Annotated in this window: 95 protein-coding genes, 6 tRNA genes, 1 pseudogene and 1 riboswitch (1 of these 103 only partly in view); of the genes and pseudogenes, 46 read left to right on the top strand and 56 right to left on the bottom strand. The window is 73.7% G+C overall.

Annotated features, from left to right (window positions below; translation table 11 throughout):
- The 3 genes from ACIOFR_RS18410 to ACIOFR_RS18420 form a co-directional block, all read right to left on the bottom strand.
- Nucleotides 1-869: the 5' portion of a carbon monoxide dehydrogenase subunit G gene (locus ACIOFR_RS18410; RefSeq protein WP_400998235.1), read on the bottom strand. The gene continues 37 nt to the left of window position 1, outside the view; 869 of the gene's 906 nt are visible here — the first part of the coding sequence; it begins with the start codon at nucleotides 867-869; its stop codon lies beyond the left edge, outside the window.
- Nucleotides 870-1,017: 148 nt separating this feature from the next.
- On the bottom strand, nucleotides 1,018-2,658 hold the full coding sequence (locus ACIOFR_RS18415; protein ID WP_400998237.1) for a spermidine synthase: 1,641 nt from the start codon (nucleotides 2,656-2,658) through the stop codon (nucleotides 1,018-1,020).
- A gap of 121 nt (nucleotides 2,659-2,779) precedes the next feature.
- Nucleotides 2,780-3,337, bottom strand: a complete 558-nt coding sequence (locus tag ACIOFR_RS18420) for a DUF2617 family protein (protein WP_400998240.1) — start codon at nucleotides 3,335-3,337, stop codon at nucleotides 2,780-2,782.
- Between the two features lie 522 nt (nucleotides 3,338-3,859).
- Here ACIOFR_RS18420 and ACIOFR_RS18425 point away from each other — a divergent pair.
- Nucleotides 3,860-4,222 (top strand): hypothetical protein, encoded by a 363-nt coding sequence (locus ACIOFR_RS18425; protein WP_400998243.1) that lies wholly within the window; start codon nucleotides 3,860-3,862, stop codon nucleotides 4,220-4,222.
- A gap of 19 nt (nucleotides 4,223-4,241) precedes the next feature.
- On the opposite strand, the gene ACIOFR_RS18430 is transcribed toward ACIOFR_RS18425, so the two are convergent.
- The 4 genes from ACIOFR_RS18430 to ACIOFR_RS18445 all read right to left on the bottom strand — a co-directional run bounded on the left by ACIOFR_RS18430 (nucleotide 4,242) and on the right by ACIOFR_RS18445 (nucleotide 10,017).
- Nucleotides 4,242-5,402 carry a pyridoxal phosphate-dependent aminotransferase gene (locus tag ACIOFR_RS18430; RefSeq protein ID WP_400998245.1) on the bottom strand — a complete coding sequence of 387 codons (1,161 nt, stop codon included), beginning with the start codon at nucleotides 5,400-5,402 and terminating at the stop codon, nucleotides 4,242-4,244.
- 195 nt (nucleotides 5,403-5,597) lie between these two features.
- Nucleotides 5,598-6,149, bottom strand: coding sequence for a YbjN domain-containing protein (locus ACIOFR_RS18435; RefSeq protein ID WP_400998248.1), 552 nt, complete (start codon nucleotides 6,147-6,149; stop codon nucleotides 5,598-5,600).
- A gap of 228 nt (nucleotides 6,150-6,377) precedes the next feature.
- A complete protein-coding gene (clpB, locus tag ACIOFR_RS18440) occupies nucleotides 6,378-8,984 on the bottom strand; it encodes an ATP-dependent chaperone ClpB (RefSeq protein ID WP_400998251.1) in 2,607 nt (868 codons plus the stop codon).
- A gap of 118 nt (nucleotides 8,985-9,102) precedes the next feature.
- Entirely contained in the window at nucleotides 9,103-10,017 is a 915-nt protein-coding gene (locus ACIOFR_RS18445) for a LysR family transcriptional regulator (protein ID WP_400998253.1), read from the bottom strand.
- Between the two features lie 70 nt (nucleotides 10,018-10,087).
- Between ACIOFR_RS18445 and ACIOFR_RS18450 the strand changes: the two genes are divergently transcribed.
- The 3 genes from ACIOFR_RS18450 (at nucleotide 10,088) to ACIOFR_RS18460 (ending at nucleotide 14,476) form a co-directional block, all read left to right on the top strand.
- The gene (locus ACIOFR_RS18450; RefSeq protein ID WP_400998255.1) at nucleotides 10,088-11,290 is read left to right on the top strand and encodes a TDT family transporter; all 1,203 of its coding nucleotides are present in this window, start codon (nucleotides 10,088-10,090) and stop codon (nucleotides 11,288-11,290) included.
- A gap of 995 nt (nucleotides 11,291-12,285) precedes the next feature.
- Nucleotides 12,286-13,266 carry a LuxR C-terminal-related transcriptional regulator gene (locus ACIOFR_RS18455; protein ID WP_400998257.1) on the top strand — a complete coding sequence of 327 codons (981 nt, stop codon included), beginning with the start codon at nucleotides 12,286-12,288 and terminating at the stop codon, nucleotides 13,264-13,266.
- 232 nt (nucleotides 13,267-13,498) lie between these two features.
- Complete coding sequence (locus ACIOFR_RS18460; protein WP_400998260.1) at nucleotides 13,499-14,476, top strand: LuxR C-terminal-related transcriptional regulator; 978 nt, start codon at nucleotides 13,499-13,501, stop codon at nucleotides 14,474-14,476.
- An 18-nt stretch (nucleotides 14,477-14,494) separates the two neighbouring features.
- Here the strand turns inward: ACIOFR_RS18460 and ACIOFR_RS18465 are convergent, their stop codons facing one another.
- From ACIOFR_RS18465 to dnaK, 6 genes are all read right to left on the bottom strand, one after another.
- The gene (locus ACIOFR_RS18465; RefSeq protein ID WP_371498218.1) at nucleotides 14,495-15,121 is read right to left on the bottom strand and encodes a hypothetical protein; all 627 of its coding nucleotides are present in this window, start codon (nucleotides 15,119-15,121) and stop codon (nucleotides 14,495-14,497) included.
- Nucleotides 15,122-15,720: 599 nt separating this feature from the next.
- Nucleotides 15,721-16,737, bottom strand: a complete 1,017-nt coding sequence (locus ACIOFR_RS18470; RefSeq protein ID WP_400998264.1) for a LuxR family transcriptional regulator — start codon at nucleotides 16,735-16,737, stop codon at nucleotides 15,721-15,723.
- 200 nt (nucleotides 16,738-16,937) lie between these two features.
- The gene (locus ACIOFR_RS18475; RefSeq protein WP_400998266.1) at nucleotides 16,938-17,447 is read right to left on the bottom strand and encodes a heat shock protein transcriptional repressor HspR; all 510 of its coding nucleotides are present in this window, start codon (nucleotides 17,445-17,447) and stop codon (nucleotides 16,938-16,940) included.
- A 4-nt stretch (nucleotides 17,448-17,451) separates the two neighbouring features.
- Nucleotides 17,452-18,606, bottom strand: coding sequence for a molecular chaperone DnaJ (dnaJ, locus tag ACIOFR_RS18480; RefSeq protein WP_400998268.1), 1,155 nt, complete (start codon nucleotides 18,604-18,606; stop codon nucleotides 17,452-17,454).
- 90 nt (nucleotides 18,607-18,696) lie between these two features.
- On the bottom strand, nucleotides 18,697-19,299 hold the full coding sequence (gene grpE / locus ACIOFR_RS18485; RefSeq protein ID WP_400998271.1) for a nucleotide exchange factor GrpE: 603 nt from the start codon (nucleotides 19,297-19,299) through the stop codon (nucleotides 18,697-18,699).
- Nucleotides 19,296-21,134, bottom strand: a complete 1,839-nt coding sequence (gene dnaK / locus ACIOFR_RS18490; RefSeq protein ID WP_400998274.1) for a molecular chaperone DnaK — start codon at nucleotides 21,132-21,134, stop codon at nucleotides 19,296-19,298. The genes grpE and dnaK overlap by 4 nt, the downstream gene beginning before the upstream one ends.
- A gap of 445 nt (nucleotides 21,135-21,579) precedes the next feature.
- Here dnaK and ACIOFR_RS18495 point away from each other — a divergent pair, with 445 nt between their 5' ends.
- The 5 genes and pseudogenes from ACIOFR_RS18495 to ACIOFR_RS18515 all read left to right on the top strand — a co-directional run bounded on the left by ACIOFR_RS18495 (nucleotide 21,580) and on the right by ACIOFR_RS18515 (nucleotide 28,635).
- Entirely contained in the window at nucleotides 21,580-23,796 is a 2,217-nt protein-coding gene (locus ACIOFR_RS18495; RefSeq protein ID WP_400998277.1) for a (Fe-S)-binding protein, read from the top strand.
- A 179-nt stretch (nucleotides 23,797-23,975) separates the two neighbouring features.
- On the top strand, nucleotides 23,976-25,160 hold the full coding sequence (locus ACIOFR_RS18500) for a LamG domain-containing protein (protein WP_400998280.1): 1,185 nt from the start codon (nucleotides 23,976-23,978) through the stop codon (nucleotides 25,158-25,160).
- A gap of 236 nt (nucleotides 25,161-25,396) precedes the next feature.
- Nucleotides 25,397-26,077, top strand: a pseudogene (locus ACIOFR_RS18505) (NDP-sugar synthase); the annotation flags it as partial.
- A 573-nt stretch (nucleotides 26,078-26,650) separates the two neighbouring features.
- A complete protein-coding gene (locus ACIOFR_RS18510; protein WP_400998282.1) occupies nucleotides 26,651-27,652 on the top strand; it encodes a Yip1 family protein in 1,002 nt (333 codons plus the stop codon).
- An 80-nt stretch (nucleotides 27,653-27,732) separates the two neighbouring features.
- Nucleotides 27,733-28,635, top strand: a complete 903-nt coding sequence (locus ACIOFR_RS18515) for a metal-dependent hydrolase (RefSeq protein WP_400998284.1) — start codon at nucleotides 27,733-27,735, stop codon at nucleotides 28,633-28,635.
- Between the two features lie 135 nt (nucleotides 28,636-28,770).
- Here the strand turns inward: ACIOFR_RS18515 and dcd are convergent, their stop codons facing one another.
- Both dcd and ACIOFR_RS18525 read right to left on the bottom strand, forming a co-directional pair.
- Complete coding sequence (gene dcd / locus ACIOFR_RS18520; RefSeq protein ID WP_400998287.1) at nucleotides 28,771-29,346, bottom strand: dCTP deaminase; 576 nt, start codon at nucleotides 29,344-29,346, stop codon at nucleotides 28,771-28,773.
- Nucleotides 29,347-29,439: 93 nt separating this feature from the next.
- Nucleotides 29,440-29,661, bottom strand: a complete 222-nt coding sequence (locus tag ACIOFR_RS18525; protein ID WP_400998290.1) for a hypothetical protein — start codon at nucleotides 29,659-29,661, stop codon at nucleotides 29,440-29,442.
- A 257-nt stretch (nucleotides 29,662-29,918) separates the two neighbouring features.
- Between ACIOFR_RS18525 and ACIOFR_RS18530 the strand changes: the two genes are divergently transcribed.
- The 3 genes from ACIOFR_RS18530 (at nucleotide 29,919) to ACIOFR_RS18540 (ending at nucleotide 31,204) form a co-directional block, all read left to right on the top strand.
- A tRNA-Gly gene (locus ACIOFR_RS18530) sits at nucleotides 29,919-29,992 on the top strand.
- A 376-nt stretch (nucleotides 29,993-30,368) separates the two neighbouring features.
- On the top strand, nucleotides 30,369-30,584 hold the full coding sequence (locus ACIOFR_RS18535; RefSeq protein WP_400998293.1) for a hypothetical protein: 216 nt from the start codon (nucleotides 30,369-30,371) through the stop codon (nucleotides 30,582-30,584).
- Nucleotides 30,585-30,724: 140 nt separating this feature from the next.
- A complete protein-coding gene (locus tag ACIOFR_RS18540; RefSeq protein WP_400998295.1) occupies nucleotides 30,725-31,204 on the top strand; it encodes a DUF4231 domain-containing protein in 480 nt (159 codons plus the stop codon).
- 165 nt (nucleotides 31,205-31,369) lie between these two features.
- Here the strand turns inward: ACIOFR_RS18540 and ACIOFR_RS18545 are convergent, their stop codons facing one another.
- Both ACIOFR_RS18545 and ACIOFR_RS18550 read right to left on the bottom strand, forming a co-directional pair.
- Entirely contained in the window at nucleotides 31,370-31,888 is a 519-nt protein-coding gene (locus tag ACIOFR_RS18545; protein WP_400998298.1) for a nuclear transport factor 2 family protein, read from the bottom strand.
- Between the two features lie 56 nt (nucleotides 31,889-31,944).
- Nucleotides 31,945-32,976, bottom strand: a complete 1,032-nt coding sequence (locus tag ACIOFR_RS18550; RefSeq protein WP_400998301.1) for a medium chain dehydrogenase/reductase family protein — start codon at nucleotides 32,974-32,976, stop codon at nucleotides 31,945-31,947.
- A gap of 137 nt (nucleotides 32,977-33,113) precedes the next feature.
- On the opposite strand from ACIOFR_RS18550, the gene ACIOFR_RS18555 reads away from it, so the two are divergent.
- The gene (locus tag ACIOFR_RS18555; protein WP_400998304.1) at nucleotides 33,114-33,782 is read left to right on the top strand and encodes a TetR/AcrR family transcriptional regulator; all 669 of its coding nucleotides are present in this window, start codon (nucleotides 33,114-33,116) and stop codon (nucleotides 33,780-33,782) included.
- 156 nt (nucleotides 33,783-33,938) lie between these two features.
- Here ACIOFR_RS18555 and ACIOFR_RS18560 read toward each other — a convergent pair whose 3' ends face one another.
- Complete coding sequence (locus tag ACIOFR_RS18560) at nucleotides 33,939-35,438, bottom strand: MFS transporter (protein WP_400998307.1); 1,500 nt, start codon at nucleotides 35,436-35,438, stop codon at nucleotides 33,939-33,941.
- Nucleotides 35,439-35,566: 128 nt separating this feature from the next.
- On the opposite strand from ACIOFR_RS18560, the gene ACIOFR_RS18565 reads away from it, so the two are divergent.
- Nucleotides 35,567-36,307, top strand: a complete 741-nt coding sequence (locus ACIOFR_RS18565; RefSeq protein WP_400998310.1) for a TetR/AcrR family transcriptional regulator — start codon at nucleotides 35,567-35,569, stop codon at nucleotides 36,305-36,307.
- Nucleotides 36,308-36,406: 99 nt separating this feature from the next.
- Here the strand turns inward: ACIOFR_RS18565 and ACIOFR_RS18570 are convergent, their stop codons facing one another.
- From ACIOFR_RS18570 to ACIOFR_RS18615, 10 genes are all read right to left on the bottom strand, one after another.
- On the bottom strand, nucleotides 36,407-37,471 hold the full coding sequence (locus ACIOFR_RS18570) for a threonine aldolase family protein (protein WP_400998312.1): 1,065 nt from the start codon (nucleotides 37,469-37,471) through the stop codon (nucleotides 36,407-36,409).
- A 28-nt stretch (nucleotides 37,472-37,499) separates the two neighbouring features.
- Nucleotides 37,500-38,726, bottom strand: a complete 1,227-nt coding sequence (locus ACIOFR_RS18575) for an acetyl-CoA carboxylase biotin carboxylase subunit family protein (protein ID WP_400998314.1) — start codon at nucleotides 38,724-38,726, stop codon at nucleotides 37,500-37,502.
- A 38-nt stretch (nucleotides 38,727-38,764) separates the two neighbouring features.
- Complete coding sequence (locus ACIOFR_RS18580) at nucleotides 38,765-40,369, bottom strand: class I tRNA ligase family protein (RefSeq protein ID WP_400998316.1); 1,605 nt, start codon at nucleotides 40,367-40,369, stop codon at nucleotides 38,765-38,767.
- A 17-nt stretch (nucleotides 40,370-40,386) separates the two neighbouring features.
- The gene (locus ACIOFR_RS18585; RefSeq protein WP_400998318.1) at nucleotides 40,387-41,478 is read right to left on the bottom strand and encodes an FAD-dependent oxidoreductase; all 1,092 of its coding nucleotides are present in this window, start codon (nucleotides 41,476-41,478) and stop codon (nucleotides 40,387-40,389) included.
- Nucleotides 41,475-41,825 carry a cupin domain-containing protein gene (locus ACIOFR_RS18590; protein WP_400998321.1) on the bottom strand — a complete coding sequence of 117 codons (351 nt, stop codon included), beginning with the start codon at nucleotides 41,823-41,825 and terminating at the stop codon, nucleotides 41,475-41,477. Before ACIOFR_RS18590 ends, ACIOFR_RS18585 begins: the two co-directional genes overlap by 4 nt.
- Complete coding sequence (locus ACIOFR_RS18595) at nucleotides 41,822-43,051, bottom strand: lysine N(6)-hydroxylase/L-ornithine N(5)-oxygenase family protein (protein WP_400998324.1); 1,230 nt, start codon at nucleotides 43,049-43,051, stop codon at nucleotides 41,822-41,824. The genes ACIOFR_RS18590 and ACIOFR_RS18595 overlap by 4 nt, the downstream gene beginning before the upstream one ends.
- On the bottom strand, nucleotides 43,048-44,283 hold the full coding sequence (locus ACIOFR_RS18600; RefSeq protein WP_400998326.1) for an ATP-grasp domain-containing protein: 1,236 nt from the start codon (nucleotides 44,281-44,283) through the stop codon (nucleotides 43,048-43,050). Before ACIOFR_RS18600 ends, ACIOFR_RS18595 begins: the two co-directional genes overlap by 4 nt.
- Nucleotides 44,284-44,309: 26 nt before the next feature.
- Nucleotides 44,310-45,572, bottom strand: a complete 1,263-nt coding sequence (locus tag ACIOFR_RS18605; RefSeq protein ID WP_400998329.1) for an MFS transporter — start codon at nucleotides 45,570-45,572, stop codon at nucleotides 44,310-44,312.
- A gap of 424 nt (nucleotides 45,573-45,996) precedes the next feature.
- Complete coding sequence (locus ACIOFR_RS18610; protein ID WP_400998331.1) at nucleotides 45,997-46,710, bottom strand: hypothetical protein; 714 nt, start codon at nucleotides 46,708-46,710, stop codon at nucleotides 45,997-45,999.
- A gap of 108 nt (nucleotides 46,711-46,818) precedes the next feature.
- Nucleotides 46,819-47,271: a nuclear transport factor 2 family protein gene (locus tag ACIOFR_RS18615; protein WP_400998333.1), complete on the bottom strand. Its 453-nt coding sequence runs from the start codon at nucleotides 47,269-47,271 to the stop codon at nucleotides 46,819-46,821.
- Nucleotides 47,272-47,495: 224 nt separating this feature from the next.
- Here ACIOFR_RS18615 and ACIOFR_RS18620 point away from each other — a divergent pair, with 224 nt between their 5' ends.
- The 3 genes from ACIOFR_RS18620 to trxA all read left to right on the top strand — a co-directional run bounded on the left by ACIOFR_RS18620 (nucleotide 47,496) and on the right by trxA (nucleotide 48,776).
- Nucleotides 47,496-47,879, top strand: a complete 384-nt coding sequence (locus ACIOFR_RS18620; RefSeq protein ID WP_400998336.1) for a cupin domain-containing protein — start codon at nucleotides 47,496-47,498, stop codon at nucleotides 47,877-47,879.
- Between the two features lie 117 nt (nucleotides 47,880-47,996).
- Nucleotides 47,997-48,437, top strand: coding sequence for a MerR family transcriptional regulator (locus ACIOFR_RS18625; protein ID WP_400998339.1), 441 nt, complete (start codon nucleotides 47,997-47,999; stop codon nucleotides 48,435-48,437).
- Nucleotides 48,438-48,449: 12 nt separating this feature from the next.
- Nucleotides 48,450-48,776, top strand: coding sequence for a thioredoxin (gene trxA / locus ACIOFR_RS18630; protein WP_400998342.1), 327 nt, complete (start codon nucleotides 48,450-48,452; stop codon nucleotides 48,774-48,776).
- Between the two features lie 23 nt (nucleotides 48,777-48,799).
- On the opposite strand, the gene ACIOFR_RS18635 is transcribed toward trxA, so the two are convergent.
- The gene (locus tag ACIOFR_RS18635; RefSeq protein ID WP_400998344.1) at nucleotides 48,800-49,795 is read right to left on the bottom strand and encodes a helix-turn-helix domain-containing protein; all 996 of its coding nucleotides are present in this window, start codon (nucleotides 49,793-49,795) and stop codon (nucleotides 48,800-48,802) included.
- 161 nt (nucleotides 49,796-49,956) lie between these two features.
- Here ACIOFR_RS18635 and ACIOFR_RS18640 point away from each other — a divergent pair, with 161 nt between their 5' ends.
- The 4 genes from ACIOFR_RS18640 to ACIOFR_RS18655 all read left to right on the top strand — a co-directional run bounded on the left by ACIOFR_RS18640 (nucleotide 49,957) and on the right by ACIOFR_RS18655 (nucleotide 52,156).
- Nucleotides 49,957-50,313 (top strand): hypothetical protein, encoded by a 357-nt coding sequence (locus ACIOFR_RS18640; RefSeq protein WP_400998347.1) that lies wholly within the window; start codon nucleotides 49,957-49,959, stop codon nucleotides 50,311-50,313.
- A gap of 354 nt (nucleotides 50,314-50,667) precedes the next feature.
- Nucleotides 50,668-51,090 (top strand): MarR family winged helix-turn-helix transcriptional regulator, encoded by a 423-nt coding sequence (locus ACIOFR_RS18645; RefSeq protein WP_400998349.1) that lies wholly within the window; start codon nucleotides 50,668-50,670, stop codon nucleotides 51,088-51,090.
- A gap of 73 nt (nucleotides 51,091-51,163) precedes the next feature.
- The gene (locus ACIOFR_RS18650; RefSeq protein WP_400998351.1) at nucleotides 51,164-51,598 is read left to right on the top strand and encodes a PPOX class F420-dependent oxidoreductase; all 435 of its coding nucleotides are present in this window, start codon (nucleotides 51,164-51,166) and stop codon (nucleotides 51,596-51,598) included.
- A gap of 147 nt (nucleotides 51,599-51,745) precedes the next feature.
- Nucleotides 51,746-52,156 (top strand): hypothetical protein, encoded by a 411-nt coding sequence (locus ACIOFR_RS18655; protein WP_400998354.1) that lies wholly within the window; start codon nucleotides 51,746-51,748, stop codon nucleotides 52,154-52,156.
- Between the two features lie 7 nt (nucleotides 52,157-52,163).
- On the opposite strand, the gene ACIOFR_RS18660 is transcribed toward ACIOFR_RS18655, so the two are convergent.
- Nucleotides 52,164-52,889, bottom strand: a complete 726-nt coding sequence (locus tag ACIOFR_RS18660) for an aquaporin (RefSeq protein ID WP_400998357.1) — start codon at nucleotides 52,887-52,889, stop codon at nucleotides 52,164-52,166.
- A 179-nt stretch (nucleotides 52,890-53,068) separates the two neighbouring features.
- On the opposite strand from ACIOFR_RS18660, the gene ACIOFR_RS18665 reads away from it, so the two are divergent.
- On the top strand, nucleotides 53,069-53,842 hold the full coding sequence (locus tag ACIOFR_RS18665; RefSeq protein ID WP_400998360.1) for a MerR family transcriptional regulator: 774 nt from the start codon (nucleotides 53,069-53,071) through the stop codon (nucleotides 53,840-53,842).
- A 54-nt stretch (nucleotides 53,843-53,896) separates the two neighbouring features.
- Here ACIOFR_RS18665 and ACIOFR_RS18670 read toward each other — a convergent pair whose 3' ends face one another.
- Nucleotides 53,897-54,946 carry a helix-turn-helix domain-containing protein gene (locus tag ACIOFR_RS18670; protein ID WP_400998363.1) on the bottom strand — a complete coding sequence of 350 codons (1,050 nt, stop codon included), beginning with the start codon at nucleotides 54,944-54,946 and terminating at the stop codon, nucleotides 53,897-53,899.
- 122 nt (nucleotides 54,947-55,068) lie between these two features.
- Between ACIOFR_RS18670 and ACIOFR_RS18675 the strand changes: the two genes are divergently transcribed.
- On the top strand, nucleotides 55,069-55,578 hold the full coding sequence (locus tag ACIOFR_RS18675; RefSeq protein ID WP_400998366.1) for a rhodanese-like domain-containing protein: 510 nt from the start codon (nucleotides 55,069-55,071) through the stop codon (nucleotides 55,576-55,578).
- A gap of 162 nt (nucleotides 55,579-55,740) precedes the next feature.
- Here ACIOFR_RS18675 and ACIOFR_RS18680 read toward each other — a convergent pair whose 3' ends face one another.
- Nucleotides 55,741-57,222 carry an aminopeptidase P family protein gene (locus tag ACIOFR_RS18680; protein ID WP_400998369.1) on the bottom strand — a complete coding sequence of 494 codons (1,482 nt, stop codon included), beginning with the start codon at nucleotides 57,220-57,222 and terminating at the stop codon, nucleotides 55,741-55,743.
- A gap of 130 nt (nucleotides 57,223-57,352) precedes the next feature.
- A complete protein-coding gene (locus ACIOFR_RS18685; protein ID WP_400998372.1) occupies nucleotides 57,353-58,714 on the bottom strand; it encodes a PP2C family protein-serine/threonine phosphatase in 1,362 nt (453 codons plus the stop codon).
- Between the two features lie 497 nt (nucleotides 58,715-59,211).
- On the opposite strand from ACIOFR_RS18685, the gene ACIOFR_RS18690 reads away from it, so the two are divergent.
- A complete protein-coding gene (locus tag ACIOFR_RS18690; protein ID WP_400998375.1) occupies nucleotides 59,212-59,925 on the top strand; it encodes a bifunctional DNA primase/polymerase in 714 nt (237 codons plus the stop codon).
- Between the two features lie 218 nt (nucleotides 59,926-60,143).
- Here ACIOFR_RS18690 and ACIOFR_RS18695 read toward each other — a convergent pair whose 3' ends face one another.
- The 4 genes from ACIOFR_RS18695 to ACIOFR_RS18710 all read right to left on the bottom strand — a co-directional run bounded on the left by ACIOFR_RS18695 (nucleotide 60,144) and on the right by ACIOFR_RS18710 (nucleotide 64,397).
- Entirely contained in the window at nucleotides 60,144-61,130 is a 987-nt protein-coding gene (locus ACIOFR_RS18695) for a DUF5926 family protein (protein WP_400998378.1), read from the bottom strand.
- A gap of 115 nt (nucleotides 61,131-61,245) precedes the next feature.
- On the bottom strand, nucleotides 61,246-61,785 hold the full coding sequence (locus tag ACIOFR_RS18700) for an ATP-binding protein (RefSeq protein ID WP_400998476.1): 540 nt from the start codon (nucleotides 61,783-61,785) through the stop codon (nucleotides 61,246-61,248).
- Nucleotides 61,786-62,052: 267 nt separating this feature from the next.
- Nucleotides 62,053-62,877 (bottom strand): glycerophosphodiester phosphodiesterase, encoded by an 825-nt coding sequence (locus ACIOFR_RS18705; RefSeq protein WP_400998381.1) that lies wholly within the window; start codon nucleotides 62,875-62,877, stop codon nucleotides 62,053-62,055.
- Nucleotides 62,878-63,035: 158 nt separating this feature from the next.
- Nucleotides 63,036-64,397 (bottom strand): purine-cytosine permease family protein, encoded by a 1,362-nt coding sequence (locus ACIOFR_RS18710; RefSeq protein WP_400998384.1) that lies wholly within the window; start codon nucleotides 64,395-64,397, stop codon nucleotides 63,036-63,038.
- A riboswitch (TPP riboswitch) is annotated at nucleotides 64,388-64,539 on the bottom strand. (Overlaps the previous gene by 10 nt.)
- A 222-nt stretch (nucleotides 64,540-64,761) precedes the next feature.
- Between ACIOFR_RS18710 and ACIOFR_RS18715 the strand changes: the two genes are divergently transcribed.
- From ACIOFR_RS18715 to ACIOFR_RS18725, 3 genes are all read left to right on the top strand, one after another.
- On the top strand, nucleotides 64,762-66,357 hold the full coding sequence (locus ACIOFR_RS18715) for a S1C family serine protease (RefSeq protein ID WP_400998387.1): 1,596 nt from the start codon (nucleotides 64,762-64,764) through the stop codon (nucleotides 66,355-66,357).
- A gap of 61 nt (nucleotides 66,358-66,418) precedes the next feature.
- Nucleotides 66,419-66,506 (top strand) — tRNA-Ser (locus ACIOFR_RS18720).
- 209 nt (nucleotides 66,507-66,715) lie between these two features.
- Entirely contained in the window at nucleotides 66,716-67,405 is a 690-nt protein-coding gene (locus ACIOFR_RS18725) for a histone deacetylase (protein WP_400998390.1), read from the top strand.
- Between the two features lie 81 nt (nucleotides 67,406-67,486).
- Here ACIOFR_RS18725 and ACIOFR_RS18730 read toward each other — a convergent pair whose 3' ends face one another.
- Complete coding sequence (locus ACIOFR_RS18730; protein ID WP_400998393.1) at nucleotides 67,487-68,695, bottom strand: Ig-like domain-containing protein; 1,209 nt, start codon at nucleotides 68,693-68,695, stop codon at nucleotides 67,487-67,489.
- A 340-nt stretch (nucleotides 68,696-69,035) separates the two neighbouring features.
- Between ACIOFR_RS18730 and ACIOFR_RS18735 the strand changes: the two genes are divergently transcribed.
- Both ACIOFR_RS18735 and ACIOFR_RS18740 read left to right on the top strand, forming a co-directional pair.
- Nucleotides 69,036-70,400 (top strand): FAD-binding oxidoreductase, encoded by a 1,365-nt coding sequence (locus ACIOFR_RS18735; protein ID WP_400998396.1) that lies wholly within the window; start codon nucleotides 69,036-69,038, stop codon nucleotides 70,398-70,400.
- Nucleotides 70,401-70,825: 425 nt separating this feature from the next.
- Nucleotides 70,826-70,975: a hypothetical protein gene (locus ACIOFR_RS18740; protein WP_400998399.1), complete on the top strand. Its 150-nt coding sequence runs from the start codon at nucleotides 70,826-70,828 to the stop codon at nucleotides 70,973-70,975.
- 269 nt (nucleotides 70,976-71,244) lie between these two features.
- Here ACIOFR_RS18740 and ACIOFR_RS18745 read toward each other — a convergent pair whose 3' ends face one another.
- On the bottom strand, nucleotides 71,245-72,348 hold the full coding sequence (locus tag ACIOFR_RS18745) for an EamA family transporter (RefSeq protein ID WP_400998400.1): 1,104 nt from the start codon (nucleotides 72,346-72,348) through the stop codon (nucleotides 71,245-71,247).
- Between the two features lie 139 nt (nucleotides 72,349-72,487).
- On the opposite strand from ACIOFR_RS18745, the gene ACIOFR_RS18750 reads away from it, so the two are divergent.
- The 3 genes from ACIOFR_RS18750 (at nucleotide 72,488) to ACIOFR_RS18760 (ending at nucleotide 75,820) form a co-directional block, all read left to right on the top strand.
- Entirely contained in the window at nucleotides 72,488-73,408 is a 921-nt protein-coding gene (locus tag ACIOFR_RS18750; protein WP_400998403.1) for a DUF1906 domain-containing protein, read from the top strand.
- Between the two features lie 162 nt (nucleotides 73,409-73,570).
- Nucleotides 73,571-75,232 carry a long-chain fatty acid--CoA ligase gene (locus tag ACIOFR_RS18755; RefSeq protein WP_400998406.1) on the top strand — a complete coding sequence of 554 codons (1,662 nt, stop codon included), beginning with the start codon at nucleotides 73,571-73,573 and terminating at the stop codon, nucleotides 75,230-75,232.
- 93 nt (nucleotides 75,233-75,325) lie between these two features.
- Nucleotides 75,326-75,820, top strand: coding sequence for a DUF4396 domain-containing protein (locus tag ACIOFR_RS18760; RefSeq protein WP_400998409.1), 495 nt, complete (start codon nucleotides 75,326-75,328; stop codon nucleotides 75,818-75,820).
- Nucleotides 75,821-75,867: 47 nt separating this feature from the next.
- Here ACIOFR_RS18760 and ACIOFR_RS18765 read toward each other — a convergent pair whose 3' ends face one another.
- Nucleotides 75,868-79,164: a PAS domain-containing protein gene (locus ACIOFR_RS18765; RefSeq protein WP_400998411.1), complete on the bottom strand. Its 3,297-nt coding sequence runs from the start codon at nucleotides 79,162-79,164 to the stop codon at nucleotides 75,868-75,870.
- 203 nt (nucleotides 79,165-79,367) lie between these two features.
- Here ACIOFR_RS18765 and ACIOFR_RS18770 point away from each other — a divergent pair.
- From ACIOFR_RS18770 to ACIOFR_RS18780, 3 genes are all read left to right on the top strand, one after another.
- Nucleotides 79,368-79,458, top strand: a tRNA-Ser gene (locus tag ACIOFR_RS18770).
- 161 nt (nucleotides 79,459-79,619) lie between these two features.
- Nucleotides 79,620-79,695: transfer RNA gene (locus tag ACIOFR_RS18775), tRNA-Arg, on the top strand.
- A gap of 33 nt (nucleotides 79,696-79,728) precedes the next feature.
- A tRNA-Arg gene (locus tag ACIOFR_RS18780) sits at nucleotides 79,729-79,804 on the top strand.
- Between the two features lie 52 nt (nucleotides 79,805-79,856).
- Here the strand turns inward: ACIOFR_RS18780 and ACIOFR_RS18785 are convergent.
- Nucleotides 79,857-81,062 carry a globin domain-containing protein gene (locus ACIOFR_RS18785; protein WP_400998414.1) on the bottom strand — a complete coding sequence of 402 codons (1,206 nt, stop codon included), beginning with the start codon at nucleotides 81,060-81,062 and terminating at the stop codon, nucleotides 79,857-79,859.
- A 10-nt stretch (nucleotides 81,063-81,072) separates the two neighbouring features.
- Entirely contained in the window at nucleotides 81,073-81,495 is a 423-nt protein-coding gene (locus tag ACIOFR_RS18790) for a globin domain-containing protein (RefSeq protein ID WP_400998416.1), read from the bottom strand.
- Nucleotides 81,496-82,129: 634 nt separating this feature from the next.
- Here ACIOFR_RS18790 and ACIOFR_RS18795 point away from each other — a divergent pair.
- The 3 genes from ACIOFR_RS18795 to ACIOFR_RS18805 all read left to right on the top strand — a co-directional run bounded on the left by ACIOFR_RS18795 (nucleotide 82,130) and on the right by ACIOFR_RS18805 (nucleotide 86,891).
- The gene (locus tag ACIOFR_RS18795; RefSeq protein ID WP_400998418.1) at nucleotides 82,130-84,559 is read left to right on the top strand and encodes an Ig-like domain-containing protein; all 2,430 of its coding nucleotides are present in this window, start codon (nucleotides 82,130-82,132) and stop codon (nucleotides 84,557-84,559) included.
- A 194-nt stretch (nucleotides 84,560-84,753) separates the two neighbouring features.
- Entirely contained in the window at nucleotides 84,754-85,986 is a 1,233-nt protein-coding gene (locus tag ACIOFR_RS18800; protein ID WP_400998420.1) for an SPFH domain-containing protein, read from the top strand.
- Nucleotides 85,983-86,891: a C40 family peptidase gene (locus ACIOFR_RS18805; protein WP_400998422.1), complete on the top strand. Its 909-nt coding sequence runs from the start codon at nucleotides 85,983-85,985 to the stop codon at nucleotides 86,889-86,891. The genes ACIOFR_RS18800 and ACIOFR_RS18805 overlap by 4 nt, the downstream gene beginning before the upstream one ends.
- Nucleotides 86,892-86,948: 57 nt before the next feature.
- On the opposite strand, the gene ACIOFR_RS18810 is transcribed toward ACIOFR_RS18805, so the two are convergent.
- On the bottom strand, nucleotides 86,949-87,914 hold the full coding sequence (locus tag ACIOFR_RS18810) for an aldo/keto reductase (protein ID WP_400998426.1): 966 nt from the start codon (nucleotides 87,912-87,914) through the stop codon (nucleotides 86,949-86,951).
- Between the two features lie 163 nt (nucleotides 87,915-88,077).
- Between ACIOFR_RS18810 and ACIOFR_RS18815 the strand changes: the two genes are divergently transcribed.
- On the top strand, nucleotides 88,078-88,281 hold the full coding sequence (locus ACIOFR_RS18815; protein ID WP_400998427.1) for a hypothetical protein: 204 nt from the start codon (nucleotides 88,078-88,080) through the stop codon (nucleotides 88,279-88,281).
- Between the two features lie 139 nt (nucleotides 88,282-88,420).
- Complete coding sequence (locus tag ACIOFR_RS18820; protein ID WP_400998429.1) at nucleotides 88,421-89,311, top strand: tyrosine-protein phosphatase; 891 nt, start codon at nucleotides 88,421-88,423, stop codon at nucleotides 89,309-89,311.
- A 66-nt stretch (nucleotides 89,312-89,377) separates the two neighbouring features.
- On the opposite strand, the gene ACIOFR_RS18825 is transcribed toward ACIOFR_RS18820, so the two are convergent.
- The 8 genes from ACIOFR_RS18825 to ACIOFR_RS18860 all read right to left on the bottom strand — a co-directional run bounded on the left by ACIOFR_RS18825 (nucleotide 89,378) and on the right by ACIOFR_RS18860 (nucleotide 94,435).
- On the bottom strand, nucleotides 89,378-90,310 hold the full coding sequence (locus ACIOFR_RS18825; protein WP_400998432.1) for an RNA polymerase sigma factor SigF: 933 nt from the start codon (nucleotides 90,308-90,310) through the stop codon (nucleotides 89,378-89,380).
- A gap of 168 nt (nucleotides 90,311-90,478) precedes the next feature.
- Nucleotides 90,479-91,369 (bottom strand): RNA polymerase sigma factor SigF, encoded by an 891-nt coding sequence (locus tag ACIOFR_RS18830; RefSeq protein WP_400998435.1) that lies wholly within the window; start codon nucleotides 91,367-91,369, stop codon nucleotides 90,479-90,481.
- Nucleotides 91,370-91,659: 290 nt separating this feature from the next.
- The gene (locus ACIOFR_RS18835; RefSeq protein ID WP_400998438.1) at nucleotides 91,660-91,953 is read right to left on the bottom strand and encodes a Dabb family protein; all 294 of its coding nucleotides are present in this window, start codon (nucleotides 91,951-91,953) and stop codon (nucleotides 91,660-91,662) included.
- Nucleotides 91,954-92,014: 61 nt separating this feature from the next.
- A complete protein-coding gene (locus tag ACIOFR_RS18840) occupies nucleotides 92,015-92,179 on the bottom strand; it encodes a hypothetical protein (RefSeq protein ID WP_350641138.1) in 165 nt (54 codons plus the stop codon).
- 532 nt (nucleotides 92,180-92,711) lie between these two features.
- A tRNA-Ser gene (locus tag ACIOFR_RS18845) sits at nucleotides 92,712-92,798 on the bottom strand.
- A gap of 102 nt (nucleotides 92,799-92,900) precedes the next feature.
- A complete protein-coding gene (gene tadA, locus ACIOFR_RS18850; RefSeq protein ID WP_400998441.1) occupies nucleotides 92,901-93,416 on the bottom strand; it encodes a tRNA adenosine(34) deaminase TadA in 516 nt (171 codons plus the stop codon).
- A gap of 50 nt (nucleotides 93,417-93,466) precedes the next feature.
- Nucleotides 93,467-93,976, bottom strand: coding sequence for a hypothetical protein (locus tag ACIOFR_RS18855; RefSeq protein ID WP_400998444.1), 510 nt, complete (start codon nucleotides 93,974-93,976; stop codon nucleotides 93,467-93,469).
- A 255-nt stretch (nucleotides 93,977-94,231) separates the two neighbouring features.
- Nucleotides 94,232-94,435, bottom strand: a complete 204-nt coding sequence (locus tag ACIOFR_RS18860; protein WP_371498119.1) for a hypothetical protein — start codon at nucleotides 94,433-94,435, stop codon at nucleotides 94,232-94,234.
- A 174-nt stretch (nucleotides 94,436-94,609) separates the two neighbouring features.
- Here ACIOFR_RS18860 and upp point away from each other — a divergent pair, with 174 nt between their 5' ends.
- On the top strand, nucleotides 94,610-95,245 hold the full coding sequence (gene upp / locus ACIOFR_RS18865) for a uracil phosphoribosyltransferase (RefSeq protein WP_371498117.1): 636 nt from the start codon (nucleotides 94,610-94,612) through the stop codon (nucleotides 95,243-95,245).
- Nucleotides 95,246-95,336: 91 nt separating this feature from the next.
- Here the strand turns inward: upp and ACIOFR_RS18870 are convergent, their stop codons facing one another.
- Nucleotides 95,337-96,020, bottom strand: a complete 684-nt coding sequence (locus ACIOFR_RS18870) for a LytR C-terminal domain-containing protein (protein ID WP_400998448.1) — start codon at nucleotides 96,018-96,020, stop codon at nucleotides 95,337-95,339.
- A 265-nt stretch (nucleotides 96,021-96,285) separates the two neighbouring features.
- Complete coding sequence (locus tag ACIOFR_RS18875) at nucleotides 96,286-96,582, bottom strand: type II toxin-antitoxin system VapB family antitoxin (protein WP_014136828.1); 297 nt, start codon at nucleotides 96,580-96,582, stop codon at nucleotides 96,286-96,288.
- A 158-nt stretch (nucleotides 96,583-96,740) separates the two neighbouring features.
- On the opposite strand from ACIOFR_RS18875, the gene ACIOFR_RS18880 reads away from it, so the two are divergent.
- Nucleotides 96,741-98,432 carry a helicase HerA-like domain-containing protein gene (locus ACIOFR_RS18880; protein ID WP_400998450.1) on the top strand — a complete coding sequence of 564 codons (1,692 nt, stop codon included), beginning with the start codon at nucleotides 96,741-96,743 and terminating at the stop codon, nucleotides 98,430-98,432.
- Between the two features lie 2 nt (nucleotides 98,433-98,434).
- Here the strand turns inward: ACIOFR_RS18880 and ACIOFR_RS18885 are convergent, their stop codons facing one another.
- Complete coding sequence (locus tag ACIOFR_RS18885) at nucleotides 98,435-99,598, bottom strand: hypothetical protein (protein WP_400998452.1); 1,164 nt, start codon at nucleotides 99,596-99,598, stop codon at nucleotides 98,435-98,437.
- Between the two features lie 91 nt (nucleotides 99,599-99,689).
- Between ACIOFR_RS18885 and ACIOFR_RS18890 the strand changes: the two genes are divergently transcribed.
- Together ACIOFR_RS18890 and ACIOFR_RS18895 are read left to right on the top strand one after the other, a co-directional pair.
- Nucleotides 99,690-100,538, top strand: coding sequence for an alpha/beta hydrolase (locus ACIOFR_RS18890; protein WP_400998454.1), 849 nt, complete (start codon nucleotides 99,690-99,692; stop codon nucleotides 100,536-100,538).
- 68 nt (nucleotides 100,539-100,606) lie between these two features.
- Entirely contained in the window at nucleotides 100,607-101,128 is a 522-nt protein-coding gene (locus ACIOFR_RS18895; RefSeq protein ID WP_400998456.1) for a YbhB/YbcL family Raf kinase inhibitor-like protein, read from the top strand.
- Nucleotides 101,129-101,188: 60 nt separating this feature from the next.
- Here the strand turns inward: ACIOFR_RS18895 and ACIOFR_RS18900 are convergent, their stop codons facing one another.
- Nucleotides 101,189-101,683, bottom strand: a complete 495-nt coding sequence (locus tag ACIOFR_RS18900) for an FBP domain-containing protein (protein ID WP_400998458.1) — start codon at nucleotides 101,681-101,683, stop codon at nucleotides 101,189-101,191.
- A 107-nt stretch (nucleotides 101,684-101,790) separates the two neighbouring features.
- Between ACIOFR_RS18900 and ACIOFR_RS18905 the strand changes: the two genes are divergently transcribed.
- The gene (locus ACIOFR_RS18905; protein ID WP_400998461.1) at nucleotides 101,791-102,012 is read left to right on the top strand and encodes a KTSC domain-containing protein; all 222 of its coding nucleotides are present in this window, start codon (nucleotides 101,791-101,793) and stop codon (nucleotides 102,010-102,012) included.
- Here the strand turns inward: ACIOFR_RS18905 and ACIOFR_RS18910 are convergent.
- Entirely contained in the window at nucleotides 101,996-102,610 is a 615-nt protein-coding gene (locus tag ACIOFR_RS18910) for an HhH-GPD-type base excision DNA repair protein (protein ID WP_400998463.1), read from the bottom strand. The genes ACIOFR_RS18905 and ACIOFR_RS18910 overlap by 17 nt on opposite strands.
- A 155-nt stretch (nucleotides 102,611-102,765) precedes the next feature.
- Between ACIOFR_RS18910 and ACIOFR_RS18915 the strand changes: the two genes are divergently transcribed.
- Nucleotides 102,766-103,293 (top strand): SixA phosphatase family protein, encoded by a 528-nt coding sequence (locus ACIOFR_RS18915; RefSeq protein ID WP_400998466.1) that lies wholly within the window; start codon nucleotides 102,766-102,768, stop codon nucleotides 103,291-103,293.
- The last annotated feature ends 126 nt before the right edge of the window (nucleotides 103,294-103,419 follow it).

Raw genomic sequence — 103,419 nt, forward strand, 5'->3', positions numbered from 1 at the left:
CCGCCCAGCAGGGCCACGCCACCGCCGATCACCCACGGGATCGCACTGCGCTCGCCGGCCGAACCGGACAGCAGGGTCGGCTCCACGCCGCCCCAGCGGGAGGCCGCCCGGGCCCGGGCGCTGTGGGCCGGCGCGGCGGGCGCGTAGCGGCCGCGCGGCGGGGCGTGGTCGACCTCCTCGGCCGAGCGCCCGACGATGCTGCGGCGGACCGGGCCGGCCAGCACGGGCTCCGGGTCGTACGGCAGCTCGGGTCCCTGGCCGGTCGGCCGGTCGTCGTCGGAGAAGGAGATCAGGTCGGAGAGGTCGTCGTCGAGGTCGCGCTCGGCCGCGTGGTCCTCCAGGTACACCACGGTGGCCGAGGGCTCCTCCTCCGGTTCCGCCTCGTCCCCGGCGTCCCCGGCCTGCTCCGTGGTCTCGGCCGGCTCGCCCGCGCGGGCGGCGAACGCGGTGGCGGTGCGCTCCAGCAGCCGGCGCCCGGCGGCGGTCCGGACGGCGGGGTCGGCCTCCGCCAGCCGCCCGCTCACCTCGACGGTGGCGGCCAGCGCCAGCCGGGTGCCGGTGCCGTCCGGCTCCTCCCGCAGCGTGACGCGGACCGTCACCACGAGCGTCCCGCTGCCCCGCACCTCGTCGGCGGTGAACCGGAGGGCGTCCGGCGCGCCGTCGTCCTGCCCCTCGGAGCGGCTCAGGTGGCCGCCGTAGGTGATGGTGGAGCCGCCGATCCGCAGCCGGAACCGGCCGCCGAGCCGCTCCTCGGAGGACTCCTCCGGCACGACCGTCAGGCCCGGCACGCAGCCGGCCACCAGCTCCCGATCGGCCAGGGCCTGCCGGACGACCTCGGCCGGCAGTGGGACGACAACCTCATGCTCCATGCCTGCGAGCCTACCGACCCGGTCGGCCGCTGCGGAGAGTTGCGACGAGGTTGGACCGCCCGGGCGATCGAGCGGTACACGTACGGAGCCATCGGCCCGCGGCCGGCCGTACCGTCCGCAGGGCGGAGGCGCGCGGTTCCTGCCGCCGTCAGCCGACCAGCCGCTGCGGTGCCGGGCCCGCCGCCGGGCGGCGGGCCGCCAGCGCGTCGGCCGCGGCCCGCAGGCCGTCCACGGTGAGCGAGCGCGGCCGCGGGCCGTCCGGCGCGAGCGCCAGGGCCGGCTGGGTCCGCCCGGCCAGCACGAAGGCGGAGGCCGGGGGGCGGGCGCTGCCGCAGGCCCGTCCGGTCCCCGGGGCGCCCTGGTACGGGACGGTGTCGAGCCCGGCCGCGCGCAGCCCGGCCTCGGCCGTCCACAGGTCGCTGCCGACCGGCCCGGTCCGGACGACGATCCGGCCCTGCGGGGCCAGCCGGCGGGCGGCGAGGCCGAAGAACTCCAGGGAGCGGTACCGGGAGTCGGGGGACTGCCCGGCCAGGTCGGAGACGATCACGTCGAACGGCTCCGACCCGGCGCGCAGCCAGTTCAGCGGCTCGGCGTTGAGCAGTCGGACCCGGGGATCGTCCAGGGCGTGCTCGTTCAGCGCGGACAGCGCCGGGTCGCGGCGGGCCAGCTCGCTGAGCACCGGGTCGCGCTCCACCACCAGCACCGAGCGGACCGAGGGGTGGCGCAGCACCTCGCGCAGGGCCAGCCCGTCGCCGCCGAGCAGCAGCACCCGGGCGTTGGGCCGCGCGGCGAGGGCGGGGTGGACGAGGGCCTCGTGGTCGCGGTACTCGTCCGGGCCGCAGACCACCGGACGGCCGTCCAGGAAGAGTTCCAGCGGGCCGGCGGGCCGGGCCTCGGCGGGGCGGGCCGATCCGGTCAGCACGATCTCCTGGTAGCGGCTCTGGGTGGCCAGCCGGACCTGGGCGCCGTACAGTGCCTGCCGGGCGACCCGCTCGATCGCCCCGGTGCAGGCCGCGGCCGCGGCCAGCAGGGCGAGCACCAGCCCGCAGCCGGTCCACAGCAGGACCCGGGTGCGGGGGGAGGGCTCCTCGCGGAACAGCCAGAGCACCACGGCGGCGCCCGCCACCGCGTTCACGGCGCCGGTGACCAGGGCGCCGGTGGCCTGGCCGAAGGCGGGCAGCAACAGGAAGGGGAAGGTCAGGCCGCCGACCAGGGCGCCCACGTAGTCGGCGGCGAACAGGTCGGCCGCGGCCCGGCCGGCCTCCTCCCGCCGGATCCGCTGGATCAGCGTCATCAGCAGCGGGATCTCCGCGCCGATCAGGACCCCGATCACCAGCGTGGTGCCGACCAGGGCGGTGGTGGTGGCCCGGTAGGTCTCCAGCCAGGCCCAGGCGGCGTACAGCGCCAGCACCGAGAGCCCGCCGACCAGCGCGAGCGCGCACTCGACCACGGCGAAGAAGGTCGCCGGGCGGCAGGTGAGCCGCTTGGCGAGCAGCGACCCGAGGCCCATCGCGAAGACCATCACGGAGAGCACCACCGAGGTCTGCGCCACCGAGTCGCCCAGCAGGTAGCCGCCGAGGGCGACCAGTTCCAGCTCGTACACCAGACCGCAGGCCGCGCAGACGAAGGCGGCCAGCAGGACTATCGGCCGGGCGGACCGGGTGCGCCTCCAGGATCCCGGATCCGTCCGCGCGCGGAGCGCCCGCGCGCCCGACCCCCCGGTCGGGGCGGTGCCGGGCGGGGGGTCGAGGTCCGGACCGACGGGTTTTCCGGCCGAATGGCTGATCATGGACAAACGCTAGGCGAGAACCGACACCGATAGCTGCACCCGTACGGTGGACAGTCGCAACGACGCGTTGACGATTCGCAATCGTGTACCGGTCGGTGGCCGGTTGGTCAGTGTTCGAGCGTCAGCGGACCACGAGCGAGGAGCGGGTGCAGACCAGCCGCCCCTCCTGCGGGTACGCGTGCCAGGTGCGCCAGAGCACCCGTCTCTCCTCGCAGTGGGCCACCAGCGCGGTGAACGCGCTCGGATCCCCCGGGAACACCCCGGCCAGCGCGTACGGATGGCCCTCCACCAGGGAGAGCAGTTCCTGCGCGCGGGCGGCGAAGACGTGCGGCGGCAACTCCTCGATCCGGGCCGCGAACTCGTACTCCCAGCCCGCCACCTGCTCGGCCACCCGGGCCGGCAGCGGGGTCCGCCGGCCGGGCAGGCAGGCGACGGTCTCCAGGCACTCCCCGGGGCCGGCGGCCAGGACGACCTGGTGCGAGGCGCCCAGCAGGCGCAGCTGCAGGGTGCCGCGGGAGCGGCCCCCGCCCGGACCGCCGTCGCCGCCCCGGGCGGGGCCGGACAGGTGGTCGAGGCTCAGGTCGCGGACGGCCAGGGCGGGCAGCGGTTCGCCGCCCAGACACCAGGCCAGGTCGCCGGCGCGGGTGTCCGTGTAGGAGGTCTGCAGTGTGGTGAGCATGCTGGGGCTCCGCGTTTCAGCTCCGTGCGCGCCGGCCGTGCAGCACCGGACCCGGCCTGGTGGCGGGGTTGCTCGGAGCTGGGCGGTCCAGGACGCGGCCGACCGTGGAAGGAAGGATTCCGGCTGGAGATTCAGCAGCAGAGAAGCACGAATTCTCCGGGTCCGTCAGGGATTTACCCATCTTTGCCAAGCATTCACCGTTCTGGGCGCAGCGCCGGATCTGGTGTGATCGCCCAGGGGTCGGACCTTGCTCATTGTGCGCCCCATGCCTACGCGCGTGCGCCGCGCGCGCTGGGTGTGCGCCCCCGTGCGCGGTGGCGTTCGCGACCCGGAGGAGAACGCCGCACCCCGCCGAACGACGGCCCCGGATCGCGCGGCGGCCGGGCCCGGACCGCGCTGGTGACTGCGCGGTGGCGGGCCGTCAGGCGGGCGGACCGAGCCGGACGCCGTCTACGATCCTGACGGCAACGGAGGGCGCAAGCCGGTGACGATGTTCCCGCAGCCTTGACGAGTGAGGAACAGATGAGCTTCCTGTGGTCCGGCATTCCGCACCTCGCGACCGACGGTCAGGTCAGGAGCTTCTTCACGGTCCTCCTCGGCGTGGAGTTCATCGATGACATCGACAAGGCCAAGCCCAGCGGGAGCACGCTGCGAACGCCCTACGCCGCCCACCTGCGCGAGGCCCTGGAGTACCTGCTGCGCGAGCGGCCGTGCGACGTCGTCGAGTGGTCGACGCTGACCGGTGTGGCGTTCGAGGACGACACCCGTCTGTACGCCTATCTGCAGGAGCTGTACGACCACTTCTACGGAGGCCGCAAGGAGCCTCCGGCGGCTCCGGATCCGGAGGCGCCCGTGCCGGACTGGGTCCGCGAGCGGTGGCCCTGACGACCGGTGCGGCCCGGGGTCAGAGTCGCCGGAGGCGGGTGACGGCTTCCCGGAGGACGTCGTCCTGCTTGCAGAAGGTGAATCGGACGAGGGACCGCCCGGCGTCGGTGTTGTCGTAGAAGACGACGTTGGGGATGGCGACCACCCCGCAGCGCTCCGGGAGGGAGCGGCAGAACTCCAGGCCGTCCTTCTCGCCCAGCGGGGTGATGTCGGTGGTGATGAAGTAGGTGCCCTCGGGGCTGAAGACCTGGAAGCCGGCGGCTGTCAGCCCTTCGGAGAGCAGGTCCCGCTTGCGGGTCAGGTCGGCGCGCAGGGTGTCGAAGTACGTGTCGGGGAGGCGGAGCGCCTCGGCGACGGCGTACTGGAACGGGCCTGCGCTGACGTAGGTCAGGTACTGCTTGGCGGTGCGGACGGCGGCGACCAGGGCCGGGGAGGCCGTCACCCAGCCGACCTTCCAGCCGGTGAAGGAGAAGGTCTTGCCGGCCGAGGAGATCGCGACGGTCCGCTCGCGCATGCCGGGGAGCGCGGCGATGGGGTGGTGGCCGCGGCTGAGGACCAGGTGTTCGTAGACCTCGTCGGTGACGACCAGCAGGTCGTGTTCGACGGCGAGCCCGGCGACGGCGGCGAGCTCCTCGGGCGTGAGGACGGTGCCGGTCGGGTTGTGCGGGGTGTTGATCAGCAGCAGGCGGGTGCGCGGGGTGATCAGGGCCCGCAGCTCGTCCAGGTCGGGGCGGAAGGACGGCGCGCGCAGGGTGAGCGGGACGCGGGTCGCGCCGGCCATCGCGATGCAGGCGGCGTAGGAGTCGTAGAACGGCTCGAAGGCGATCACCTCGTCGCCGGGCTCCAACAGGGCGAGCAGCGCGGCGGCGATCGCCTCGGTGGCGCCGGCGGTGACCAGCACCTCGGTGTCCGGGTCGACGGCGAGGCCGTAGAACCGCTGCTGGTGCTCGGCGATCGCGGTGCGCAGCTCGGGGATGCCGGGGCCGGGCGGGTACTGGTTGCCGTGGCCGGTCAGTACGGCGTCGGCGGCGGCCCTGGCCACCGCGGCGGGGCCGTCGGTGTCGGGGAAGCCCTGCCCGAGGTTGATCGAACCGGTTGCGGTGGCCAGGGCCGACATCTCGGCGAAGATGGTCGTCCCCAGGCCCGCCAGCCTTCGGTTCAGCAGCGGCCGCTCGCTCATTCCGGGCTCCTCAGCTCGTCGTCCGGATCATCTTCGACGCCACGGCCGGCGGTGGACAAGCCCGCCGCACCCGGGGGCGGGCCGCCCCGCACCCGGACGCACGACCTGCCCCTGGACGCACCGCGGCATGCCCCCGGACGCACGGCGGCCCGCCCCCGGGTGCGGGGGCGGGCCGTGCGGTGGTGCGGCGGGGGCTCAGCCCTCGTCGGAGGCGTCGTCGCCGCCGTCCTCGTTCTCGATCTCCTTCTGCAGACCGAGGCGCTCGACGATCCACTGCTCGAAGCCGACCGAGGCCTGGGTCCAGTTGGCGGTGGTGGAGACGAAGTAGTCCAGGTTGACGCCGGTCCCGATGATCATCTGGGACTCGCCGATCAGGCGGACCACGCCGTCCTCGTGGGTGTGGGTGTAGACCTTCGGCCAGAGGGTCTCGCGGTTCCACTCGTCGATCAGGTCGAGGATCTCGGCCTTCTGCTCCAGCGGGTAGGCGCGGTCGTAGAAGGCACGGACCGCGAAGAGCTCCTTCTGCTCGCCGCGGAACATGTAGTAGACGCGGAAGCCCTCCCACGGCGCGGTGAGGTCACCCTCCTCGTCCACCACGTGCTTGAGCTGCATCTGGTCGAGGAGCTGGGTGACCAGCGCCTGGTCCGGAACGACCACCGGCGGCGGACCGGCCGGACCCCCGGGCTGGCCGCCACCCTGCGGGGGCTGCGCGCCGAACGACGGGATCGAGGACGGGTCAATGCTCACGGGGGGTCCCTTCACGGTTCACGAGGGTGGCTGTCCACGTGGGGCCGCCCTGCTTACCTCTCCATCCTGCCTCATCGGTGGCCTGCGGCACAGGGAGCACCGGGCTCGACGATCACGCTTCGGGCGAAGTCCGCGGACGTGGAGGGCGGGCGCGGACGGCGGCGCCGCGCGGGCCGAGCGGGCCGTGCGGGCCCGGCCGCGGAGGCCGGGGCCGGGCCCGCCGTCCGGTCACTTCACCAGGGAGGGGCGCGAGGCCACCGACAGGCGGTCGCCCTGGTCGTCCCGCTCGACCACGACGGTGTCGCCGTCGTGCACCCGGCCGGACAGGATCGCCCTGGCCAGCTGGTCGCCGATGGCCGACTGGACCAGTCGCCGCAGCGGCCGGGCGCCGTACGCCGGGTCGTAGCCGGTGAGGGCCAGCCAGTCCCGGGCCGCCTCGGTGACCTCCAGGGTCAGCCTGCGGTCGCGCAGCCGCTGGGCCAGCCGGGCGACCTGGAGGTCGACGATCCGGCTCAGCTCGGCGGTGCCCAGCGGGTCGAACACCACGATGTCGTCCAGCCGGTTCAGGAACTCCGGCTTGAAGGCGGCGCGGACGGTCTCCAGCACCAGTTCCTTCTTCCGCTCCTGCGGGGTGGTCGGGTCGACGAGGTACTGGCTGCCCAGGTTGGAGGTGAGGATCAGGATGGCGTTGCGGAAGTCGACCGTCCGTCCCTGGCCGTCGGTGAGGCGGCCGTCGTCCAGCACCTGGAGCAGGACGTCGAAGACCTCGGGGTGGGCCTTCTCCACCTCGTCCAGCAGCACCACGCTGTACGGGCGCCGGCGGACGGCCTCGGTGAGCTGGCCGCCCTCCTCGTAGCCGACGTAGCCGGGCGGGGCGCCGACCAGCCGGGAGACCGAGTGCTTCTCGCCGTACTCGCTCATGTCGATCCGGACCATGGCCCGCTCGTCGTCGAAGAGGAAGTCGGCCAGGGCCTTGGCGAGTTCGGTCTTGCCGACGCCGGTCGGGCCGAGGAAGAGGAAGGATCCGGTCGGCCGGTCCGGGTCGGCGATCCCGGAGCGGGTCCGGCGGACGGCGTCCGAGACCGCCCGCACGGCCTCGCCCTGGCCGATCAGACGACTGCCGAGCTCCTCCTCCATCCGCAGCAGCTTGGCGCTCTCGCCCTCCAGCAGCCGGCCGGCCGGGATGCCCGTCCAGGAGGCGACCACGTCGGCGACGTCGTCCGGGCCGACCTCCTCCTTGACCATCGAGGTGCCGGCGTCCTCGCCCGCCGCCCGCTCCTGGGCCTCGGTCAGCTCCGTCTCGGCGGCGGGGATCTCGGCGTACAGCAGCTTGGAGGCGCGCTCGAAGTCGCCGTCGCGCTGGGCGCGTTCGAGTGCGCCCCGCAGGTCGTCCAGGCGCTCCTTGAGCTCGCCGACCCGGTTGAGGGACTTCTTCTCCTGCTCCCAGCGGGCGTTGAGGGTGCTCAACTGCTCCTGCTTGTCGGCCAGGTCGCGCCGCAGCCGGGCGAGCCGGTCGACCGAGGCCGGGTCGGACTCCTTCTCCAGGGCGAGCTCCTCCATCCGCAACCGGTCGACGGAGCGCTGGAGTTCGTCGATCTCGACCGGGGAGGAGTCGATCTCCATCCGGAGCCGGGACGCCGACTCGTCGACCAGGTCGATCGCCTTGTCGGGCAGGAAGCGGGCGGTGATGTACCGGTTGGACAGGGTGGCGGCGGCGACCAGGGCCGCGTCCGAGATCTCCACCTTGTGGTGGGCCTCGTAGCGGCTCTTGAGGCCGCGCAGGATGGCGATGGTGTCCTCGACGCTCGGCTCGCCGACCAGCACCTGCTGGAAGCGGCGCTCCAGCGCCGGGTCCTTCTCGATCCGCTCGCGGTACTCGTCGAGCGTGGTCGCGCCGACCATCCGCAGCTCGCCGCGGGCCAGCATCGGCTTGAGCATGTTCCCGGCGTCCATCGCCGAGTCGCCGCCGGCGCCCGCGCCGACCATGGTGTGCAGCTCGTCGATGAAGGTGATGACCTGGCCGTCGCTGGCCCGGATGTCGTTCAGGACGGCCTTCAGCCGCTCCTCGAACTCGCCCCGGTACTTGGCGCCGGCCACCATCGCGCTGAGGTCGAGCGAGACCAGCCGCTTGCCGCGCAGCGACTCGGGCACGTCGCCCGCGACGATCCGCTGGGCCAGGCCCTCCACGACGGCGGTCTTGCCGACGCCGGGGTCGCCGATCAGCACCGGGTTGTTCTTGGTCCGGCGGGAGAGCACCTGCACCACCCGACGGATCTCCTGGTCCCGTCCGATCACCGGGTCGAGCTTGCCGTCCCGGGCGGCCTGGGTCAGGTCGGAGCCGTACTTCTCCAGCGCCTTGTACGTGCCTTCCGGGTCGGGGGAGGTCACCCGGGCGCTGCCGCGGACGTCCTTGAACGCGGCCAGCAGCGCCTGGGCGGTGGCGCCGTGCTGCTTCAGCAGGTCGGCCACCGCGCCGCCCTCGGCGGCCAGGCCGACCAGCAGGTGCTCGGTGGACAGGTACTGGTCGTCCAGGTCGTCGGCGCGCCGGCCGGCCTCCGCCAGGACGGCCAGGGTGTCGCGGGCGAGCTGCGGCGCGGCCACCGTGGAGCCCTGCGCGGTGGGCAGCTCGGCCAACCGGCGGCGGGCGCCCGCGAGAACGGCGGCGGTGTCCGCGCCGACCGCCTCCAGCAGCGGCCGGGCGATCCCCTCGGGCTGCTCCAGCAGCGCCAGCAGGATGTGCACCGGCTTGACGTCCGGGTTTCCCGCGGCGCCGGCCTGCCGGATGGCGGCGGACAGGGCGTCCTGGGTCTTGCTGGTGAACTTGCTGGCATCCACTGCTGTCGTGCCCCTTTCTGCGGGCGGTCTCGTCCGTGCCGGGCGCGCGTCGACCGCGCCGACCCCTGCTGACTCCAGCATGCACTAAGTTGAGTCTATTCCGCTCAACTTTCTGAATCTAGCCTCGCCGGGGCAGTTTGCGGGTGAGCCCCAGCAGCTCCCGGGCCGGGCCCGCGGGGCGCTGGCCGGAGGGCCAGACCGCCCGCAGCGGCCGGTGCAGGTCGACGCCCTCCAGCGGGACCTCGACCAGCCGGCGGGTGGCCAGCTCCTCCATCACCGCGAGCTCGCTCAGACAGACCGGGCCGGCGCCGGTCATGGCGGCCGCCTTGAGCGCGGTCGAGGAGGCCAGTTCCAGCCGGGGCGCGGCCGTCCCGCCGTACGGGGCCAGGGCCTGGTCCAGCACCTCGCGGGTGCCCGAGCCGGGCTCGCGCAGCACCAGGGCGGTGCCGGCCAGCTCGGGGCCGGTGAGCGGGGCGCGCCGGCGGGCCCAGGGGTGGCCGGGTGCCACCACGACCACCAGCCGGTCGGCCGCCACCACCGCGCCGGACAGCCCCGGCGGGGTGTGCGGGCCCTCCACGAAGCCGAGGTCCGCGTCGCCGGCCAGCACGTGCGCCGCGACGTCGGCGGAGTTGGCCGTCCGGAGCGTCACCGCCGTCCCCGGGCTGGCCTGGTGCAGGGCCAGCAGCCAGCCGGGCATCAGGTACTCCGCGACGGTCAGACTCGCCACCACCCGCAGCCGGGCGTCCCGGCGGCCGCGCAGCGCGTCGATCCCGGCGTCCAGCGCCTGGGCGGCCTCCACCACGCCGCGCGCCCACTCGACCACCAGCCGGCCGGCCTCGGTCGGCCGGGAGCCGCGCGGGGAGCGTTCCAGCAGGGCGACCCCGATCTGTCGTTCCATGCCCTTGATCCGCGCGCTGGCCGCCGGTTGGCTCACCCCCAGCTCGGCCGCCGCCCGCCCCACGCTGCCCAGCCGCACCACCGCGAGCAGCAGTTCCAGCGCGCCGATCTCGGGGACGTGCGGGGAGAGAGCCATACAGCCAGGTTATGTCCCCATAGGCGACCGGTCGCTACCGGGCGGCCGGCCCGCCGGGCACGGTGGTGCCATGGCCACCTCCGCCCTCCCTGCCGCCCCCACCCCTCCGGCGGCTCCCGCTCGTCCCGACGACCTCACCAGGTCCGACACCTCCACCGGGCCCGACACCTCCACCGGGCTCGTCAACCCCACCGGGCCCGCGAACCGCGCCCGCCGCCTCGACCTCGGCCAGCTCGGGCCCAACTGGTACGCGACGGTGATGGGCACCGCCATCGTCGGCAACGCCGCCGCCGCCCTGCCGGTCTCCGTCCCGGGCCTGACCGCGGCGGCCCGGCTGGCCTGGGCGCTGTCGGCGGCCCTGCTGCTGGTGCTGGTCCCGGCCCGCGTCGCGCACCTGCTGCGGCACCGCGCGGCCGCCCGCGCCCACCTGCTGGACGACCCCGCCAAGGCGGTCTTCTACGGCTGCCCGCCGATGGCCCTGCTCGCCGTGGGCTACGGCACCCTGAAGGTCGGCGCCCCGCTGATCGGCACCGGGCCGGCGGTCGCCGTCGACCTGGCGCTGTGGACCGCCGGCACCTGCTACGCCGTCGCGGTGGCGGTCACCGTCCCGACGCTGATGATCACCCGGCACCGGCTGTCCGCGTTGCGCGCCGACCCGACCTGGCTGCTCCCGGTGGTCGCCCCGATGGTGGCCGCCTCGCTCGGCCCGGCGCTGGTCCCGCACCTGGCGGCGGGCACGGCCCGGACGGCGATGCTCTACGGGTGCTACGCCCTGTTCGGGGCCTCGATGATGGCCGTGCTCGCCGTCCTGCCGGTGGTCTTCGCGGGCCTGGTGCACAGCAAGGTGGCGGCGCCGGTGCTGACTCCGGTGCTGTTCCTGGTGCTCGGACCGCTCGGACAGTCCGCCACCGCCGTCAACCAGCTCGCCGACGCCGCCCGGGTGGCCGCGCCGGGGCTCGGAGGGGCGGCGCTGCACCTGGCGGTGCTGTTCGGGGTGGCGGTGCTGGGCTTCGCCCTGCTGTGGCTGCTGGTCGCGACGGCGGCCAACCTGCGGGCCTGGCGGGCCGGGATGCCGTTCGGGATGACCTGGTGGGCCTTCACCTTCCCGGTGGGCACGGTGGTCACCGGGTCGGCGGCCCTGGCCCGGCACACCGGCTTCGGCGGGTTCACCGCCGTCGCGGTGGGGCTGTTCCTCCTGCTGGTCGCGGCCTGGGGCGTGACGGGGGCGCGCACGGTGGCGGCCCTGGCGGGCGGGCGGCTGCTGGCCCGGTGAGTGCCGCCCGCAGGGGTGCGCGAGCGGCCGGCGAATGTCGGAATTCACGCCGCCGACGGGCTGAATCGGAATCCGGCGCCGGCGTTTTCCGTCGTTCGTGCCGTCGGTCGGCGGATCGGAATTCCGCCGGTCCGTGAAAGGCGGGTGCCGATCCGGGGCGCGGCACCGCCTTCCCCCCACTGGCCTGTACCTTTCCGGAAAGAATTGACGCGGCTCGCGGGGGGCGGCGCCGTACCGACTGTCATGCGCCGGACCACCGCCGGCCATCCCCCGCAATCAACCAGAATCGATCACGATCGAACGATCCCGCAGGCCGGAAGCGGGTCGCGGTCCGTCGCCCTGGGTCGTTCTGTTGGAACCCGGCGGCAGTGACCGACCCACGGGATACGCGCGTAGACCTCGGGGTGCCCGATCGAATTGCTGCGGAACGGGGGCCGGGCGGCGGTTTCGGCGGGCCGTTTCGGGAACGGGACGTTCCACTCCGGCGAACGATCGGTCGGCGATCCGGAAATGTGTGAGCGGGGTGAAAGGCGGGCCCGGGAGAAACGCTCGGCAGTCCACTACCGTTGCAGGTTTCTGCACTTGCGGGAACCTGCAACAGGAGAGCACTTGTTCCCCGCGCGTCACACTGTGAAGGTAGTGACACGCCAGGTCGCCGGGCAGCCGCAGCCCGATGAAGGTGACTTGCTCCTCCCGAGGTGTGACAGGTGTTGCTGCACCGTGCACCAGGGGGAGGAGCGCCGGCCGGGACGCCATGTGTGGTGATGGCCCCCGGAAACCGGAGTCGGCGAGGCGTTGCTGCTCCGCCTCACCGAAAGCACCGTGGCCTTGTGTAACACCGGCGGGTCTCCCGGGGTTCCAGCGCGCACAGCGCACTGGCCCCCGGGGGGCGCGCAGGTAGCGGGCCGCCGCCGGCCCCGCGGACTCGGCCCGCCGGATCACCGGCCCGCCGCGCACGATCCGGAGCCGGACGAGGGCGGCAGGGGGAACGCGACATGGCCGCCGGGACCAGGACCAACGGCACCGGGATGCCGGACGAACCCGCCCGCCGGCTCTACCTCGCCATCCTCGCCGAGGGCGGCCGCATCCACAGCCAGGACCTCGCCCCCGCCCACCGGGCGACCATGGACCAGCTGGTCCGGATCGGCCTGGTCATGCCGCACCCGATGGACCGCTCCTACGTGGCCGTCAGCCCGCGCCTGGTCGGCGACCGGGTGGGCGCCGACCTCCGGTCCCAGGCCACCGGCCTGCTGCTGGAGGCCGAACGGCTGCCCGAGCGCCTCGCCTCGCTCACCCGCGCCTACGACGCGCTGCCCCGGGAGCCCGAGGCCCGCGACCACGTGAGCTACGTGGACGGGAGCGAGCGGATCCGCCACCGGATCGCCGAGCTGGTCTCCGAGTGCCAGCGGGAGCTGCTCACCGTGCAGCCCGGCTCCCGTCTCCCCGAGACCATCGAGCTGTCCCGCCGGCAGGACCTCGCCCTGCTCCGCCGGGACGCCCGGATGCGCACCCTCTACCAGCCGCTGGTGCTCGACGAACCGGCCGCCGTCGCCTACGCCCTCGACCTCACCGCCCACGGCGCCGAGGTCAGGATCCTGGACGAGCCCTTCCAACGGATGATCGTGGTGGACCGGGCGGTGGCCGTGATCCCGGCCGCCGAGGACAACAGCCGTGCGGTGCTGCTCTCCGATCCCGCCACCGTGCACTTCCTGGTCCGGCTCTTCGAACGCGACTGGGAGCGGGCCGACGTCGTCCGGTGGCGCGAGCTCGGCGCCCAGCGGGTCACCAGGACTCCGGCGGACCGGGTCGGCCGCCTGCTGGCCAAGGGACTGACCCAGCGCGCGGTGGCGACCAGGCTGGGCCTGAGCGAGCGGACGGTGGCCGGGCACATCTCCCGGCTGCGCGAGCGCTACGGGGCTCAGACGCTCTTCCAGCTCGGCTGGCAGATGCGGGGCGGCGGCGGGGACCGGACGTGACGCCGGGGCCCCGTCCGCGGCCCCGGCGGCCTCCTCGGGCCGGTCCGGGCCGGCCGGCCCGGGTGCACGAACAGGTGGGGTGGCTGCCCGGCCGGCCGTCAGCGCAGCGTACGGTGACGAACCGGCTGACCCTGAGCGGGCGCGCGGTGGCCGGGCACCTCGCCCGGCCGCGGTCGCCGTGCGCCGTGCGGTCGCCGTGCCGGCTCGGACGGCTGATGCGGAGTGGGACGAAGTGAACGAGTTCGTGGCGGGATCCCTGCCGAGCGACGCGGAGCGGGCGCTCTACCACGCGATCCTGGAGCAGGGCGGCCGGGTGATGTTCCGGGAGGTCGGGGCGCGGGACGCGGCGCTGGTGCTGCGGCTGATCGACCTGGGCCTGCTGATCCACCACACCGAGGACGCCTCGCTCACCGCCGTGAACCCCCGGGCCGTCAGCGACCGGCTCAGCTCGGAGCTGCGGTCGGCCGGCACCCGGATGCTGGTGCAGGCGGAGGAGATGCCGACGCTGCTGGAGGAGCTGACCCGGGCGTACGACGCGACCCCGCGCCGGGTGGACCGCTCCAGCGAGGTGGAGCACGTGGACGACTTCCTGGAGATCCGGCACCGGATCCTCCAGGTCGAGGCGGAGTGCCGGGAGGAGACCCTGGCGGCCCAGCCCGGCGGCGCCCGGCCGTCCGAGCACCTGGAGCAGTCGCTCGAACGCACCCGCCGCCAGCTGGAGAACGGGTGCTCGATCCGGACGATCTACCAGCCCGGGGCCCGGTTCGACGAGGCGACGGTGCGCTACGCGGCCCGGGTGAGCGAGCTGGGCGAGCGGATCCGGGTGCTCAGCGAGCCGTTCACCCGGCTGCTCGTCTTCGACCGCCGGGTGGCGGTGATGCCGGCCTCGGCGGACAACAGCAGCGCCGCCTTCATCGAGGACCCGGCGGTGGTCAGCTTCCTGGTCGGCGTCTTCGAGCGCGACTGGGAGCGGGCCGAGCGGGTCCAGTGGCGGTCCGCCCACCAGGAGGTGGAGGGCCTGCCGGCGCACGAGCAGGTCGGGAGGCTGCTCGCGCAGGGACTGACCCAGCGGACCATCGCGAGCCGGATGGGCCTGAGCGAGCGGACCGTGGCCGGGCACATCTCCCGGCTGCGCGAGCTGTACGACGCGGAGACGCTCTTCCAGCTGGGCTGGCAGATGCGGGGAGCCGAGGCGCCGTCGGGCCGGTGACGCGTACCGGCCGCGGGGTCAGCCGGTGGCGATCTCGGGGGACCAGTAGCCGTGCGGGCGGGTGCTGGGCGCGGGCTGACGCGGTACCGGGAACTGCTCGCCGGGCGCCGTCCAGAACCCCTCGCGCAGCGACAGGGCCATCCCGGCCCAGTCCAGCGCGGTCTCGACGGTGTGGTGCAGGGCCTCCTGCGACCAGGTGTCGTCGAAGACCAGCGGCAGCACGGGGGAGACCTGCTCGATGGTGGCGATCAGCGGGTTGTGGGTGATCGCCTCGTCGACCAGCAGCACGATCGGCTTGCGCAGCGCCGAGGCCCAGCCCAACTCCAGGCTGACGCCCGCGGACAGCGGTGCGCCGACGTAGGCGAAGATCAGGTCGGCGGTCTGCATGGCGCGGAAGTCGGACGGGACGCGCGGCTCGGGGGCCCGGCCGGCCACCGTCCAGGCGTCGCTGTGGTGGCCGCTGTAGACGGCGGCTCCGCTGCGCAGGAGCGTGGTCCGCAGGGTCGTCAGCCGGGTGCGGCTGGCCAGCGTCACCACGCTGTCGGCCGGCCCGGTGAGCCGCATCAGCGGCGCGGCCAGGAAGACCCGTGCGCGTCGGCCCTCGGGGGTCTGGGCGGCGCGATGGCGCAGGTAGGGCTCGGTCATGTCGACTCCGGGGATTGGCCGCTGGCAGGTACGTGTCCGGCGAACGATGTGGCTGACCCGCTCCGGGGGAGGCTGAACCGGGAGTGGGGGCTGCTGCAGATTGTTGAACGATGTAGCGTCAAGTGTGTGGCCCGAACGCTCATGTGGTTGAGTTGATCGTCCATCCAGGGCCGCGGGTAAGTCCACCTGACCGTGGTGTCATATGGCTGCCTGGCAGCGAGATGACGCACCCTCGGTAATGCCTGCGCCGTGACACCGACCGTATCCCTGAGGCATGATCTGAGCTAATGTTCGAGGCTTCTCTATTGCTCAGTGAGGCATAACCCGAAGGAGGGAGTGGTCGCAATGTCTCGTGTGCGTCGATTTGTTCGCTTTGCAGTCGTGCCGCTTGTCGTCGGCGCGGCGTTGTCGATAGGGACCAATCCGGCTCTGGCGGACAGCGCCTGGACGCGTTCCATGCCTGCCGCATCCGTTCTCCAGCCGGCCCACCAGGTCGCGGCCGAGGCGCAGGTGACCTTGTTGGAGGACTCCGCCTGGACCTGATCAGGTGCGGCGAGAGATCCTCCCCCGGGCGAACGGGGGGCCCGGGGCCCGGTGGCTCAGACGATCCCGTCCGCAGCCTCGGGTTCTTCCTCCAGTGACGCGCGGCCGAGTATGTAGCCCAGCTGGAAGAGCGATTCGACGTGGTGGTCCTCGCGCATCTCCGCGATGTGCCGGGCCAGCGTCCGTTCGCTGATGCCCAGTCTTCTGGCGATCACTCGGTGATTGGTGCCCTTGAGGAGCAGGTCGACGATGGTCTGTCGAAGTCGGGAGACGACCTGCGGTGGCACTGTCCGTGCACCGTCAAAATCAAGTCCACGACTCCAGTTTCGCTCGAAGACCTCTTCGATGAGATAGCTGATAACGGCCTGGTCGTGAATGAACGCCGCCAAGTTGAGATCGTCGGCCACGGGGATCACCGCGGTGCGCCGATCGATCACGATCAACCTGGTGTAGGGCTCGTCCAAGGTGCGCACCTTGCCCCCCGCATCGGCAATCGCCGCCACGTACTCGCGGGTGGGCGCGTGATATCGGGTGCTGGGGTGGTAGATCGTCCGAATGGTCGCGCCGCGCCGCAGGGTCTCCAAATCGCGGGCGATCACGCCGGCCAGGGCTTCCGGCGGTCGGGGGCCGCCCGGTTGGGCCGCCAGCATCTCCTCCGAGCAACCGCTGACGAGCTGTCCCAACCGTTGGTTTATCAGGACCTTGCCATGTACATACTCGATTGTTCCGCCGGTCTTCTCCGGCGTGCGGAACTCCTCGGCCAGTTCCTGGAGGTCCCCCGGCAGCGCCACCGCGCGGTGCAGCAGGTCCAGCGCCTTGCGCTGCCAGATGCTGCTCAGCCGGGCGGAGAGCTGCGCGGGGTCCACCGCGACCAGGATCCCGGGATCGTCGGTGTCCGGCACCAGCAGGCCGATGTCCAGCAGTTCGGCCAGCGCCTTGCCGTCGGCGGCCTTGCTCTCGCACTCGGTGATCCGGCCGCGCGAGCGCAGCACGTGCCGGTAGAGCTCACGGGCCTGGGCCGTCAGGACGCCGAGCCCGCCCGGGGTGAGGCCCGGCTCATCGGTCTCACTCATCTGGCTCCTTGCCATCGGCACCCGGTAGGAGGGGCGGCTGATTGCCCGTCCTGGGGATCATAGGCGCGTGGCGCGCAGCCGCGACCGCCTCGGCGATTCTTCTCTTCCCGGCCATGCTCTGCACGGGCACTCTCTCATCAAGACGACGCCGCCGGCACCCCCCAGGCGGAGGGTGCCGGCGGCGGGAGTCGCCACGGCGGTCAGCGCTGCTTCGGCCGCCACACGACCAGTGCGCTGGACTGCTGGACCTGCTGGTACGGCACGAGGTCGCGGCGGTACGAGGCGTGCACCGCGGCCTCGCGCTGCTGGAGCGCGCTGGCGGCACCGTCCAGGGCGTCGGCGAGCTCGGCGACCCGCGACTGCAGGGCCGTGACCTGGTTCTCCAGCTCGATGATCCGCTTGATGCCGGCCAGGTTGATGCCCTCGTCCTGGGACAGCCGCTGCACCTCGCGCAGCTGCTGGATGTCCCGGGCGGAGTACCGACGGCCGCGGCCCGCCGTGCGGTCCGGGCAGACCAGGCCGAGCCGGTCGTACTGGCGCAGCGTCTGCGGGTGCAGGCCGGAGAGCTCGGCGGCCACCGAGATGACGTAGACCGGGGTGTCCTCGGTCAGCACGTAGTGGGTGGGGCCGGGCCCGGCCGCGCGGCGGCGGGTGCCGCCGGGCAGGCCCTCGCCGAGGCCCGGCCCGATCGGGCCGTCAGGACTGATCATCTGGTCACGCTCCCTCCGCCGCCCGGAACAGGGCGGCTCGCGGGTCGTCCGAGGCCGTGGCCTCGCGGTACTGCTCCAGTGCGGTCAGCGCGTCGCCGGTGACGAGCTTGGGTACCACGACCTCCACGGTGACCAGGAGGTCGCCGCGGGTGCCGTCCTTGCGGGTGGCGCCCTTGCCGCGGGCCCGCAGGGTCAGGCCGTTGGCACTGCCGGCGGGCAGCTTGAGCTTCACCGGCGGGCCACCCAGGGTCGGCACCTCGATGGTGCCGCCCAGCGCGGCTTCGGGGAAGGTGACCGGCACGGTGACCGTCAGATTGTCGCCGCGGCGGCCGAAGACCGGGTGGGCGTCGACGTGCACGGTGACGTACAGGTCGCCGGGCTGGCCGCCGCGCTCGCCCTGGGCACCCTTGCCCTTGAGTCTGATCCGCTGGCCGTCCTGGACCCCGGCCGGGATCCGGACCTGCATGGTGCGGGCCGAGCTGGCCCGGCCGCTGCCGTGGCAGACGGTGCACGGGTCGTCGACGATCATGCCGCGGCCCTTGCAGTCCCGGCAGGGCTCGGAGAGCGCGAAGGCGCCCTGGCCCCGGCTGACCGTGCCCGCGCCGACGCAGGTCGGACAGACCCGCGGGGTGGTGCCCGCCTTGGCGCCGGTGCCGCTGCACACCCGGCAGGCGGCCTGGCTGGTCATCCGCAGCGGGACGGTCGCGCCGTCCACCGCCTCGTCGAAGCCGAGCGTCACCTCGGTCTCGACGTCGGCGCCCCGGCGGGGCTGGGGCTGGCGGCCGCCGCGGTTGAAGAGGCCGCCGAACACGTCGCCGAGGCCGCCGCTCCCGCCGGCCTGGCCGGCGCCGGTGAACAGGTCGCCGAAGTCGAAGTTGTGGCTGCCGTTGCCGCCCGGGCCGCCGGCCCGGAAGCCGCCGGCGCCGAAGAGCGAGCGGGCCTCGTCGTACTCCTTGCGGCGCTTCTCGTCCGACAGGACGTCGTAGGCCTCGGAGATGTCCTTGAAGCGGTCCTCCGCCTTGGTGTCACCCTTGTTGGCGTCCGGGTGGAACTCGCGGGCGAGCTTGCGGTAGGTCTTCTTGATCTCCGCGGAGGTGGCGTCCTTGGGCACGCCGAGGACCTTGTAGTAGTCCTTCTCCACGTAGTCCTTGGTGCTCATGGCTGCCGCCACCTCCCGAGGTCAGTCCATACGGCGCTGCGGAGCCGCCCGTCGTACTCGACGACGTACGACTCCGCAGCGCACGGATTGTCAGTTGTCGGCCGCACCGTCGGCCTTGTCGGACTCCGAGTCGTCGGAATCCGGCGCGGCCGTGGTCTGCGTCCCCGGCTGGGGCTCGGCCACCGCGACCATCGCCGGGCGGATGATCCGCTCGCCGATCCGGTAACCCGGCTGGAGGATCTGGACACAGGTGTCCTCGGTGACGTCCGAGGAGTAGCTGTGCATCAGGGCCTCGTGCAGCGTCGGGTCGAAGGCCTCGCCCTCCTTGCCGAACTGCTGCAGACCCAGCTTGGCGACGACCGTCTCCAGGTTGTCGGAGACCGACTTGAAGCCGCCCGTCACCTCGCCGTGCTCGCGGGCCCGACCGATGTCGTCGAGCACCGGGATCAGGGACTCCAGGATGTTGGAGACCGCGATCTCGCGGACCGTCAGACGGTCGCGCTCGACCCGCTTGCGGTAGTTCTGGTACTCGGCCTGCAGCCGCTGCAGGTCGGCGGTGCGCTCGGCCAACTCGCGCTTGGCGGTCGCGAGTTCACCGGAGGTGGCGCCGGCTGCGGCCTCCTCGGCGGCCTTGATCACAGCCTCGTCGGCGGAGTCGTCGCCGGGCTGCTCGCCCTGCGGCTTCTCCGTCATGCGGCACCGCCCTTGGGCTTCTCGTCGTCGACGATCTCGGCGTCCACGACGTCGTCCTCGGCCTTGGCGGCACCCTCGGTACCCTCGGCGGCACCCGCGGCGTCGGCGTTCGCGTACAGCGCGGCGCCGAGCTTCTGGGCGGTGGTGGAGACCTTCTCGGTCGCCTCGCGGATCGCGGTGATGTCCTCGCCCTTGAGGACCTCCTTGAGCTCGGCGATCGCCGTCTCGACCTCGGTCTTGACGTCGGCCGGGAGCTTGTCGGTGTTGTCCGCGATGAACTTCTCGGTCGAGTAGACCAGCTGCTCGCCCTGGTTGCGGGTCTCCACGGCCTCGCGGCGCTTGTGGTCCTCCTCCGCGTACTGCTCGGCCTCGCGCATCATGCGCTCGATGTCGTCCTTCGGCAGCGCGGAGCCGCCGGTGACGGTCATCTTCTGCTCCTTGCCGGTGCCGAGGTCCTTCGCGGCCACGTGCATGATGCCGTTGGCGTCGATGTCGAAGGTGACCTCGATCTGCGGCAGGCCGCGCGGGGCCGGCGGCAGGCCGGTCAGCTCGAACATGCCGAGCTTCTTGTTGTACGCCGCGATCTCGCGCTCGCCCTGGTAGACCTGGATCTGCACGGACGGCTGGTTGTCCTCGGCCGTGGTGAAGATCTCGGACCGCTTGGTCGGGATCGTGGTGTTGCGCTCGATCAGCTTGGTCATGATGCCGCCCTTGGTCTCGATGCCGAGGGACAGCGGGGTGACGTCGAGCAGCAGGACGTCCTTGACCTCGCCCTTGAGGACACCGGCCTGGAGGGACGCGCCGATGGCGACGACCTCGTCCGGGTTCACGCCCTTGTTGGCGTCCTTGCCGCCGGTCAGCTCGCGGACGAGCTCGGCGACGGCGGGCATCCGGGTCGAGCCGCCGACCAGGACCACGTGGTCGATCTCGGACAGCTGGATGCCGGCGTCCTTGATGACGTTGTGGAACGGGTGCTTGCAGCGCTCCAGCAGGTCGGCCGTCAGCTGCTGGAACTGGGCCCGGGTGAGCTTCTCGTCCAGGTGCAGCGGGCCCTCGGCGGAGGCCGTGATGTAGGGCAGGTTGATCGAGGTCTCGGAGGACGAGGACAGCTCGATCTTGGCCTTCTCGGCGGCCTCGCGCAGACGCTGCAGGGCCATCTTGTCCTTGGACAGGTCGACGCCGTGGCCGGCCTGGAAGACCTTCACCAGGTGGTCGACGACCTTCTGGTCCCAGTCGTCACCACCGAGGTGGTTGTCACCGTTGGTGGCCTTCACCTCGACGACGCCGTCGCCGATCTCCAGCAGCGAGACGTCGAAGGTGCCGCCGCCGAGGTCGAAGACCAGGATGGTCTGGTCGTCCTTGTCGAGGCCGTAGGCCAGCGCGGCCGCGGTGGGCTCGTTGACGATGCGCAGGACGTTGAGGCCCGCGATCTCACCGGCCTCCTTGGTGGCCTGGCGCTCCGAGTCGGAGAAGTACGCCGGGACGGTGATCACCGCGTCGGTGACCGTCTCGCCCAGGTACGCCTCGGCGTCCCGCTTGAGCTTCTGCAGGATGAAGGCGGAGATCTGCTGGGGGTTGAAGTCCTTGCCGTCCAGGTTGATCTTCCAGCCGGTGCCCATGTGGCGCTTCACCGACCGGATGGTGCGGTCCACGTTGGTGACCGCCTGGCGCTTGGCGACCTCGCCGACCAGAACTTCGCCGTTCTTGGCGAAGGCGACGACGGACGGCGTGGTCCGAGCGCCCTCGGCGTTGGTAATGACCGTGGGCTCACCGCCCTCAAGAACACTGACGACGGAGTTCGTCGTACCGAGGTCGATGCCGACCGCGCGTGCCATCGTAAATACCTCCACGGAAGAAGTTGAGCTGTACGGACTCAAGGATGCACGACCGGCGGGGGAGCGTCAACAGCCATGAGCCGGTGGCGCTCAAGTTTCCTGCGCTCGGCCGCGTCCTGGCTGCTCGCGGCGGGTGCGCCGGCCGCGCGGGGCCCGTCCGGCGGCCGCCTGGTGGCCGGTGGGCGGTGGGCCTGCGTCCGGTGGGCGGTCGTCGGGTGGTCGGTGGGCGGTCACCCGGGTCCGGACCGGGTCCGGGTCGGGCCCGGGTTCGCCCGGAAGGGTGAGTGTGGCCTTACGTGACTGCCGCCATACCTTGTGCATCTTCTGAACGAGTGTTAACGAGCGGTAGTGTCCGCCCGGGTCCGGTTAGAAGTTACCGGTGAGTACAATCGGGTCGGACCCCTTGATTCGCCAGGTACCCCCAGCCGCAGGAGACGGAGAGCCGATGCAGCTAGCAGCGATCGTCATCTCGCTGGTCACCACTGTGATCGGCACCGCGCTAGCCGCCCGCGCGGCCGCGTACATCTACAAGGTGGTGAAGACCGGCCAGCCGGACACCACCCGCACCGGCAACCCCGTCCAGCGCACCAAGACCGTGGCCGTCGAGTTCCTCGGCCACACCCGGATGAACCGCTGGGGCGTCGTCGGCGTCGCGCACTGGTTCGTCGCCGTCGGCTTCTTCACCCTGATCAGCACCCTGGTGACGGCCTTCGGGCAGCTCTTCGACGCCGAGTGGACGATCCCGTTCATCGGCACCTGGCTGCCGTTCGAGCTCTTCACCGAGCTGGTCGGCACCTTCACCACCCTCGGCATCGCCGCCCTGATCGTGATCCGGCTGCTCAGCCTGCCGTCCCGGTCCGGGCGCAAGTCGCGCTTCGCCGGCTCGATCGCCTGGCAGGCCTTCTACGTCGAGTACACGATCCTCGGCATCGGCCTGTGCATCATGATCCTGCGCGGGCTGGAGGGCGCGATCTCGGGCGTCGACTCCTACGAGGCCGCCTACCTGGTGAGCTACCCGCTGGTGCTGGCCTTCAAGGGCCTGTCGCACGCCACGCTGGAAAACCTGATCTACCTCTTCGCGATGCTGAAGATCTGCATCTCCTTCGCGTGGGCCACCACCATCGGCGTCAACCCCTCGATGGGCGTGGCCTGGCACCGCTTCCTCGCCTTCTTCAACATCTTCTTCAAGCGCGAGGAGGACGGCGGCGTCGCCCTCGGCGCCCTGCGCCCGATGACCAGCAGCGGCGCCCCGATCGACTTCGAGGACCCGGCCGACGACGCCGTCTTCGGCGTCTCCCAGGTCGAGCACTTCGCCTGGAAGGGCATCCTCGACTTCTCCACCTGCACCGAGTGCGGCCGCTGCCAGTCGCAGTGCCCCGCCTGGAACACCGGCAAGCCGCTGTCGCCCAAGCTGCTGATCATGAGCCTGCGGGAGCACGCCTTCGCCAAGGCGCCGTACCTGCTGGCCGGCGGCGGCAAGGACATGGAGGGCAACGAGCAGGCCACGCCCGAGCAGCTGGCCGGCGTGCCCGCCGAGGCCCTCGCGGAGGCCGAGCGCCCGCTGATCGGCACCGCCGAGGAGAACGGGGTCATCGACCCCGACGTGCTGTGGTCCTGCACCACCTGCGGGGCCTGCGTCGAGCAGTGCCCGGTGGACATCGAGCACATCGACCACATCGTCGACATGCGCCGCTACCAGGTGATGATCGAGAGCTCCTTCCCGACCGAGGCCGGGACGATGCTCAAGAACCTGGAGAACAAGGGCAACCCGTGGGGCATGGCCACCAAGGCCCGCCTCGACTGGGTCAAGGAGCTCAAGAAGGAGACCGGCATCGAGGTGCCGGTGATCGGTGAGGACATCGACCCCGCCGAGGTCGAGTACCTCTACTGGGTCGGCTGCGCCGGTGCCCTGGAGGACCGCGCCAAGAAGACCACCAAGGCCTTCGCGGAGCTGCTGCACACCGCGGGCGTGAAGTTCGCCATCCTCGGCAAGGAGGAGACCTGCTCCGGCGACTCCCCGCGCCGCCTGGGCAACGAGTTCCTCTTCCAGATGCTCGGCGCGCAGAACGTCGAGACGCTGAACGCCGCGCTGGAGGACGCCCCGGTCAAGCGGATCGTGGCCACCTGCCCGCACTGCTTCAACACCATCGCCAACGAGTACCCGCAGCTGGGCGGCCACTTCGAGGTCATCCACCACACCCAGCTGCTCCAGCACCTGATCGACGAGGGCCGGCTGCTGCCGGTCAACCCGGTCGAGGGCCTGATCACCTACCACGACCCCTGCTACCTGGGTCGGCACAACAAGGTCTACAGCCCGCCGCGCGAGATCATGGACAAGGTCCCGGGTTTGCGCCAGCAGGAGATGCACCGCCACAAGGAACGCGGCTTCTGCTGCGGCGCCGGCGGCGCGCGGATGTGGATGGAGGAGCGGATCGGCAAGCGGATCAACACCGAGCGGGTGGACGAGGCGCTGTCGCTCAACCCCGACATCGTCTCCACCGCCTGCCCGTTCTGCCTGGTGATGCTCTCCGACTCGGTCAACGGCAAGAAGAACGAGGGCGCGGCCAAGGAGCACCTCAAGGTCGTCGACGTCGCGCAGCTGCTCCTCGACTCGGTCAAGGCCCAGCCCGTCGAGCCGGAACCGGAGCCCGTCGAGGCCTGATCCGGCCCTCCCTGCGGGAGACTGATCCCGCGTCACCCCGTGGCCCCGCTGCCCCGTCCGGCAGCGGGGCCACGGTGCGTCCCGGTCCGGGGCCGCGGTGTCTGCCGGTCCGGAGCCGACGCGCCTGCCGGTCCGGGGCCGCCGGGAGCGCTCGGCCGGGGTGCCCTAGCATTCCGGCCATGAACGATGGCGGGGGCACAACAGGCGGTGGCGGTTTCCCGGGCGGGCACGCCGGTGGTGGGTTCGGTGGACAACCCGGCGGGCAGCCGGCGGAGCCGGGCGGCGCCCCGGTCGCGTACCTGCCGCCGGTGACCAGCGCGACCCCGGACTGGGCGGCGCTGGCGGCGGCGAACGAGCAGGAGCACCGCCGCAAGCGGCTGCTGCGGATCGGCGGCGGCGTCCTGGGCGTCCTGGTCGTCGGCGGTCTGGTGGCCACCGCGCTGGCCGTCGCGGGCCCGGGCGGGGACCGCCGCCCCGAGGCGCGGGCGTCCGCCTCCGGGATGGCCCCGACCGGCGGCACACCGGCCGACGGCACGGCGCCGGCGTCCCCGTCCGAGCAGGCGTCCCCCTCGGCCGGCGCGGCCGCCTCCGGCTCGCCGTCGGCGTCGCCGTCCTCCGCCGGCGGCACCGTCGCGCCCGGCGGCAAGGCCACGCCCGGCGCGGGCGGCAAGCCGTCCGGTGCGGTGCCGGGCGCGCCCGCCGGCCCGGCCCAGCTGGCCGCCCAGGCCGGCGGCCAGGCGGCCCTGCTCGGCCCGAAGACCACCGTCGGCCCCACCGACGGCCACACCGGCCCCACCCTCGTCCTCGGCAGCAGCGCGGACGGCTACGCGCAGACCTCGGCGCCGGTGGTGGACACCAACCGCAGCTTCACGGTGTCGGCGATGGTCCGCAACAACGCCCCGACCGGAGGCCGGGCCGTGGTCACCCAGGGGGACGGCAGCTACTACTCCTTCTACCTGGGCCGGGACTACTGGGACAGCCACAACCAGTGGGTCTTCAAGGTGCAGACCGCGGCCGGCGCCCAGGACAACACCACCTACCAGGCGTTCTCCCCGGGCAACGCGACCACCGGCCAGTGGACGCTGCTGACCGGCGTCTACGACGCGGGCAGCAAGAAGATCCAGCTGTACGTGGACGGGCAGCTCGCCCAGACCACCCCGGTCACCGGGATCTGGCAGACCGGCGGCCCGCTGCAGATCGGCCGGGTCCGCTACAAGTCCGCCTGGACGGACTTCTGGGACGGCGCGATCGGTGACGTCCAGGTCTGGGACCGGGCCCTTCCCGCCGACGCCGTCAACCGGCTGAAAGGAACCGGCGGTACCTCGGCGGGCGTCTCCCCGACCGCGGCCTGGCTGCTGCCCTGAGCACGGGCGGCCGGGCCCGGCCCGCCGCCCGCCACCGCGGCCCGGCCACCGTCCCCCGGGGCGAGGACGGCGCGGGCCGGACGGGGAAATAGAGTAGGCGCTGGACCCGCGACCTGCGGGTCCGCCGGCCGTCCGCGGACCACCGGCCCAGCGCACGCCAACAGCGGCCCGCCGGCCACGCCGCGGCCGTACCGCACCGGAGCAGGGGAGAAGCGCAGTCCATGACCGAGGCCATCATGCTGGTCGGTGGCAAGGGCACTCGCTTGCGCCCGCTGACCACCCACACGCCGAAGCCGATGCTCCCCGTCGCCGGGGTCCCGTTCATCGCGCACCAGCTCGCCCGCGCCGCGGCCGCCGGGGTGACCAGGGTCGTCCTCGCCACCTCGTACCTGGCCGAGGTGTTCGAGGACCACTTCCAGGACGGCAGCCCGTACGGCATCGAGCTGGTCTACCTCACCGAGAAGGAGCCGCTCGGCACCGGCGGGGCGATCCGCAACGCCGCCTCCGGCCTGACCTGCGGCCCGGACGATCCGGTGCTGGTCTTCAACGGTGACATCCTCTCCGGCGTCGACATCGCCGCGCTGCGGGACGGCCACGTGGCCGCCGGCGCGGACGTCACCCTGCACCTCACCCGGGTGGAGGACCCGCGTGCCTTCGGCCTGGTGCCGACCGACGCGGCCGGCCGGGTGCTGGAGTTCCTGGAGAAGCCCGAGACGCCCGAGCAGATCGTCACCGACCAGATCAACGCCGGGTGCTACGTGTTCACCCGATCGGTGATCGACCGGATCCCGGCCGGCCGGGAGGTCTCGGTCGAGCGCGAGACCTTCCCCGAGCTGCTGGAGAGCGGCGCGCTGCTGCGCGGCGTGGTGGACACCTCGTACTGGCTGGACCTCGGCACGCCCGGCGCCTTCGTCCGCGGCTCCGCCGACCTGGTGCTCGGCAAGGTGGACTCGCCGGCCGTGCCCGGGCCCACCGGCGAGGCGCTGCTGCTGCCGGGTGCCGAGGTGGACCTGGGCGCGGTGCTCAGCTCCGGCACCGTGGTCTCCGAGGGCGCGAGCGTCGCGGCCGGCGCCATCATCGAGGCCAGCGTGATCCTGCCGGGCGCCGTGATCGGCCCGGACGCCTACGTCAAGGACTCGATCGTGGGCGCCTACGCCTCGATCGGGGCGCGCACCTCGCTGGACGGCGCGGTGATCGGCGACGGCGCGATCGTGGAGTCCGACAACGAGCTGCCCAACGGCCTGCGGGTCGCCTGCGGCACCCTGCTGCCGGTCGGCGCGGTGCGCACCACGGCGGGGCCCGGCGGCTGCCCGGCCGGCGAGGTGCCTGCCGCGGCGGTGCACGGGTCCGGTCCGGCCCGGTCCGCGGTCGCCGGCCGGTAGCACCCGTCCGGGGCGGGGAAGGGGCCGGTCGTCACAGGACGGCACCGATCTCTTCCCAGCCCCATGATCACCCGACGGGCGGTCAGCCGGAGCGGGTACCGTCGATCCGTGGCAGGTAATCGATACGACAGTGGGCAGGGCGCCGACCCCCGGCAGGGGTGGCCCGCGGACGGCGGGCAGGCGTCCCCGCAGCGCGGCGGCGGCCCGTCCGGCCGGCCGGAGTACTTCACCGCAGCGCAGGCGGCCCACCCGCAGCCGGCCGAGCCGTACGGGGCCGACGGGTACGGGGCCGACGGGTACGGGGCCGACGGGTACGGGGCCGACGGGTACGGCTCGGACCAGCACGGTGATCAGCACGGCGGCGACCCGTTCGCGGCCGACCAGCCCGGTCACACCCGCGCGTTCGCGGTCGGCGACGACCCGTACGGCGGCTACGGCCCGTACGGCACCCCCGGCCACCAGCCGGACGGCTACCAGGACGGCGGGTACCAGGACGGCGGCTACGGCGCCCAGGACAACGTCGCCGTCTACCGTGCCGGCGGTCAGAGCGCGCCCCGGGTGGCCGGCCCGCGGATGCCCTGGCGGCCGCTGCTGACCGGCCTCTACCGCGACCCCTCCCGCACCTTCGACCGGATGCGCGACCACCAGGTCTGGCTGCCCGCCCTGTGCGTCTCGCTGCTGTACGGCGTGCTCGCCGTGCTCGGCATGGGCGCCACCCACGACGACGTGGTCAACTCCACCTTCGCCGTCGCGGTGTGGGCGATCGCCGGGGCGGCCGTCGGCTTCAGCATCGCGGGGGCGATGCTCGGCGCCGTCACCTACGCGCTGGCCCGGCAGTTCGGCGGCGACGGCCCGTGGCAGTCCACCATCGGCCTGGCCGTGCTGATCGGCTGGACCACCGACGTGCCGCGACTGCTGCTCGCGCTGTTCCTGCCCGGGGACAACACCGTCGTCCAGGCGGTGGGCTGGGCCACCTGGCTGCTCTGTGCCTTCCTGCTGACCTCGATGGTGCGGCGGGTGCACGACCTGCCGTGGGGCAAGGCCGCGGGCGCGGCCGCGCTGCAACTGCTGGCGCTGCTGGTGCTGATCAAGCTTCCGACGCTCGGCTGAGCCCCGGGACCGGGCCGGATAGGCTGTGGGCTTTGGCCACTTCTCGCCAGCGCCATCCCCACAGCGACCGGAGTCACCGAATGACCCTCCCCACCACGCACGTCAGCTTCCCGGCCGGAACGGTGCGCGGCGAGTCGGCGATCCTCGCCGTGCACCTGCTCGCCGACGGCCGTCCGGCCGTGATCACGGCGGAGACCCCGTTCCACCCGCTCGACCACACCTGGCCGGACCAGCCCGCCGACCACGGCACGCTCACCGTCGACGGCGTCGAGCACGCGGTGGTGGACTGCCTGACCGGCGCGGTCGGCCCGGAGGGCGGCGAGGTCCTGGTGGGCGCCGGGATCCCGGTCCGGCGCGGCGACGAGGAGTGGTCCTGGCTGGTGCTGCACGTGCTGCCCGAGAGCGCGGCCGACGCCCTCGCGGACGCGGTGGGCCGGACCGCCCAGCTGTCGGTCGACTCCGAGCGCCGCGGCCTGCTGTCCGCCTCGCACAGCGGCTGCCACCTGCTCGCCCTGGCCCTCAACGCCGCGCTCGCCCCGCGCTGGCGCAAGGACCCGGGCCGCGCCGACGCCTTCGGCAACGCCGACTTCGACAGCCTCGCGATGGCGAGCTCGGTGATGGACACCGAGGCCAGTACCGACACCTACCGGCTCGGCAAGTCCCTGCGCAAGAAGGGCTTCACCGCCGAGGCGACCGAGGAGTTCCCGGCCCTGGCGGACGCCCTCCCGGCGATCACCGAAGCCGTCAACGCCCAGCTCGCGGCCTGGGTGGCCGCCGACGCCCGGGTCCGGATCGAGGTCCCCGGGCCCGAGCTCACCGCCCGCCGCCGCTGGCACTGCGAGCTGCCGGCCGGCGAGGCGGAGATCTTCTGCGGCGGGACGCACCTGCACCACCTCGGCGAGCTCGTCGAGCTGCGCACGGAGCTCACCCTGTCCGAGGACGGCAGCGAGCTGGTCGCCGTCACCCGCCCGAAGCGCGCCTGACGCGGGCCGGGGCCCGACCGGTGCTCGTGGGGCCAGAGGCCTGACCGGTGCTCGGCACGGCCCGGGCACGGCGAAGGGGCGGCCGGGGAACCGGCCGCCCCTTCGGGGTCACTGTCCGCTGCGTCCGCGGTGCGCTCAGACGTCCGTGCGGTGGAAGTTCAGGTACGAACGCGAGGCCGTCGGGCCGCGCTGACCCTGGTAGCGCGAGCCGTACCGCTCGGAGCCGTACGGGTGCTCGGCCGGCGAGGACAGCCGGAACAGGCAGAGCTGGCCGATCTTCATGCCCGGGTAGAGCTTGATCGGCAGCGTCGCCACGTTCGACAGCTCCAGCGTCACGTGCCCGTTGAAACCGGGGTCGATGAAGCCCGCGGTGGAGTGCGTCAGCAGACCGAGACGGCCCAGACTCGACTTGCCCTCCAGCCGCGAGGCCACGTCGTCCGGCAGCGTCAGCCGCTCGTACGTCGCGGCCAGCACGAATTCGCCCGGGTGCAGGATGAACGCCTCGTCCCCGTCCGGCTCGACCAGCCGGGTCAGGTCCGGCTGCTCCTCGGCGGGGTCGATGTGGGGATACCGGTGGTTCTCGAACACCCGGAAGAAGCGGTCGAGCCGGACGTCGATACTGGACGGCTGGACCATCGAGGGGTCGAAGGGGTCGAGCACGACCCGACCCTTGTCGATCTCGGTACGAATGTCCTTGTCAGAGAGCAGCACGCCACCGAGGTTACGTGCACCGGCGGGCCCCCGACGAATCGCACAGACGGTGCCCCTCACGCCCCACCCGCCCCGGGCCCCCCACACTCCGGGTCAGGCCAGGAACTCCGCGGCCTCCAACCGCAGCGCACGCGCCAGTTGCGAGTCGGAGAGCTCGCCCACGTCCGCCGGCACCGAGTTGCGCAGCCGTCCGCACTGCGGACACCGGATCAACCTGCCCGGCCCGAGCCGGCCGGCACCCAGATTCTGCATCGGGAACGAGCTGGTGCTGAACAGATGCCCTTCGGCACAACGAACGACGGTGCGCTGCTCCATCGGTCCCTTCCCATCCCTTGCCCGAACACCCTGCGGCCAGGGCCTGCCGGCCCCGGCGACAGCGTCACATTAGGGGATGATCCGGACACCGTGCATCGCGGCTCGCCGCCCCCCACCCCCGCGGAAGGCCCACACGCTACGCCCCGCCGCCGCCCCTCCGCACCCGCCCGGCGGCGCGTCCACGCCGGGAGCCCGAGCGACTCCGCGGATGGGGTACAGTGGTGATCGATCGAGCGGTCACTGACGGCTCATCAGATGCGGGCGTAGTTTAATGGTAGAACATGAGCTTCCCAAGCTTATAGCGCGAGTTCGATTCTCGTCGCCCGCTCCAGCAGTGAAGGCCCAGCTCAGGGACATGATCCCGAGCCGGGCCTTCTGCTTTGGTGGAGCCGTTCCAGGTTCCGTTTCCCACCGCGTGGCCCCTGGGTGGTCGGTGTGCCGCAGATCGTAGAACCGGAATCCGGGCATACCCGCCGTGTGGCGCGCCTTCTTCCGGACCAGGCCGAACGATGTACGCCGGAACGGGGCGCCTCGCTCCCCGACGAACAGCAGTCCCCGAGGACCCTTCCCGGCGAACAGCTCCAGGTGCAACCGGACGTCCGGTAGGGCCACCTCGTCGTCGGCGGCGGCCCGGATGGCCTTCGGCGGCCGGTGGGGATCGGCCAAGACCGCTCCGCCGCTTGCGAGTTCGGCGCTACGGTGCACACATGACCGACTATCTCGCGCACGCCTCCAGGGCCGAGCAGCTTCTCGCAATGGTGAATCCGAAGTCGTTCTCAAGCGCGGCGAACCCGGAGATCCGCGTACAGATGGCGCAGGTTGAAGCGATTCTCGCGCTTGCTGCGGCCATAGCCGGTCGGCAGCCGGGAGCATCGACGCCACCACCGCCGTACCCGCCCCACGGGTTCACCGACCCTCGCTGAAACGAGAAGCCGCCTACCGGCGGTGGTCCGAATCGGGGTCAGGCCAGGTGCGCCGGCGGACGGTCAGGGAGCCGGGAGGCGACTGTCGATGCTCTTCCCCGGCCCAGGCCCCGGCCCTCCGCCGTTGTAGGGTCGCCCGTATGGCGCGTGAGGCTGATTTCTGGTGGGCCGACCTTCGAGGCGGAACCGGCTCCGCTCTTCCCCCGAGTGTGCTCCAGCGCATCACCTGGTACGAGAAGCAGGCCCACCATCAGCGGGCCGGCTTCTATGTGTCCGAGATCGCGATCGTCCTCCTGTCCGCAGCCATCCCGGCAAGTGCCGCAGCCGGCGCTTCGACCATGGTCGCCGGTGTCCTCGGCGCCCTGGTGGTGGCGGCAGTTGGATTGCGACAGCTCTACCGGTGGGGTGAGAACTGGATCCGCAGCAGCAACTCGCTGGTCGCGCTCCAGGGAGAGGTCGTCAACTGGAGTTACGGAGCCGACCCGTACAGCGGCTCGAACGCTGATGCCGTTCTCGCCGCCAGAGTCGAGGCCATGGTGCTGTCCGAGACGACGGATTGGTTCGGCATGCTACGGAGCCGGGCCACCGCCGTGGCGACCACCGACGGCGCCCAGCCCTGACGCGTCCGATCAGGCCAAGGCTCCCGTGCGTGAGGCCCGGGTCCGGGACGTGATTCCCGGCCTGGGCCTTCGCGGTTGCCGCGCCGCCTCCGTGGCGTTCTCCCCGTGGACCGGACGGCCTTGGCGATGCCCTTCCCGGATCTCCGGGTGGTCAGGGGTGCCGGCTCAGGGGGTGGGCGGGGTCCAGTCGGCGGGCAGGCCGGACTGGGTGAGGACCGAGATGAGGCTGTAGTAGTCCTGGTCGGAGGCGATCCGGTGGTGGTCGCCGAGGTCGAGGAGGGTGGCCATCGGTACGGCGAACGGCTTGGGTGCGCCCTTGAGGTGGCCGGAGTAGACGGCTTCGACGGTGATGTGGTCACCGTCGCGGTGGGCGGCCTTCACGGTGACGTGGACGTCGTCGATGAGGCTGTCGGTGCGGGCCTTCCAGCCGGCGATCTCGTGGCGGCCGTGGAAGGTGACGCCCACGCCCTGGTCGGTGTAGCTGCTGTCCGCGGTGAACAGGTTGCCGAGCGCCTGGGGGTCGGAGCCGTTCCAGGCGGCGGCCCAGGCGGTGACGACCTTCGGCAGGCGCTGCGCGGCGGGCCGCGCCGAGGCCTGTGCGGCGGTGGCGGTGGTGCTGAGTACGGCGCAGGCGGCCGTGGCGCCGATCAGGGCGGTCAGGACGCGGCGCGGGGTGGTCTTCACGGTGGGGCTCCTTCGGGTGGGAGTGGGGCGCGAGTGGTTCGTGGGGCGGGTGGGTGTCACGGGGTCAGGACGACCTTGCCGGAGACGGTGCCGGACTCGGCCAGGTGCAGGGCCTCGGCCGCCCGGGCGAGCGGCAGTTGGGCGGCGATCCGGGCGGTGACCTCGCCACGGAGGACGGCGGCGAAGACCTCGGTGAGGTCGGCGCGCAGCCGGGCCCGGAAGCGGCTCCTGTTCAGCGGCCGGCCGGCCCAGATGTTGTAGAAGTGGGCGCGGCGTCCGTTGGGCAGGGCGTTCCAGAGCCAGGTGCGGGCGAGGATCTTCAGGACGGGCCACTGCTTGGAGCCGGTGTCGTCGCGGGTGGAGGCGCTGCCGTAGGAGATGAGCGTGCCGCCGGGGGCGAGCAGGTGCCAGGAGTCGACGACGCTCCGGCCGCCGACGTGGTCGAAGACGGCGTCCACCCCGCCGGGTGCCAGTGCGCGGACCCGGGCGGGCACGTCGCCGGCGCGGTAGTCGACGGGGAGGACGCCCAGGTCCCGCAGGGCGTCGTGGTGCCGGGTCGAGGCCGTGCCGATCACCTTCACGCCTGCCGCGCGGGCGAGTTGGACCAGGACCGAGCCGACGCCTCCGCCGGCGCCGTGCACCAGGACGGTCTGTCCGGCGCGGACCCGGGCCTCGCGGTGCAGCATCTGCCAGGCCGTGATGCCGTTGACCACGGCGGTCTCGGCCTCCGGCGCCGTCAGGCCGTCCGGCACCCGGACCGCGTCGTCGGCGTCGAGCACCACGTGGCTGGCCCACCCGCCGACCTTCACCAGTGCGGCGACCCGCTGACCGGCCAGGTTCGGGTCGACGCCCTCGCCGGTCGCCAGCACCCGGCCCACCAGGTCGTAGCCGGGCACGAACGGGAACGGCGGCTGGTCGTAGTACCGCCCGCGGCGCATCTGCTGCTCGGCGAAGGAGACGCCGGTGGCCTCCATGGCGACGACGATCTGTCCCCGGCCCGCCTCCGGAACGGCGCTCTCGCGGATCTCCAGGCCTTCCGGCGCCACGATGCCCGGCAGGACGACCTCGATGCGACGTTCGGTGATCATGACCGCCTCTTCCCGTAGATGCTTTCGCTTTCGTTAGAAGTTATAACGCCATTGAACCGTGAGAGTCAAGAGCGACAGTGATAGCCTCTAACTATCGTTTCGGCTGGGGTCTGAATCTGAAGAGGGGAAGGCGCGTCATGGGCGAACCGGATGCGAGGACACCGAGGGAGCGCTACCGGGCGCAGGTGCAGGAGGAGATCAAGGAACACGCCTGGCGGCAGATCGCCACCGCGGGTGCCTCCGCGCTGTCCCTCAACGCCATCGCCAAGCAGATGGGCATGAGCGGGCCGGCCCTCTACCGCTACTTCGCCAACCGCGACGAGCTGATCACCGAGCTCGTCAAGGACGCCTACCGCAGCCTGGCCGACACCTTCGCCGCCCGCACCGGGGCCGGCACCGACCTCGACGGCCTGGCGCAGGCGCTGCGCCGGTGGGCCCTGGAGGATCCGCAGCGGTACCTCCTCGTGTACGGCACCCCCGTGCCCGGGTACGAGGCGCCCGAGGACACCACCCGCATCGCCGCCGAGATCCTGGCGCACCTCCTCGGCACCTGCGTCGCCGAGCAGTTGCCGGCCGCGCCGGGTCCGCTCGACAGCCACCTCCTCGTCGGCCAGCTCGCCGAGTACGGCGCCCGGGCCGGCGAACGCCCGGTCTCGTCGGCGGTGCTCCGCCGGGCCCTCGCCTTCTGGACCCGCCTGCACGGCGTCCTCTCGCTCGAACTCGCCGGGCACTTCACCGGCATGGGGTTCGACCCCGCCGAGCTCTATGCCGACGAGGTGCGGGCCCTCCGGGGCCAGGGGAGCTGACACCGCGCTGCCGGCCGGCGGAAACGGCACCGCTCCGGCGGCGGCGGCCCGACCGTAGTCCGGCAGCGGTCCGCGCGGTCCGGCGGCGGAACGGCAGCGGAACGACCGGGAGGCCGGCGCCCGCGAGGGGTGCCGGCCTCCCGGTCGAGGGGTGGGTCAGGCGGCCAGTCCGGGCTCCCGGGCGGGGGCCGTGGTGGGCGCGGGCCTGCTGTCGCGCATGACCACGGTGGCCAGCAGGGCGGCGGCGAGGACGCCGATCGCGCTGATGGTGAAGGTGGCCGACATCGCGGTGGTGAAGGCCTCCCGGGCGGCGTGGGCCAGGCCGGCGTCACCCTGGGCGACGGCGAGGGCGCTGCCGATCGAGCGCTTCGCGGCCTCGGGTGCGCCCGTGGGCATCTCCCGGGCGAAGCCGCTGGTCAGGAGCGAGCCGAGGATGGCGATGCCGAGGGCGGTGCCGGCCTGCTGGATGGTGTCGTTCAGGGCCGAGCCGACGCCCGCCTTCTCTGCCGGGATGGTGCTCATCAGGGCGCCGACGGCGGCCGGCATCGCGAGGCCGGCGCCGAGGCCGAGCAGGCCGAGGGCGGTCGCCGGGACGGCGAAGCCGGTGGAGGCGGAGACGGTGGCCAGCAGGGCGAAGGAGGAGGCCATCACCAGCATCCCGGCCAGCACCAGCAGGCGGTTGCCGGTCCGGGCGGCGAGCCCGGCGCCGGCGGCGTTGCCGATCAGCGCGGCGACGGCCAGCGGCACGAACGCGAGGCCCGCCTTGACGGGCGAGTACCCGAGCACGAACTGCAGGTACTGGGTGAGCACCAGCAGCAGGCCGCCGTTGCCGATCTGGACGAGCGTCAGCGAGAGCGAGCCGCCGCTGAAGTTGCGCTGCCGGAAGAGGGCCAGCGGCACCATGGGCTCGGGGGTGACGTTCTCCCAGACCACGAACGCGCCGAGGGCGAGCACGGCGACCGCCAGGGTGAGCGCCGAGCGGCCGCCGAACGCGCCGTGCTGCGGGAGCTCGATGATCCACCAGATCAGGGCGGTCATCCCGACCGCGGACAGCACCGCGCCGAGCGGGTCCGGCTTCTGCCACGGCCCCTTGGACTCCGGCATGAGGGTGAGGGCGGCGAGGACGGCGAGCGCGACGACGGGCACGTTGATGAAGAAGATCGAGTGCCAGGAGAAGTGGTCGATCAGGATGCCGCCGAGCACCGGGCTCCCGACCAGGCCGAGCATCGACACCGAGCCCCAGGCCGCCATCGCCTTGCCGCGCTCGTCCTCCTCGAAGACGGTGATGAGGATCGACAGCGTGGACGGCATGATCAGTGCTCCGCCGACGCCCATCGCGATCCGGGCGGCGACGACCTCGCCGGGGCCGGTGCAGACGGTCGCGGCGAGCGATGCGGTCCCGAACAGCAGCAGGCCGAGGACCATGACCTTCCGCCGGCCGAACCGGTCGCCGAGGCTGCCGGAGGTGAGCAGGAGGCCGGCGAAGACCAGCACGTAGGAGTCCAGGATCCACTGGACGTCCTGGGCGCTCGCGCCGATGTCCCCGCTCATCTGCGGCACGGCGACGGTCAGCGCCATGCTGTCGACCACCAGCACCAGGGTGCTGAGACACAGCACGAGGAGGATCCACCAGCGGCGTGGGTTGCGGGTTTCCATGGGGCTTCCTCTCGGACTGCGGACACCGTTCCTTCGATGCGAACACTGTACGCAGAAGCGCATGGTGTGCGCAATGGTCGAGTTCTGTACGCTGAGGAAGAACGCTGTACGCACTGCCGAGGAGCGCCGTGGCCGCCAAGACGAACCCGATCCCGTCCGTGTGGGCCCGGCAGCCGCGGGAGCCGGACCGTCCCGCGCTCAGCCGGGCCGCGATCGTCCGCGAGGCGATCGTCATGCTGGACGCCGAGGGCACCGAGGCGCTCAGCATGCGCAAGCTCGGCGCCCGCCTGAACGCCGGCGCGACCTCGCTCTACCGGCACGTCGCCACCAAGGACGAGCTGATGGAGCTCGCGGTGGACGAGGTCGTCGCCGAGATCGCCGTCCCGCCCGCGGGCGGCCCCGACTGGCGCGCCGCCGTCACCGAGGCCGCCCGGTCCTTCCGCGCGACGGCCCTGCGGCACCCGTGGCTGGCCTCGGTCCTCGGCCAGGCGGGCCTCGCCTACCTGGGCCCCAACCTGATGTCGTTCTCCGAACGGCTGGCCGCCCTGTTCACCGACGCGGGCTTCCCCGAGCCGAGCGGCTCGATCGACACCGTCCTGGCCTACGTGATCGGCATGAGCACCACCGAGGCCGCCTGGCTCGGCACGGTCGCCCGCTCCGGCGAGTCCGAGGCGGAGTTCATCGCCCGCCTCATGCCCGCGGCCCAGCAGGCCGCCGCGGACCACGACCACCTCGCGGCCGCCTACGCCGAAGCCGACGCCGACGCGACCGCCGGGACGCTCGACCCCGTCGGGATCCGCGACACCAAGTTCGCCTACGGGCTGGACGTCGTCCTCGACGGTCTGGCCCTGCGGCTGCCGCACAACTAGGGCTTCACGAGCCACGGGGTAGGCGCCGCGCGCCGGACGCACCGGGGCCGCCGCCCTCGTGGTGAAGGCGGCGGCCCCGGTGCGCGGGTGGGGGCGGGGTCAGGAGGCCACGGCGTGGAGCTCCTCGGCGATGGCGGAGGCGAAGGCGTCCACGTCCGCCTCGGTGGTGTCGAAGGAGGTCATCCAGCGGACCTCGCCGCTCTGCTCGTTCCAGGTGTAGAAGCGGAAGCGCTTCTGCAGGGCGGCGGTGGCCTCGGGCGGCAGGATCGCGAAGATCTGGTTGGCCTGGACCGGGCGGTCGATCCGGATGCCGGGCAGGTCCTTGACCGCCTCGAACAGGCGCTGCGTCATGGCGTTGGAGCGGGTGGCGGAGCGCAGCCACAGGTCGCTGCCCAGCAGCGCGTCGAACTGGACCGACAGGAAGCGCATCTTCGAGGCCAGCTGCATGCTCGTCTTGCGCAGGTACCGCACGCCGCGCACGGCGTCCTGGTCGAGGACCACGACCGCCTCGCCCAGCAGCAGGCCGTTCTTGGTGCCGCCGAAGGAGAACACGTCCACGCCGGTGTCGGTGGTGAAGGCGCGCAGCGGGACCCCGAGGGTGGCGGCCGCGTTCGCCAGGCGGGCGCCGTCGAGGAAGACCTTCATCCCGAGGCCGTGCGCGTGGTCGCAGATCGCCCGGATCTCGTCGGGGGTGTAGCAGGTGCCGACCTCGGTCGACTGGGCGATGGAGACGACGGCGGGCTGGGCTCGGTGCTCGTCGCCGAACCCGTAGGCCTGCCGGTCGATCAGTTCCGGGGTCAGCTTGCCGTCCGGGGTCGGGACGGTCAGCAGCTTGATGCCGGCCATCTTCTCCGGTGCGCCGCCCTCGTCGACGTGGATGTGGGCGGTCTCGGCGCAGACCACCGCCTCCCAGCGGTCCAGCATCGCCTGGAGGGCGACGACGTTGGCGCCGGTGCCGTTGAAGACCGGGAAGGTCTCGGCGTCCGGGCCGAAGTGGTCCCGGAACACGGTCTGCAGGTGCTCGGTGTAGACGTCCTCGCCGTAGCTGACCTGGTGGCCGCCGTTGGCGACGGCGATGGCCTCCAGCACCTCGGGGTGCACGCCCGCGTAGTTGTCGCTGGCGAAGGCGCGGGATTCGGGGTCGTGGCGTCGCTGCGGGGTCATCTCTCCAGCTTTCGTTGTTCTCGGTGGGTCATCGGGGCGGTACCGGTTCGACGTCGAGCCGGTACTCGGCCATGATGCGGCGGGCCGCGGAGCGCACGCTCCGCTCGTCCGGACCGGTGAGCCGGAAGCGGCCCGGGACGTGGAAGTAGCCGCCCGTTCCGTCGTAGCGCTCGCCCGGTTCGGGCAGGACTTCGGCGTACACCTGCGGCACCACGCCCGTCATCGGCGTGCGCGCCACGACCCGGGCGGGCCGCTGGGCCGGTTCGGGCATCACGACCCAGCCGGCGGCGACGGGGGAGAAGTGGGCCCCCGAGGACGCCAGCGGGATGCCGAGCACCGTGCGGAAGGTCTCGGCCATCAGGTCGATGCCGTGGAAGTCACGGTGGACGAAGGGCACTTCCGCGCCGCCGGGGCGCATGCCGACCTCCAGGAAGACCGGTTCGCCGGTCGGTCGGCGGATGGCCTCCAGGTGGAAGCAGCCGGTCTCCAGTCCGAGGGCCCGTACGCAGGTGACCGCGAACTCGGCGAGCCGGGTGCGCAGTTCGCCGGGATCCAGGAACACCGAGCCGAGCGGGCGGCCCTGGAGGAACTCCAGTGGTGTGTTGACGTAGCCGGACACGCTCACGAAGTGTTCGCGGCCCTGCGAGAGCACCCCGTCGACGTGGTAGATCTCGGTGGAGACGTACTCCTCGCACTCGTACTCGTCGACCTCGGTGTCCGCCAGTGCCGCCGCGAGGGCCGCGGTGTCGTGGATGATCCGCACGCCCGCCGAGCCGGCCTTCGCCCGTGGCTTCAGGACCAGGGGCAGGCCCACGGCCCGCACCACCTCGTCGGCCGAGACGGTGCGGTCCAGCGCGGTGAACCGGGGCACCGGCAGGCCGGCGGCGGCCAGCCGTTCCTTCATGACCACCTTGTCCTTGAAGGCGCGCACCAGCTCCACCGACGGTCCGGGGACGCCGAGTTCCTCGCGGACCTCGGCGGCCGTCAGTACGTCGTACTCGGACAGGGCGACCACGCCGTCGAACCGGCCGTGGCGCTCGGCGAGGGTCCGGGCCGCGGCCAGGACCGTTCCGAGCGCCAGGTCGGGAACGCTGACGACCCGTCCGGGGTCGACCGGGCCGAGCGCCGCCACGCAGTCGGGCAGCGTGACGATCGAACAGTCGCAGGGGTGGCCGACGTGGTAGCGGGCGTACTCCGCGTCCTCGTCGTCGTACCGGTTGATGACCAGGTAGTGCGGGTGTTCAGCGCTCGGCATTCTTCAACTCCGGTCGGGTCTCTACAGGGTGGCCGCGGTCAGCGCAGCGAGGGCGGCAGGCAGGCGGCGAAGTCGGACGCGGCGACGGGTGAGAACCAGCGCCGGTGGCCGTCGGCCGTCGGGGTGGTGCGCTCCGGGAACGCCGCGAACGAGGGATCGCCGGCGCCGCCGAGCGTGTGCCAGAGCCGGCCGCAGAAGTCCGGCATGATCGGGTGTCCGATCAGCGCCAGGCCCTTGAGCCACCAGTAGCCACGGTCGGCGTCGGCGCCGTCCTCGAACGCGTCGATCCAGTCGTCCAGGACGGCCGCGGCGTCGGACATCCGGATCACCGGTGCGTCCAGTGCCGCTTCGAGCCGGTCGAGCTGCTCGTTCAACCGTGCCGCCAGGCCGTCGCCGAGCGGTGCCGGCGCGACGGCCGGGTGCGGCATGGCCGAGGCGATCCGGGCTTCGAGGACGCCGGCCAGCCGGTCGTTGGCGAAGTCCAGGAACTCCTTGGGCTCGAAGTTGGCCTCGGACCGCTCGGGGTTGACCCGCGCCAGGAAGTAGCGGGTGGCGTCCACCGACAGCCCGGGCACCCGGGCGATGCCGGATGCCGTGATGGAGTGCCCGCGGCTGGTCGAGAACTTCTCGCCCGCCAGCTGGTAGAACTCGTTGATCAGGCAGCGGTCGTACGGCCGGGTGTCGCCGTGCACCAGCGCGACGGCGTTGATGCAGATCAGCGCCGACACCACGTTGTCGCAGCCCAGGCTGGTCACGGTGACCACGTCGGACTCCGGCGAGAACGAGTTGACCGCGGCGCCGATCCGCTGCCGGTGGAGCTCGCCGAGCAGGCGCGCGAACATGAAGCCGCCGGTGTAGGAGAACAGCGTCGACGGCACCCCGTCGTCGGTGCCGCCCGGCAGGGCCATGCCCCACGGTTCGGGCACGCTCAGCCGGATCGTCGCGCCGCCGCGCCGCAGCAGGGACCGGACGGTGGAGCGGTACCGCTCGGCGAGGTCCAGCCGGTCGAACTCCGGCTCCAACTCGGTGAGGGTGGCGGTGCGCAGGAACTGCGTCGTGATCTCCCGCCACTCCCAGCTGTCCTCGGTCAGTCGGGGCCGCGGCTCCACGACCTCCTCGGGGCGGAAGTGCGCGCCGCAGCGCTCGCAGAAGTAACTCGCGACGTCGGCGCCGCAGTCGGGGCAGCGCCCGAGCAGCAGCGGCCCGACGACGAACCGCCCGGTGGCGGCGTTGTGGGGGACGCGTTCGACCTGGGACGTGATGGCGCCCCGGGCCCGCAACCGCGCCACCACGGAGTCGATCTCACGCTGGAACTCGCCGTGCCAGGGCTCTTCGTCGGGATTGACGAACGCGTCGATCCCGATCCGCATCGCGTCGAGGTCGGCTCGCATCACGTCGTGGTAGTGCGCGACGATCCCGGACGGGGTGGTGCCGTCGATCCGGGCCTTCATGGCCACCCACGGCTCGTACGCGTCGGTGCCGGTCATCATGACCGGCCGGTCCCCGCGCATGCGCAGGAAGCGGGCCAGCACGTCCATGCGCAGGAACGGGCCGGAGATGTGGCCGAGGTGGAGAGGGCCGTTGGGCGTGGGCTCCGGTGGGACCAGGAGGTAGTGCTTCGGGGAGGTCCGGCTGGGTCGCAACAGAATTCCTCGGGGGTCTAGAGGCCGAGAAGGCGGAGGGCTCGGTCGGCTATCGCGGGGGCGAGGCGGAATCCGGATCCGGCTCCGCCGGTCGCCAGGACGACACCGTCCAGGTCGTCCACCGGGGCGACGAGCGGCCCGAAGTCGGGCAGGTAGACGTCGGCTCCGGACTGGCTGCCGACGAAGGCGGCCCGGAAGCCGGGCAGCGTCTCGGCGAGGATCCGCTCCGCCAGCCGCCGGTCCTGCGGCGTGGGTGCCAGCTCGGTTCGGCCGGGCGGGCAGTCCCAGTCGGCGCTGGTGATGCTGTAGCGCCAGTCCCGGCCGGGGCCGACCGGCAGGAGGAAGGCGTCGGGCTCGTCGAGGACCAGCAGCGGCCGGTGCTCGCCGGGCGCGGAGGACTCGTCCGCGCGCAGGTGGAAGGCGACGATCTTCTTGGTGCGGGCGCCGTACCGCCGGGCGGTGCCGGCGAACGGCCCGGACAGGGCCCAGGCGCCGGGGGCGGCCAGTACCCGCCGGGCGGTCAGCTCGCCGCCGTCCCGGGAGACCAGCCGGTAGCCGTCGGGGCAGCGGCTGATCGACTGCACCGCGAAGCCCTCGACGAGCGCGTTGTCCGGGTGCCGCGCCAGCGGCCGGAGCAGCTGGTCGACGGTCTCGGCGGGATCCGACAGCCGGGCCGCCGCCGAACGCCGGACGGCCAGGTCCGTGCCCGCGGCCCAGTCGCCGAAGACGGCCCGCAGCGCGGACTCCTGCGCCGGGTCGCAGGGGGTGAGCCGGTCGTCCACCAGCTGCTCGTCCACCGCGCGCACCCCGTCGCGGGGGACCAGCCAGTAGGTGTCCTGCCGGACGGCGTCGAACGCCGGTGCGGCGGAACCGAGGTGGGCCATGAGTCGCAGGCTGTGCCCGGCGAGCTCGCGCTGGGCGGCGGTGCGGCCGGCGGGGATGTCGACCGCCAGCGATCGGAGGGTCGAGCCGTCGTGGACCCCGCCGGCGGACACCGCGACGACGGAGGCCTCCGGCGCCCGCGCGGCGGCCAGCGCGACCGCCGAGGCACCGATGACACCCGTCCCGACCACCGCCAGGTCGTAGATCCGTGCAGTCCGGTCGGTCATGACTGCCACCAGAGCGAGACCACAGTCATCTCCTCGTCACCGGTGAGGAGTTCGTGCTCCTCACCGCCGGGCAGGGCGAACAGTCCGCCCGGGCCCGCCGGGTACTCGCGGCCGCCGCACCGGATCCGGCCGTGCCCCTTCTGGACCAGCCACATCTCCTGCGAGCCGTGGCTGTCCGGCATGGTGCCGGAGCCGGGCGGGACGGTGAAGACCGCCAGGTTCACCGGCGCCGGGCCCACGGCCGCGACGACCTCGGGCGCGCCGAGGAGCGCCTCCAGGCTGGAGGTGCCGGTCTCGTCGACATCGGGTGGCAGGAAGGAGACCGCCGTGGAACGTCCGTCCGTCATCGTCCGGTCCCCCCGTGGGTGCGGATGCTGTCGAGGATCACGCTGCTGCGCCAGGCCAGCAGGCTGAGGTTGGGGTCGGTGATGCCGAACGCGTGCTGGGCGCCGTTCTGCAGGTAGATGCGGTTCCCCCCGGGGTCGTCCCAGTCCACCGAGAAGTCCTCGCGGACCGCCGGGAGCCCGTCCTCGTCGAGGTGCAGGCGTGCGGTGAGCGGGGCCAGGCACGGGGCCAGGCGCTGCGAGTAGCCGGTGGCCAGGACCACCGCGTCGCACTCGACCACGGACTCGGACTCCTCCGACTTGAGCGCCAGCCGCAGGCCCGCGGTGTCCGACCCGGTGAGTCCGGTCACCTCGTGGCCGGTCAGCAGCCGGATCAGGTCCGGGCGTTCGTCGACGTGGGTGGCCAGGTAGATCTGCTGGTAGAGATCGGCGAGCAGGGACTCGTTGACCCCGTCGCTGGCGTACTTCTGCTCGGTCAGCAGGGTCGCCCGCCGGGCCTTGGGCCGGCCGAAGAACTCCCGCGCCGATTCCGGCAGGTAGAGGTCGTTGGTGAACGCCGACTCGTCGAGCGGCAGGAACCCCGGCCGCCGGCTGATCCAGGTGATCTGCGCCGGTGCCCCCGGGCCGACCAGCAGATGCCGGACGATCTCGGCGCCGCTCTGGCCGCCGCCCACCACGGCGACCCGCCGGCCGGCGAGGCCCGCGGCGTGGTCGAGGAACTCGCCGGAGTGGAAGACCGAGGGGCCCCTCGTGCCCTCCAACGCGGCGGGCACCAGCGGCTGCTGGCCGGTGCCCAGCACCAGGTGGCGGGCCCGGAAGGTGTCGCGCCCGGTCACGGCCTCGAAGTGGTCGTCGTGGAAGCGGACCTCCCGGACCTCGTGGCCGAACCGTACGGTGTCCAGCTGGTCCGCGGCCCACGCCAGGTACTGGTTGAACTCGGCGCGGTGGACGGCGGGGAAGCGCGCGGTCAGGAACTGGTAGAACCGGCCCTTGGCGGCCAGGAACGCCAGGAACGAGAACCGGCTGGTCGGGTCGACCGGGGTGACCAGGTCCTTCAGCGGCGAGACCTGCAGGGTGGCGTCGGGCAGCATCAGCCCGGGGTGCCAGGCGAAGCTGTCGCGGCGGTCGAGGTGCAGGCCGGTCAGGCCGGGGACGGCGTCGGCCTGGGCGGCCAGACTGAGGTTGGCCGGTCCGACACCGATCGCGAGGTAGTCGAGGATTCCGGTCATCGGTCGCCGCCGGCGGGGTTGATGCGCACGGTCGCGCCGAGCGCGCCGCGGGTGGCCGCCGCGTCCCGGTGCGAGTCGGCGGTGAACACGGCGTGGCCGAGCCGGCAGCGGAAGTCCACGAGCGGGTGGACCGGGTCGCCGGGGACGGCGTCGATCTGCACGTTCCGCACGCCGGGCAGTGCCAGCGCCTCGTCGAGGCCGGCGGCGCGCTCGAAGGTGTGCTCGGCGGGTGCGGTGAAGAAGTGGATGCCGGCCACGGCCGCGGTCGGCCCGGGGAACGCCCCGGTCGCCTCGGTGGTCAGGCCGAGCAGTGCCGCGAGCCACACCCGCGGCAGGCTGACCCCGCGGGCCAGCTCGACCAGGTCCGCGATCCGGTCGCCGCCCATCCGGGCGCCGATCTCGACGAGGGCCGGCCCCTGCGGGGTCACCCGCAGCTCGCAGTGGAACGGGCCGACGGACAGTCCGACCGCCTCGACGACCTCCGCCACGTACGCCTCGATCCCGGCCTCCAGCGCGGGCTCCAGGTCCGCCGGCACCTGGTGGCCGATCTCCGCGAAGTGCGGCTCGGGCACGAGGAACTTCTCGGTGACGGCGACGACCGTGGTCACCCCGTCGAGCACGTACCCCTCGACGCTGTACTCGGGGCCGTCGAGGTACTCCTCCACCAGGGCGCGCTCGATCAGGGGCCGGCCGAGGTCGACGAAGGAGTCGGTGCTGAGCCTCTCGTACGCCGTGGTGAGCTCGTGCAGGTCGTGTACGACCGTCACGTGCAGGCTGCCCGACTGGTCGACGGGCTTGACCACGCAGGGGAAGCCGGTGTGCTCGGCGGCCGCGGCGAGCTGGGAGGTGGCGCTCACCTCGGTGAAGCGGGGGGTCCTGAGGCCGGCGGCGGCGACGGCCTCGCGCATCCGGGTCTTGTCCCGCACCCGCTCGACGGTGGCGACGTCGAGGCCGGTGAGGCCGAGCCGGGCCGCGACGTGTGCCGCCGCCGGGACGTAGACGTCGCAGCCCGGGAAGACGGCCGAGATCGGCAGCCGGTCGTGCAGGTCCTGCACCGCGGCGACGAGCGCCGGGATGTCGTTGGTCTCGACGGTCACGAGTTCGTCGATCCGGTCGCGGAGCTCCGCCGGCATCACCCGGTCCGCCGTGTCGGCGCTGGCCACGACGACCGAGATGCCCAGGTCGAGTGCGGCCTTGACCAGCAGGACACCCCCCGAGAGGGCTTCGATCACGAGAATGCGCTGATGCGAATGGTCACTCACTTTGCTGTGTCTCCCCGTTCGAGTTCCACGGGCACCGGGTCGGCCCCGTGGGTCGTGCGTGTGTGCCGCTCCGCACGGCCGCGGCGGGCCGGTGCGGGCAGCAGGGTGAGGATGAGCGGAAGGGCCCCCACCGCGGCCGCCCGGAGGACGAGCGCGGGGTCGAGGTGCTGCCCCGCCAGGGCGAGCGTCGCCCCGGCGAGGGGCATGGGGGTGATCAGGAGGAGGCCGAAGACCGCGACGGTGGAGCCGTAGACGGCCGTCGGCACGTGCTCGGCCCGGGTCGTCCGCAGGTAGACGCTGAACAGCGCGTCGAGCGCCAGGAAGGCCCCGAGGAGGACGCCGAACACGGCCATGGTCGGGGCGAAGGACAGCGCGAGGCAGACGGCGGCCGAGGCCAGTGCCGTCCCCGTGCCGTAGCGCCGCAGCCCGATCCGTCCGATCAGCCAGGGCGCCAGGCCCACCACGGCGATCGAGGCCAGGCCGGCCACCGAGTAGACGAGGCCGAGGGCGCCCGTCGAGGCGCCGAACCGGGTGCCGGTGAGGGCGGCCGCGCTTCCCGTGATCAGGCTGAGCAGGAAGTTCAGCACCATCGTCAGGGCGATGAGGCGCCGCAGGACCGGGTCCCCCAGGGTGCGCCGCAGCCCTGCGAACGGGGACGGCGCCTGCCCGGCGTCGGCCCTGCCGGGCGGCAGCACCGGTGCGAGCAGCAGGCTGACCGCGTACCCGGCGCTCGCGGTGGCGACGAACACCACCGGGGGGCAGAGCAGCAGGGCCCCGCCGAGGGCCGGACCGGCGATGATGGTCGCCTGTTCGAGCCCGGTCAGGACGGACTGGGTCCGGGCCACCCGGTCGGGCGGGGTGAGCAGCTGTCCGGCCTTCTCCCCGGCGACGTAGGTCTGCTCGAAGAAGACCCCGGCCAGCATGCCGAACGCGAGCACGGCGGGCACCGCCGCGCTCGGCCGCAGCCAGATCACCAGGCAGCAGAGCGCGCCGGCGGCCAGCCGTACGACGTCGCCGACCACGAAGATCTGGCGGATCGACAGCCGGTCCACCAGGTAGCCGGCCCCGGCGAGGGACAGGATCCGCGGCGTCCACACCAGCGCCATGGCCAGACCGGACCAGGCGAGGCCGCCGGTCACCCGGTAGCAGAGCAGGGGTATGCCGAAGACCAGGAGATTGTCCACCAGCCAGCCGACGGAGCGCAGGGCGAAGTACCACCCCGCACGCCCGGCCGCGGTGACCGACGTACCGCCAACCATGAAGATCCCCCGTGGATCCAGCGAACCTACGGAGCTGACGCTCCGTAACGGTGGTCACCTTGTGGGTGGTTCACCGTGAACGGGTGAGACCCTAGCCGCTTCGAACGGCAAAGGCTAGATCGTTTAGGCTGGTCGACGGGAAGATCTGTTGCTGCACGGGCACCTGACGGTAAATCTGTCTGACGTCACCTCAGGGTTGCTTTCGCCGAAGCTGGTTGGGAGCGGCTCGGGGAAGCTCGTCGCCGGGTCGACGGGGGAGATCCCAGGGGGCGAGCCGGCGGCCGGTGGTGGCACCGACCGAGGTTCCGGTGCCGTCGATCCGGACGTCCCCTGCCAACGTCGGGAGTCGGGGGCGGCTGCGGTGCGGTGGAGCGCGTGACGGGTGCGGTTCGGCCGGGTCGGGTACGGGCGTGGGCGGCCGCAGTCAGGCCGCGGCGCCCAGCGCCCGGGCGAGCAGTCGGCCCTGCGGGGAACCGAGGCCCCGGACGCCGGTGGTCCCGCAGTCGCCACCGGGGCCGGGCCGCGCGGAGGTCAGCCGGTGCGCGAGGGCGGCGCGCCGCTCCGGCGGGGTGCCGGTGGCGGCGAGCGCCGCGGCCACGGTGACGGCGGCGTCGGACGGCAGGACGGTGGCCCGCAGTGCGGGCAGCAGGAGCAGCAGGCGGGCGTGCCGGGCGGTGACCCCGCCCTGCCCGCCCGGGTGGCGGGCCGCGTGCAGCAGCTCGGACCAGCTGAGCCCGGGGCCGGCGGGTGCCGGGCCCGAGCGGGCGAGCAGTCGGGGGCGGGCCCAGTCGGGGTGGGTGAGCAGCAGCTGGGGGCCGTCGGGGCCCGGTACGGCCAGCACGGTGTGGTCGTGTTCCAGGGGCACCCGGGCGACCGGCCGCCCGGCCGCGGCCAGAGCCGCGCGGGCGGCTCCCGCCTCGGCCTCGGTGACGCCGAAGTCCGAGCTTTTGGTGAGGCCGAGGTCCGAGCCCCCGAAGTCCGGGCCACCGCATTCCGCACACCCGGAGTCCGGGGCCGTGGAGAGGGGCGACGCGGTCTCCGTGGCCGACTGCGGCAGGTAGGCGGCCCAGAAGCCGGGCAGCGCGAGCGGCCCTTCGTCCGGCGCGGGCAGCCCGTCGAGCTCTCCATGGGTCAGCACAGGGCCATCCTGACATCCGGCACCGACAGTGCGGGAGAGGGCGTCCCCGGGGCCGCGCCGCGGCGGCCGTGCCGGCGGGCGGACGGGCGTGGACGAACGGGGCCGGACTCAGCCGGGGTAGGGCTCCCCGGCGGCCCGCGGACCGAAAAGGGTGCGGTCGGCCCCGGTGATGGCCAGGTCGTTGATCGAGGCCTCCCGGCGCCTCATCAGGCCCGACGCGTCGAACTCCCACAGTTCGTTGCCGTGGCTGCGCCACCACTGCCCGTTCGCGTCGTGCCACTCGTAGCGGAAGCGGACGGCGATCCGGTCGCCGGTGAAGGACCACAGGTCCTTGCGCAACGCGTAGTCCAGTTCGCGCTCCCACTTGCGTGCGAGGAAGGCCTCGATCTCGGTGCGGCCGTTGATGAACAGGTCGCGGTTGCGCCAGACCGAGTCGGGTGTGTAGGCCTGCGCGACCCGGTGCGGGTCCCGGGTGTTCCAGGCGTCCTCGGCGGCCTGGACCTTGGCGCGGGCGGTCTCCTCGGTGAACGGGGGCAGGGGTGGGCGGGGTGCGTCGTACACGGTGTGGCTCCTGACCGTCGGTCGGACTGCGAGCTTCTAACCCTTGAATCCTCTCTTAAGGGTTAGAAAATGGCAAGGGTGGTTCCGCCCCGCAATCTCCTGACCCGCCGTCAGCTCGGTTATCCTGACCGGCCGAGGACAACTCCTCGGGCCGGCGGTTGGGGGCGGACATGGGTGGCGGCCGAGCCATCGGAACGCGCGGGCGGCACCGCATCCGCCCGTCGGTGGCCGGGGCCGCCCAGGCGGCGGGGGTCGGCGCGCGGGTGCTCGCCAAGGGCACCGCGGACCGCACCGTCGCGGTCCGCAGCGAGGGCCGCACCGACGTGGTGGTCCGCGAGATCGTCATCCCGCCCGGTGGCTCGACCGGCTGGCACTACCACCACGGCCAGCTGATCGCGGTGGTGCGCTCCGGCGTGCTCACCCGGACCCTCGCCGACCGCACGGTGGAGACCACCACCGCCGGGCAGGCCTTCGTCGAGCCCGCGGGCCGCCACCACGTCCACAACGCGCGCAACCTGGGTGCCGAGCCGGTCGTGCTCTGCGCCACCTACGTCCTGCCGGCCGGCAGCCCGCTCTCCGTCGACGTCGCCGACCCGTACGGCCCCTGAGCGGTGGACCGCCGAGCGGCCGGGCCCCTGAGCGGTGGACCGCCGAGCGGTGCCCGTTGCGCCGCGCCCGGCCCGAGCGCTGGCGTTGACGTCGGGGTCAAGGTCTACCGTCGGGGCATGCGGATCGGCGAGCTGGCGGCGCGGGCGGGTACGACCACGCGCACTCTGCGGTACTACGAGTCGCGCGGGCTGCTGCCCGCACGGCGCTCCGGCAACGGCTACCGGGCGTACGACGAGGAGGACCTGCGGCTGTTGCGGCAGATCCAGACCCTTCAGGACTTCGGGTTCGGGCTGGAGGAGACCAGGCCGTTCGTGGAGTGCCTCCGGGCCGGCCATCCCGCGGGCGACGCCTGCCCGGCCTCCCTGGACGTCTACCGGGGCAAGCTGGCCGAACTGGACGCCTGCCTGGCCGAGCTCCAGGCGGTCCGCGACCAGGTCGCCGCCCAGCTGGAGCGGGCCGAGCTGGAGCGGGCGGAACTGGCCCGGGAGGCCGACCGGCCCGGTGGCCCCGATCCGCAGTGTGAGCTGTCCACGGTGCGTGGGCCGCAGGAGAGTTGAGGGGAGCGGGGCATGGGAGCGGAACTACGGAAGGTCACCGACCTGACCTTCGAGGGGGAGGTGCTGGCGGCCGGGCGGCCGGTCCTGGTGGAGTTCACCGCCGACTGGTGCCCGCCCTGCCGGATGATCGCGCCGGTGCTGGCCGAGATCGCCCGTGAGGAGGCGGACCGGCTGGAGGTCGTCCAGCTGGACGTGGACGCCAACCCGGAGACCCAGGCCGCCTACGGGGTGCTGTCGATGCCGACACTGATGCTCTTCCTGGGCGGCGAGCCGGTCCGCACGCTGGTCGGCGCCCGGGCCAAGGCCCGTCTGCTGCGGGAGCTGTCCGACCTGCTCTGACGACGCCGCGCGGCCCCCGGCGGTCAGGGGGTGTTCGGCAGCCAGCCCTGCTGGACGGCCCTGACCCCCGCCTCGAAACGGCTGCGCGCGCCGAGCCGCTCCATCAGCTCGGTGGCCAGCCGGCGGGCGGTCCGCGGGGAGACCCCGAGCCGCTTGGCGATCGCCTCGTCGGTGTGGCCCTCGGCCAGCAGCCGCACGGCGGTGGTCTGCTGGGCGGTCAGACCGCAGTCGTCCGTGGTGGCGGCCTGCCCCAGCGGCCGGGCGCCGGCCCAGACGTTCTCGAACAGCGCGCACAGCGCCGTCAGTGTCCCGTGGCCGCTCAGGACCACGGCGCCGGCGGCGCTGTTCTCGCTGTTCACCGGGATGACGGCGGTGCTGCGGTCGACCACGATCATGCGGGTGGGCAGCGAGGGCACCGTCCGCACCTGGCCGCCCTGCTCCGACAGCCAGTCGACGTAGTCGACGGTGTGCGGGCTGTTGCGGACGCTGTCCAGGTAGACCGTCCGCATCCGGATCCCGCGGCCCAGCAGCTCCTGGTTGAGCGGCTTGGCGGCCTCGATGTGCTCGGGCTTCTGGGCGCCGTCGGGCGAGAAGGTCATCACCTCCTCGCGCATCTCCCGGGTCAGCCTGGCCAGGCAGTCCCGGATCCGGTCGATCCCGACCAGCTGCTCGATGCCGGGGTGGCTGCTGGCCGGCCGGAGGTCGGCGTACTCGGCGATGAGCTGGGCCGCGGCCGCCCGGGAGGCCTCGATCCGCTGCTGCTGCGCCGCCAGCTCGGCCTGTTGCCGGGCCATCAGGAGCTCCATACCGACGTCCGGGGACACCGCGCGCAGCTCGCCCTGGTGGTCGTAGGAGGGCCGGGCCAGGGCCAGCTCGCTGAGCGTGTCCAGGCTCCGGCGGACCTCCTGCTCGGACAGTCCGCCCAGCTCGGTGAGCGCGAGGACGCCCGCCCCCGGATGGGCGAGCATGGTCCGGTAGACGGCCTCGGACGTCGAGTCCAGGCCGAGTGATGCGAGCACGACGGTCCCCCCGTGTGACGGACTTGCAGGCGATGCGCACACGATCATGGCATACGGGTGTTCGAGCGGGCCACGGCGTTCGGTGGACGCTTTGGGCCAGGGCCGCTTGCGGCCCGGTTCAGCCCCTATGCGTCGGTTGCGCGATTTGCCAGAGTCCAGCCATGTACCTGATTCACGCCCTGCTGCAGTCCGGCCCCGGAGCGGGCGAACTGCCCGACACCACAGCCGATTTGATCCGACGGATCGCCCGTCCGCAGGACCGCGTCGAGCACGTCTCGGTGCACCGCAGGACCGGGTTCGACCCGGTGGTCGGGGTGTATCTGCTGGCCGACCGGCTGGAGGAGGCCGAGGACCGTACGGCCGTGCTGTGCCGGCGGGCCGTCGAGGAGCTCCCGGTGCTGCGGGGCTGGCGGCCGGGGCGGGTCGGCGCCCCCCTGGTGGCGCCCTTCTACGAGCGGCTGCTGGCCGGAACCGGCCCGGCTGGACGGAACGGGCCAAGGCCCCTTCCGTCCAGTTGATCACTCTTCCAACCGCTCTGATCTGCGACGAAGCTGGTTCTTGCCAGCAGGGTCCCGGACCGAAGGAACGGGGCAGCCGGCCGAACACCGGACGAGGCGTCACCGCGGGACGCACGACCGGCACCCCTCACCCCGTCGCACCCGAAGGGCACCACCATGTCTCGCTCCGTCCTCGCCAAGGCCACCGCGGTCGTCCTCACCGCCCTCGTCCTCGCCCTCCCGGCCACCGCGGCGCACGCCGACATGATCTGGGGCTGACCGCGCCGCGGACCGGACCGCCCGCCTCCGGGCCGATGACCCCTTCCGGACGCCTACCGTGGTGCTCAGCACCCCGGAGCCGAAGGAGTCACCCCCATGCCCGACCGCGACGCCGCGCTGGAGACCATCCAGCGGGAGCTGACCGCGTTCGCCCGCCGGGCCCGCCACAAGGCCGCCCAGCTGCACCCCGACCTCTCGCTCGTCACCTACAGCATGCTCGACCTGGTGAACGAGCGCGGCACCTGCCGGGGCGCCGACCTGGCCTCGCACTTCATGCTCGACAAGTCCACCGTCAGCCGGCAGGTCGCGGCACTGGAGCGGCTCGGCCTGCTCGCCCGTGAGGCGGACCCGGACGACCAGCGCGGCCAACTGCTCCGGCTGACCGAGGCCGGCACCCAGCTCCTGGCCGAGGCCTACCAGCAGCGCCGGCGCTCCTTCACCAAGCGGTTCGAGACCTGGTCGGACGAGGACATGGCCGACTTCGCCGGCTACCTGGTCCGGTACGGCGAGGCCGACTGAGCGGCCCGCCCGCGCGGCCGGGCACCGCCCGGGGCGGAGCGGCGTCTGGCCCCGCCGGGACGGCTCGGCCAGGATGATCCGCATGACCCGAATGACCGAGCCCGAGTGGCGCGAGTTCCTCGCCCACGGCACCCGCACCGGCAAGCTCGCCACCATCCGCGCCGACGGCAGCCCGCACGTGGCGCCGGTCTGGTTCCTGCTGGACGGCGACGAGCTGGTCTTCAACACCGGCAGGTCCACCCTCAAGGGCCGCAACCTGGCCCGCGACGGCCGGGTGATGCTCTGCGTCGACGACGACCGGCCGCCGTTCTCCTACGCCCTGGTCCGCGGCACCGCCGCGATCAGCGAGGACCTGCCCGAGGTCCGCGCGTGGGCCGGCCGGATCGCCGCCCGGTACATGGGCGAGGACCGGGCCGAGGAGTACGCCGCCCGCAACGGCGTGCCGGGCGAGCTGCTGGTCCGGCTGAGGATCGACCAGGTGATCGCGGAGCGCGGCGTCGCGGACTGACCCGATCGGGCCCGGCCACGGGCCGGCCGCGACGGGCGGGCTGCGGCGGACCGGGACGACGGGCGGGCTGCGGCGGGCCGGGACGACGGGCCGGCCGCCGGGTGCCGTCGGGCGGCCGCTGTCGGTGCGGCGTGCCACGCTGTCCGGATGACACCCTGGACACTCGCCCGGATCGAGGACGCGGTCCGCTCCGGCTGGGGCGCGGACACCTGCGAGCCGGCCGGCCGGCACCGCTGGCACCCCGGCAACCCCGCGCGCGGCCAGAGCGGGGCCACCGCCCTGGTGCTCCACGACCTGCTCGGCGGCGACCTGCTCCGCGGTGAGGTGTACGTCGACGGGGTGCGCGCCGGTGACCACTGGTGGAACCGCTTCGCCGCGGGCGTCGAGATCGACCTGACCAGGGAGCAGTACGGCCCCGAGGAGACGGTCACCCCCGGCCGGGTCGTCGAGCGCCCCGCCGAACTGGCCCGGCTGCAGGACGAGTACCGGCTGCTGCGCGACCGGATGCTGACCGCCCTGGAGCCGGGCGGTACGGACGTCACGCCACCGCAGGGCTGAGCCGGGCTCAGACCGGGGCCACCAGGTCCCGGGCGTCGTCCGGTGCCCGGTCCGGGCCGGGCCCGAACACCGCCGTCACCAGCGCCAGCCCGGCCACCGCCCCGGCCGTCTGGGCCAGGACGAACGCCGGCACCGACCCCGGCGCGATCCCGGTGCAGCTGTCGCTGAGCGCCCGCCCGAGGGTCAGTGCCGGATTGGCGAAGCTCCCCGAGGCCGTCCCCCAGCAGGCCGCGCCGATCCAGGCCGCCACGGCCACCGGCAGCAGCCGCGCCCGCCCGCTCCGGACCAGCCCGCAGACCAGCAGGATCAGCACCCCGGTGGCCACCCCCTCGGCCAGCCACAGGTGCCTGGCCGCCCGCTCCTGCCCGGACGGCTGCACGAAGGGGCGCTCGAACATGGTGTTGGCCAGCCCCGTCCCGGTGACCGCGCCGGCCAGCTGCGCCAGCACGTACCCGCCCAGCTCGCGGGCGGTGAGCCCGGTGCCGCCGCGTCGCCCGGTCCACCAGGCGGCGGCCGAGACCAGCGGGTTGAAGTGACCGCCGGACACCGGCGCGAACAGGGCGATCAGCAGGGCCAGCGCCAGCACCGAGGCCAGGACGTTGGCGAGGAACTGCACCCCGCCGTCCGGGCTCAGTCCGGCGGCCCGGATGCCGGAGCCGACCAGGACGGTGGCCAGCACCGCGGTGCCGACGGCCTCGGCGGCCAGGCGCCGGGACAGCGGGGTCGTCGTCATGGCGTTCATCGTGGTCAACCGGGGTGGCCGGGGACAATTGGCGGGTGCACCGAAGAACCGTCCCCGCTCCGCGCGTCCCGCTCGGAGACTCGTACGGCGTGCGCCCCGGGCGCGCTCCGGCTTGACCCTCACGCGACGTGAGGCCACAGGCTGGAGCCACACGAGAAGGGAGGAACCCGATGCCCCCGACGGACGGGTACACCGTGGGACGGCTCGCCGGGATCGCCGGGGTGACCGTGCGCACCCTGCACCACTACGACGAGATCGGCCTGCTGTCCCCCGGCGGCCGCACCCCGGCCGGGTACCGGCGCTACGGCGACGAGGACCTGGACCGGTTGCAGCAGATCCTGTTCTACCGCGAGCTCGGGTTCCCCCTCGAAGAGATCGCCGCCATCCTGGACGACCGCTCGGTCGGCCCCTCCGAACACCTCCGCCGGCAGCACCGGCTGATCGGTGACCGGATCAGGCACCTCCAGGACCTGGCCGCGGCGGTCGAACGAGCGATGGAGGCGAGGACGATGGGAATCCAGCTGACGCCGGAGGAGAAGTTCGAGGTGTTCGGCCCCGACTACGACGAGAACTGGGAGGCCGAGGCCGAGCGGAAGTACGGCGGCTCCGAGCCGTGGGAGCAGTCCCGGCGCCGGACCGGCGCGTACACCAAGGCGGACTGGGAGGAGGTCAGGGCCGAGGGCGAGGAGATCAACTCCCGTCTGGTGGCGGCGTTCACCGCCGGCCTGCCGGCCGGATCGGAACGGGCCATGGACATCGTCGAGGCGCACCGGCGGCAGATCACGGCGCGGTTCTACGACTGCACCTACGAGATCCACCGGGGCCTTGCCGCGATGTACCTCGCCGACCCCAGGTTCACCGCCACGTACGAGCAGTTGGCGCCGGGCCTCGCGCAGTGGACGCACGACGCCATCCTCGCCAACGCCGACCGCCACGGCGGCTGACCGGGCCCGCGCGCCGGGCCCGCGCGCCGGGCGGCACGGCCGGGAAGGCGCAGGTCAGGCCGCCCCGCGCCCGAAGGTGCGGCGGTAGGCGGTCGGGGAGGTGCGCATGGTGCGGCCGAAGTGGTGCCGGAAGGTCGCGGCGCTCTCGAAGCCGACGGCCGCGGCGATCTCCTCGACCGTGCCGTCCGGGGATTCCAGTAGCGGCAGGCTCGCGGCGATGCGCTGGGTGACGACCCAGCGCATCGGGCTGGTCCCGTTGCGGGCGGTGAAGTGCCGCAGGTAGGAGCGGTCCGACATGCGGGCGGCCCGGGCCAGCAGCGGGACGGTGAGCGGGACGGCGAGGTGGTCCATCGCCCACTGCATCGAGCGGGCGATGCCGTCGTCCTCCTCCTCGACCGGCTTGACCGCGGCCTCGATGAACTGGGCCTGCCCGCCGTCGCGGTGCGGCGGGACGACGAAGCGGCGGGCCACCGTGTTGGCCACCTTCGCGCCGTGGTCGCGCCGCACCAGGTGCAGGCACAGGTCGATCCCGGCCGCGCTGCCCGCGCTGGTCAGGATGGTGCCGTTGTCGACGTACAGCACGTCCGGGTTCACCCGGACCGCCGGGTGGCGCTGCTGCAGCAGGTCGGCGTACCGCCAGTGGGTGGTGGCCTCCAGGCCGTCCAGCAGCCCGGCGGCGGCCAGGGCGAAGGCGCCGGAGCAGATCGAGACGACCCGGGCCCCGCGTTCGTGGGCGGTGCGCAGCGCGGCGACCAGGCCGGGGGAGACCTCGCCGCCGAACGGGTTGGGGACGGCCACCACGATCACGGTGTCGGCGGCGGCCAGCTCGTCCAGCCCGTGCGGGGCGCTGAGGGTGAAGCCGCCGACCGCGTTCAGCGGGGTGCCGGGCCGGTCGGCGCAGACCTTGACGTCGTACCACGGGGCCGCGAGCAGGCCCGCGACCTCGGGCCTGGCCAGGGCGAACACCTCGACCACCACGCCGAGTTCGAAGGGCGCCATGCCGTCGAAGACGTACACGGCGACGGTGTGCACGGGCTCCGGGCGCCGTCCGATGCTGACGGCCACCGGGCCTGAGGTCCGCTGCTCGGTCACTGTTCTCCCCAATTGCGCAGCATGGCGGGATCTTGGCGAGTGTAGTCGTCACCGCCACTGTCGGGGTCGGGTGTCCGGATCGGAGGATCTTCCTGTCGGAAGCAGTCGCACAACGGACCACCAGGAGCCCGCAGATGACCACCGCCGTCCCGCCAGTGACCACGGCCGCCCCGTCCGCGACCGCCGTCCCGCCCGTGGCCGCGGCCTCGCCCGTGACCGCCGTCCCCGCCGTCGCGCCCGAGCGCGCCTTCGCCTTCTTCGCCGAGCGGCTCGGCTGCCAGGCCGACCCGGCGGACGTCTGGTACGCCCTGCGGGACGGGCAGCGGGACTTCACCCTCGTCGACGTCCGTGCCGAGGGGGCCCACCGCAAGGCCCACCTGCCCGGCGCGATCAGCCTCCCGATCGCGGACATCACGGCGGAGCGGGTCGCCGGGCTGCCGCCCGGCCTGCTGGTCGTCTACTGCTGGGGCCCGGCCTGCAACGGCTCCACCAAGGGTGCGATGAAGCTGGCCGCGCTCGGCCGCGAGGTCAAGGAGATGATCGGCGGCCTGGAGTACTGGGTGCGGGAGGGCTGGCCGACCGAGGGCCGGCGTCCGATCGACCCGCCGAACGCGACCCCGGCCGACCTCGGCCTGGTGTGCTGAGGGGCCCCGTTCGGGTTCACCAGGGCCGCCGACCACCGCGGCGCCGTCACCGGCGTGGCCGCGGACGGGGTCAGGAACGGCGTCCAGGTCCGCTGAGCCGGTCACCACACCGCCCCCGGCCGGACGGCCGGGGGCGGTGGTGTCGTCGTCGCGGTCGGCCGGTCAGCCGGTCAGACCGGCCATCCAGGACTCGACCTCGTCGGCGCGGCGGGGCAGGCCGGCCGAGAGGTTCTCGTTGCCCTCGGCGGTGACCAGGATGTCGTCCTCGATCCGGACGCCGATGCCGCGGTACTCCTCGGGCACCGTGAGGTCGTCCTGCTGGAAGTACAGGCCGGGCTCGACCGTCAGCACCATGCCGGGCACCAGCTCGGCGTCGACGTACGCCTCGCGGCGGGCGTGCGCGCAGTCGTGCACGTCCAGGCCGAGCATGTGGCCGGTGCCGTGCAGCGTCCAGCGGCGCTGGAGGCCCAGCTCCAGCACCTTCTCCAGGTCGTACACCGCCGGGTCGATCAGGCCCCAGGCGAGCAGGCGCTCGGCCAGCACCCGCTGCGCCGCGTCGTGGAAGTCGCGGAACCGGCCGCCGGGCCGGACCGCCGCGATGCCGGCCTCCTGGGCGTCGTACACGGCGTCGTAGATCTTGCGCTGGAGCGCGTCGAAGCGGCCGTTGATCGGCAGGGTGCGGGTGACGTCGGCGGTGTAGAGGTTGGTGGTCTCCACGCCGGCGTCGAGCAGCAGCAGCTCGCCGGGGCGGACGTCGCCGTCGTTGCGGACCCAGTGCAGGGTGGTGGCGTGCGGGCCGGCGGCGGCGATCGAGCCGTAGCCGACGTCGTTGCCCTCGACCCGGGCGCGGCGCCAGAAGGTGCCCTCGATCCAGCGCTCGGAGGTGGCCACGGCCCGGTCCAGCTCGCGCACCACGTCGGTGAAGCCGTTGACGGTCGCGGTGCAGGCCGCCCGCAGCTCGCCGATCTCCCACGCGTCCTTGACCAGCCGCAGGCCGCTCAGGAAGACCTTGAACTCCTCGTCCCGGTCGGCGTCCAGCGCCTCACCGAGGGCCTCCTCCAGCTCGGCGTCGTGGCCGCGCACGATCCGGGTGGTGCCGGTGCCGGCGGCCAGCTCCTCGGCGGCCTTGCGCACGTCGCGGCAGGGCAGTCCGTAGAGCACCTCGGCCTCGGCCAGGCTGTGCCGGCGGCCGACCCAGAGCTCGCCGTAGCCGTCCAGCCAGAACTCGCCGTTCTCGCGGTCCGAGCGGGGGCGCAGGTAGAGGTGGAAGGCGTGGCCGTCCCCGGCGGGCTCACCGACCAGGACGGCGTCCTCGCTCTGGTCGCCGGTCAGGTGGACGTACTCGCTGGCGGCGCGGAACGCGTAGTCGGTGTCGTTGGACCGCACCCGCAGCCGGCCGGCCGGGACCACCAGGCGCTCGCCGGGGAAGCGGGCCGACAGTGCGGCGCGGCGCCCGGCGGTGAAGGGCGCCTGGGCGATCGGCCGCAGGTCGCGCAGCTCGGTGTCGGCCCAGCCGGACTTCATCGAGGCCGCGAGTTCGTCGGAGACCTCCGAGTAGAGCCCGTTCTTGCGGCCCTTGATCTCCTCCTCCGCGGCCAAGCCCTCAGGGTTGTCGGACACCGCCGGGGTACGGTCCTCGGTCACGTACGTCGCCTCCTTGCGCGCGTGGTGCCACCCCGGACACCCCGGATCGCGGGGTGGTGGGCGGCCTTGGCTCCCATGGTACGGATGCGGATCCGATCACCCGTTCGGGAGGGCGAGGGCGCCCGCCGGGCTACCCGAAGCGGACGGCCAGCAGCACCAGGTCGTCGGTGGCGCCCTCGTCCGGAGCCGCGCCGGCCAGCGTCTCCAGCAGGTGGCCGCAGAGCCGGTCCGGGTCGAGCCGGACGTCCCGGGGCGCGTCGGCGGCGGCCCGGCGCAGGGTGGCCTGCCCGGCGTGCAGGGTCGGGCCGCAGCGCCGGGCCAGGCCCTCGGTGTAGAGCACCAGCACGTCCCCGCGCTCCGCGGTGAGCTCCACTCCCGGCGCCTCCCAGCAGCTGAGCATGCCGAGCGGGGCGGACAGCGAGGTCTCCACGAACTCGGCGCCGTGCCGTCCGACCAGCACCGGCGGGCAGTGCCCGGCGCCGGCCAGGGCGATCCGGCGCTCCGCGGGCTGGACGCAGGCGTAGACGGCGGTGGCCGAGCGGGCCGGCTCGGTGGTCTTCAGCAGCAGCTCCAGGTCGCCGAGGACGGACACCGGGTCCTCGCCCTCCAGAACGGCGTACGCGCGCAACGCCGCCCGCACCCGGCCCATCGCGGCGGCCGCCCCCGCGGCGGAGCCGGGACCCGCGCCGGGCCCGTCGGCCGACACGCTGCCGACGGTCAGACCGAGCGATCCGTCCGGCAGCGCGATCGCGTCGTACCAGTCGCTGCCGCAGGAGTGGTCCAGGCCGGCGGGCCGGCAGCGGGCGGCGAGCCGGACCCCGGGCACCACCGGCAGGTGGTCGGGCAGCAGGCTGCGGCGCAGCGCCCGGGTGGCGCGCAGCGCACGGTCGGCCGCCAGCTGCCGGGCGAGCACCGGGGCGGCGAACTCGCAGTACCGCTGGGCCAGGTGCTGGAGCCGCTCGTCGGGTCGGGCGGGTTCGTCGTAGAACCAGGCGGCGGCCGCCAGCGGCCCGTCCTGTTCGGTGGCGAGGGTCAGCGCGAAGCAGGCGCCGAGCCCGAGTTGGGCCGCGACCTCGCGGAAGCGGGGCCCGACGGCGAGGTCGTCGGCGAGGTCCTCGATCAGCAGCCGACCGGACCGGGCGGGGCTGCCCAGCAGGCCGGCGAACGGGCCGTGGTCGGCGGGGACGGTCTCCAGTGCGCCGAGCCCGGCGCGGTCGAGGCCGAGCCCGACCGGCCGTCCGGTGCCCCGTCCGGTGGTGGTGATCAGTCCGCGCCGGGCGCCGAGCAGCGCCGCGCCGGAGTCGAGCACGGCGGCCAGGGCGGCGGGCAGGTCGGGGGTTCGGACCAGCAGGTCGGCGTGCTCGTAGAGGCTGGTGGAATCGGACGGCCGTCCGGCTGAACGGTCCTGCAGCCCCAGGACGGGCCCGGTGGCGTAGCCGGGCAGCGGGGCGGGCTCGGCGGCGGTCAGGTGCAGCGGCCGGGCATCGGTCATCTCGGAACTCCCCGCAAACTGGTACGTGTCACGCAGGACCCCCGGCAACGCCCAAATCGACAGCTAACTCACTACTCGGCAACAATCCACCACTTGTACACAGGCCGATCGGGGCATGTCCAGAAATCGGACCCGGCCGGTCGGCCGTCTCCCGGGGCGGCCGCCGCGGCTGCGCGCGGACCGCCGTCGCACCCGGCCGGGGCCGTGCCAGGCCCGTCCGGCCGTTGCGACGCACCGTCAAGTCGCGGTCCGGATCGTATGCTTCGCGTCCGCGCCGGTCGCCCGCGGAGGGTTTGACTCACTCATACGGTGGAACCGGGCCCCGCAGGAGGGCGTCCATCCGGACGTATGAGGGATTCTCGTTCCAGCGGGCCGGTCCGTCCGGCCCCGCCTCCCACCCATCCCTGGGTCACCTCGGCCGGGCCGTGCGGCATCCGCCGGCCGGTGCGCCGATCGACGGTCCCGAGCTCCATGGTCGCGGAAAGGAACGAGTGTTCATGCGTCGGACACGTCGTCGACTGGAGCCGCTGCGGCGGGCCGGGGCGTCCCGGGTCGAGGCCCTGCGGGCGGGCGCGCTGCGGGCGTTGGGCCGGAGACCCGGGAGCCGACGCCGGGCGCTGACCGCGGCCCTAGCGGCGGCCGCGCTGGGCTGGCCGGTCCTGCCGGGCGCCACGGCGGCGCGCGGTGCGGGCGGGCCGTGCTCGTGCGGAGACCTCTGCTGCCCGGTGCCGGGCGGTCACCCGCACGACCCGCCGCTGATCGCCGCCACCACCGACCCGCGGATGGTGCGCTGGTGGTGGGAGCGGCGCTGTCCCGGGGCACCGGTCCTGATGGCCACCGGCCGTACGGTGTGCGCGGTCAGCGTGCCCGCCGTGGCCGGGGCCCGGCTGCTCGCCTGGTTCGACGGGACGGGGGTGCCGCTCGGGCCGGTGCTGGCCACGCCGTCCCGGTACCTGCTGCTGGTGGCGCCTTACACGCTGGACGAGTTGGGCGAACTGCTGGCGGAGCGCGCCTGGGTGCCCGGGGCGCTGCGCTACCACGGCCCGGGCGGGTACCTGCCGTTGCCGCCCTCGCGCACCGGCGCGGGGGGCGTGCACTGGGTGCGCCCGCCGCGCGAGGACGGCGTGTGGCTGCCCCAAGTGGAGGCCCTGCTCGGTGGATTGATCGCGGTCACCACGACCGCGCCGGACGGGAGCCGGCTGCCGTTCTGAACGGCCCGGCCCGCACGGCCGTTCGGGTGCGCCGCAGGCGTACCGTCCGGAAAAGCAAAAGGCCCGGCCGCTGGCGACGGGGGATGCACCAGCGACCGGACTGTTTAAAACAGTAACAAAGATCCGCGTGCGCGCCAATTTGTCCACGCGGCCCCGGTCTTGGAATCTTCCGCGACCAGGGCCGTTGAGCGGGAATTGTGACGCCCGTCACCGGTGGGTCAGTTGAGCGTGACCTGACGGTTCACCAGATTCGCGCGGGCGCGACGCTCTTCGGCGGTGAGCGGGGTGGACTCGGTGAGCGCGGTGGCCAGCTTCTCGGCGAAGGCCGCGGCGGGCTTCTCGCAGTCGGCCGCGGTCATCTCCAGCGGCAGGTCCCAGACCGGGACGGTCAGCCCGTGTGCCCGGAACGAGCCGACCAGGCGGGTGTCCGCGCCCAGCGAGGCCTCGCCGGAGGCGGAGAGCCGGGCCAGCGCGTCCAGCAGCTGCTCCTCGGGCACCGTCATGACCCAGCGCAGGTGGTTCTTGTCCGGGGTGCCGCACCAGTAGGCGGCGGTCAGGCCGTTGAGCTTCTCGGTCGGGATGGCGGAGGCGTTGGCCCGCTCCAGGGAGGCCGCCACCTCACCCTCGGCGCTCTGCGACTCCTCCAGCCAGAACTCGAAGCCGGTGTGCACGGTCGGGACGAACTCGGCTGTGGTGTCGAGCAGTTCCTGCAGCCGCCGGCCGCCGGGAACGGTCCGGCGGGACGGCACCGGGCTGCCGGGCGGGGTGGTCAGCGCGAGCTCCAGCGCGTCCGCCAGGTCCCGGCTCAGGTCGCCGGAGGAGGACTGGGTCTGCAGGCCCAGCAGGATCGAGCCGTCCGGGCGGCGCAGGGCCGGCCAGGCCAGCGGCAGCACGGTCGCCAGCGTCACCGAGGGCACCTCGCCCTCGGCCTGCTCGGCCACCCCGGCGGCCAGCGTCAGCGGCACGGTGGCGGCGGGCACCAGCTCGCGCAGCGCCACCCAGTCGGCCTCGCCCGGCAGGCCCTCGAACGGGCGGTGCACCAGCTCCTGCACCGCGTGTGCGGCCTCCCGGCCGTGACAGGCCTTGTAGCGGCGGCCCGAGCCGCACGGGCACATCTCGCGCGCGCCGACGACCGGGACCTCGCCCGCGGTCACGGTGGTGGACTGGCTGCGCTGGGGCGACTTCTTGGCGGCCTTCTTGGCCATGGTGCGGCTCTCCCGGTGACGGCGACGTCTTGCTCCGGGCAGCCTACTGAGAATTCCGGGCCTTCCCCCGCGTACGGCGTCCGGCGGGCCCCGCGCCCGGGCCCGCGCAGCCCGCTCAGGCGCTGCGGACCTGCCGCCCCGCGCTGTCCGGCCGCCCCGGACCGTCCGGCCGTCCGGCCGGGTTGGCCGCCGGGCGCCGGCCGTCGGCGGGCAGCTCGGCCCAGACCGTCACCCGGCCGGGTGCGTGCCGCACCCCCCAGTCGCTGGCCAGCTCGCCCACGATGTTCAGGCCGCGACCGCCCCGGGCCGTCACGGACGGCCGGGCGGGCAGGGGCCTGGTGGCCGCGCCGCCGTCCGTCACCTCCAGGGTGAGCAGGCCGTCGCCGTGGGTCTGCCAGCGGACCAGTACCGCGCCCGCGTCCCCGTCCTGCTCCGGTTCGGCGAGCCGGACGAGCGGCCGGGCATACCGGCAGGAATTGCTGAGCAGTTCCGACAGGATCAGCACAGCATCGTCAATCACCGAATCCGGTATCTCCCGATCGCCCAGATCGCGCCGCAACCGCCGTCGCGCCACGCCCACGCTCGCCGGACCGTGCGGCACTGCCAGGGTCGATGAAGCCGGCTCGGCCTTCTCAGGCACAGAACGCGCCACCATCAACGCCACCCCCGGACCTCCTTCGCTTCTGCCGAGGGATGGATGCCCCCTGGGAATGCGTCGGAAACGACCGTTCACCGATCCCTGACGGCCATTTCCGGGCTCGCAACTCACGGTGCTCGAAAGGTGATTAGATGCTCACGTTGTGTTGTGGGAGAGGAGGAATTACACCCCTTTCCACACTTCGCGCCCCCTGTGCGCCCCAATGCGCCCACAGGGTCCCGAGAACGGCGCGCGGCCGGGTCAACCGCGCCCCCAGGACAGGCCCTAGCGACCCAGCTGCTCCAGCACCTGGCGCGGCCGGTTGGTGATCAGCGCCTCCACCCCGAGCCGCACGCACAGCTCGACGTCGGCGGGCTCGTCCACCGTCCACACGTGCACCCGGTGCCCGGCCCGCCGCAGCGCCGTCACCAGACCGGGGTCGCGCCGCACCAGGTCGATCCCGGGCCCCGCGATCCGGGCCCCGCCGGGCAACGAGCCGATCCGCCCCAGCAGCGGCAGCCGCCGCTCCAGCAGGTACACCGTCGGCACGGCCGGCGCCGCCCGGCGGACCCGGTGCAGCGCCAGTTCCGAGAAGCTCATGATCCGCACCGTGGACCCGGCGGGGTCGGCCGACCCGTTAGGCAGCAGGCCGAAGCGGTCCAGCGTCCGCAGCAGTTCGGCCTCCACCCGCCCGGCGTACCGGGTCGGGTGCTTGGTCTCGATCGCCAGCTCGATCCGGCGACCGCTGTCGGCCACCAGCTCCAGCAGCCGGTCCAGCGTCAGCACGGAGGCGGGCCTCGGGTCCTGCGGCGACTTCCAGGAGCCGAAGTCCAGCTCGCCGAGCTGGGCGAGCGTCATCGCCGACACCGTGCCGCTGCCGTTCGAGGTGCGCCGCACCGTCCGGTCGTGGACGCAGACCAGCTCGCCGTCGGAGGTCAGCCGGACGTCGCACTCCAGCCCGTCCGCGCCCTCCTCGATCGCCCGCCGGTAGGCCTCCTCGGTGTGCTCGGGCAGCGCCGCGGACGAACCGCGGTGGGCGATCACCCGGACGGAGGTGCGGTCGGGCGGGCCGGCGGAGGCCGCGGCGGAGTCGAGGGGCTGGGTGTCCACGACGATCACCCTACGCGGGCCACAATGGCCGAAAGCCACCGCCACGGGGAACGTGCGGTGAACAGGTCCCCGGTGACGGCGGCTCGGTGGCGGTCCCGGACCGGTGACGGCTACCCCGGTTGCGGCGACCCCGTGGAGGCCGCCGACCGTTGCCGGCCTCAGACCGGCCGGCGGACCAGCGTGGTCGCCCAGGTGGCCAGCGCGGCGGCCAGGAACGCGAACAGCGAGGCCGAGGTCCACGGCTGCGCCTCGAAGCCCACCGCTGACTGCAGGTCCTGCCAGAAGCCGGTCCACCAGCCGGCCACCGGGGTCGGCGCGATGAACTGGTAGGTGGCGAAGCCCACCGCCCACGGCAGCAGCATCAGCGGCCGGGCCGGGGCGTCCTGCTCCAGGTTCCAGCCGCCGCGGCCGGCGCCGAAGAAGTAGTCGACCGCGAGCACCGCGAAGAGCGGCACGAACACCGCGCCGATCAGGTAGAGGAAGTTGGTGTAGCCCTCGCTGAGCTCGTGGATCCACAGGGCGAGGCCGGTCACCAGGGTGCCGATGCCGACGGTCAGCACCCGGCGGTCGATCCGAGGGAAGAGGTTCTGCACCGACATGGCCGTCGAGTACACGTTCGCGAACGACTGGTCGGTCTCCCGCAGGACCAGGACCAGCAGGAACACCCAGCCCGCCGTCACCCCGGTGAACGAGTCGAAGATCTTCGCGCTGTCGCCGTCCTGCTGGAGCAGGGCGATCAGGCCCAGCACGTAGCACCAGACCTGGGCCACCGTGTAGCCGGAGAAGGTGCCCCAGAACGAGGCGCCCGGGGTCCGCGAGTGCCGGGTGTAGTCCGCGGCCAGGGGGACGAACGAGATGGACACCGCGATCACCGCGTCCGTCGCGGTCAGGAAGCCGTCCCAGTTGCCCGCGCCCGGGTCGGGGAAGCCCTGCCGGCCCAACTGCACGGTGAAGTAGACCATCGCGACGCCCACCGCGATCGCCACGTACTTGCGCAGCACCGCGATCGAGCCCAGCGGCCAGATCGTCAGCACCGTCGTCAGCGCGCCGGCGAGCAGCACGAACAGCCAGCGCCAGCCCTGCGTCCCGGCCACGTTCTGGGCGCCGCCCGCGATCACGATCAGCTCGAACACGCCCCAGCCGATGCACTGCGCGATGTTCAGCACGGTCGGCAGGTACGACAGTCGCGTCCCGAACAGCCCGCGCAGCACGGCCATCGCCGGTGCGCCGGTCCGGGCGCCGATCAGCGCGGCCACGCCGAGCATCGCGGTCCCGATCACGGTGCCGACCACGATCGCGGTCACCGCGGCGGCGAAGGAGAGCTCGGCGCCCGCCGTCCCGAGCACCGTGGCGGCGCTGGAGAAGCCGATCAGGCTGATCCCGAGGTTGGCCCAGAGCGCGAACTGCGCACGGAAGTCCAGGGTTCTCGGAGGTTCGGTGTCGAGCACCAGGGGCGCCTCGGGACGCTCGGCCACGGCGGTGGCGGACGTCGAGGCAGGGGAAGGCGAAACAGCCGTCATGGCCGATACTCCCTACGCCGGCATTACCCGGACAGGTTCCGGCGGTCTGCGTCCCCTCGACCGTCCATGCCGTGGTACCCATGGCGTACGGTCGAACAGCGCACTCTCAGCCTGGTTGGTCCAAGCTCCCGCGTCGTTTCAGTTTGGAGCGCCAGGCTAACGGGATCGGCGTCGAACGCCAAGGCCGGGCGGGGTGCCGTCCGCATCGCGGGACTTCTCCGCAGCGCGGCCGGACGGCCCCGCCGGGCCCGGTTGTCGGGAGCGCCTAAGCATTCTCATGACTTCTTCAGGGGGCTGCTTACGGCAACTGAATCGGTCGTGCGAAAAACTATGGCCAAGGTCCTGTCAGCTATGGAGGTCGTCCGTGAGCACCGAGCACGAGAGTGGGTCCACCGGGGCGCAGGAGGGTCAGTCCTCCGGCGTTCCAGAGGCGGGTGCTCTGTCGAAGCCGGCCGAGACCGCCCCGGCCGCCCCCGGGTACATCGACGCACCGCCGCCGGTGCTGCCCGCCGCGCCGGCCCCCGCCCCCGCGCCCGGCTACCTGGACGCACCGCCGCCGGCCGCGCCCGCCGGGTTCGCCGCTCCGGCACCCGCCGCTCCGGCCGCGCCGGTGCCCGTGCTCGCCGAGGGCGCGCCGCAGGGCGACCCCAACCCGTACGCCTCCCCGGCGGCCGGGCACCCGCAGGCCGCGCCGCAGCCGCCCGCGGGCGAGCCGCACCACCCGTTCGGCGCCGGGCACCCGCTCGGCGGCTGGGGCACCCCGCCCGGCGGTACGGGCGGTCCCGGCCACCCCGTCGAGTGGGGCACGCCGGCCGTCCCGCCGCCCGGCCCGCGTCGCCGGCGCGGCGGCCTGATCGCCGTGGTCGCGGCCGTCGCCGTGCTGGCCGGCCTGGCCGGCGGCGCGATCGGCGTCTCGCTGACCGACGGCAAGGACGGGTTCGCCGGCTCCACCAGCCGCACCAGCACCACCGTGACGGTCGGCGACAACCAGAAGGCCCTGGACCGGGCCCCCGAGTCGGTCGCCGGCATCGCCGCCAAGGCACTGCCCAGCACCGTCACCATCAAGGCCCAGGGCTCCAGCGAGTCGGGGACGGGCACCGGTTTCGTCTTCGACACCGAGGGCCACATCCTCACCAACAACCACGTGGTCGCCCCGGCGGCCAGCGGCGGCAAGCTGACGGTCAAGTTCTCCGACGGCTCCTCCTACCCCGCCTCCGTGGTCGGCCGGGCCCAGGGCTACGACGTGGCCGTGGTCAAGCTCGACAACCCGCCGAAGGACAAGCTCGTCCCGCTGCCGCTCGGCGACTCCGACAAGACCGCCATCGGCGACGCCACCATCGCGATCGGCGCGCCGTACGGCCTCGAGGGCACCGTCACCACCGGCATCATCAGCGCCAAGGACCGCCCGGTCGCCTCCGGTGACGAGACCGGCTCCCAGGCGTCCTACATGAACGCGCTGCAGACCGACGCCTCGATCAACCCGGGCAACTCCGGCGGGCCGCTGCTCAACGCCTCCGGCCAGGTGATCGGCATCAACTCGGCGATCCAGTCCAACAGCGGCGGCTCCAGCGGCCGGGCCGGCTCGATCGGCCTCGGCTTCGCCATCCCGATCAACCAGGCCAAGTGGGTCGCCGAGACGCTGATCAAGGACGGCAACCCGGTCTACGCGATCCTCGGCGTGCTGCGCAACGACGACTACAAGGGCGACGGCGCCCAGATCCAGACCAAGGACGTCCAGGGCACCCCGGCCGTCACCCCCGGCGGCCCCGCCGACCAGGCCGGCCTCAAGCCGGGCGACGTCATCACCAAGCTCGGCGGCATCTCCATCGACAGCGGTCCGACCCTGGTCAGCGAAATCTGGACGCACAAGCCGGGCGAGAAGGTCGACGTCGAGTACACCCGCGACGGCAAGGCCGCCAAGACCACCGTCACCCTCGGTGAACGCAAGGGCGACAACTGACCCGAGCACCCGAAACGGTGTGCACCGAACCCCCCGGAACCCGTTAGGCTGACCTCCGCCTGGAGAGCTGCCCGAGCGGCCTAAGGGAACAGTCTTGAAAACTGTCGTGCGGTGACCCCGTACCGTGGGTTCGAATCCCACGCTCTCCGCCGCACCCGGCCCCCGATCCGCACCAGCGGTCGGGGGCCGGTCGCCGTTCCGGCCCCGTGGACGAGCCGCCCGGGGATCGGCCGGACGGGTGGATCCCCGCCCAACGTGCCCCGCCCGTACCGTTCCTGACGCACCGCTCGCCGAGAATCGGGCGCCCGGGGCGCGGCCCGGCTGCGACAGGCGACAGGTGACGGACGAGGCGGGGCGGATGACGTCGAGTGCGGTGCGGCGGCCGGGGCCGGTGGCCGGGGTGCCGGCCGGGGCGCCCCGGATGGTCTGGTACGCGGCGTACGCCTCGAACATGCACCTGGCCCGTCTGACCTGTTACCTCGCGGGCGGCCGTCCTGCCGAGGGGGCCCGGACCCTGCCGGGTGCCCGGGACGGGCGGCCGCCGGTCGGGGCGGTGCCGGTGCTGCTGCCGGGGCGGCTGCACTTCGCGCTGGAGTCGCTGGTCTGGGGCGGCGGGATGGGCTTCTACGACCCGTTCGACGACGGCGAGATGCCGGCCCGGGCCTTTCTGCTGCGGGCCGGGCAGTTCGCCGACGTCCTCGCGCAGGAGCGGCGCCGTGCGCCGGGCACCGACCTCGACCTGGGCACCGTCGTCGCCGAGGGACGCGAGCGGCTGGGCCCGGGCCGGTACGAGACGCTGCTCTGCGCCGGGGTGCTGGACGGTCATCCGGTACTGACCTTCACCGCCCCGTGGCGCAGTGCCGAGGCCGAGCTGAACGCGCCCTCGGCGCCGTACCTGCGGGCCGTCGCCACCGGGCTGCGCGAGGGCCACGGCTGGGACGCGGAACGGTCGGCGGCCTATCTGAGCAGCCGTCCGGGGGCGGCGGGGGTGTGGTCGCCGGGCCGGGTGGAGCGGGTGCTGCGGGGAGCCGGCGAGGCCGGGCACTGACCGCGTCCGCCCGGCGGTCCGGCCACCGCCCGGGCTGGTGCCCCGTGGCCGGCCACCGCCCGGGTGGCTGCTACCCGGCTGCTACCACGTGGCCCAGTCGAGGTTCCAGCCGCTCAGCCCGTTGGCCGGGTCGAGCGCCTGCTTGTGGACCGAGCCGCGCACGGTGACCACGTCGCCGACCATGCTGTCGGCGTAGTACCGGCCGGCCGTCGAGTTCGGGTCGCCCGCCGCGGTGTCGACCAGGCCGATGCAGCCGTGGCTGATGTTGGCGCGGCCGACGGCGCCGCCGGCGAGCGGGTTGCCGTGCACGTAGGTGCCGGTGTTGGTGAGGCGCAGGGCGTGCGGCCGTTCGGTGTCGTAGCCGGCGCCCACCAGGCCCGGGACGCCCTCGGAGCGCATCCGCTCCATCCGGCTCATGGCCGAGACCACCATGGTCCCGTTCCAGGAGGGGTTGTTGTTGTCGCCGGCCGTGATCGGGATCTGCTGGTCGGGCTGGCCGGCCTTCTTGACGACCATCTGGTGGGCGCTCGCGTCGACCTCGCTGATCTTGGAGCGTCCGATGGTGAACTCCTCGTCGCGGTCGGTCGCGCCGTACACGCCGGGGGAGAGCTCGACGCTCTTGGTGCGGAAGTGCACCTTGACCTTGGTGTCGGGCTTCCAGAAGGACTCCGGCCGCAGGTCGAGCCGCCGGTCGTCGAACCAGTGGCCCTTGACCACGGTGCCGTCCGAGGCCTCGACGGTGACGGCCTTGGCGGCCGCCTCCTTGTTCTTGACGTCGCCCGCGAAGTTCACCGAGATGATCATGCCGACGCCGAAGGTCTCGCCGGTGACCACGTTGTCCTCGGCCTTGACCGTGCGCTTCGGCGTCAGTGTGGTGAAGGCGCTGGTCGCGGTGGTCGGCAGACCGTGGGCGTCGGCGGCCTCCGCGCTGACCCGGTACGCGGTGCCGACGGCCAGCCCGGCCGCCGGCGCCCAGCCGAGCCCGTCGGGGGTGATCGCGCCGGCGACCGGCGATCCGGCCTGGTCGGTGACGTCCACCTTGGTCAGCTTCCCGCCGGCCACCGCGACCTTGAGTGCGCCCTGCGGCGCCACGTCCACCGTGCCGTTCCCCGGCTCGACCGTGAGCACGGCCGCGGAGGTCTTCGGCGCCCCGCCCGTCGCGCCGCCCGCGGTCCCGCCCGACGCGGCCGTGCTCGCCGGCCCGCCCGGCGAGGTGCCTCCCGCGCCCCCGCACCCCGCGAGCAGGAGCATCCCGCTCAGTGCCGCCAGCAGTGCCGTCCGCCTGGTCATGTGTCCCCCGTCCGGTCGCCCGCGTGTACCGGGCGTCCCCCGTCGTCCCCCGGGGTCCCGTCGACCCCGCAAACATGTACGTGGCGTACGGCGCCGAGGATGCGCCGGTCCCGCCGCTGTTCCCGAACGGTTACCGAACGCCCCCGCCGCGCCCCGGCAGCCCCCCCGCCGCGCCCCGGCAGCCCCCCCGCCGCACCCCGGCAGCCCCCCGCCGCACCCCGGCAGCGCCCCGCCGCGCCCCCGCCGACTCTCCGGCAGGCAGCCTTGCCGCCGTCCCCGCCCGGGGGCAGAGTGCGGAGCGGACGGGTGCGAGGACGCGACCGCGAGGAGCGAGGTCCCCATGGGTGATCTGGTCGAACGGCTGGCGCAGGGGCTGCCCGAGGGCGCCGTGGTGGTGGACCCGGACGTGGTCGCCTCCTACGCCCGCGACATGGCGGGGTTCTGCGCGGCGGGCGTGCCCGCGGTGTTGGTCCTCCCGCGGACCGTGGAACAGGTGCAGCACGTCCTGCGGACGGCGACCGACCTGCGCGTCCCGGTGGTGCCGCAGGGCGCCCGGACCGGTCTGTCCGGCGGGGCCAACGCGGTGGACGGCTGCATCGTCCTGTCGCTGGTGGCGATGGACCGGATCCTGGAGATCGATCCGGTGAACCGGCTCGCGGTGGTCGAGCCGGGCGTGGTCAACGCGGTGCTCTCCCGGGCCGTGGCCGAGCACGGGCTGGCCTATCCGCCGGACCCGTCCAGCTGGGAGTCCTGCACCATCGGCGGGAACATCGGCACCGGCGCGGGCGGCCTGTGCTGCGTGAAGTACGGGGTGACCGCCGAGTACGTGCTGGGCCTGGACGTGGTGCTCGCGGACGGGCGGCTGCTGCGCACCGGCCGCCGGACGGCGAAGGGCGTCGCGGGCTACGACCTGACCCGGCTGCTGGTGGGGTCGGAGGGGACGCTGGGTGTGGTGGTGCAGGCGGTGCTGGCGTTGCGGCCCGAGCCGGCGCCGCCGCTGGTGCTGGCGGCGGAGTTCGCCGCCACGGAGGCCGCCTGCGCCGCGGTCTGCGAGGTGATGGCCGGCGGGTTCGCCCCCTCGCTGATGGAGCTGATGGACGCCACCACGGTGCGGGCGGTGAACGAGATGGCCGCGATGGGCCTGCCGGAGAGCACCAGGGCGCTGCTGCTGGTGGCGTTCGACGGGCCGGACCAGGCGGCGGAGGTGGCGGCGGTGGCCGAGCTCTGCCGGGCGGCGGGTGCCACCGAGGTGGTGCCGGCGGAGGACCGGGCGGAGTCGGAACTGCTGCTCCAGGCACGCCGGTTGGCCCTGCCGGCGCTGGACCGGATGGGTACCACCATGATCGACGACGTGGCGGTGCCGCGGTCGCGGCTGGCCGACATGCTCGCGGGAGTGGCCCGGATCGCCGAGCGCGGCCGGCTGACCATCGGCGTGGTCTCGCACGCCGGGGACGGCAACACCCACCCGGTGGTGGTCTTCGACGCGTCGGATCCCGAGGAGACGGCCCGCGCCGAGCACTCCTTCGAGGAGATCATGGCGCTCGGTCTGGAACTCGGCGGCACGGTCACGGGGGAGCACGGCATCGGCCTGTTGAAGCGGGACTGGCTGGCCCGGGAGTTGGGGCCGGTCGGTCTGGAGCTCCAGCGGCAGATCAAGTCGGTCTTCGACCCGCTGGGGATCCTCAATCCGGGTAAGACGCTCTGACGTTCATTCAAATGATCGTCGTCGGGTGGGGCCGGGACATCCCGGGATGGCTGAAAGTGCCCGCCCCGGTGGCCGATGCGCATTCCGCGGGGCGTGGATGGGTTCGTGTGCGCTGGTGGTGGTGCGAAAACGGTGCGGTGCTGCCGCGCACGCCCGCGCAATTCAGGCCCGTGATCCGACCGTTCGGGCGAAGTCGCAGGCCACGGGCGGTGTGTCGGCCGGCGGTCCGCGTATTCCCGGACTGCGCGGATCCGCGGTGATGTCACGCTAACGGGCGAAAAGCCCTGCCGGTACTGGCGCTTTGTCGATTTGTTGCGGAAGGCTGTCTTCCGGCGTCGCAGCCCGCACGGGTTCGTCTGGCAACGAACTCCGGCATTGATCACCACATGTGCAGCCCGGCGGGGTTGAAGGCTCTTGGAGGACTCATGGTGCGCTACCGAACGAAACGGCCGGCCGGTCTGCTGCTCGCCACCCCACGCGCCGAAAACGGCGCACCGGCCGGCGAGGGTTCCAACGGCCTCCCGGTGTCCGACCTCGGCAGTGGGTACGTCTTCGTCCCGGTGCCCGGCGGCTGATCCCGTTCCGATGCCCCACACTCCGACGCACCGACGGTGCCGCTGACGGCGGGGGCGCCCCAGCGGACGAACGGTACGGACGGACCGACGCGACACCCCGGGGAGCGGAAAGGGTCACCCCGCACACCGGCCTCGACGGGCGGCACCGGCAACGGCGCCGCCCGTCGGCGTACCCGGGCCCGGACCGCGGCCGGCCGCCGCAGCCCGCGGCCCAAGGCCCCCCGCAGCCCGCGGCCCAAGGCCCCCGCAGCCCGTACCAGAGGCCCCCGCTACCGTCGGACGGTCAGCGTCGCCCCCACACTCGCCGCCACCACGCAGGCGATCCCCGCCACCTGCACCCACCCCAGCAGCTGGTGCAGCAGCACCAGCCCCACCAGCGCGCTCACCGCCGGGTCCAGGCTGACGATCACGCTGAACACCCGCTGCGGCATCCGCCGCAGCGCCGTCATCTCCAACGCGTACGGGATCACCGGGAACAGCAGCGCCACCCCGGCCACGGCGAGCAGCAGCAGGACGGGCACCGAGGCGTCCGCGAGCCCGTGCCAGGCGTCGGCCGCACCGAACGGTGCCAGCACCAGCGCGCTGATGGTGAACGAGACGGCCAGCCCCTCGAAGCCCTGGAACGCGGCCCCGACCTTGTCGGTGAACAGGATGTACCCGGCGTAGCAGGCCGCCGCCCCGAAGGCGCAGGCCAGGCCGACCGGGTCCAGCCGGGAGCCGCCCGAACCCTCGCCGAGCAGGGTGAGCAGCACGACCCCGCCACCGGCCAGCAGCGCCCAGAGCAGGTGGGAGAGGCGTCGGGCCAGGGCGAGTGCCACCGCGAGCGGTCCGAGGAACTCGATCGTGGAGGCGGTGCCCATCGGCAGCCGGTCGACGGCCCCGGCGAACAGTGCGGTCATGCCGGCCGAGGCGACCCCGAGCAGGACCGCGAGGCCCAGGTCGCGGCGGCTGCGCCCGCGCAGCCGGGGGCGGGTGGCGGCGAGCAGGACGGTGGCCGCGACGGCCAGCCGCAGGAAGGTCGCGCCGCCGACGCCGAGGACGGAGAACAGCGGCTTGGAGGCCGCGATGCCGATCTGGACGGAGAACATCGCCGCCACGCACAGCAGCGGCGCCGGGATGCTTCCCAGGCGCCGCTGCGTGTTTCCGATCCAGGAGCCGGCCGTCGGCCGGTCGGCCCCGGCCGTTCGGCCGGGCGGGGGATCGGTGCTCACCGTGGGCGCCGTCCCGCGTCGTCGCCAGCCACCGCGCTCGCCGGCGGGCTCGCCCTTGGGGGAGGGCGGCATGGCAAGGGCGTCGGCGAAGGTCTCGCCGGTCGGGGACGCCTGCGGCCGGACCGGGGTGGTCGGCCCGCAGGAGTTGGCAGTGGTGGACATGGGACGAGTGTGACGTAAGGGGTATGAAAGGTCCAAACTCATTACCACCAGATGGGACGGTGCCGCCGGGCAGGTGAACGCGGCTCCGGCCGCGCGCGCCGAACCGGAGGATTCGATGACGGGTCAGTAGCTCTGGAGGGTGCGCTACTTAGGCCCGGCAGCTCTCACCGCAGCGTCCCTCGTCCTGCTCCTCGCCACCGACCGGACCGTCCTCGACCCGGGCGCATGGCCGCCCGGCGGGGCCGCGCGCAGCGGTTCGGAGCTCGCCGCGGCCGCCGCCCCCGCACCGCCGCCCCCGCCGCGGACCGTCCTGCCGGACCCGCCCGCCCGCCGTGCGGCGATGCCCCGGGAGGTCTTCAGCGGTGCCGGGTTCGACGTCTGCACGGCCCCCGCCCCGGAGACCATGCGCGCCTGGTGGGACGCCTCCCCGTACCGCGCGATCGGCATCTACACCAGCGGCGACCAGCGGGCCTGCGATCAGCCCCGGCTGACCGCGGCCTGGGTCCGCGAGGTCCGGGCGATGGGCTGGAAGCTCGTCCCGACCCACGTCGGCCTGCAAGCGCCCTGCCGTCGGTCCGCGACCAAGCCGAAGCGGATCCAGCCCGCCACAGCCGCCGAACAGGGCCGGCAGGAGGCGGCGGCCGCGGTGGGCGCGCTCCGGGCGCTGGGCCTGGGCGACGGCAGCCCGGTCTACCTGGACATCGAGGCCTACCCGCGCGGGGACGCGGTCTGCAGCCAGGCCGTCATCGAGTTCACCCTCGGCTGGACCCAGGCCCTGCACGCCGCCGGGTACCACTCGGGCTTCTACTCCAGCACCGACTCCGGCATCGCCGACCTGGCCGCCGCCGCCCGGGTCGGCAGTTCCCCGCTGCCGGACGCGGTCTGGTACGCCCGCTGGGACGACCACGCCACCACCGTGGACGGCAGCGGCCCGCTCGCCCCCGACCTGTGGCTCGACCACCAGCGGATCCACCAGCACCACGGCAACGTCGAGGAGAGCTACGGCGGAGCCGCCCTCACCGTGGACCGGGACCGGCTGGACGCCCTGGTCGCACGCTGACCGCCACGCCGGCCCGCGCGCCCGCCCCCCGGTGTGAGCCGCTCGTCTCATCCCGGCAACGCCTGCTGACAGCAGGCCGCCGGGCCGTCAGAATCGGGCCGACACGACGTGCGCTACTCGGCGGTAGGGCTTGCCCCGCCGCTGCCCGGTCAAGGAGGACCCGTGTACAGCACGATGCAGGACGTCCCGCTCACCGTCGCCCGGATCCTGGCCCACGGCTCCACCGTCCACGGCGGCTCCACGGTCACCACCTGGACCGGCGCGGAACCGGTCACCCGGACGTACGCCGAGGTGGGGGCGCGTGCCGCGCAGCTCGCCCACGCCCTGCGGGACGAGCTCGGCGTCGCCGACGCGAGCGTCATAGCGACGTTGATGTGGAACAACGCCGAGCACCTGGAGGCGTACCTCGCGGTGCCCTCGATGGGTGCGGTGCTGCACACCCTCAACCTGCGGCTGCCGTCCCACCAGCTGTCCTACATCGTCAACCACGCCGCGGACCGCGCGATCATCGTCGACGGCAGCCTGCTGCCTCTGCTGGCGGGCGTGCTGCCGCAGCTGAACCCGACCCTGCGGCACATCGTCGTCAACGGCGAGGGCGACCGCTCGCTGCTGGACGGCTTCGCCGGCACGGTGCACGGCTACGAGGAGCTGATCGCGGACCGGCCCACCGCGTACCCGTGGCAGACCGACGTCGACGAACGCCGGGCGGCCGCCCTCTGCTACACCTCCGGGACCACCGGCGACCCCAAGGGCGTGGTCTACAGCCACCGGTCGGTGTACCTGCACTGCCTCCAGGTCAACGCCGCCGACAGCTTCGGCCTCACCTCCCGGGACCTCGCGCTGCCGGTCGTCCCGATGTTCCACGTGAACGCCTGGGGCCTGCCGCACGCGGCGTTCATGTCCGGCGCGAACCTGCTGATGCCCGACCGCCACCTCCAGCCGAAGCCGCTCGCCGAGATGATCGACCGGTTCCGGCCGACCGTCAGCGCCGCCGTCCCGACCATCTGGAACGGCCTGCTGGACGAGCTGGACGCGGGCAGCTACGACACCTCCTCGATCCGGATGGTGGTGATCGGCGGTTCGGCCTGCCCGCCCGCGCTGATGAAGGGCTTCCGGGACCGCCACGGCATCCAGGTGGTGCACGCGTGGGGCATGACCGAGACCTCCCCGCTCGGCACCTTCGCCCTCCCGCCGGGCGGCCTGACGCCTGAGCAGGAGTGGCCCTACCGGATCACCCAGGGGCTCTTCCCGGCCTCCGTCGAGGCCCGGCTGATCGGCCCGGCGGGCGAGCGGATGCCGCACGACGGGGTGGCCCAGGGTGAGCTGGAGGTCCGCGGGCCGTGGATCGCCGGCGCCTACTTCGCCGGGGCCGGGCAGCAGCCGGAGCGCCCGGAGGACAAGTTCAGCGAGGACGGCTGGCTGCGCACCGGCGACGTCGGCACGATCACCGCGGACGGCTACCTGACCCTCACCGACCGGGCCAAGGACGTGATCAAGTCGGGTGGTGAGTGGATCTCCTCGGTGGAGCTGGAGAACCACCTGATGGCCCACCCCGAGGTGGCCGAGGCCGCCGTGGTCGCCGTGCCGGACGACAAGTGGGGCGAGCGGCCGCTGGCCACCGTCGTGCTGCGGCCCGGGGCCGCGGCCGGCCTGCCGGAGCTGCGGGCCTTCCTGGCCGAGCGGATCGCCTCCTGGCAGCTGCCGGAGCGCTGGGCGATCGTGCCCGCGGTGCCCAAGACCAGCGTCGGCAAGTTCGACAAGAAGGTGATCCGGGCCGAGTACGCGGACGGCCTGCTGGAGGTCGTCCTGCTCGGCAAGGAGTAGCCGCACCGCCCACCGCATACCCCCCGGGGAATACCCCCAGGGGGTATGTCGTTGTGCTGGACCGGACCGCCCGTCCGAACAGGAGGCGCCGCCATGGACCGCCAGCACCAGCACCCCGGACACCCCGCCCGGCCGGGACACCCCGCCGCGGCCGACCGCGGCTGGCGCACCGCCGCACTGGCCACCCTGCACTGCCTCGTCGGCTGCGCCGTCGGCGAGGTCCTCGGCCTGGTCCTGGGCACCGCCCTCGGCCTGCACACCGGCGCCACGATCGCGCTCTCGATCGTGCTCGCCTTCGTCTTCGGCTACGCGCTGACCATGCGCGGCGTGCGCCGGGCCGGCCTCGGCCTCGGCCCGGCCCTGAAGGTCGCGCTGGCCGCCGACACCGTGTCCATCGCGGTGATGGAGCTGATCGACAACAGCGCGATGCTCGCCGTCCCCGGCGCGATGGACGCCGGCCTGAGCGACCTGCTGTTCTGGACCTCGCTGGCCGGCTCCCTGGTGCTGGCCTTCCTGGTCACCGTGCCGGTCAACCGCCGGCTGATCGCGCTCGGCCGCGGCCACGCGGTGGTGCACGCCCACCACTGACCGGCCCGGGCGCCGGCACCCGGTGCCGGCGCCCGGATCGACCGCACTCAGCCGACCGTGCTGACCTCGCCCATCGCCCCGATCCGGCCGAGCAGGTCGACGATCCGGGACTGCACGTCCTCGGTGGTCGACCGCTCGGCGAGGAACAGCACCGTCTCCCCGGTCCGCAGCCGCGGCAGCTCCTGCGGATCCAGGTCCACCGACGTGTAGACCACCAGCGGCGTGCGGTGCAGCCGGTCGTTGGCGCGCAGCCAGTCCAGCAGCCCGACCCGGCGGCGGCGCACCTGGAGCAGGTCCATCACCACCAGGTTGGGCTGCACGCTGCTGGCCCGGGAGACCGCGTCGTTCTCGTCCAGCGCGTGCTCGACGTGCATCCCGCGCCGCTCCAGGCTGCTGGTCAGCGCCGCCGCGATGTCCGGGTCGGACTCCACCAGCAGCACCCGGGCCGCGTGGTTCTCGCCGTCGCGCGGTGCGAGGGCGCGCAGCAGCACCGCCGGGTCCGCGCCGTACGCGGCGTCCCGGGTGGCCTGGCCCAGACCGGCGGTGACCAGCACCGGGACCCGGCTGTTCAGCGCGGCCGTGCGCAGCGACTGCAGTGCCGTCCGGGTGATCGGCCCGGTCAGCGGGTCGACGAAGAGCGCCGCCGGGAAGCCGGACACCTGGGCGTCGACCTCCTCCCGGGAGCGCACGATCACCGGGCGGTAGCCGCGGTCCTCTAGCGCCTGTCGGGTCGACGGATCCGGCTCGGGCCACACCAGCAGCCGGCGGGCGCCGTCCGCCGCCGGCGCGACCATGGTCGGCGGGTCCGCCGGGACGGCCGCGGACGGCTGCTCCCCGGGCCGGCCCACGCCGGACATCGGCAGCTCCGAGACCGGCCGCGGCGGGGTCCGCGGCTCCATCCCGGCCGACTGCTCCGCCGCCTCGGCCGCCTCCGAGCCACCGCCGGAGGGAGGCAGCGCCGGCAGCGCGGGCCGCTCCACGGCCGCCGGGACGGCCGGGACGAGGGCGTCCGGCTGGGGCAGGGGCTGCGGGCCGGCATCCGGGAACGCGCTCGGGAAGGCACCGGCGAAACCGCCGCCCATCGGGCGCGGCGGTGCCAGCTCGCCGAGCCCGCTGCCGACCGGCCGGGGCTGCTCGGGGGCGTCCCCGGCCGGGGACGCCGACGGCAGCTCGGGCCGGGCCGGACGGGCCAGTTCGAGTTCGGCGGCCGGCCGCTCCGGCTGCGGATCGGCGACCGGTGCGGGCGCCGTCGCCTCGGCCGGCTCACCGGGAACGGCGAGCCGGCGCCGGCGGCCGGTCGGCCGGGCGGCGGGCGCACCCTCCGGGCCCGCCCCCTGCGCGGGCACCGGCGCCGCGACGGGCAGGGCGTTCTCCAGCCCCGGGTACAGGGCCGTGCCGGGATCGGGGACTCCGGGGATGGACAGCGCGCCCGAGGACTCGTCCCCGGCCGGCAGACCGCGCCTCCGGCGGGACGGCCGGGTGGGCTCGGCGGCCGGCGCCGCGGTGTCCGGGGCGGGCCCCTCCGCGGGGCCGAGCGCGATCGGAGTGCGGGGCTGCGGGGCCGCCCCGGGCCGCGCCTGCTCGGCGGCCGCGGCGTCCTCCCGGCCGGAGTCCCGCGCGGACGCCGGCTCCTGCGCCGTCGGCGCGGGCCGCGCCGGCGGTTCCTCGGCCGGCTGGTCCGGCTTCGGGCGGGCCGCGGCCGGGCCACCGGGCTCGCCGGGCCGCGCCGACGACATCTGGGGCAGGTCCGGCAGCATCGCCGTGTCCGTCTCCTTGGGCACCCCGACCGTGCGGGCGGCCCTCGGCGCGGACGGGTCCAGCGGCAGCTCCACCACGTACGTGGTGCCGGCCCGGTTCGGCAGCTCGTGCCGTTGCAGCACGCCTCCGTGGTGCTCCACGGTCGTCCGGGCGATCGGCAGGTGCACCGCGCTCGGGCGGCGGGACGGCCCGCGCACCTCGATCCGCGCCACCTCGCCGCGCTGCGCCGCGGCCAGGACGACCATCGGCAGCTCGGTGCCGCCCGGCGGGAGGGCGGGTACGCCGAGCCCGGGCGAGTCCGACCGGACCCCGGTGACCTCCAGCGACGGGGTGACGCCGCTGACGTCCGCGACCAGGTGGGCCAGTGCCCGGGCCAGCCGGTCCCGGTCCACCGAGAGCTCGACCGGGGCGGCGTGCACGGAGTAGCGCACCCGGCCGGGCCCGACCAGCTCGCCGGCGAACTCGACGGCCTTCTGGACCACCGTGTCCAGGCCGACCTCGGCCCGCTCGGTCTGGTCCTTGCCGTTCTCCGCCGCGACCTCGAACCGCTGGTGCGCGAGCACCCCGTCGATCAGCGTGGAGAAGCGGCGGCACTCGTCGGCCAGCCGCCGCAGGGTCCAGTTGGCCTCCGGCCAGAGCTGTCCGGCCGGGTCGCCGGCCAGTGCGTCTATCCGCCGGTGCAGGGCGGTCAGTGCGTCCCCGAGCTCCTGTTCCAGGACGGCGGTCAGGTGTTCGTTGCGGGCGACCAGCGCCAGCTCCCTGGTCCGGTCGGTGAACGTCATCACCGCACCGACCAGCTGGTCGCCGTCCCGGACCGGCGCGGTGGTCAGGTCCACCGTCACCGGGGTGCCGTCCTTGCGCCACAGCACGGTGCCGCGCACCCGGTGCTTGCGGCCGGAGGTCAGGGTGTCCAGCAGCGCCGAGCCTTCCAGGGCCAGCGGGCTGCCGTCGGCCTGGGAGTGCTGGATCAGCGGGTGCAGTTCGCGCCCGCCGAGCTCGCTGGCCCGGTAGTCCAGGATGTGCGCGGCGGCCGGGTTGACCAGGACCACCCGCCCGTCCAGGTCGACCCCGAGGACGCCCTCGGCCGCGGCCCGCAGGATCATCTCGGTCTGCTTGTGCTGGCGCCGCAGCTCGGCCTCGACCCCGAGCCGCCCCGAGACGTCGCGGACCAGGAGCAGCAGCAGCCCCTGGCCGGACCCGCCGCCGGACTCCCGGTACGGGTCGTACGAGAGGTAGCCGAGGCCGTCGCCGCCGGTGCGGTCGTCCTCGAAGTCGTTTCCGGCCACTTCGACCGGGAAGCTGGACCCGTCGGTACGCCGGGCGGTCATCCGGACCGGCTGGTCCAGACGCTCGGGCTCGCTCGCCTTGGGCCGCATCGAGCCGGGGATCCGGCTCGGGTCGAACTCGGGCAGCAGGTCCAGTACCCCTCGGCCGACCAGCGAGGTGCCGGGCGCCTGAAGGCTCTGGACCGCTGCCTTGTTGGCCTCCACCACGGTGCCGTTGCTGTTGACCAGCAGCAGCGCGTCCGGCAGGGCGTCGAGTATCGCGGCGAGGCGAGCAGCGCCTCGGGTCGGCCTGCTGCTCACGTCGACAGGTCTCCTCACGGCTGGGGGCCGCCGCTGCGACTCGCGGCACGCGCTCTCCTCGGGAGACTGGAGTATCTCATTCTTCTTTGCGTCGTGGTCGACCCGGCTAGTAACGTTGTCGGTGGTTGGTGCCGGAGCCTCAGGCTGTGGCATCATCGCTTTCGCGCGGAGTGCATCGCAGCAAGCGGTGCGGTCCGAGTGGAGGAGGCGTCGCCTAGTCCGGTCTATGGCGCCGCACTGCTAATGCGGTTTGGGTCTTAAAGCCCATCGAGGGTTCAAATCCCTCCGCCTCCGCCTCCACGCAGAGCCCCGTCGGTGAGACACCGACGGGGCTCTTCGCGTTCCGGCCCCCGCCGGGGCCGCCCGGCGGGGGCCGGAGCAATGGATTTCACCCCAGGTCGAGGGTCATGTAATGTTGTCCCCGCACCGCCCGGTTGGCCAGTTCGACCGGGCGAGCGCTCATAGCTCAACGGATAGAGCACTTGACTACGGATCAAGAGGTTGCAGGTTCGAATCCTGCTGAGCGCACCACAACCCCGCTCGTGGCCCCTCGGGGCCGCCCGAGCGCTCATAGCTCAACGGATAGAGCACTTGACTACGGATCAAGAGGTTGCAGGTTCGAATCCTGCTGAGCGCACCAGCCGAAGGCCCCGGACGAATCGTCCGGGGCCTTCGTCGTGTCCGGGCCCGGCTCAGGCGAGCTCGGTGGGGTTGATCCAGCCCGGGTCGCGCCGGTCGAGGAACCATTCGGACGTGGTGACCGGCCGCACCCGGTTGAAGGTGTCCGGCCCCGGGTCGTACCGGATCAGCTCGGGCCGGGCGCCCTGCGCGGTCAGCTGCTCGGCCAGCCGGGCGACCAGTCCGGGCGGCCCGCTGAGGTGGACGTCGTGCCCGGAGAGGTCCCGGTGCCGGAGCAGCCCGGTGCACAGCGGCCCGCCCGCCTGCCCGGGCTCGGCGTCGCCGTCGTGGCCGGCGGGTGCCACCACCACCTCCAACCGGCGGTGGCGCCGCGCCAGCTGCCGGACGGTGGCCAGGTCGTACGGGTCGGCGCCGCCGCGGGCGGCCAGGTGCAGGGTGGTGGGCCGGCCGCCGTCCAGGGCGAGCTGCTCGACCACTGACTTGATCTGCGCCCAGCCCGTCCCGCCCGCCACCGCGAGCACGGGGCGGGTGGAGCCGGGGTCGAGGACGGCGTCGCCCAGCGGCGGCCCGACCCGGACGGTCTCGCCCGGCAGCACGTCGTTGACCAGCACGGTGCTCAGCAGCCCGGCGGGCACCCGCCGGACGTGCAGTTCGAGCGTGCCGTCGGGGCGCGGGGCGCAGGCGATCGAGTAGGGGCGCCAGACCTTCGGCACCCGGGGCGAGGACAGCGTGAGGTACTGCCCGGCGGTGAACGGGTACGGCCGGTCGGGGGCCAGGGTGAGGACGACGAGGTCGGGTGCGGCCCGGCGCCGGACGGTCACCTCGGCCTGCCACCAGTCGGGGGCGTCCCGGGCGGCGCCGGCCGCGGCCTCGATCATCGTCTGGGAGATCACCGTGTAGGCCTCGGTCCAGGCCTTCTCGGCCTCCTGGGTCCAGTAGTGCCCGGAGAAGTGCCGGAGGGCGGCGATCAGACTGGCCCCGATCGCGGGGTAGTGCGCGGGGGCGGCGCCGAACTTGCGGTGGTCGCGGCCGAGGGCCGTCAGGTAGTCGCGGAGCCGTCCCGGTTCCTCCATCCGCAGCACCAGGTGGGTGAGGGAGCTGAACAGCCGGTCGCGCTGCTCGTCCATCCGGGCCGGGAAGAGTGCCCGCAGGCCCGGGTTGTGGCTGAACAGGTGGGCGTAGAAGTACTTGGTCAGCTGGTCGGCGCGGCGTTCGACGACGGCGAAGCTGGCGCGGAGGACGGCTGGGTCGAAGGGCACCGAGGCGGCCTCAGCCGGCGGTCGGGGACGGATCCGCCGCCGCCGGGGCCGCGAGCATGGTGTCGGCGATCGCCTCCTGCACGGCGGCCCAGGTGGACGCGTCCCCCGCGGTGGGGCCGGCGAAGTGCGCGAGCGTCGCCGTCAGACTGGCGCGGACCGCGGGGAGGTGCTCGGGGCGCACGCCGTGGCCGGCCTGGCGGCGGCCCAGCTCCCGGAGCGGGCCGATCAGGCCGTCGACGCCCCCCGGACGGGTGACCAGGGCGCCCAGGGCGGCCCACAGCCGCTCCTGCGGCTCGTCGAGGTCCGCGACGAACAGCCCGCGCAGACTCGGGTTGTGCTCGAACAGATGCCGGTAGAAGTGGGCGGCCACCTCGGCACCGTGCGGCTCGACCAGGGCGAAACTGCTCGTGATGACGGCGGGATCGATAGTCACGGTCGCTGACTCTACTGAGCCGTCCGCTAATTCGAACAGTGATGGCTGATGAATGGTCAAACAGCCTGTGGTAAATCCCGGTTGGACGGTTCCGGAGATGGCTTGAATGCGTCGGTTGCGGGTAGTTCCCCTACGGCCGGCCGGGCGCCGACCAATCGGGTGCCAGCGGGGCAGACCCGCCGGTGTCGCGGTTTGACCGACTCCCGATCGTGATTCCCTTTTGTCGGATGTTATGGGTGTGTCAGAACAGGTGCCAGGCCCGCGACTTGGCGGACTCCACCGTAGGGAGAGTCGGATGATCCGACGGTCTGCGCGACGTGCGCCGGTAGCCGAAGTCCACCGGCCAGGGTGCGCCGGAAGGCGCCGGTCGGCCCGCCGGGCCGCCACCGCGCTGCTGGCCGCCGGCCTGCTGATCGGCTGGAATTCGACGCCCGCTCCGGCCCAGCAGTCACCCGGGACGTGGTCGGCGGAGCACCGCGCGGTGCTCCCCTCGGGCCTGGCCGTCCAGTTGGATTTCACCCCCCTCCCCGGAGTCGGCGCCACCGCCGCGCCCGGAAAACTCGCGGAAGGCGCCGGTGCGGACGCTTCCTTTACGGACGGATTGCGGGCCGGCGATCCGGCCGAGATGTTTGTGGTGGCCGAGAAACGCCCCCGGGCGGACGGCTCCTGGCGCACCCTGGGCACCCTGCAGGTCACCTTCTCCCGCGTCGTCCGCAACCCGCGGCTCCACCTCAGCGGGCTGGCGGCCCTGACCACCGGCGCCGTCGGCAGCACCGGGACGGCGACCCGGCTGACCGTCACCGGAGGCTCCCCGGCCGCCCCCGGCCTGGTCGGCCGCACCGGCTGGCCCGGCTGGACGGTCGACGCCGGCGAGCTCACCCCCACCGGCGACGGCGCGAACGACGGCTCCGCCGCCGGTGCCGGAACGCTCGAACTGGCCGGCACCCTCGGTACCGCCACGCTGCGGGTGGAACAGCGCAGCACCGTCCGGGACGGCGCCGGGGTGAGCCCCGCCGCACTGAGCCTGGCCAGCACCGTCACCGTGGACGAGGGCCTGGGCACGGCACCGCAGGGCTACGGCAACGCCTCCCACGTGATCTCCGACCTCTTCCTCGGGCAGGACGCGGCGGGGGGTTCCGTCCGCGCCCGCCCCGGACTCACCGCGACGGTGGCGCAACCGCTGGTCCCCGGGGAGCAGCCGGCCCGGCCGCTGCCGTTCGAACAGGAGCGGGCCGACCGGCCGGCCGTCGAGCTGGACCGCGGCGCCGGAGTGCGCAGCGCCTGGGCCAGCAGCCCGGCGCCGCCGCAGTACCAGCCCGGCCGCAGCGAGTACCCGGGCGCCGATCCGACGCTCGCCTTCCCGGCGGAGGCCGCGGTCGGCCGCTACTACGGCCTGACGGTGCCGGTCGGCCCCGGCGGGGGACCGGCCGTCCTGGCCGGCTGGATCGACTTCGACCACAACGGCCGGTTCGACCCGCTGGAGCGGGTGCAGGCCGACGTCCCTGCCGGCAGTGGTACGGCGGCGCTGGAGTGGACGGTCCCCGGCGTCGCCGCCTCCGGGGACACCTGGGCCCGGCTGCGGATCGCCCGCAACGGCGCTCAGCTGGTCCTGCCGGACGGCTTCGCGGACTCGGGGGAGGTGGTCGACCAGCGGGTACGGATCGCGGTCGGCGCGGCCCCTGCCGAGATCTCCCGCCCGGTGGCCGGAACGACCACCGCCGATCCGCGGCCGGAGGTCCGCGGCGAGGGGGCCGTCCAGGGCGCCACCGTGGCCGTGCTGGAGGGGGAGGCCGAGCTCTGCCGCACCACGGTGGGCCCCGACGGCGGCTGGTCCTGCCGTCCGGGCAGCCCGCTCGGTCCCGGCCCGCACACCCTGACGCCGGTCGAGACCACCGGGGGCGGTCTGGTGCTGCGCGGCACCGGGGTCGGGATCGTGGTCAAGACCGCGCCGCCCGCGGCGCCCGTGTTCACCGTGCCCGAGTTCACCAACGACCCCGGCCTGTTGCTCACCGGCACCGGCGAACCCCACAGCACCGTCTCGGTGGCCCTCGCCGACCGGCCCGGCGGGGCCGGTGCCGCGAACGAGCTGTGCAGCACCGAGGTGGGCGCCGGCCGGGAGTGGTCCTGCCTGCCGGTGGAGAACCTGCCGGACGGGGAGCACCGGCTCGGTGCCACCGCCGTCGACCGGGCCGGCAACCGCACCGACGGCCGCCCGGTCACCCTGACCGTCGACACCGTCGCGCCCGGCCGCCCGCAGCTCGCCTCCCCCGCCGCCGGCGAGACCCTCCCGACCGCCCGGCCCCGGCTGTCCGGCCGGGCGGAAGCCGGGACGACGGTCACCGTCACGGCCCGCGCGGCCGGCGGAGAACGGGTCACCGTGTGCAGCGCGGTGGCCGGCGCGGACTCCGCCTGGAGCTGCACGGCCTCGCGTGACCTGCCACCGGGTGCGCAGCGGCTGCTCGCCACGGCCACCGACCGGGCCGGGAACGGCACGACGGGGGAGGAGGTGGCGGTGACGGTCGCCCCGGCGGCGTCGGCGGCCGCTTCGTCCTCGCCGTCGTCCTCGCCCTCGGCCTCGCCGTCGGTGGTGTCCTCGGCCGCCGGCCCGGCGACGGTACCGGCGGGTGCGGAGCCCGTTCTCGCGCCTCCGGTGCCCGGTCTGCTGCCGATCGCCGTACCGCCGGCCCCGCTCCCGGTCGCGAGCGTGCCGTCCGACGCGGCTCCCGCCACGCCTCCCGCCGCGCCGTCCCCAGTGCCTCCCGCGGCGTCGTCGGCCGCTCCTTCGGCCACGCCGGGCGCCGGTCGGAGCGCATCCCCGCCGCCGTCCCCGTCGCTCACCTCGTCCGGCGGCGGTCGCACGCTCGCGGCGCCCCCCGCGGCTGCCGATGCCGCGTCCACCACCGTGCGGGCCGTGCCCGGCGACGACGCGCCCACGGCGGCCCGGGACGCGCCCGTGACGGGCTGGCGCCGGGCGGGTGTCGGCGTCCTGCTGATCCTGCTGGGGCTCGGTCTGGTGACCCGTCGGGTGTACGGCCGCGGCAGTGGGGCACGCCGTCGGCACTGACTGGATGTCGGGTTTCGCCGGCCCGTTCCCGCAGGTCAGGTCGGGCGGCCCGGCGGACGGCGGGTCAGAAATCAAGAAACACGCCGTATCGAAATGTCGCATTTGACTACTTATCTGCCTAGGCTGGATTTCGGCACTGCCCGTCAGATCCGGGCCGCCCGTTGCGCGACACAGCCGACCCCGAGGATCCGTGCATGGACGTCACCCGCGACCCTTCGCCGGGAACCACCCCCAACCCCTACGACCCGAGGGAGATCCCCCCGGGGGCCACCCAGCTGGGTCGCGCCGTGGCCAGGGCCGCGGCGAAGCCGCTGATCAAGGCGGCACTGTTCGCCCCGGACGAGCTGGACGACGGCCCGCCCACCCGCCGCTTCCGACCCGTCGGCCAGCACCCCGCGGCCCCGGTGCCCGCCCCGGCCCCGGTACCCCTCCCGGACACCCCGGCGGTGCGCCGGCCCCCGCGGGTCGACCAGGCGCTGCGCGAGCGGTCCGCCCGGACGGCCCCCGGCTGGATCGCGGTGCTCGCCGTGCTGGCCGGCGCGGCCGCCCTCGCGCTGGCCCTGGGCCGGGCGGGCATCCTCCCCCACCTCGCAGCCCTCCCCGACCTCCGCAGTGCCGCCGTCCGCGCCGCCCGGGTCCCGGTCGTGACGGAACGGGAGATCGGCATCGCCGCCGGCGCCAGCGCGCTGATCCTGATCGCGCTGGCCGGCCTGATGACCAACGCGGGCGGCGAGACCCGGGTGCTCTCCCGCTGGGGCCGCTACCGCGGCACCGTCCGCCGGACCGGGCTGCTGTGGGTCAACCCGCTGCTGCGCCGTCACCTGGTGGACGTCCGGCTGCGGCACTGGCGCGGCGACCCGATCCAGGTGACCGACCGGACCGGCACGCCGATCGTGGTCCGGCTGCTGGTCGTGTGGCGGGTCAAGGACACCGCACGGGCCGTGCTGGGCGTCGACGAGCACGAGACCTACCTGCGCGAGCAGGTCCAGGCCGTGCTGACCCGGACGGCCACCGCGCTGCCCTGCGACGCCAACGCGGGGCCCGGCCCGGCCCTGCGGGACGGCCAGTGGTTCTCGGACGAACTGACCAGGGCGCTGGCCGCCGAGGCCGCACCCGCGGGCCTGGAGGTCTACTCCGTCCAGCCGCTGGCGCTGGACTACGCACCCGAGGTGACCGAGTCGATGCGCCGGCGCAGGCTGGCCGAGCTCGACGCGGGCCTGCGGACCGTCCTGGTGGACGACGCCGTCGAGGCCGCCGCCCTGGCCGTCCGCCGCCTGGAACGGGCCACCTCGCACCAACTCGACCAGGCCGCCCGCAGTGCCCTGATGGAGCACCTGCTGGTCGCCTTCGTCACCCCGGCCGGGGTGACCGCCGCGGTCCCCGCTCCGGCCGTCCGTCCGACCCGCAGGGAAGGGAAACCGGCATGACCACCGGTCAGATATCCACCGACCCGGGCGTACTCCGCTTCGAGGAGTCCGCCGCCGGCTGCCGCTGCCGGTACTGCGCCCACGCCGCGCGGCCGCGGCCGGCCCGCGCGGCCCCGGACGGCGGCCGGACGCACCGGATCGTCCGCGGCGCCTGCCTGGCCACCACCGTGCTGGCGGGCGCCGGAGTGATCGGGCTCGGCCTCGGGGTGAGCGCGGCGCACGCGGCGCCCCAGGTCCGCCAGCCGGGCTGGGACGGCTCCCGCTACTGGTTCCGCAACGCGGCCGGCGAGTGGCGCTGGACCAGCCACTACAGCGTGTACCAGAGCCGCACCGGCACGCTCCGCACCCCCGCGCCGGCCGCCCCCGCCCCCGGCGGCAGTACGGCCCTGGGCATCCGCCAGGGCTGGGACGGTTCGCGGTACTGGTTCCGCAACGCGGCCGGCGAGTGGCGCTGGACCGCCCACCTGGACGTCTACCTGGACCGCACCGGCGGCGCCCGCCCGGCCCCCGCGCCGGCCGCACCCGCCGCGGCCACGACCGCGGGCCGCACCGAGGCCGCCGTGGCCTACGCGCTGGCGCAGCTGGGCCGCCCGTACCTCTGGGGCGGCAACGGCCCCGGCGGGTACGACTGCTCGGGGCTGGTCCAGCAGGCCTACCGCCGCGCGGGGATCGGCCTCCCCCGGGTCGCCGACGACCAGTACCGCGCCGTCACCCCGGTCGAACCGGACCGGCTGCACCGCGGGGACCTGCTGTTCTGGTCGGACGACGGCAGCGTCTCCGGGATCCACCACGTCGGGATCTACCTCGGTGACGGGACGTTCGTCGAGGCCGCCCGGCCCGGGACGAGCGTGCGGATCTCGCGCGTCAGCGCCGGGTACCGCCCGACCTTCACCGGCCGCCCGTGACCGGCCTGCGGGGCGCCGCGGACCGGTCGCGGCTCCCCGCAGGCCCGGGCCACCGGGTCAGGCCGAGGCCTCGTCCAGCAGCTTCAGCTCCTCGTCGCTGAGCCTCAGCCCGGCCGCCGCCAGCAGCGGCGGGAGCTGTTCGACGGTGCGGGCGCTGGCGATCGGCGCGGCCACCGTCGGCCGGGAGGCCAGCCAGGCCAGGGCGACGGTCGCGGGCTCCACCCGGTGGGCGCCGGCGACCAGGTCCAGCGCGCCGAGCACCCGCGGGCCGCGCGGGTCGTCCAGGTAGCGGGCGGCGCCCTGGGCCCGGGCGCTGGGTACGGCGGCGCCGCCCGGCCGGTACTTCCCGGTGAGGAACCCGGAGGCCAGCGCGTAGTAGGGCACCGCCGAGAGGCCGTACTCCGCCACCACGTCGCTCAGCGGGCCCTCGTAGGTGGCCCGGGAGACCAGGTTGTAGTGCGGCTGCACCGCGACGTAGCCGGCCAGCCCCTCGCGGGCGGCGAAGCGCAGCGAGTCGGCCAGCCGGTCCGGCCCGATGTTGGAGGCGGCGACCTCGCGGACCTTGCCCTCGCGGACCAGCTGGTCCAGCGTGGTGACGATCTCCTCGACCGGCGTCGTCAGGTCGTCCCGGTGGGTGTAGAGGAGGTCGATCCGCTCGATGCCGAGCCGCCGCAGCGACTCCTCGGCGCCCCGCTTGATCGTCGCCGCCGCCAGCCCGGCCAGCTCGGGGTGCGAGCCGACCTTGGTGGCCACCACCACGTCGTCCCGGTTGCCCCGGCTGCGCAGCCAGGTGCCGATCACGGTCTCCGACTCGCCGCCGGTGTTGCCCGGGACCCAGGCCGAGTAGACGTCGGCCGTGTCGACGAAGTTGCCGCCCGCGGCCGCGTAGGCGTCGAGCACGGCGAAGGACGCGGCCTCGTCCGCCGTCCAGCCGAAGACGTTGCCACCGAGGGAGAGCGGCGAGACGGCCAGGTCGGAGGTGCCGAGGGTCACACGTGGGGTGTCACTTCGGGAAGCGGTCATGCTCCGAGTCAACCCGATGCCGCCGGGAGCGATTCCCCGGCCCCGGGGGAGTTCACGAGCTTGTCGTACGGGTGTTGCAAGAGGTGAGAGCTCCGTGGAGATGGCCGCCCCGGGACGGGTCCGGGGTGTCGGCCGGGCGTCGGCATTGGCTAGAGTCCGTGCCATGGCTGACAACGACTACGACCCCGCCGGCAGCACCCAGATGTTCCGGGCGTTCGTCGACGAGGCCCCGGCCCCGCAGGCCCCGGGCTCCGTCACCACCTACGGCAACGCCGGCGGTGGCTCCAGCAAGACCGGCATGATGATCGTGGGTGCCGTGCTGGCCCTCGTGGTCGTGGCCGGCGTGATCTGGCTCGCCGTCAAGTAACCGGCACGTCAGCGCTGCTGCGCCGTCCCTCCGGCGGGAGCCCGCTACGGGCGCCCGCCGGGGGTGGACGCCGCCCCGGTGTCCCTAGACTGAACGGGTCCTACGACTCTCGTACGCCCGTGCCTCTGGAGGACGTCCCGTGACGCAGCAGCCCACCGAGACCGCACGCAGCCTCGGCCTGACGGGCGCGGTCAACGCGCGTGACCTCGGGGGCTACCGGACCGCGGACGGCCGGACGCTGCGGCACGGCGTCGCGCTGCGCGCCGACTCCCTCAGCCGGCTCACCGAGGACGACCTGGATGCGCTGGCCGCGCACGGCCTGCGCCGGGTGGTCGACCTGCGCAGCCTGGTCGAGGTCCGCGAGGCGGGCCCGGACCGGATTCCCGGCCTGCCCACCGCCGAGCTCACCAGGGCCGAACTCTCCGACACCCCGGTCACCGTCGAGCCCGTCGAGCCGTCCGGGATCGCGCTGCACCACCTGCCGATCTTCGCCGCCGACTTCGACATCTACGTCGCGCTGCGCAACGCCCTGGCCGACCGGGACGCCGCCAAGCAGCGCGCCCTGCTCGGCGACGGCAAGGCCGCCGGGATGATGACCGGCCTCTACCGCTGGTTCGTCACCGACCCGGTGGCCCGGGACCGCTTCGCCACCGTGGTCCGGCTGCTGGCCGCGCCCGCCGGCCCGCCGCTGATCTTCCACTGCTCGGCCGGCAAGGACCGCACCGGCTGGACGGCCGCGCTGGTCCTGACCGCGCTCGGGGTCGACCGCGACACCGTCTTCGACGACTACCTGCTCACCAACGAGCGCTCCGCCGCACTGATCGAGCAGATCATGGACAGCTTCGGCACCCGCGGCCTGATGAAGGAGCCGGCCCTGCTGCTGCCGGTCTTCCTCGCCGAGCGCGCCTACCTGGAGGCCGCGTTCGCCGAGGTCGAGGCCGGCTGGCCGTCGTTCGAGGCGTTCTGGCGGGACGGCCTCGGGCTGGACGACGAGGTGCTCGACGGGCTCCGCGCCAACCTGCTGGTCTGACCGCCCGCTGCGCAGCCGACGGCGGCGGGCCGCGGGGGTAGCCCGCCGAGGCCCGTCACGGCCGTCTCAGGACTCCGTGATCAGCCCGTCGCGCAGTTGGGCCAGGGTCTTCGTCAGCAGCCGGGAGACGTGCATCTGCGAGATGCCGATCTCCTCGCCGATCTGGGACTGCGTCAGGTTCCCGAAGAAGCGCAGCATGATGATCCGCCGCTCGCGGGGCGGGAGCTTGGCGAGCAGCGGCTTGAGCGACTCGCGGTACTCCACGCCCTCCAGGGCGAGGTCCTCGTACCCGAGTCGGTCGGCCAGCGGGCCCTCGCCGTTGTCGTCCTCGCCGGGGCTGGAGTCCAGGGAGCTGGCGGTGTAGGCGTTCCCGACCGCGAGGCCCTCGACCACGTCGTCGTCGCTGACGCCGAGGAAGGCGGCCAGCTCGGGCACGGTGGGGGACCGGTCCAGCTTCTGGGAGAGCTCGTCGCCCGCCTTGGTGAGCGCGAGCCGCAGCTCCTGGAGCCGCCGCGGCACCCGGACCGACCAGCTGGTGTCCCGGAAGAAGCGCTTGATCTCGCCGACCACGGTGGGCATCGCGAAGGTCGGGAACTCCACCCCGCGGTCCGGGTCGAACCGGTCGATCGCCTTGATCAGGCCGATCGTGCCGACCTGGACGATGTCCTCCATCGGCTCGTTGCGGCTGCGGAAGCGCGCGGAGGCGTACCTGACCAGCGGCAGGTTGAGCTCGATGAGGGTGTCCCGGACGTAGGTGTGCTCCTCGCTCCCGGCGTCCAGGGTGGCCAGCCGGCGGAACAGCGAACGGGAGAGCGTGCGGGTGTCCAGCGTCCGGTCGGCGAGCTCGATCCCGGGCGGCGCGGCGGCCGGCTCCGCGGCGGCGGCCTCCGCGGGCCCGGCCGGCCCGGCGGGCACGACGACGACCGCCCCGACCGCCCCCTGCCCCGGGATCCCCTCGGCGACTGCCTCGACGACTGCACTGGCCGGCTTTCCGGACACGCACCCACCCCCTCGTGACTGACTGTTCAACGGGCACCACCAGACAGTGGTTCCCGGATGAGTTCGTCCCCCACCTCAATACCGGCACACTGTCCCCGGCAAACCCGAATGTCGCAAGATGTCACTCCGTGGTAACACGGTGCGACCCGGAGTCGCCGTCGCCCGTGCTCACTCCTCCCAGGAGTTCCCGGTCCGCAGCCGGGTCAGGATCCGGGCCAGCAGCCGCGAGACGTGCATCTGGGACATCCCGAGCTCGGTGGAGATCTGGGACTGCGTCAGGTTGGCGAAGAAGCGCAGCATGATGATCCGCCGTTCCCGCTCGGGCAGCTGGACCAGCAGGTGCCGGACCATGTCCCGGTGCTCGACATCGGCCAGCGCGGAGTCCTCGTAGCCGAGCCGGTCCAGCAGGGCCAGGCCGCCCTCGTGCTCCTGGGCGGCCTCCAGCGAGGCCGCGTTGTAGGCCCGGCCGGCGTCCAAGCAGGCCCGGACGTCCTCCTCCGGGATCCGCAGGTTGGCGGCGATCTCCGGCACCTTGGGGGCCCGTCCGTGCACCACGGTGAGCTCCTCCATGGCGCCGCTGACCTGGACCCACAGCTCCTGGAGCCGGCGTGGCACGTGCATGGTGCGGACGTTGTCGCGGAAGTAGCGCTTGATCTCGCCCAGGATGGTCGGCAGGGCGTAGGTGGGGAACTGCACGCCGCGGTCCGGGTCGAACCGGTCGATCGCGTTGATCAGGCCGATCGTGCCGACCTGGACGATGTCCTCCATCGGCTCGTTGCGGCTGCGGAAGCGGGTCGCGGCGTAGCGGACGAGGGGGATGTTGACCTCGATCAGGGCGGCCCGCACCCGGGCCCGCTCCGACGCGTCCGGCGGCAGTTCGGCCATCCGCTCGAAGAGCACCCGGGTCAGCGTGCGGACGTCCACCGCGCTGCCGCGCGCACCCGGTCGGCGGTCCCTCGGCTCCTCGGCCGCGTCCCGCTCGGCCCCGGCCTCCGGCTCGGCCCGGACCTCGTCGTCCTGGCCGGCCTCCGGCGTCCCGTCCTGTGTCCGTACGGACACCTGCACCCCTCCCAATGTCGGCACCGCGTGATCCGGGCTGTCGGCCTGCAGCCCGGCGTTGACCGGGCGCCTCGGCGCTGCTCGGGGTTCGCTCACCACCTCGCCATTTCCGGCAAAACCGGTCATAGCATCACAAGTCGTTCGCAGTGCGGGCAAGTACCGGATCTAGGCGTGTTGGTTGACGGTGCGGCGAACGGCGGAATGTGCATCGGCCCCCCGCCCGGGATCGGGGCGGGGGGCCGCAAGGGTTGTACGTGTGCGACGGCCGGACCGCTGGGCCGGCGGGTCGCTCAGACCTCGATGTCGGCGATCACCCAGGTGGCGAACTCGCGCCACTGCGCGGCCGCGGCCTGGTGGGCCGGGTGGCCGAGGTAGGCCTGCAGCGCGTCCCGGTCCTCGACCAGGCTGTTGATCGCGTAGTCGTGCGCGATGTCGCGGTCCGTGGTGTTCCAGCCGCACTCCCACTCGCGCAGCTCGGGGACGAGCGAGCCGAGCCCGTCGAACGCCTCGGCGCCCGCGACCGCGCGCGCGTCGTCCTTGGAGACGCCGTCGTTGAGCTTGAACAGGACCAGGTGCCGGATCACGATGCCGCTCCTAGCAGTGAGGGTGAACGAACCCCGTCACGGTAGCCGCCCGGGCGGCCCGCTATTTCACCAGCCCGGTCATGAAGGTCCCGACCGCCTTGGCCGCGTCCGAGATGCCGACGAACCCCGACTGGACCAGTTCGGCGGCGCGGGTGGGGGAGGTGATGATCGTGTAGATCACGAAGATCAGCAGCAGGTACATCCCGACTTTCTTCGCCTGAGCCATCGAACGGGCCTGCCTCCCTCGTACAGGGCGCCGTCCCGGTCCCCGGGCGCCCTCTCTCCAGGGCCGCAGCTTATCCACCGGACGGGCTATCGGGTGAGCGCCGCGTTCACCCTCCGGGACGAAGGTCCCCGCGAGTGAGGGCTTTCTCCGGATGCCCGGGCGCGGCCCGGACGGCAGGATGGGTGATGTACCGAGGATCTGGCAGGAATCCCCGGTGCATGGAACCGGAGTTTCCCCGCTGTGGGACCGGGCGCCGCGGCTTCCCCCCGACGCGGCACCGGTTGTGGGATCTCCGCAGGGGGGAGCGGCCGGTCCCCCCGAAGGCCGCTCCCCCCTTCCGACGGCCCGTGCGGTCGAAGGGCCCCGCACTCCCCGGTCCCCGGCAGGGTGGTCGTCGACCGGACGGAGTGCGGGGCCGTTCCGCGTCCGGGACGCCGTGGGTGGTCGACGACCCGGGTGGTCGCGGTGATGGAGCGACGACGAAGGGCCCGAGCTGTGATCAGCTCGGGCCCTTCGTTCGTCCTGCTCAGAGCGGTAGCGGTGGGATTCGAACCCACGGTGAAGTTGCCCCCACACACGCTTTCGAGGCGTGCTCCTTTGGCCGCTCGGACACGCTACCGAGGGAGACTCTACCGGACGGTCCGGGCGGGGACGAAATCCGTTCCCGTGCCGGGCCACCGCCGGGCCGACGCGGGGATCGGCGCGGGGATCGGCGCGGGGATCAGCGCTGGGTGTCGAAGAACGCCCGGAGCTGGGCTCCGCACTCCTCGGCCAGCACGCCGCCGATCACCTCGGGCCGGTGGTTGAGCCGGCGGTCGCGCATCACGTCGAAGAGCGAGCCGGCCGCGCCCGCCTTCTCGTCGAGGGCGCCGTAGACCACCCGGTCGATCCGGGACAGCACGATCGCGCCCGCGCACATCGTGCACGGCTCCAGCGTGACGACCAGGGTGCAGCCGCTCAGCCGCCACTCGCCGAGGGCGGCGGCGGCCTGGCGGACGGCGACCACCTCGGCGTGGGCCGTCGGGTCGCCGACGGCCTCGCGCTCGTTGTGGCCGCGGCCGAGGACCGCGCCGTCCCGCCCCAGCACGAGCGCCCCGACCGGTACGTCGCCGCTGGCCGTCGCCAGGGCGGCCTCCTCGATGGCGAGGCGCATCCGGGCGTTCCAGCGATCGCGTACCGGGTCGGGGCGGACGGGTGTCGGGAGCGGGGCGAGCCGGGGGGTCGGTGCGGGCTGCATGGACCCAGTGTCGGGCACCGGGTCCGGGCGGCGGGCCACCGGGCCGTCCGCTAGCGGACGGCCTCCAGGATCTCGCCGCAGCCGATCGCCTCGGCGATCTCGGCGAGCGCCTCGCCGGGCACCGCGCCCTCGCCGGCCAGGTCGTTGAGCTCGGTGGCGCCGAGGCCGTACTCGGCCAGCAGCTCGGAGTCGCCGAGCGGGCCGACCGGGACGCCACCGGGGCCGACGGCTCCGGCGCTCTCGTCGTCGCCGTCCTGGTCGCCGCCGGCGGCGTCCTCGTCGTCCAGGTCGGCCACCAGGTCGTCCAGGTCGTCGAAGTCGTCACCGGTCTGCTCGACCAGCTCGTCGGTGAGGATCGCCCCGTAGGAGCTGCGGGCCGCCGCGGCGCCGTCGGAGACGAAGATCCGGGGGTCCTCCTCCCCGTCCACCCGCAGGACGGCGAACCAGGCGTCCTCCTGCTCGATGAAGACCAGCACCGTGTCGTCGTCCTCGGCGGCCTCCCGGGCGAGGTCCACCAGGTCGGTGAGGGCTTCTACGTTGTCGAGTTCGGTCTCGCTCACATCCCACCCGGCACCGGTGCGAGCAAGCACTGCAGCGAAGTACGCCACCAGGGACACTCCCAAGATTGGTCTCGGCTGTCGGCGATCTCGGGCGAACGCGGTCTGGCCGCCCCCGCGCCAGAGGCGGTCCGCTGTTCGGACCGTCCCACCGCATCGTGACAGAAAGCCCGCCGCTGCGGGGGGTGTTCTGCAGCGCGTCTTTGCAGGTCGTGTCGGAATGGCTGGCCGGCGGCCGACGGAACGGCCGGTGGGCCGTCAGATCCGGAAGGTTCGCATCCGCATCGCCTCGCGCAGGCGGCGCTCCTTGGTACGGCGCGGCTGCACCCGCGCCCGTAGCTCGCGCGCCTCGGTGAGCTCGCGAAGGAACACGGCCCGCCGTCTACGGCGGTCCGCGGGGGTCTCGGGCACGGGCTGGGACTCGTCTGTCGAGCCGGGCCCGGCGTCCGGGTTGCTCTTCATACGCTCCGACGTTCCCAGAAATGTCCGCTTGATACCACGGGAAAGGTCTCGGTTCGGTCAGGTACCCCGATCGGTGGCGCGTCGCAGCCGTCCCGGCGGTCACTCCGTACCGTCGGGCCACGCCCGTTTCGCGGCGAGTCGTACCCATGTGCTGCCGGACGTTACGGTTGGCACATGCGTCTCCATGTCGTCGACCACCCGCTGGTGGCCCACAAGCTCTCCACTCTGCGCGACGAGCGCACCGACTCGCCGACCTTCCGCAGGCTGACCGACGAGCTGGTGACCCTGCTCGCGTACGAGGCCACCCGGGACGTCCGGACCGACCAGGTGGAGATCACCACCCCGGTCGCCGTCACCACCGGTACCCGGCTGAGTTACCCGCGTCCGCTGGTGGTGCCGATCCTGCGGGCCGGCCTCGGCATGCTGGACGGTATGACCCGGCTGCTGCCGACCGCCGAGGTCGGCTTCCTGGGCATGGTGCGCAACGAGGAGACCCTGGAGGCCTCCACCTACGCCACCCGGATGCCGGACGACCTCTCCGGGCGTCAGGTCTACGTCCTCGACCCGATGCTGGCCACCGGCGGCACCCTGATCGCGGCGATCCGGATGCTGCTGGAGCGCGGTGCCACCGACGTCACCGCCGTGGTGCTGCTGGCCGCGCCCGAGGGCGTCGCGCTGATGGAGAAGGAGCTGGTGGGGACGCCGGTCACGGTGGTCACCGCCGCGCTGGACGAGCGCCTCAACGAGCACGGGTACATCGTCCCCGGCCTCGGGGACGCCGGCGACCGCCTCTACGGCACGGCCGGCTGACCGGCGCCCGCGCCGCACACCGCACGACGGCCCGGTGTGCTCCCCGAGCGGGGAGCACACCGGGCCGTCGCGTGTGAAGGGGTGGAACCGGTCAGCAGCTGCCCGGCCCGGAGGCGCTCGGCGAGGGCTTGATCGCGGCGGCCAGCGCGGCGGCGGCCTGGGTCGGGTCGAGCATCGCGGTGTAGGCGTCGCCGATCACCAGGTCGACGGTGGCGTCCGCCCGGGTGTCGGCCGTGGTGGTCGCGCCGGCGACCTGCGAGCCGACCAGGGTGGCGCCGCCGATACCGGCCGGGCCGCTGATCACCTGCACGGTGCCGGGCACCTTCTTGTCGAGCGCGGTCGGCGCGTTGCCGACCGCGCCCACGGTGAACCCGCGGGCCTTCAGCTCGTCCGCGGTCCGCGCGGCCAGACCGCTCTTCCCGGTGGCGTTGTACACGTTCACCGTGACGGCCTGCGGCTGCGGGACGGCGGTGCTGGTGGCGGCCGGTGCGCCGGGGGCGGCCGGGGCCGCGGGCGAGCCCGCGCCGGCCGCCGGGCTGCTCCCGGGTTCGGGTGCGGCCAGCGGTTTGCCGGAGGCCGCGGGCGAGGCGCAGGCCTGGGCCGTGGCCTTGCCGCCCCTGCCGGTGAAGATCTCCACCAGCTGGACCCCGCCCAGCGCGATCAGCGCCAGGGCGAGCAGCGATCCGATCAGCGCCAGGACGCGGCGGCTCCTGCGGGGCGGGCGGCCCAGGCGAGGGTACGAGTTACCGGTGACCCGGTACTGCTTCCCCTTCAAACCTTGGGGAGTCAACATGCTCACGGTCTGTCTCCCCCTTGTGCCGGGGCGGGGTTCGGTGACGGTACGGCCGTCCGGTGCGGGTGCGGCGGGAACGCCGACTGGTGCGAGGCCGTAGTCAGCAGACTAAGGCCCGACCGGTCGCATATGTACTAAATGATCATCATCTGGAGTACGACGGCACTCGAAAGGATGTACCGGGGGTGGGACGGCCCACCTCCGGCGGGTGACCTGCGATCTTGCGATCCGGGAACGGAGACGGCGGTCAGTCCATCTCCAGCACGCGGGCGTGCAGCACCTGACGCTGCTGCAGGGCGGCCCGGACCGCCCGGTGCAGACCGTCCTCCAGGTAGAGGTCGCCGCGCCACTTCACCACGTGGGCGAAGAGGTCCCCGTAGAACGTCGAATCCTCGGCCAGGAGCGTTTCCAGGTCCAGCTGGCCCTTGGTGGTCACCAGCTGGTCCAGCCGCACCGGGCGCGGCGCGACGTCCGCCCACTGGCGGGTGCTGGTCCGGCCGTGATCCGGGTACGGCCGTCCGTTGCCGATGCGCTTGAAGATCACACGGAAAGCCTACCGTCCAGGGCGTCGCGGGCGCAGCAGGCGGGGCCTGACCTGCGGGTCGAACACTCCGGCGTTTTGATGGTGAATGCCGGAATATCCCGTCTTGTGACGCCTCATGACCTCTCAGGACACCTCGCCCCGCGTTGGGAGCCAGCCCGATGACCTCCGCCCAGCCATCGTCCGAGCAGCCGTCCCCGCCGACATCCGGGCAGCCGTCCGAGCAGCCGTCGGAGCCGACCTCGGGGCCGGCGTCATCACCCGGGTCGGAGCCGCCGGACGCCGTCCGGGAGATCGCCGCGGGGTACGCCTTCACCGGGCCGGCGCTCGACCTGGGCGCCGTGGTGCGGGACGGCGAGACCTGGCCGCGGGCGCAGGTGCGGATCCCGCTCGGGGTGCTGAACCGGCACGGCCTGGTGGCGGGGGCCACCGGCACGGGCAAGACCAAGACCCTCCAGCTGATCGCCGAACAGCTCTCGGAGCAGGGGGTCCCCGTCTTCCTGGCCGACATCAAGGGGGACGTCTCCGGGATCTCCGTGCCCGGCACCCCGAACGACCGGATCACGGCCCGGGCCGCCGAGGTCGGCCAGGACTGGACGCCGCAGGGCTGCCCGGCCGAGTTCTACGCGCTGGGCGGCCAGGGCACCGGCATCCCCGTCCGGGCGACGGTGACCAGCTTCGGGCCGCTGCTGCTGGCCAAGGTGCTGGAGCTGAACGAGACCCAGGAGGCCTCGCTCGGACTGGTCTTCCACTACGCGGACCGCAGCGGCCTGGAGCTGTACGACCTCAAGGACCTCACGGCGGTCATCTCCTTCCTCACCTCGCCCGAGGGCAAGGCCGAACTCAAGGGGATCGGCGGGCTGTCGGCCGCCACCGCCGGCGTCATCCTGCGCTCGCTGACGGTGCTGGACAACGAGGGCGCGGGGGCGTTCTTCGGCGAGCCGGAGTTCGACACGGCGGAGCTGCTGCGGACCGCCGCGGACGGGCGGGGGACCGTCTCGGTGCTGGAGCTGCCCGCGGTGCAGGACCGGCCGCGGCTGTTCTCCACCTTCCTGATGTGGCTGCTGGCCGACCTCTACCAGGAACTGCCGGAGGTCGGCGACCTCGACCGGCCGAAGCTGGTGTTCTTCTTCGACGAGGCGCACCTGCTGTTCAGGGGCGCGTCCAGGTCCTTCCTGGAGTCGATCACCCAGACCGTCCGGCTGATCCGCTCCAAGGGGGTCGGGATCTTCTTCGTCACCCAGACGCCCAAGGACGTGCCCGCCGACGTGCTGGCGCAGCTGGGCAACCGGGTGCAGCACGCCCTGCGGGCCTTCACCCCGGACGACGCCAAGGCGTTGAAGGCGACCGTCTCGACCTTCCCGAAGTCCGGCTACGACCTGACGGAGGTGCTCACCCAGCTGGGTACCGGCGAGGCGGTGGTGACGGTGCTCTCCGAGAAGGGGGCTCCGACGCCGGTGGCCGCGACCCGGCTGCGGTCGCCGCGGTCGCTGATGGGGCCGGTGGCCGAGCCCGGGCTGCGCGCGGCGGTGGAGGCCTCGCCGCTGGCCGCGCGCTACCGGGACGCGATCGACCGGGAGTCCGCCTACGAGAAGCTGACCGCGCGTCCGGCGGCGGCCCCCGCGGCGGAGCCGGAGACCGCGTCGCGGCCGCGGGAGGCGGAACGCGAGCGGCCCCGGCGGGAGGAGCGGGAGCGGGAGGAGCGGGAGCGGGAGGAACGGGAGGAGCCGGGCGGTGTGCTGGGCTCGCTGCTGAGCAGCCCGGCGCTGAAGTCCTTCGCCCGCTCGGCCGGGACCCAGCTCGGGCGGGAGATCACCCGCAGTCTGTTCGGCACCTCGCGCCGGCGGCGCTGAGGTCAGCGCAGCGCGGCACCGATCCGGTCCATCGAGGACAGCCGCATCAGGCCGTAGTGGTAGAACTCGACCTCGGGGACGCCGAGGCCGCGCAGGACCTCGATCTTCGCCGCGAGGTTGTCCGGTCCGTCGCAGTCCGAGGCCATCGGGCGCAGGATGACGGCCATCTCCTGCGGGCGCACGCCGTGCAGGGCGAAGGCGGCGACCTTCTCGCGGACGGCCTCCGGGGTCCGGGCGTAGCCCAGGGTCTCGATCTGGTGGGCGGCCCCGGCCAGGGCGGGTAGGTCGATGCCGGAGAGCCAGCCCTTGCCGGGGCCCGCGCCGTCCATGAAGGTGAGCCGCATGCCGTGCCGGCCGGCGGCCTCGGCGACCTCGGCCGCGAGCGAGGTGACGGTGCGGGTGGCGGCGTCCAGGTAGGCCGCGAGGGCGCCGCCGGCCAGGGTGTCCAGGGCTGCCGGTTCGGCGGCGCGGCGTTCGTCGGCGAGGCGGGCCCGGATTTCGTCGCGCACGGTGGCGCGGACCTCGTCCGCCGGAACGCCGGCCGCAGTCGCCCCGGCCCGGCAGTGGTCGCAGAAGCAGAGGCCGAGCAGCGCCTCGGCGGTCGGGCCGAGGTCCTCGAAGTAGCGCTCGTGGTGGTGGCCGTGGCGCAGCCCGTGGAAGTGCAGCGACTCGGCGCGGATCGCGTCGACGCCGTACCGGGCGAGCTCCTCGACCAGGGTGGTGGCGTACTTGCGGACCTCGGGGTTGGCGGGGCAGAGCTCGGTGCGGTACCGGTCGCCGAAGGCGTTGGCGGGGGCGCAGTCGGGGTGCTCGAAGCCGAGCCGGTCGTTGTGGCAGAAGACCGTCCAGGCGTGCAGTTTCAGGCCGCGGCGGCGGGCCTGTTCGGCGGCCACGGCGAACGGGTCGCCCTCGCCGATGGCGGTGGACGGGCGGGGGGCGAGCCGACGGCCCGCCCAGCGGGCGGGGTCGGGCCGGAAGTAGGCGGCGCCCGGTTCCAGGTACCGGACCACCCGGCGCGGGTTGTGCGGGAAGACGTCGCGGGCCTCGTGGTAGACCGAGGCCAGGGTCACCCCGCCGACGCCGGCCCGCTCGGTAAGGTTGCCGAAGAAGGCGTCGGGTCCCTCGTCCAGCAGATCGGTGGCGAAGGCGAGGACGGACGACTCCATGGGGCGGCTCCGGAGCAGGGCGGTACGCGGGGGTCTCCCACGCTAGCCGGGGCGCCCGGTATTGGTCTATACCTGATGGCAGGGAGCGGCGATGTCACCCGTCTACCGGCAGTTCGACCGGGCGCAGCTGGATGTGGAGTACTCGCCGAGCAGCCGGGTCGCCGACCTGGCCGCCGAGCTGGCCGCGTACACCGACGGCAGCGCCGCCGCGCACGCCGCCCGGAAGGTCCGCCGGGACCTGCGCTACGGCGCGCAGCCGCCGGAACTGCTCGACTTCTTCCCCGCCGCCGCGCCCGGGGCACCGCTGCACGTCTTCGTGCACGGCGGCTACTGGCAGGAGCTGGACAAGTCCGACTCGGCCTTCGCCGCGCCGGACTTCCTCGACCGCGGCACCGCCTTCGCGGCGGTGGGCTACGGGCTGGCGCCGGCCTGGCCGCTGGACGAGATCGTGGCGCAGGTCCGCCGGGCGGTGCGCTGGCTGCTCGCGAACGCGGAGCGGCTCGGCGTCGACCCCGGGCGGGTGTACCTCAGCGGCAGTTCGGCCGGTGCGCACCTGGCCGCGATGGCCCTGCTCGACCCGGAGCGCGGCACCCCGCACCCGATCGCCGGGGCCGTGCTGCTCAGCGGCGTCTACGACCTGGAGCCGATCGCCCTCAGCTACGTCAACGACGCCCTGGGGCTGGACGCCGGGGCGGCCCGCCGCAACAGCCCGCTGCACCTGCCGCTCGCCGGACTGCCGCCGCTGGTGATCGCCCGCGGTGAGCACGAGACCGACGAGTTCGCCCGCCAGCAGGACGAGTTCGCCGCGGCGGCGCACGCCGCCGGGGTGCCGGTGCGGATCCTGGTGGCGGCCGGGCGCAACCACTTCGACCTGCCGCTGGACCTCGGCCGCCGGGACAGCGAACTCGGGGCGGCGGTCGCGGAGCGGTTCGGGTCCTGAGCGGGGCCCGGGATCCATAGACTGCCCCGGCAAGCAACCCGCCCCGACGTCCAGGAGAGGGACGCCCCATGACGGTCCGTCCGCCGATTCCGTACGACTTCCTGCCGAAGGTGCCGTCCTTCGAGCTGACCAGCAGTGACCTCGTCGACGGCGCCACCATGCCCGACGAGCACGTCCACGGCGGCGGGAACCTGTCGCCGCAGCTGTCCTGGTCGGGGTTTCCGGCCGGGACGCGGAGCTTCGCCGTCACCTGCTTCGACCCGGACGCGCCCACCGGCAGCGGCTGGTGGCACTGGCTGGCGGTCAACCTGCCCGCCGACACCACCGAGCTGGCGCGCGGTGCCGGCTCCTCCGATGCCGACCTGCCCGGCGGCGCGTCCTTCCACGTCCGCAACGACTTCCCCGGCCACCAGTACGACGGCGCGGCGCCGCCGCCCGGGCCGGCCCACCGCTACCTCTTCGCGGTGCACGCCCTGGACGTGCCGGTGCTGGACGTGAAGGCGGACACGCCGGCGGCTGCGGTCGGCTTCAACCTGGCCTTCCACGCGGTGGGCCGGGCACTGCTCACGGTCGAGTACCAGGCGGGCTGACCGCCGTCCGCGAGCCCCCCGCGCGGGGGGCTCGCGGCGGACCGGCCCCGCCCCCGGGGCTCAGGCCAGGACCTTGGCCAGGAAGGCGTCCAGGTTGCCGACCGTCCGCTCGATCTGCTCGTCCAGGGTCAGCGACTCCTCCGGGCGGCTGACCGCGGCGGACCTCTTCAGCCCGCGGACGTAGAGCGAGCAGGCCAGGTCGGCGCAGACGTAGTTGCCGACCGTGTTGCCCTCGCGCCCGGCGGCACCGGCCCGGCGCGCGGTGAGCAGGGCGACCCCGCTGCCGGCGTGTGTGGTGATGCACAGCGAGCAGATGTTGCTCTTGGCGAGGCTGCGACGGACCGACGGGACCCGCAGGGTGACGCCGACCGGGGCGCCGTCCCGCTCGACGACCAGGTAGCCGCGGTCGGGGGCGCCGGGGTCGCGCCAGCCGAGGAAGTCCAGGTCCGTCCAGGGCAGCTCGGACAGGCCCCGGGGCAGGCTGAGCCGGCGCGCCTCGCCCTTGGAACAGTTGACGAAGGACGCGCGGATCTCGCTCTCGGACAGTTCTCGCATGGTTCGCACGCTAGCGACGCGGTCGTCCGGTGTCTCCCGGTTTTCCCCCGCCTCCGCCCGGCCCGCTCCCGGTGGCGGGCCGGCGGCGGGGTGGGCAGGGTGGGGGCGTGGAGCGGGTGCCGCTGGAGTCCTCCTGCGTCCGGTCGGCCGGGTACGACGCCGCCGGGCGGCGGCTGGAGGTCGAGTACACCGGCGGGTCGGTCTACCACTACCTGGCCGTGCCGGCCGAGGAGTACGCCGGGCTGCTGGCCGCCGAGAGCCACGGGACGTACCTCAACCGGGAGATCAAGGGCCGGTACGCCTACCGCAGGGTCAGTCCGTCCCGGTGACCTCGGCGCTCTTGGCGGCCTTCGCGGCCTTGGCCGCCTGCTTGGCCTCCTGCTTGTGGGCGCGCACCTTGACCAGGGACTCCGGGCCGGTGATGTCCGCGACCGAGCGGAAGCCGCCCTCCTCGCCGTACGGGCCGGCCGCCTCCCGCCAGCCCCGGGGGCGGACCCCGAACTGCTTGCCCAGCAGGGCGAGGAAGATCTGCGACTTCTGCTTGCCGTAGCCGGGCAGGGCGGTCAGCCGGGCGAGCAGCGCCCGGCCGTCCGGTGCGTCCCGCCAGACCGCCTCGGCGTCCCCGTCGTAGTGCTCGACGAGGTACTGGCACAGCTGCTGCACCCGCTTGGCCATCGATCCCGGGTAGCGGTGCACGGCGGGCTTGCGGGCGAACAGCTCCGCGAACTCCTCGGGGTCCATCGCCGCGATCCGGTGCGCGTCCAGGTCGTCCGCGCCGAGGCGGTCCGCGACGGTGCGGGGGCCGGCGAAGGCGTGCTCCATCGGGACCTGCTGGTCCAGCAGCATCCCCACGAGGGCGGCCAGCGGGCTGCGGCCGAGCAGTTCGTCGGCCTCGGGCTGCTGGGCGAGTCGAAGTTTCACGGCCATGGCGGGGCGGCTCCGATCCGTGTCCGGGCAGGGACTCCCCATGCTCCCAGCTCGGCGTGGCGGGCCCGGGGCGCAACACGCGCGCGGCACGGCGTGCGGGGCACGGCGGCGCGTGGGACTCCCGTCAGGGCTCACGGAGGCGCACACTTGACCTCATGACGGCTGCTGCCCACCCCGCCCGGCTGATCGTCCTGCGGCACGCCAAGGCCGCCTGGCCCGACGTGCCGGACCACGAACGCCCCCTCGCCCCGCGCGGCCGGGCGGACGCCCCGGCGGCCGGCCGCTGGCTGCGGGACTGCGGACGCGCACCCGACCTGGTGATCTGCTCACCCGCCCGGCGCACCCGGGAGACCTGGGAACTGGCCGCCGCCGAGCTCGGCGGCGACCCCGAGGTGGTGTACGACCCCCGGGCCTACCGCGGTGAGGCCGAGGACCTGCTCGACCTGCTCCGCAAGGTGCCGGAGTCCCGGCGGACCGTGCTGCTGGTGGGGCACCGCCCGGCCGTCCGGGACCTGGTGCTGCTGGTGGCGGTGGAGCGGACCGACGAGCCGTCCTCACGGGTGCGGGAGAAGTACCCGACCTCGGCCGCGGCGGTGCTCGCGCTGCCCGGGACCTGGGCCCAACTCGGGCCGGGCGGTGCCCTGCTGACGGCGTTCGCGGTCCCGCGCGGCGGGGCCGGGTGACGGGGTGAGCGGCCGGGGGGGGGGGGGGGGGGGGCCCCGCCCCCCCGCGGCGGGGCGGGGGCGCCCCCCCCCCCCCCCCGCGCGCCCCCCCCCCCGCCCCCCCCCCCCCCCCCGCCCCCGCCGCCC

Origin of the sequence: Kitasatospora sp. NPDC088346 (assembly GCF_044740765.1) — a bacterium.
Lineage (GTDB): Bacteria > Actinomycetota > Actinomycetes > Streptomycetales > Streptomycetaceae > Kitasatospora.

Bases quoted from the DNA above. Each gene is read 5' to 3' on its own strand.
- ACIOFR_RS18415 (WP_400998237.1), bottom strand. From the start codon at position 2,658: ATGATCAGCCATTCGGCCGGAAAACCCGTCGGTCCGGACCTCGACCCC.
- ACIOFR_RS18420 (WP_400998240.1), bottom strand. From the start codon at position 3,337: ATGCTCACCACACTGCAGACCTCCTACACGGACACCCGCGCCGGCGAC.
- ACIOFR_RS18425 (WP_400998243.1), top strand. From the start codon at position 3,860: ATGAGCTTCCTGTGGTCCGGCATTCCGCACCTCGCGACCGACGGTCAG.
- ACIOFR_RS18430 (WP_400998245.1), bottom strand. From the start codon at position 5,402: ATGAGCGAGCGGCCGCTGCTGAACCGAAGGCTGGCGGGCCTGGGGACG.
- ACIOFR_RS18445 (WP_400998253.1), bottom strand. From the start codon at position 10,017: ATGGCTCTCTCCCCGCACGTCCCCGAGATCGGCGCGCTGGAACTGCTG.
- ACIOFR_RS18450 (WP_400998255.1), top strand. From the start codon at position 10,088: ATGGCCACCTCCGCCCTCCCTGCCGCCCCCACCCCTCCGGCGGCTCCC.
- ACIOFR_RS18455 (WP_400998257.1), top strand. From the start codon at position 12,286: ATGGCCGCCGGGACCAGGACCAACGGCACCGGGATGCCGGACGAACCC.
- ACIOFR_RS18465 (WP_371498218.1), bottom strand. From the start codon at position 15,121: ATGACCGAGCCCTACCTGCGCCATCGCGCCGCCCAGACCCCCGAGGGC.
- ACIOFR_RS18470 (WP_400998264.1), bottom strand. From the start codon at position 16,737: ATGAGTGAGACCGATGAGCCGGGCCTCACCCCGGGCGGGCTCGGCGTC.
- ACIOFR_RS18475 (WP_400998266.1), bottom strand. From the start codon at position 17,447: ATGATCAGTCCTGACGGCCCGATCGGGCCGGGCCTCGGCGAGGGCCTG.
- dnaJ (WP_400998268.1), bottom strand. From the start codon at position 18,606: ATGAGCACCAAGGACTACGTGGAGAAGGACTACTACAAGGTCCTCGGC.
- grpE (WP_400998271.1), bottom strand. From the start codon at position 19,299: ATGACGGAGAAGCCGCAGGGCGAGCAGCCCGGCGACGACTCCGCCGAC.
- dnaK (WP_400998274.1), bottom strand. From the start codon at position 21,134: ATGGCACGCGCGGTCGGCATCGACCTCGGTACGACGAACTCCGTCGTC.
- ACIOFR_RS18495 (WP_400998277.1), top strand. From the start codon at position 21,580: ATGCAGCTAGCAGCGATCGTCATCTCGCTGGTCACCACTGTGATCGGC.
- ACIOFR_RS18500 (WP_400998280.1), top strand. From the start codon at position 23,976: ATGAACGATGGCGGGGGCACAACAGGCGGTGGCGGTTTCCCGGGCGGG.
- ACIOFR_RS18515 (WP_400998284.1), top strand. From the start codon at position 27,733: ATGACCCTCCCCACCACGCACGTCAGCTTCCCGGCCGGAACGGTGCGC.
- ACIOFR_RS18525 (WP_400998290.1), bottom strand. From the start codon at position 29,661: ATGGAGCAGCGCACCGTCGTTCGTTGTGCCGAAGGGCATCTGTTCAGC.
- ACIOFR_RS18535 (WP_400998293.1), top strand. From the start codon at position 30,369: ATGACCGACTATCTCGCGCACGCCTCCAGGGCCGAGCAGCTTCTCGCA.
- ACIOFR_RS18540 (WP_400998295.1), top strand. From the start codon at position 30,725: ATGGCGCGTGAGGCTGATTTCTGGTGGGCCGACCTTCGAGGCGGAACC.
- ACIOFR_RS18550 (WP_400998301.1), bottom strand. From the start codon at position 32,976: ATGATCACCGAACGTCGCATCGAGGTCGTCCTGCCGGGCATCGTGGCG.
- ACIOFR_RS18555 (WP_400998304.1), top strand. From the start codon at position 33,114: ATGGGCGAACCGGATGCGAGGACACCGAGGGAGCGCTACCGGGCGCAG.
- ACIOFR_RS18560 (WP_400998307.1), bottom strand. From the start codon at position 35,438: ATGGAAACCCGCAACCCACGCCGCTGGTGGATCCTCCTCGTGCTGTGT.
- ACIOFR_RS18570 (WP_400998312.1), bottom strand. From the start codon at position 37,471: ATGACCCCGCAGCGACGCCACGACCCCGAATCCCGCGCCTTCGCCAGC.
- ACIOFR_RS18575 (WP_400998314.1), bottom strand. From the start codon at position 38,726: ATGCCGAGCGCTGAACACCCGCACTACCTGGTCATCAACCGGTACGAC.
- ACIOFR_RS18585 (WP_400998318.1), bottom strand. From the start codon at position 41,478: ATGACCGACCGGACTGCACGGATCTACGACCTGGCGGTGGTCGGGACG.
- ACIOFR_RS18590 (WP_400998321.1), bottom strand. From the start codon at position 41,825: ATGACGGACGGACGTTCCACGGCGGTCTCCTTCCTGCCACCCGATGTC.
- ACIOFR_RS18595 (WP_400998324.1), bottom strand. From the start codon at position 43,051: ATGACCGGAATCCTCGACTACCTCGCGATCGGTGTCGGACCGGCCAAC.
- ACIOFR_RS18605 (WP_400998329.1), bottom strand. From the start codon at position 45,572: ATGGTTGGCGGTACGTCGGTCACCGCGGCCGGGCGTGCGGGGTGGTAC.
- ACIOFR_RS18625 (WP_400998339.1), top strand. From the start codon at position 47,997: ATGCGGATCGGCGAGCTGGCGGCGCGGGCGGGTACGACCACGCGCACT.
- trxA (WP_400998342.1), top strand. From the start codon at position 48,450: ATGGGAGCGGAACTACGGAAGGTCACCGACCTGACCTTCGAGGGGGAG.
- ACIOFR_RS18640 (WP_400998347.1), top strand. From the start codon at position 49,957: ATGTACCTGATTCACGCCCTGCTGCAGTCCGGCCCCGGAGCGGGCGAA.
- ACIOFR_RS18645 (WP_400998349.1), top strand. From the start codon at position 50,668: ATGCCCGACCGCGACGCCGCGCTGGAGACCATCCAGCGGGAGCTGACC.
- ACIOFR_RS18650 (WP_400998351.1), top strand. From the start codon at position 51,164: ATGATCCGCATGACCCGAATGACCGAGCCCGAGTGGCGCGAGTTCCTC.
- ACIOFR_RS18655 (WP_400998354.1), top strand. From the start codon at position 51,746: ATGACACCCTGGACACTCGCCCGGATCGAGGACGCGGTCCGCTCCGGC.
- ACIOFR_RS18660 (WP_400998357.1), bottom strand. From the start codon at position 52,889: ATGACGACGACCCCGCTGTCCCGGCGCCTGGCCGCCGAGGCCGTCGGC.
- ACIOFR_RS18665 (WP_400998360.1), top strand. From the start codon at position 53,069: ATGCCCCCGACGGACGGGTACACCGTGGGACGGCTCGCCGGGATCGCC.
- ACIOFR_RS18675 (WP_400998366.1), top strand. From the start codon at position 55,069: ATGACCACCGCCGTCCCGCCAGTGACCACGGCCGCCCCGTCCGCGACC.
- ACIOFR_RS18685 (WP_400998372.1), bottom strand. From the start codon at position 58,714: ATGACCGATGCCCGGCCGCTGCACCTGACCGCCGCCGAGCCCGCCCCG.
- ACIOFR_RS18690 (WP_400998375.1), top strand. From the start codon at position 59,212: ATGCGTCGGACACGTCGTCGACTGGAGCCGCTGCGGCGGGCCGGGGCG.
- ACIOFR_RS18695 (WP_400998378.1), bottom strand. From the start codon at position 61,130: ATGGCCAAGAAGGCCGCCAAGAAGTCGCCCCAGCGCAGCCAGTCCACC.
- ACIOFR_RS18700 (WP_400998476.1), bottom strand. From the start codon at position 61,785: ATGGTGGCGCGTTCTGTGCCTGAGAAGGCCGAGCCGGCTTCATCGACC.
- ACIOFR_RS18710 (WP_400998384.1), bottom strand. From the start codon at position 64,397: ATGACGGCTGTTTCGCCTTCCCCTGCCTCGACGTCCGCCACCGCCGTG.
- ACIOFR_RS18725 (WP_400998390.1), top strand. From the start codon at position 66,716: ATGACGTCGAGTGCGGTGCGGCGGCCGGGGCCGGTGGCCGGGGTGCCG.
- ACIOFR_RS18730 (WP_400998393.1), bottom strand. From the start codon at position 68,695: ATGACCAGGCGGACGGCACTGCTGGCGGCACTGAGCGGGATGCTCCTG.
- ACIOFR_RS18735 (WP_400998396.1), top strand. From the start codon at position 69,036: ATGGGTGATCTGGTCGAACGGCTGGCGCAGGGGCTGCCCGAGGGCGCC.
- ACIOFR_RS18740 (WP_400998399.1), top strand. From the start codon at position 70,826: ATGGTGCGCTACCGAACGAAACGGCCGGCCGGTCTGCTGCTCGCCACC.
- ACIOFR_RS18745 (WP_400998400.1), bottom strand. From the start codon at position 72,348: ATGTCCACCACTGCCAACTCCTGCGGGCCGACCACCCCGGTCCGGCCG.
- ACIOFR_RS18760 (WP_400998409.1), top strand. From the start codon at position 75,326: ATGGACCGCCAGCACCAGCACCCCGGACACCCCGCCCGGCCGGGACAC.
- ACIOFR_RS18800 (WP_400998420.1), top strand. From the start codon at position 84,754: ATGGACGTCACCCGCGACCCTTCGCCGGGAACCACCCCCAACCCCTAC.
- ACIOFR_RS18805 (WP_400998422.1), top strand. From the start codon at position 85,983: ATGACCACCGGTCAGATATCCACCGACCCGGGCGTACTCCGCTTCGAG.
- ACIOFR_RS18810 (WP_400998426.1), bottom strand. From the start codon at position 87,914: ATGACCGCTTCCCGAAGTGACACCCCACGTGTGACCCTCGGCACCTCC.
- ACIOFR_RS18815 (WP_400998427.1), top strand. From the start codon at position 88,078: ATGGCTGACAACGACTACGACCCCGCCGGCAGCACCCAGATGTTCCGG.
- ACIOFR_RS18840 (WP_350641138.1), bottom strand. From the start codon at position 92,179: ATGGCTCAGGCGAAGAAAGTCGGGATGTACCTGCTGCTGATCTTCGTG.
- tadA (WP_400998441.1), bottom strand. From the start codon at position 93,416: ATGCAGCCCGCACCGACCCCCCGGCTCGCCCCGCTCCCGACACCCGTC.
- ACIOFR_RS18860 (WP_371498119.1), bottom strand. From the start codon at position 94,435: ATGAAGAGCAACCCGGACGCCGGGCCCGGCTCGACAGACGAGTCCCAG.
- upp (WP_371498117.1), top strand. From the start codon at position 94,610: ATGCGTCTCCATGTCGTCGACCACCCGCTGGTGGCCCACAAGCTCTCC.
- ACIOFR_RS18880 (WP_400998450.1), top strand. From the start codon at position 96,741: ATGACCTCCGCCCAGCCATCGTCCGAGCAGCCGTCCCCGCCGACATCC.
- ACIOFR_RS18885 (WP_400998452.1), bottom strand. From the start codon at position 99,598: ATGGAGTCGTCCGTCCTCGCCTTCGCCACCGATCTGCTGGACGAGGGA.
- ACIOFR_RS18890 (WP_400998454.1), top strand. From the start codon at position 99,690: ATGTCACCCGTCTACCGGCAGTTCGACCGGGCGCAGCTGGATGTGGAG.
- ACIOFR_RS18895 (WP_400998456.1), top strand. From the start codon at position 100,607: ATGACGGTCCGTCCGCCGATTCCGTACGACTTCCTGCCGAAGGTGCCG.
- ACIOFR_RS18900 (WP_400998458.1), bottom strand. From the start codon at position 101,683: ATGCGAGAACTGTCCGAGAGCGAGATCCGCGCGTCCTTCGTCAACTGT.
- ACIOFR_RS18910 (WP_400998463.1), bottom strand. From the start codon at position 102,610: ATGGCCGTGAAACTTCGACTCGCCCAGCAGCCCGAGGCCGACGAACTG.
- ACIOFR_RS18915 (WP_400998466.1), top strand. From the start codon at position 102,766: ATGACGGCTGCTGCCCACCCCGCCCGGCTGATCGTCCTGCGGCACGCC.